The sequence below is a fragment of the Variovorax paradoxus genome, assembly GCF_022009635.1.
Taxonomy (GTDB): domain Bacteria; phylum Pseudomonadota; class Gammaproteobacteria; order Burkholderiales; family Burkholderiaceae_C; genus Variovorax.
On record NZ_CP091716.1, the window covers coordinates 4,437,034 to 4,545,593 of the forward strand.

A 108,560-nucleotide genomic window follows, 5' to 3' on the forward strand; every position below is an offset into this window, starting at 1 on the left:
CCCCCCGAAATGCGCGGCGACGTGGAGATGTACCTGCGCGTGCTGGCCTTCGCCTTGGCACCAGCCCTGCTCTTTCGCCTGTTCAGCACGCTGAACCAGAGCCTGGGCAAGCCGCAGCTCGTGACGTGGCTCCAGTTGGGCTCGCTGTTCGTGAAGCTGCCGCTTTCGATCTGGTTCACCTTCGGCGGTGCGGGCCTGCCCGCGATGGGGCTGGTGGGTTGCGGCTGGGCCACGCTGTGCGTGAACTGGGCCATGCTCGCCTGCGCGATCTGGTTGCTGCGCAGCAGTCCCTTCTATCGCGGCTATCGGTTGTGGGAACGCCTCGAGAAGCCCGACTGGCACCAGATCCGCCTGTTCGCCAAGCTGGGCGTGCCGGGAGGCCTGGCCGTGCTGGTCGAAGTGACTTCGTTCACGCTGATGGCGCTGTTCATCGCGCGCCTGGGCACTGCTGCGGCGGCGGCGCACCAGATCGCGGCGAACCTGATGGCGGTGGCATACATGGTGCCGCTGTCGCTCTCGATCGCGACCAGCGCGCGCGTGAGCTTCTGGCTCGGCGCCGGCGATGCCATGCGGGCGCGCCACGCATGCAGGCTGGGATTCGAGCAGACCGTGTTGTGCGCGCTGCTGTTCTCGACTGCGCTGGTCACCTTCCGCCATCCGTTGGCCAACGTGTATTCAGACAACCCCGCAGTGGTCGCCTTGGCAGCGTCGCTGATGCTGGCCGTGGCTGCCTATCACCTGGCCGACGCCATGCAAACGCTGTGCGTGTTCCTGCTGCGTTGCTACCGGGTCACGCTGGCGCCGCTGGTCATCTACTGCACGATGCTCTGGGGCCTGGGACTCGGCGGCAGCTACCTGCTTGCGTATCACGGCCTGGGGCCGTGGACAGCCATGCGATCGCCGCTGGCGTTCTGGATGATGAGTGCTGGCGCACTGGCGCTGACGGCCATGTTCTTCATCAGCCTGCTGCGCTGGACCATGAAGAAGCGCGCGGCCTGAAAGCCGCCGTGCCGCCTGCTTAGTGCTGCTTGGCCAGCAGTCGCGCTTCCCGGACACGCGCAGCCGGGAACACCAGCGCGAAGCGAGAGCCCTTGCCCACCGTGCTTTCGATGCGCAACTCGGCGCCGTGGCGTTGCGCGATGTGCTTCACGATGGCAAGGCCCAACCCGGTACCACCGGTCTCGCGCGAACGACTGCGGTCGATGCGGTAGAAGCGTTCGGTCAGGCGGGGAATGTGCTCAGCCGCGATGCCGGGGCCCGTGTCCTTCACCGCATATTCACCGCGCCCGTCAGGCAGCACCCGCCAGCTGACGGCCACCTCGCCGCCACCGGGCGTGTAGCGGATGGCGTTGCTCAGCAGGTTCGACATCGCGCTCTGCAGTTCGGTCGGCGCGCCCGACACCTCGGACTCTGCATCGATGGTGAACGAAAGGCGGTGGCCCAGCGGTGCCAATCGGCCCGACAGTCCTCGGCCCTCATCCTCGCAATGCGCCAGCAGGGCCCGGATGCGGATCCACTGGTTGCCCGAAGGCGCCGCGCTGCCCTCCAGCCGCGACAGCGTCAGCAGGTCGTTCACCAGCGTTTCCATGCGGTGCGACTGCTGCCCCATCAGCGACAGGTAGCGCGTGCGCTCGTCCGCATCGAGCGGCAGGTTCTGCAGCGTTTCGACAAAGCCCGCGAGCACGGTCAGCGGCGTGCGGATCTCATGAGACACGTTCGCCACGAAATCGCGGCGCATGGCTTCCGCCTGCTCCAGCGCCGTGATGTCGCGCGTCAGCAGCATGCGGCGGTTGCCCGCATAAGGATGCACCTGCACCGACAGCCGCACGAGGTGGCTGCGCTGGTGCGCATGACCCGGGCCGAAGGCGTCGATGATGACGTCGCGGCTGTAGTTCCACGACGCGAGGTAGGCAACGAAAGCCGGGTCTCGCACCAGGTTGGCCAGGTGCTGCGCAAGGTCGCGCTCCGCGTCGATGCCGAACTGGCTGGCTGCCGTCTGGTTGCACCATTCGATGCGGCCTTGCTCGTCGAGCAGCACCACGCCGTTCGGCGATGCCTGGATGGCGGCCAGGAACTCCTGCAGCCGGTCTTCGGCCTGCCGGGTCTGCTGCTCGCGGTCTCGCAGCAGCTTGCGGATTCGCTCGGACAACTCGCCCCACACACCCGGCCCACGCGCCGGCAGGCCCACTGCGTCGTTGCGAAGCACCTGCAGCAGCCGCTGTGCGCGCCAGGCATCGAATCCCAGCCACAGCACCGCGCCCAACCAGGCACCCAACCAGCCGAATTTCCAGCCGAAAGCGGCAACAGCGCCCGCTCCGATCGCAAGGGACGCTATTAAAAATGTAGCAATACGGAAAGGCATGGCGGGCGATTATCCGCGCCCGCAGCCAAAGGAAGCCACGGCGCTCAAACCGTGACTTGAGCGGTCAGGCGGTAGCCGGCTCCGCGCACGGTTTCCACCATGGGCGCTGCCGCGCCCAGCGATTCACGCAGGCGCTTGACGTGCACATCGACTGTGCGTTCCTCGATGTAGACATGGTCGCCCCACACCTTGTCGAGCAACTGGGCCCGGCTGTGCACGCGCTCGGCATGCTGCATCAGGTAAGCCAGCAGCTTGAATTCGGTCGGGCCGACCTTGAGGGCGCCGCCCTGCCAGGTCACGCGATGAGTGGAGGTGTCGAGCGCCAGTTCGCCGATTTCGACGCGCTCCGTCACTACTTCCGGCGCCCGGCGGCGTAGCACCGCGCGGATGCGGGCCAACATTTCCTGGGTAGAGAAAGGCTTGGTGATGTAGTCGTCGGCACCGGCGTCGAGGCCCGCGACCTTGTCTGGCTCGTCGCCGCGCGCCGTCAGCATCAGGATCGGGATGGCCTTGGTGCGCGGGTCCTTGCGCCACTGGCGCGCGAGCTGCAGGCCGCTTTGGCCGGGCAGCATCCAGTCGAGCAGGATCAGGTCCGGCAGGAAGGCGTCGATCTCGCGCTGGGCTGCGGCACCATCTTCCGACCAGATCGGCTCGAAGCCGTTATGGCGCAGGTTGACGGCGATCAGCTCGGCGATCGAGGACTCGTCTTCGACGATCAGGACTCGGGGTTTCTTCATTGCTTTCTTGGGAGTCTTGCCGCCGTTGTTACTGCAGCGCGGACTCTATTTCTTGCATCGAAGTGTGCCGCACATCGGCACCCTTGACGATGTAGATGATGAATTCGGCGATGTTCTTGGCATGGTCGCCGATGCGTTCGATGGCCTTGGCCAGGAACAGCAGGTCGAGGCTGGCGGAAATCGTGCGCGGGTCTTCCATCATGTAGGTGACCAGCTTGCGCACGAAACCGTCGAACTCGCGGTCGATCAGGTCGTCGTCCTTCAGGATCGACAGCGCTGCGGCGGTGTCGAGCCGGGCGAAGGCGTCGAGCGCGGTGCGCAGCAGGCCCGAAGCCAGGTCGGCAGCGATGCGCAGCTCGGTCGTGGGCAGTTGGCGTGCCGCGCCGCTCTCGATGATCGACTTGACCATGCGCGCGATCTTGTTGGCCTCGTCGCCCACGCGTTCGAGGTTGGCGGTGGTCTTGCTGATGGCGATCAGCAGGCGCAGGTCGCGAGCCGTGGGCTGGCGACGCGCGATGATCGACGACAGCTCGCGGTCGATGTCGATTTCCATCGCATTGACACGGTGCTCGGTCTCCATCACGCGGTCAGCGGCTTCGGAGTCGAACTGCAGCAGCGCGTACACGGCCTGGTGAATCTGCGACTCGACCATGCCGCCGAGTTCCATCACGCGCGACGAGACGCCGTTGAGTTCGCTGTCGAACTGGCTGGAAAGGTGTTTCTCGGTCATTTTGTCTCCTTTGACTTCAACCGAAGCGGCCGGTGATGTAGTCCTCGGTCTCCTTGCGCTGCGGCTTGAAGAACATCTGTTCGGTGGCGCCGAACTCGATCAGGTCGCCGAGGTACATGTAGGCGGTGTAGTCGCTGCAGCGGGCGGCCTGCTGCATGTTATGCGTCACGATGACCACCGTGTATTCATTCTTCAGTTCGGCGATCAGTTCCTCGATCTTCGCGGTGGAGATCGGGTCGAGCGCAGAGCAGGGTTCGTCGAGCAGCAGCACTTCGGGCTTGATGGCGATGCCGCGTGCGATGCACAGGCGCTGCTGCTGGCCGCCGGAGAGGCCCGAGCCGCTTTGCTGCAGCTTGTCGCGCACTTCGGTCCACAGGGCGGCCTTCTTCAGGGCCCATTCGACACGGTCGTCCATTTCGCTGGCCGAGAGGTTCTCGAACAGCTTCACGCCGAAGGCGATGTTGTCGTAGATCGACATCGGGAACGGCGTGGGCTTCTGGAACACCATGCCGACCTTGGCGCGGATCAGCGCCACGTCTTGCTTGGAGGTGAGCAGGTTCTCGCCGTCGAGGGCGATGGTGCCTTCGGCGCGTTGCTCGGGGTAGAGCTCGAACATGCGGTTGAAGGTGCGCAGCAAGGTCGACTTGCCGCAGCCCGACGGGCCGATGAAGGCCGTGACCTTGTTCTCGGGGATCTCGAGGTTGATGCCCTTGAGCGCGTGGAACTTGCCGTAGTAGAAGTTCAGGTCCTTGACCGAAATCTTCGAGCGCGACGGTTGTGCGACGGTGTTTGGCATGTTGGCGTCTTCTTGATTTAGTGTTTGTTGCGCGTCAGGACCCGCGCCAGGATATTGAGGGCGAGCACGGCGACGGTGATCAGGAACACGCCGGCCCATGCCAGCTGTTGCCAATTCTCGTACGGGCTCATTGCGAACTTGAAGATCGTGACCGGCAGGCTGGCCATCGGCTGGCTCACGTCGGCGGTCCAGAACTGGTTGTTCAGCGCGGTGAAGAGCAGCGGCGCGGTCTCGCCAGCGATGCGGGCCACGGCCAGCAGCACACCGGTGACCACACCGGCGCGGGCCGCGCGCAGCGTGATGCTGATGATGACCTTCCACTTCGGCGTGCCAAGTGCGTAGGCTGCCTCGCGCAGGCCCGGGGGCACCAGCTGCAGCATGTTCTCGGTGGTGCGGATCACGACCGGAATCACGATCAGCGCCAGTGCGATGGAGCCGGCAAGGCCGGAGAAGGTCTTGAAGTAGGCCACCACCACGGCATAGACGAACAGGCCGATCACGATCGACGGCGCCGACAGCAGGATGTCATTGACGAAGCGAGTGATCGAGGCCAGCCAGCCCTTGGGGTTGTACTCGGCCAGGTAGATGCCGGCCATGATGCCGATGGGCGTGCCCACGAAGGTGGCCAGCATCACCATCACGAACGAACCGAAGATCGCGTTGGCGATACCGCCCGCCTCGTTCGGCGGCGGCGTCATTTCGGTGAAGGTGGCGATGGCCAGGCCGCCGACGCCCTGGCGTAGCGTTTCCCACAGGATCCAGACCAGCCAGAACACGCCGAATGCCATCGCGGCGAGCGACAGCGTCAGTGCGATCTTGTTGACACGGTTGCGCGAGGCGAACTTGGCCTGGCGCATTTCGGCGAGCGCCTTGGCGCTCAGGAGGTTTTGCGCGGTGGTGCTCACGACTTGGTTCCTTCGCTCTTCTTCATCTTGGCAAGCAGCATCTTCGACAGCGACAGCACGACGAAGGTAATGAAGAACAGCACGAGGCCGAGGTACATCAGTGCAGCCTGGTGCAGGCCGGCGCCGGCTTCGGCGAATTCGTTGGCGAGTGCCGAGGTGATGCTGTTGGCAGCCTCGAACACGGAAAGGGAATTGAGCTGGTTCATGTTGCCGATCACGAACGTGACCGCCATCGTTTCACCCAGCGCCCGGCCGAGGCCGAGCATGATGCCGCCGATCACGCCGGCCTTGGTGTAGGGCAGCACGACCTTGGAAACGACTTCCCAGGTGGTCGAACCCAGGCCATAGGCCGATTCCTTGAGAAGCGGTGGCGTCACTTCGAACACATCGCGCATCACCGAGGCGATGAACGGGATGATCATGATCGCGAGGATGATGCCTGCCGACAGAATACCGATGCCCACGGGCGGGCCGGACACCAAGGCGCCGAGGTACGGCACGCCGGTCAGCAGCTTCTGCAGCGGCTGCTGCACCCAGGTCGACAGGATCGGGCCGAACACCAGCAGGCCCCACATGCCATAGACGATGGACGGCACCGCCGCCAGCAGTTCAATGGCCGTACCCAACGGGCGCTTGAGCCAGTTGGGCGAAAGTTCAGTAAGAAAGAGTGCAATGCCGAAGCTCACCGGCACAGCGATGACCAGCGCGATGATCGAGGTGGCCAGCGTGCCGTAGATCATGACCAGGCCGCCGTACTCCTCCTTCACCGGGTCCCACACGCTGCTCGTGAGGAAGCCGAGGCCGTACTTGGAAATGGCGGGCCATGCGCCGACGATCAGCGACACCAGGATGCCGATGAGCATCGCGAGCGTCAGCAGCGCGGCGCCCTTGGCAGCCCAGCCGAACAAACGGTCGGCCATCGGGCCGGAGCGCGGGGCCTTGACGGGGGGCGGAGGGGCGGTAACGCGGCCGCGCTCGGCCGCGAGGTCGAGGGAGGCGCCTGCGGCGGGAAAGGTGGATGACACGGGTCGCTCCGGCAAAGACGAAAGCGGCGCGTCCTCGAGCGAAGAATTGCTCATGGGCGCGCCGTTCTGGACTGATGGGTTGTTTTACTTGTAAGCGACGGCCTTGCCCGACGCATCCTTCACATCACCCCATGCCTTGGCGATGGATGCCTTCACGGCGTCAGGCATCGGCACGTAGTCGAGTTCGTCGGCCGTCTTGTCGCCGCTCTTGTAGGCCCAGTCGAAGAACTTCAGCACGGTGGTCGCGTTGGCGGGCTTGTCTTGCACCTTGTGCAGCAAGATGAAGGTCGCGCCGGTGATCGGCCATGCGCCCTTGTCGGACTGGTTGGTCAGCACCTGGTAGAAGGTCTTGCTCCAGTCGGCGCCGGAAGCAGCGGCCTTGAAGGCGGTGTCGTCGGGCGACACGAAGGTGCCAGCGGCGTTTTGCATTTGCGCGTACGTCATCTTGTTTTGCTTGACGTAGGCGTATTCGACGTAGCCGATCGAGTTGGGCAGGCGGTTCACGAAAGCGGCAACGCCTTCGTTGCCCTTGCCGCCCGCGCCGGTGGGCCAGTTCACGGCCGTGCCTTCGCCGACCTTGCTCTTCCACTCGGCGTTGACCTTGCTCAGGTAGTTGGTGAACAGGAAGCTGGTGCCCGAACCGTCGGCGCGGCGGACCGGGGCGATGGCGGCGTCAGGCAGAGCCAGCGAACCATTCAGCGCCTTGATGGCGGGGTCGTTCCACTTGGTGATCTTGCCGAGGTAGATGTCGCCCAGGACTTGGCCGTTGAGCTTCAGTTCACCGGGCTTGATGCCCTGAATGTTGACCACGGGGATCACGCCGCCGATGACGGTGGGGAACTGCATCAGGCCCTTGGCTTGCAGTTCGTCGTCCTTCAGGGGAGCATCCGAAGCGCCGAAATCGACGGTCTTGGCTTCGATTTGCTTGATGCCGGCGCCCGAACCGACCGACTGGTAGTTGATCTTGACGCCGGTAGCCTTGTTGAAGTCGGAAGCCCACTTGGCGTACAGCGGTGCCGGGAAGCTGGCGCCGGCGCCGGTCACGTCTTGCGCGAAGGCGGGAATGGTGAACATCGCGGCCAGGAGACCGGCGGTTGCAAATTTGAACGTCGTTTTCATGAAGCTTCCTTTTAGAAGTAAGAAGTAGTCCCTTTCGGGCTTGGGACGGACTCTAAAAAGCTTCTGTGACATCAATATGACACCCCTCTGTCGAGGGAAAATGACGGTAATCCCACGGTGACTTGTGTGACGCTGTCACACAATCGTCATGCACCACGCCTAGCCTCCACCCCCTGCTGTGATGAGACTTGAGGCGCGGCGCGTTCTGTCACGGCGCTACGATTCAGAGAACCGCCCTCTCCACTACAAAATGCAAAACGGCACCCGCCTCGCAGCGGTCGATCTGGGTTCGAACAGCTTCAGGCTGGAAATCGGACAGGTCGACCATGGTCAGATTCATCGCACCGAATATCTCAAGGAGACGGTGCGCCAGGGCAATGGCCTGGACAGCGCGCGCAACCTCACGACCGAGGCCATGCAGCGCGGCTGGGACGCGCTTGCGCGCTTCGGGGAGCGCCTCGCTGGCTTCAAACGCGCGCAGGTCCGCGCCGTCGCTACCCAAACATTGCGCGAGGCACGCAATCGCGAGGAATTTCTATTGCGCGCGCGCACCATTCTGGGGTTCGGCATCGACGTGATCCCCGGGCGCGAAGAAGCCCGCCTGATCTACCAGGGCGTGGCGCACATGCTGCCGCACTCCGACGCCTCCGATCGCGAACGGCGCCTGGTCATCGACATCGGGGGGCGCTCCACCGAAATGATCATCGGCCACGCACTGGAGGCCGACCGCATGGAGTCTTACCGTGTCGGCAGCGTGGCCTGGTCAATGAAGCATTTCGGCGAAGGCCTGTTCACCCCCACCGCCTTCCGCGCCGCCGAGGTGGCCGCCAAGGCCGTGCTGGACGACGCGCTTGCCACGTACACCCGCGACCAGTGGGACGTGGCCTACGGCGCCTCCGGCACGATCGGCGCGGTCGGCGACGTCCTGGCCGCGGCCGGCGGCGAGCCCGGGCTCGTCACGCGCGAAGGTCTCGACTGGCTGCTCGACCGCCTGCTGAAGGCCGGTAGCGCCGACAAGCTGCGCATGGACGGCATGCGCGAAGACCGCAAGGCCGTGATCGGCGGCGGCGTCAGCGTGCTGCGTGCGGTGTTCGAGCTGCTCGGCATCCAGGAAATGAAAGTCGCCCAGGGCGCGCTGCGCCACGGCGTGCTTTATGAATTGCTGGAACGCGACGAAAGCGTGGCCGACATGCGCACCGCCACGGTCGCGCGGCTGGCCAACCGCTTCACCGTCGATACGGCGCAAGCCAAGCGCGTGGGCGACACGGCCGCCAGCCTGTTCCTGCAGCTGTCTCCCGCCGCCCGCGGCGGCAACACGTCGAGTCGCGCCGGCCGCGCGCTGCGCAAGCTGGGCTGGGCGGCACAGCTGCATGAGATTGGCACCCAGATCTCGCACAGCGACTATCACAAGCATGGCGCCTACATCCTCGACAACGCCGACGCCCCCGGCTTCGCAGTGAACGAGATGCACGCGCTCGGCCAGTTGGTGCTGGGCCAGCGCGGCAAGCTGCGCAAGCTCGAGGTGGCACTGGACGACGAAACCTTCGTGATGCAACTGCTGTCGCTGCGACTCGCGATCATTCTGTGCCATGCGCGGCGCGATCCCGATCCGCAGGCGCTGCACCTGGCGGCGCTGGGAGCGCGAGCCTTCACGATCGCCTGCGCGCCGGACTGGGCCGAGGCCTATCCACAGTCGGCGCACCTGTTGCGCGAAGAAGTGCTGGCCTGGCAGAAGACCAGCAGCTGGCGCGTAGAGCTCAGCGGCTGCTGAGCCGCGCGAACTCGGCGCTCAGAGCAGTTCCGGCGACTGCACCGTCACCACGACGGTCTGCACGTCGCCGTCGCGCTCGCGCGTGCGGATCCACCAGAGCGCCCCCTTGCGCACGGGGCAGCTGTCCTGCTTGAGGCCCAGCAGCAGAGAAATCGCCTGCCCCACCGACGGCTGGTGGCCGATCATGAGCACGACCGACTTGCCATTGGGCCACCCGGCAGCGCCGAGCAACGCCTCGGCCGTGGTGTCGGGCGCCAGTTCGGAGCGCAGCTTGTACTTGCGGCCCAGCGCCAGGGCTGTCTGCTCGCAGCGCCGTGCAGGGCTGCAAATGATGCGCGTGCCGTCAGGCAGCTGACGGTCGAGCCAGGTCGCCATGCGCTTGGCCTGCTTTTCGCCGCGCGCAGTAAGAGAGCGCTGCAGGTCGTCGCAGCCCTCGGTCCAGTCCTCGGCTTCGGCGTGGCGCCAGAAGATCAAGTCCATGGTCATCGTCTTTCGGTCTTCAGTTGCTGGATGCATCCCGGAGGTGCCCTCGGGATGCATAGCGGTTCATCAGCGCGGCTTGCGCGCCGTGTGCTTCGATCATGCGGGAAGCGCCCGCCTCGCCTGAATGTGTGTCGTGGTTGACGCGGGTGTAGATGCCATCGCCGCCCAGGTCCCAGGCGTCACGCCCGTCGTGCAGGTAGGCCACCAGGCATTCGTCGATCAGGCGCTGGCGCAGGCCCGGGTCGGTCACCGGCCAGGCAAGTTCGATGCGCCGCATCATGTTGCGGTTCATCCAGTCGGCGCTAGAGAGATAGAGCGACTCGTCCTCACCGTTGCGGAAGTAGAAGACCCGCGAATGCTCGAGGAAACGCCCGATGACCGAGCGCACGCGAATGTTGTCGGTCAGCCCCGGCACCTGCGCCGGCAGCGTGCAGGCGCCGCGCACGATCAGGTCGATCTTCACGCCCTTCTGCCCCGCGCGGATCAGCGCGGCGATGATTTCCTCGTCGGTCAGCGCATTCATCTTGGCGACGATGCGGGTCGGTTGCCCCGCTGCAGCCGCCACGCCCAATGCATCAATCTGTGTGACGAGGTTTTTGTGCAGGTCGAACGGCGCCAGCCACATGCGGTTGAGCTTGGGCAGGCGGCTCTGGCTTGCGAGGTGGACGAACACGGTCTCCATGTCGGCCGTCAGCAGCGGGTCGGCCGTGAGATGGCTGATGTCGGTGTAGAGCTTGGCGGTACGCGGGTTGTAGTTGCCCGTGGAGAGATGGCCATAGCGGCGCATCTGCTTCCCTTCGCGGCGGGTCACCAGCAGCATCTTGGCGTGGGTCTTCAGGCCGACCACGCCGTACACCACCTGCGCACCGATCGACTCGAGCATCTCGGCCCAGTTGATGTTGGCCTCTTCGTCGAAGCGCGCCTTCAGTTCCACCACCACCGTGACTTCCTTGCCGCGGCGCACTGCTTCGCGAAGGAGATCCATCAGCACCGAGTCGGCACCGGTGCGGTAGATGGTCTGCTTGATCGCCAGCACCTGGGGGTCGAGCACCGCCTCGCGCAGGAACGCGAGCACGCCGTCGAAGCTCTCGAAGGGCTGGTGGATCAGCACGTCCCCGCGCTGCAGCCGATCGAAGAACGATTGCGACGGCGACAGCGTGACCGGGTACGACGCCGGATACGGCGGAAAGCGCAGCTTGGGCTCGTCGAGCAGGTCCGCCAGTTGGGTGAACCGGGCCAGATTCACCGGACCGTGCACGCGGTACAGCGCCTGCGGCGGCAGGTTGAACTGCGCCAGCAGGAAACTCGCCAGCGACTCCGCGCAGCTCGATGACACCTCCAGCCGCACGGCCTGGCCGTAGTGGCGGTGCTGCAGACCCTGGCGCAACGCGGTGCGCAGGTTCTTGACGTCTTCTTCGTCCACGGCAAGGTCGGAATGCCGCGTAACGCGGAACTGCGAAAAATCGCCCACCTCGCGGCCTGGGAACATGCTCGACAGGTGCGCACGCACCACGCTCGAAAGCGCTACGAACAGCGTCTTGCCGTCCGACACCTTGGCCGGCATCTTGATCAGGCGCGGCAGCACGCGCGGCACCTTCACGATCTGGATCGGGTTTTCTCGCCCGAAGGCGTCCTTGCCGCCCAGCCGCACGATGAAGTTGAGCGACTTGTTCGCCACCTGCGGGAACGGATGCGCCGGATCCAGCCCGACCGGGATCAGCAGCGGGCGCACTTCGCGCTCGAAATACTCGCTGACCCACTTGCGTTGCGCCGGGTTGCGCTCGCCATGCGAAATGATGTGGATGCCGTGCGTGGCAAAGGTCGGCATCAGCTCGTCGTTGTACAGCGCGTACTGGCGCGCCACGAGCGTGTGGGCGGCTTCGGCCAGGCGCTCGAACGATTCGACGGTATAGGTGCCTTTGTGGTCTCCGGCGCTGCCCGCGATCAGGTGCGGCGCGGCACGGACTTCGAAGAACTCGTCGAGATTCGACGAAACGATGCAAAGGTAGCGCAGCCGCTCGATGAGCGGCACTTCGGGCCGATGAGCCCAGTCGAGCACGCGCTCGTTGAATGACAGGATGCTGTGATCGCGGTCCAGCAGCGTGAACGTGGGCGCCGCGACGTCAAGCGACGGATCTGCGGGGTCGGATTGCATAGGCACTGATTCTGGAGCAAGCGGCACAGGAGAACACGTAGGCTGAAATATGACAGTGTCAGCCTCGCTTGTGTCAGTTAGATGACATTCTTGTGACGCCCCTGTGCCAACTGCGACAGGTTCGGCGGTTCCGCTGGGAGAAGCAAGCGGCCCCGGTTCGGGCCGGGCAGCCGCCGGCTTCATGCGCCCAGGAAGTGCTTGCGGTAACGCGCCGGCAAATCGTCAATGCGCATCAGCATCGGCAGATCGGCGGCATTGAAATCCGGATCCCAGGCCGGTGCGCCGAGCACCTTGGCCCCCAGGCGCAGGTAACCCTTGATGAGTGCAGGCGGCTCCACGTCGAGCGTGCTGTCCAGACGCTCGACCGGCAGCGGCAGGCGCGGCTGCACCTGATACTGGATCGGTGCCATGTGGCTGGCCGACACCTGGCGCCAGATGCTCGCGGCGGCATCGCCATTCGTCACACCATTGTGTGACATGGGAATGCTCGCGCAGCCGATCATGGTGTCGAGCTTGTTACGGTGCATGAAACCGGCCAGAGCACCCCACAGCGCCAGGATCACGCCGCCTTGGCGGTGTTCGGGGTGCACGCAGCTGCGACCCAGCTCGACCATGCGCTCGCGAAGGTCGCGCAGGCGGGTGAGGTCGAATTCAGTATCGCTGTAGGTGCTGCCGACGCGGCGCGCCTGCGCCGGGGTCAGCACGCGGTACGTGCCGATGACTTGCTGCGTCAGTTCGTCGCGCACCAGCAGGTGTTCGCAGAAATCGTCGAACAGGTCGATGTCGTGGCCGGCCAGCGGTGAGGACACGCGGGCGCCCATCTCGCCGACGAACACGTCGTAACGCAGGCGTTGCGCGGCGCGCACATCATCGAGGTGGCGGGCCCAGCCCACAGTGATGCCCTGACGGGCTTCGGTGGATGGCGGAAGAATGACAGCGGGCGCCTGGGGCACCGACGTGCGGGCAGCGGTGGTGGTCGAAACACCAACTGCGGGAGCGGGCCACAAGGCCGCGCGCAGCCCGATCTGCGAAAGCGGAAACGTCGGGTTGGGCAGTTCTTTCATGGGGAACCCTTTCTGCCGAGGGAGTCTCCGCACCTGCCATGAAGCCGGCATGTCAGGAACATTGCAAGCACATGACGGTGTTACAGCCCCTCTGGCGCACTTCGTCGTCTAATGCGGTGGACTCGCGAAAAGGAGCTTTTCACGCATGGCCACCGACGCACGCGGCACCGACAACGGCCGCCTCCAGCAGACCTTTCCCGTACTCAGTGACACCGAGATTGCGCGCATTGCGCGTTTCGGCACCGTGCAGCAGTTCGCGCGCGGTACGCGACTTTTCACGGCCGGCGAAACTGGCCCCGGCATGTTCGTGCTGCTCAAAGGGGTCGTGGCGGTCACGCAACGTGACGGGCTCGGGCATGTCGTGCCCATCGTGCGGCAGGGCCCGGGAGAATTCCTGGCCGAAGTCGGCCAATTGAGCGGCCGCCCTGCCTTGGTCGACGGACACGCCGATGAAGACGTCGAGGTGCTGCTCGTGCCTCCGGCGCAGCTACGCGCCCTGCTGGTCGCCGAAGCCGACCTGGGCGAACGCATCACCCGCGCACTCATCCTGCGGCGCGTGGCGCTGATCGAATCCGGCGCTAGCGGCCCGGTGCTGATCGGCCCTCCGCAGTCGCCCGACATGGCGCGGCTGGAGAACTTTCTTCGGCGCAACGGCTACCCCTATCACCTGGTCGACGCGGATGAAGACAGCGACGCCGCCGCACTCATTGCGCAGTACGGCGCGGGAAAGCTGCTGGCCGTGTGCCCCGACGGCTCCGTGCTGGTGAACCCTAGCGACGACGCGCTGGCGCGCTGCCTGGGCATGGTCGACACCGCCGAACGCGACGAGTTGTACGACGTGGCCGTCGTGGGCGCCGGGCCGGCCGGCCTGGCGACGGCGGTGTACGCCGCCTCCGAGGGCCTGCGCGTGATCGTGCTCGATTGCCGCGCTTTCGGCGGACAGGCCGGCGCCAGCGCGCGCATAGAAAACTACCTGGGCTTTCCGACCGGCATCTCGGGCCAGGCACTCGCGGGCCGCGCCTTCGTGCAGGCGCAGAAGTTCGGCGTGGAGATGCTGATCCCCGCCAAGGTGACATCGCTGGACTGCTCGCGCGACAACCCACAGGAGAGCTTGCGTATTTCGCTGGCCGATGGCCGCGCCATCAACGCGCGCACCGTGGTGATTGCCAGCGGCGCGCGCTACCGGCGGCCCGCCGTGCCGCGCCTGGCCGAGTTCGAAGGCCGCGGCATCTGGTACTGGGCCTCGGCCATCGAAGCGAAGATCTGCTCGCAGCAGGAAGTGGCACTGGTCGGCGGCGGCAACTCCGCGGGACAGGCGGCAGTGTTTCTGTCGCGCCACGCGGCCAAGGTCAACGTGCTGGTGCGCGGGCCGTCGCTCGCGGCCAGCATGTCGCGCTACCTGATCGACCGCATCGAAGCCACGCCCAACATCTCGCTGCAGCCTCACACCGAGCTGATCAGCCTGCACGGCGGATCGGACGAAGGCCTCACGGGTGCGACGTGGCGCTGCCACACGTCGGGCAACGAACACGACTGCCCTGCGCGCAACATTTTCCTGTTCGTGGGCGCGGAGCCTGAGACCTCGTGGCTCGAAGGCTGCGGCGTGTCCGTCGACAAACACGGCTTCGTGCTGACCGGCGCGGCTGCGAGCAGTGGCTTTCCGGCGCGGCCGGCGACCGCGCTCGAGTCCAGCGTGCCTGGCGTGTTTGCCGTGGGTGACGTGCGCTCGGGCTCGGTCAAGCGCGTCGGCGGCGCCATCGGCGAAGGCGCGGCTGCAGTCGCGCTGATTCATCAACACCTGTCGCAGGCCTCGACCACGGCCTGATCGATCTTGAATCACAAAGGAGCTGATTCGTGCCCATCAAACCCTGCGACCACGTGCCCGCCGACATCGCGCAACCGTACACCCTGCGCGGCTGCGAAGACTGCTTGAAAACAGGCGACACCTGGGTCCACCTTCGCCTGTGCGTGCACTGCGGCCACGTGGGGTGCTGCGACTCGTCGAAGAACCGGCATGCGACGAAGCATTCGCATGCGGAAGACCATCCGGTGATCCAGTCGATCGAGCCTGGGGAAGATTGGATGTGGTGCAACGTGCATCAGAAGCAGGTTGGCTGATCGGGGGCATGACCATAGGCCGCATCAACATCTGGTCGATAAGTAAGGCTCCGGGCTTAGGGATTCACTTTCGCGCCGTAACCATGCCGAGTTCAACAAGTAGAGGATTGAGGCATGGTTTTTCTGCGCATCGCGCTATTGGTGTTCTGGGTGTACTTTTCGTGGACCATGGGGCAGATCCCGTCCAATGAGATCAACACATTCGGCACGGTCGTATCCCTTTCATCCCTGTTGGCAGCCGCACTGCTCTATCTGCTGCCTACCTATGAAGCATTGCGCCGCAAGCACGCCAGCCTTATTGCGGTTTCCTTGATCAATGTATTTTTAGGATGAACGTTCGTCGCGTGGGCGGCGGCGATGGCATGGGCCTGCATTGGCGTCGACCGATCGAAAACAGACCAACAGGTCGATACAGAAGCTCCCATGAAGAGTTGCCCCTTCCGTGCGGAGCGCATCAAGGCTGAGGCCATCAAGTGCAAGCATTGCGAATCGATGCTTGCTGATGCCTAGGATCCGCGTTCTGAAAAGACTGAAAAGGGCGAGCCAGACGGCGTGCCGGCATTCGATCCACCCGATGGCGTGCCAAACGGTTCCCCGCCAGGCGAACGGTAGTGGCAGCCAACGGCACTGAGACCGCACTCTCAAATTGACATAGAAAGTTCACATTCTTGGGTCTTGCTACGGTACATTTGCTCGCCTTTCGACCTCGCGCGGAGAAGGTAGCTTTTGTGCCGAAGGCCATGCAAATAAACGCTCTCAAGAATTTTCAAGTCGCACTGGCCATCCTGCTTTTTTGCAATTCAGCCATCGCGTTCCAATGGCCGGAAAACAAGAAGAGTGCTGTCAGCCTGACTTCCGATGACGGATGGAACTCACAGCTCCTCCAGGCGGCGATCCTTGATTCCCGAGGAATCAAAGGCACCTTCTACCTCGCTGCAGTAGGCACGGTCACACTGCATGCCAAGCAGTGGGCCAAGGTCCACCGGCGCGGGCATGAGGTAGGAAACCACTCCTTCTCGCATTGGAACAACAAAATCCTGGCGACCAAAACGAAGCGAGAAGTTGCGATCGACATTGGCAGCATGGAGGCGTGGCTGCTCCATAACATCTACGGCAAGGTGCCTACCGACCACACTTACGCCTACCCTCATGGCAACGGCATGATGGGCTCGCAGGAGACGATCGGAAGCAGGCAGGCCGGCGCATGCGAGTACGAGATGCTCTTGTCCACCATGGTCACGGGCGCGCGCACGCTCGGCTCCGGAGAGAACGAACCCGAAACAGTGGCCAAGCGGCGCTTCGGCATCAGCGGCATTCCCGTCAACGGGGACGATACGACCGCATTCAACATCGCCAAGAACGCCATCGACAATGGCATCGCCAAGGGCACTTGGACGGTTGCTGTCTTTCACTCTCTCGGTGACGCAGGCGACGGCTACTCGATCAGCCGCGCGGCGTACACGCGAATTGCGGACTATCTAGTCTCACGCGAAGCCGATCTCTACATAGCGCCGGTCGTCACAGTAAAAAATCACATATTGGCCAACACGGTGCCCTCCGGCTCAGCCTGCGCGTCGCTGTAACCGGAGACTCCGCAGCACCCTCTCGCGGACAACTGCCCGCGCGACGAAGATCGATACCTCAGCCAGCGCCTTGAGTGCGGTGTATAGCGACTGGATCTGAAGGTCAGCAAGGCGTAGGGCTTGCGCACTGTTGGGCGGTTCGAGGTTCGAAGGCGGGGGGTGCATCGCGCAATCTCTGTGCAATGGACCGCACGCAAAATGCGGAGCTTTACGCCTAGCCGACAGCCTTCACGATGAAAACCTCCGACCTCTCGGGCGCATTGCTTGATTCTTGGGTAGCCAAAGCGGATGGGCGCGCGTCCGAATCGGATTTCGCTCCCTCCTCCAACTGGGCGCAAGGCGGCCCGATTTTGGAGCGGGAGGGCATCCATGTTGCGCCGATGCCTGCCAAAGGCGGCACTTGGTGCGCCATTTCCCTGGGACGCCTTCAGGACCGGTCAAACGGTGTCCGCGGCCCATGGGTAGAGGGGCCATCGTTCCTTGTCGCCGGCATGCGTGCCTACGTGGCAGCGAAATTCGGCTCCACCGTTAGCGCCTGAGGCCGTACACCCTGCGCTGCCGTCGATCTCCTTCTTGGCAGCAGCCGTCGCAGCGAGCACCGCAGAAGCCGAGCGGTACGACAAGCATCTCCGGGCAACAACTACCCGACTGATTAGGGACCAGTGGCATCGACGTAACGCTCGCAAATGGTGCCGGCGGCGCCGCGTTGATCAGCGATTGCGGCCAATTCTCCAGCTCGGGCGTCAGCCCAGCGGAGCAGCGCAATGCACTCGAAGTGCGGCGACAAACTTGGCACTGAAGGTGACGAGTAGGGCCCCAGTGCCTATCGCCTGCGGCCACCCACATAGTGGCTGCCCTTACCGCTGCTGTTACGGCCGCCGACGCGCCGGCTGCCTGAACGATTGGCTGTTTCGAAAATCGGCGCAGACGAAGCGCCGGCAGGGTTGAATCCCAGACTGCCTGGCATGCTCAGGGAACCTGCATTGGAGCTGCAGGCAGCGGCCTCAAGCAGGATGGCGAACAACATTGTTTTCATGGTTTTGGTCTCCTCGTGCCGAGCTGGGTTGGGCGCCCGGCTTTCCCGTATTTGATAACGGCTGGGCACGATGCTCTCATGCTGCAGGTGCGCTGGCGAGCCCATCGGGATACCACATTTGTGGGAGGCCGCACTTTGAATTGCGTGCCAGCGAGCCCTCGGCATCACCATCGAGGTCGCGCGTGAGGTCATCGCCACGCAATCACTGAAAGAAGCTTGACCATGAGCATGAGCAGCGCGTCAGAGTTGCAAGGTGCCCGCCCGCAGCTTTCCATTGCAGCCTACACGGCATCAATCAATGTTCGCGCGTGCGCGCCCAAGCTCTCAAGCGAAGCTGCGCAAATGTCGAAGATCAGTGCGCACTCGATCACTGCAGAAAAGTTCTGCTCGAAAGTTCGAACACCCGGGCAAGCGCGCCTCCGGCCATCACCGCACGTATCAGCCAATACTCCTCAGTGCGTGCCACGTCGAGCTTTCGAAAGGCCTCTGGAAATGGCTAAGCCTCACCGAGCATCTTCACAAGGAGAATACATTCCTAGGCCCGGAGGGGATTGAAGGACGAGCTGCAGGGCAGCGCCAACATTCGACTCCTCAGATTGGCGTGCCAGACGTTCCCCGTCTGTTCCCCCGCCTTGAAGGTACTAACTCGCCGTACGTGCTGTCGACTCTCTGGCATCGAAAAGCTCGACCGACGGCAGCTCGAGCATCACTCGGGCCTCCTCGACGGTGCCGTCAACCAGCGTTCGAAGTCGTGCATCTCGGGATCACAGAGCCCTTGTCCTGCTGGTGGGGCGGCAACCTGCGAACTGGGTCGCGGCGGTCGGGCCTGAACGCTCGGCAGAGGGAGCAGGTGTCGACGATGGAGTTGGCAGAAATCCGCGGCTCGTGGCCTAGATCGAGATGGCGCTGGCGGTAATGAACCAGACCGCTGTGCGGCGCAGGGCAAAGGCGATCCCGCCAGACGTTTTCTTGCTGCGCTTGCGTGGCTTCTTCTTGGGCATCGGGGGCAGGATGTTAACCCGCTCTGCGGAGGTGACTTGCGCTACGTCCGAGAGCCATCAATCAGGATCTGCAACGCCCACCCAGCTTGCAAATGCTGCGGATCGTTCTGCAATTGCTTTAGGCCTTCACCGCGCGGGGCATTGCGCGAACTCTGCAACGTCCCACGCGCAGAATTCGGGGCTTCACGCCTCGCCGACGACCTTCCATGAAAACCTCCGAACTCTCAGGCTCACGGCTCGACTTTTGGGTAGCCAAAGCAGATGGCCGTGCATCCGAAGCGGATTTCACGCCCTCCTCCAACTGGGCGCATGGTGGTCCAATCATGGAGCGTGAAGGCATCCATGTTGCGCCGATGCCTGCCAAGGGCGGCACTTGGTGCGCGATATCTATGGGACGTTTGCCAGTCCAGTCAAGCGGAGGCCGCGGTACGTGGGTTGAGGGACCGTCACTCCTGGTCGCCGCCATGCGTGCATACGTGGCAGCGAAGTTCGGTCCCTCCGTTATCGCCTAAGGCTAGACACCCCCGCGCTTCCGTCGATCTCTTTCTTGGCTGCGGCCATGGCAGCGAGCACCGCGGATGCCGAACTGCGCGACACGAATTCGTCCTTTCGCACCGGCAGCCCGCCATCGATCTTGAAGGCGTATTCGAATTGCCCGTCTTTCTCCAGCACGTCGACTTCGACCCGCTTGCCCTTGTGCGAAAAACTGTGATCCATCGTGCCTCCTGTATTTAGTCTTAGTTTGCAGCGCCACTCACAAACTGGGTTTGAATAGCCGGTAAGTTTTATCGCCAGCCGTTACCTCTCCGAGCAAGTTGTAGCCCGCCGGGAAGTCCATTTCGGCCGATCCAAGAAGCAGCTGAAGCTCCGCGTCGTGAGCATCCAAGTCAAGCAGCACGAGAGCCGCACGCACGCGTGCCTTCTCCGCAAAGCCCAAAGCCATCTTGCTGTACGCGAGATAGCCCGGCGTGCCGAGCAAGAAGGTTGGGTGACCAGGCGACCTACCGCCCATCGCGTAGACCAAGCCCGGTAGGTAGCTCACCGCCACGATATCGTCGCCAGGCGTGAAGCCGCTGCGCACCGCTGCCGCACGCAGCTGCTCGATCAGCTTGTGCGACTCGCTGTCCAACTTCATCCAGTGCGCAGGGAATCCGACCTCTGTCGGTATGGCTTGCAGCTGCAGCCCGGTCGAGACCTGTGATGGTGCCTGCACGCTGCCCTGCACTACTTGACTGCAGGTCACCCCGCCCATAACGGCCATAACGCCAAGCAGCAGCGCTGGCCGGGCCTTGTAGCGCGCAATCAGCGCAAGGCCAAGCAAGAAGACCAGTCCGAACCACGGAACGGCGTAGAAGGAGATGACGTTGTAAAGCGGATTGGCAGTGCCAACCGAGCCAGCAATCGGGAGGCCAAGCAGAAACAAAACCAAGCCGCGACACTGCATCGCGGCCGGGTCGCATTCGGGGCGTACGTCGGCGGGCTGCATGGCGAAGAGCGCATAGACCGCAATCAGCACCAGGATCCAGGCGCTGTAGAACGACAGGTAGATAGACACGCCGCCTGAGGCAGGCAGCCGGCTGGCCAGCACGTTCGCGCCAACGCGCCACGACAGCACTGCCGCGACAACGAGAACGAGCGCGGCGACGACCGACGGGCGAAAGATCGCCAACAAGGCAAACCGCCTGCGCGCGACTCGCGGTACAAGCAAAGCTGCGGCGACCAGCAAATGGCATGGCCAGAATGCCAGGAAGGCAGCGAGACCAAGAGCAAAAAGGTCTCGCGGGTAGGCGAAGATTTTTGCTCCAGGCGAGTGCGTGCCGATAGCTTGATACAGCTGCCAGCCGTGCGTAAACATCTCCCATTGCCGCACCGGCCCTTGCACTGCAATGAAATGAAAACCTGACCAAACCACCATCCCCACGCCCACCGTCAGCAGAAGCCGGATTCTGCGCATACGACCGACACCAGGCCAATACCAAAGCAGCGCGAACAGGCAGCCCAACACCAGCGCAGCAGAGGTGAAGCGGACGAAGACGCCAGAGCCCAGCGCCAAGCCGGCGACCCCGAAGAAAAAGGTTGTGTGCACGTTGCGAGGTTTCAGCGTCTCCAGCGCCAGCGCCCACATGACGAACCCAGCGAAAAGGTTGAGTGAGATCGCTGTCAACGTGTAGTAATTCGGCGTCGCAAACGCCCACTGGTAGTACAGGATGCCACCGAGTTGGATGAACAGAAGCGAGTTCAGGCGCAAATGCTGAGCATGTTTGGCCCCCGGGAACATGATCAGCAGGAGCTTCTGAAACCCGGCCCAGAACGCCACGGCCGAAAGCATGATCGCCGCCAGCCCAGCCAGTCGGAACAACGCTGGGTGATAACCCACCAGCCTGAAGACCGCCCCGGTGTAGTCGAAGACCGCTGAGACGTTTTGCTCAATCTCCATTGGATAGCGGGCAGCCAACAAGTAGACGCCCTCATCTGCGATGCCCAAGCCTCGATCGGCGCCCCAAGCAATCACGGCGGTGGCTACTACCAGCAGAAGCGCCAGCAGAACCCCGATTCCCCGCGCAGCAATGCACGCCCCAGATGATTTGGCTGATTGATTCAGTTGACCCTCGCTCCACGATGTTTGGCTCGCATTTTGACAGTAGGAATCGGGAGAGACCAGCAGATGTGAAGAACACCACCAATAGAAAAATCCCCCAGCGCGAACGCTGGGGGATGCGATAGGGGTAGAGACCGGCCACTATGGAGGGGCAGTAAGAGCTCGATCGTTCTTCAAGGTGCCGAGCAGAAGCCGCACTTCGTTGTCTCGCCCTTCAACAACGAGTCGGCCTCGCTCAAGAAGCTCTCGACTTCGAGCAGCCATGGCTGCGAGGACTGTGGATCGATCCGCGATACGCTGGCAGGCAGCGAGGTCGGTTGTGGCCTGCTCGCGATCACGGGCAGCGTAGTCGGCGTAATGCTTGCACACCCGGCCAAGATCAGCAGCAATAGTGCGGCCGCGGCCGGCCAGCGCTTCGAGGCCTGCTTCGTATGCATCGACGTTCTCCTGTTGAGTTTTGGCGTGCGCCGCCACCAGCGTGACGGTGCGCTGCAGGTCCGCCAGAACGGCCAGCGCCCGGGCGGTGTTTTCCTTCGCGCGGTCGCGCTGCTTGGGGCCAGGTCGGCCCGGGCACCAGCGGCCCGCGTGCGCTCGACGCCGGCCGTCAACAGCGCCGCGTCGTGTCCATCGCTAAGGCGCTTCGCGTGTCGCCGGAATGGCTGGAGACGGGCAGGGGGCCGAGGACCGAGCGCGCCTCGCTCAAGCTCGTGGGAGCCTATGCGGAGCCGTCAGTGCGGGCGCTGGAGGAGTACCTGGCCGAGATCGCCGCTCAGCAGCGGCTGACTCTTCGAAAGAACTTGGTCAACCTGCTGGTCGATTTGATCGAGCACCCCGAAGACACGGCTTATCGAGCAGACCATCGCGGACGTTGAGCGGTTCTGCCCTCCGCCCCAGAAATAACAGGGTTCCTGCTCAGTTCATCGCTGTAACGAAAAGTTATAGTCGCATGCAGCAAAGGAGAGAGGGAATGAAGGCATTTGGAATCTTCGCCATGACCATGGCTTTGACGGCATGTACTGCACCGTTGCGCCCAGAGGGGGTACGTCATCTGGGCAATCAACATGTGCTAAAGAGCAACTACGACGTTGGCAAGCCGCTCACTGTGAATGTGGGCGACCCCATGGTGAAGGTCCAGGACTACTGGGAGGACTCCTTCGAGGAGCCATCTGCCACACCCAACAAGTCATTCACGATGACGGGCGGCCCGGTGAACGTTGCTTTTCAGGAAGGACAGAGCTACCAAGTAAAAGGGCGCATTGCTGTTGATGGGAAAGACTACCAAGTAGTAGCGAATCAATCCAACCCAGTGCAATACCAAGCGGCCCTTCTCGGGGATGACGGAAAGCTCCTTCCGCGAATTGTTGCAACCAATCCTGGGATGAACGGGGACCACGTCCTGGTGATCTACACGCTGCAGATCTCACCACCGGACGGCACTCTCATTCGCCAGCCCAAAACCAAGGTGAACACCAACAAGGGCTTCGTGAACTATGAAATATTGTTCACAGGCATCACAGACAGCGCAATAAACCTTACCTATCGCGAGTTCAGTCCTGAAGGCTTGGCGCGCGTGGCGTTCTTTCAGAACCTTACTTACCCGCGAAACGCCCAAACCATTACGTTCCGGAACCTGAAGATGTCGATTGACCAAGTGTCAGGCAACAACATCACCTTTCGAGTCCTAGAGGACAAGCGTACGTAGTACACCGGTCCGACGGCCATCGCCATAGCCCTACCCTGCTCTGGCGCACCAAGGCACTTGATGCTCTTGAGATGATCAACGCCGAGTTGGGTCAGATCTTGGCATCAAAACTCGCAATGACTGAATCTCACTGACCTGCCTTCATTTGCCGATATAAGGCCACCCGCGAGGTGGCTTTTTTCATGAGCGCGCTCTACCCCCGCCCATCCAGCACGATCCTCGACACCCGTCCCCGCTTCAGCTCCGACCTGATCCCAAATCCAAGCGCAACGTAGTCAGCACACGTGGCCAGCAGCGCCTCGCGCTCGCGCTGTAGAGATCGGCGCAGACCTTGATCTTGAGTGGGGTGAATCGCCCCGGATTTTGTGGAGGCTCAACACTCTGAGAGGATTGAGCCATGAAGAAGTCGAACAAGTTCTCACCCGAGGTGCGTGAGCGCGCAGTGAGGATGGTGCAGGAGCACCGTGGGGAATACCCGTCGCTGTGGGCGGCGATCGAGTCGATTGCACCGAAGATCGGCTGCGTGCCGCAGACGCTGAACGAATGGGTCAAGCGTGATGAGGTCGACAACGGCGTTCGAGAAGGCGTGACGACCAGCGAGTCCCAGCGGATGAAGGAGCTCGAACGCGAGGTCAAGGAACTGCGCCGAGCCAACGAGATCCTGAAGCTGGCGAGCGCGTTTTTCGCCCAGGCGGAGCTCGACCGCCGGCTGAAGTCCTGAGGGATTTCATCGACAGGCATCGTGCCACCTTCGGGGTCGAGCCGATCTGCAGGGTCTTGCAGGTCGCCCCGTCGGGCTACCGGCGGCACGCGGCGCTGCTGCGCGAGCCGCATAAGCGCTGCGCCAGAGCACTCCGCGACGATGTCCTCATTCCGGCGATACAGCGCGTCTGGCAGGCCAACATGCAGGTCTATGGGGCCGACAAGGTCTGGAGGCAACTGGCGCGCGAGGGCACGACGGTGGCCCGCTGCACGGTCGAGCGGCTGATGCGGCGCCTGGGGCTGAGAGGTGTGATGCGCGGCAAGGTGGTGAAGACCACTATCAGCAACTCCAGAGCACCATGCCCGCTGGATCGGGTCAACCGGCAGTTCCGAGCGCAGCGCCCGAACCAGCTGTGGGTCTCGGATTTCACGTACGTGTCGACATGGCAGGGCTGGCTGTACGTCGCCTTCGTGATCGATGTGTTCGCCCGACGCATCGTGGGCTGGCGGGTCAGCAGCTCGATGCGCACGGACTTCGTGCTCGATGCTTTGGAGCAAGCGCTGTACGACCGTCAACCCGAACGCGACGGCAGCTTGATTTGTCACTCCGATCGTGGCTCGCAATACGTCAGCATCCGGTACACGGAACGACTGGGCGAGGCTGGCATTGAGCCATCAGTGGGCAGCAAAGGCGACTCATATGACAACGCCCTGGCCGAGACGATCAACGGCCTCTACAAGGCCGAGCTGATCCATCGCCGGGCGCCGTGGAAGACCAAGGAGTCGGTGGAGTTCGCGACGCTCGAATGGGTGTCCTGGTTCAACCACCATCGCCTGCTCGAACCCATCGGCTACATCCCGCCTGCAGAAGCTGAGGCAAACTATTACCGGCAACTCGCCAGTCAGTCCGCCAAGACGGCGGCATGACTTAAACCAACTGGCCTCCATGAAAGCCGGGGCGATTCAGGGGCAACGAAGCCGGCAGGCCAGTGAGTCGTTGCCTCCACCTAGTCAACGCTCCGCCTAGTGGCGCACGCGATGGCGGTCACTGCCAGCTCGCCCCAGCCCCGCCGCCGGAACGCAGGGGCCATCCAGGCCTGGTCGAGCTCGACCTCCAACTCGTCCACCTCCCCCATGCCTGTGCAGCCATCAGCGATCCACTTCAGGCCGAAAGACACGAAGCCGACAGCATCGCCGCCCGGTCGCTGGGTGACGATGGCCAGCAGATCAGTCGTGATGTACGCACGGACGGCAAAGCGCCCCGACTGCAGTTCACGCCCGCCTTCAACATACAGATCACGGCTCGTCCCGAGCGCGCAGGCTTGCATCTCGTAGTGGCGCATCGCTGAGCCTGCTGAGCCCGTGCTCCGTCTTGTAGGTCTCATCTGCATCGTGCAGCTTGCGTAGCTGGCGCGCCCAACTACGAATCCGCGCGCAGTGCCGCGTGACGATATAGACCGCGCCCTCCTCTTCATCCAGCGACCTGTCTTCATCCCAGGTGACAGGCGTCACGGCATCAGGGCAGACGGGGTTGATCGACTTCGTTGGATATGCTCACGCCCTACTACATGAGGAGCGTGAGAATGGATCTGCAGGTTTGGAAAGTTCAGAAGCGGGCGGCGATAAAACGGCCAGCCATCGCTCGGATCTTTGGTGCAGCGCTTATCGCTTCAGCGACTTGCCTCGCATCAGCACAAGTCCCGGAAACTGTGCAGGCAGGCTATGTGGCCAACGCTTGTTCCAAATTCCTGAAAAACACCGGCACGTCGAGCGCCGACGAGAAATGTGTCACGACCATTTCTGCGTTCATGACCGGGTGGATGAAAGGAACCCGAAGGGGTGTGATGTCTGCGACCATCGATCTGCGCCCCAAGAACGACAAGCGCGGCAACCAGGAACTTCTTGAGGCAGTAAACAGGATCTACCCGGATGCGACCTGTCTGCGTAAAACGAGATTCAAGTCGATCGCGCAGGGGTTTGTTGACTACGTCGCAGCCAACCCCTCTCGGTCGAGTGAAAGCTACGGCGATGTCCTCGCCGATTACTTCCTGGACAACCTTTGCGACCGCTGAGGGATACTTCGCTGAACTTCGACGTCAACGCATCCACCAGACAACATGTCAATCAACCACCGTCGTTCTATGAGCAAAGTCTTCTGCGCTCAGGTCCTGCTCGTCGTAGCTTGCGCTGCAGCCAGTTCGTTTGCTGCAGCTTCAGACTCAGTGTTTTTGAGGTGCGACGTAGAAGGTTTCATCGCACTCGATGATGCCGAAAAGCCTTTGGCGGAAACCGTAGCCGTTGAAGTAATGGGCGAAGACGGGAGACTTAATATCGACATCGCCGGCCGCGATGTCGCTGCGGTGTTGATGTCAAGAGACATGGAGAACGACAAGGCCAAGATGGCTGGCAAGAACCTTAGCCGTGATCATGATTGGTACTTAGTCAGCAACGTGAAATTGAAAGATCGCCAAGCCTCGTTTGAGACTTCTGTGCGAATCAACCGGCTCAGCGGTGCTTTTTCGTTCACCCAACGAGGGGTCATCAAGAAAACGCAGCACCTGAAAATCGTGGCGGATGGAACCTGCATCAAGCAAGAGCCTGAGCGCAAGTTTTGAGCGGCGGACGGTTCACTGTTGTTGAACTCGGGCTGCAGTCGTTCTGTTCTGTAATAGGTGGCTGCCGCTTGTTTGGGAAGAGCCAGAGTCCTCATGTTTATGGCAGCCCTTCCACACGGGCTCCTCGGCGTGCGTCTTAGCCCGCATCAAAAGGGCTTTTTCGTTCCGGGCCTGGCATCGACCCGGCACAACTTACGGCGGGGGATTTTGAGTCCCCTGCTCCACTGTGAGGCAGATTGCAGCAGCGGAGCTCGAACGCGGGGTTTTCGGTCGTGATCAACGAAGGCGAGCACCGCCAATCCTTCGCTATGCTTGCGGCCAACAAACAGGAGTGAAAAGAGGATGAAACTACGTTTGGGTATCTGCGCCTCGACGGTCGGCCTGCTCGCAATCTCGGGCTGCTCACAAATTCCGATTGAGTTCTCTCCCGATACTTTCGAGCCGGTCGCACAGGGGCAGTATGAGCCCTCCAAGCAGGCGCTTTTGGCAGATTGCGTTTTCGACGGCTGGGACACCGTGATGAACCTCGCCGCACCATCACAGGCGCGGCTCGTAAAGCGAGCGTGGGGTTATAGGGTGGACGCCATATCGCTCACCAACAAGCTCATGACGGCCGAACTCCGCGACGATGGAACGTACACCGTATCGCGCATGAAGGAGCGAAGGACTATAACCACGCTTGAGCCAGAGATCAAAGCGGCGACGGCATGCCTTCAAAAGTATGGAGCTACCGCTTCTAAACCCGGGTCGAAACCATAGGGCTAGAAGCTCGCCCAAACCCATTCTTCCCTGCGCATCGAAGATTCCGAAGCCCGCCCAATGCGGGCTTTTTCATTTCCGGGGCCGGCATCGAACCGAAATGCCTTTCATTGGAGGGCGCTACTTTCCCAGATAGAGTCGCACGTCGACGACCATACAGGATCACATTGATAAAGACTGTGCTGACTCGCACCCAGCCGGACCGACACATCGGCCACCTTGTGGCCGCGCTTGATGATTTGCTTGATCGCTTCGGCCTTGCCTTGAATTCTTCGGGATATCTCTGCTCACTCATGGCACCTCCTATTGGTGCCTCAGGTTTGAGGCTCAGAGGTGTATAAAAAAACGCGGGGCGATTCACTATTGGTTAGGATTGCGCCCGACTACAAAAATCGGCCGAACTTGTTGCTTGTCCGAGCAGTTTGAGGAGAAATGATTTGCAACGGAAGGTTTTATTCTTACTCGCATCTGCCACTTGTTTGGCCGGATGCGTAGCCCCAGCACTTCGCGGTGAAGAAGAGTATCGATTCAAGTTCAGAGCAGCGGGTCAAATTCAAGAGGGTCGAGTATTGCAGTTCGTGGAATGCGTGCAGGACGGATTCACGGCCGAACAGCGTTATGTCAATGCAACGGTGTATCAGACACGCCGAGCCAATGGCTACAGAATTAACTTGAACAGCGACAAACACATCCTGCTAAGCGCAGACGTGCTTGAGGACGGCAGAACTCAACTCGTGGAGGGCCCTGGCGCCTCGCTAATCCCAACTGGCGCAGAGATTGGACGATACACAGAGTGCGTTGCTCGATTCGGCCGCTCCCTTGATGCGAGCCCGATTAAGTAAGGTGCCAGAACGTGACTTCGCGAGAGTTTCGAGCCTCATCCTGTTGAGGTCGACTGCATTGCAGTGGATCAACGCGTTTTCCGCCTGTGTGGAGTTCTACAGAGGGAAAGTGGGTGATTATGGTGCCTTGAGGGGCTTCGTGAATCACTGAAATTGGCCTGCCCGGAGGGGATCGAACCCCCGACAACCTGCTTAGAAGGCAGGTGCTCTATCCAACTGAGCTACGGGCAGATGCGAGCCGAAGAGAACCCAGGAGAATCAACGACTTAGACGTCTTTGTTTCCGGGCCGGCAGCGGCTGCGATTCTACCCAGTTCCGCACTTTGCCTCGCGCGGCAACGCTGCCGATTCGGCACTCTCCATGGCCCGAAACGAAAAATGCACACAGCCCGCAAAAGACTGTGTGCATTTCGATTTTTTGGTCGGGGCGAAAGGATTCGAACCTTCGACCCTCTGGTCCCAAACCAGATGCGCTACCAGGCTGCGCTACACCCCGACAAGCCTTCTATTCTAGCCCGGATATTGCCCCGTTCCCGAAAGTTTCTCAGCGTTTCTCGTACTGCGTCTTGCCGAACAGAATTTCGCGCTCCTTGTCGCCGGTGATCGGCTGGCGCAGATCGGCCAGCACTTTCACGCCGCGCTGCACGGCCGGGCGCGCCGCGATGCCGTCGAACCAGGCCTTCAGGTGCGGGAAGTCGGTGAGCGTGATGCCCTGGTTTTCCCAGCTGCGCAGCCACGGGAAGATGGCGATGTCGGCAATCGAATAGCTCTTGCCGGCAATGAACTTGTTCTTCGACAGTTGCTTGTCGATCACGCCATAGATGCGCTTGGCCTCGTTCGTGTAGCGGTCGATGGCGTAGGCAATCTTCTCGGGCGCATACATGCGGAAGTGATGGGCCTGGCCGAGCATCGGGCCAACGCCGCCCATCTGGAACATGAGCCACTGAAGCACGTCGTAGCGCTCGCGGTCGCTTGCCGGCAGCAGCTTGCCCGTCTTGCCCGCCAGGTAGACCAGGATCGCGCCCGATTCGAAGAGCGAGATCGGCTTGCCGTCCGGCCCATCCGGGTCGGTGATGGCGGGGATCTTGTTGTTGGGGCTGATCTGCAGGAAGTCGGGCGCGAACTGGTCGCCCTTGCCGATGTTCACGGGGTGCGCGTGGTACGGCAGGCCGCATTCCTCGAGCATGATGTGAATCTTGTGGCCGTTCGGCGTGGGCCAGGAATAGACCTCGATGGGCTGTGCGGACATGTGTCTCGGGCTCCGGTGGAAGTGATGCGAGCCCGGCAGCATATACGTGGCCATCCGATCGCGTGTGCGACCGGGAATTGCTCGCCATCGTCACTGCTCGGCGGGTGCTTTCACCCGCGTGATCCGAACTCCGGCGGCTGTCAGCGCCCGTCGTAAATCAAGCGCCAGACATTGCATCCGCCAGCGCAGGGCGACTCCCCGTACGTCTGCGCCGCAACCACTTGCGGCGCCAGTGGAGAAAGATCCGAAACCCCGCCGTTCGGCGACGGAGTGCCCCCGATCACGAGGGCCGCCACGCCGGCTGCAACCACTTTTGTAACCATCAACATGTTTGTCTCCAGCAATTGGTCACAAATCCAAGATAGACCTGCTGCAGACAAAAATCGCCCGGGTTTACCCTCAGTTCGCTGCCGCCCCACCCGGCTTGGAAGGCAGATCGCCCTCTCGCAGTTTCCGGCCGACCCACATCATTCCCGTCTCGTAGTTCGCGGCACCGACCTGAATACCGCCCACGGTGCGAAGCGCGCCGGTTCCGTCATCGGTGGCGGGCCCCTCGCCCGTGTACTCGCCGGGAAGCAGCAAGCGGCCTTCCTTCAGGAAATCGGCGATACGCAGTTCGCGCATTGCACGGCCCCAGTGCCACTGCTTCTTGATGTCGTAGGTGCCCGCCTTTTTCGGGGGCTTGGATTTCTTCATGTGCCTCGGTCGCTCGCAAAACAAACAGGCGCCAGCATAGCTTGCGCCTGTTCGCTCATCAGAGCCGGCCGTTGGCACCCCGCTCTTCCGCGACCAGAGCTTCGTCGCCCTCTTCCCGCGGCCCGACATTCAAATCTTCCGACATCCCCTTCAGCACCACGTACCCCGCCTGCAGGGCCTCCACGTAAGTTGGAAAGCCCGTTGCCGCTTCCATCAGCGGCTCGAATTCCATCGAGTTGTCGAAGGATTCCAGGAGCACCCAGAAATAGTCTCCTGCGTCGTGTTGATCGACCGTCAGGGCAATAGAGATAAGTTGGCCAGCCATTCACACATGGTGACAACGCCAAGTGACAGTTCGGCTTCTGGGTGAAGTAAGCCGCGTGACTCGTTACCCGGCTGCCTCGAGAAAAGCGAAGCCCATGGTCCTCGCGTGATAGTGCAGTCCGCCGTCCTGCACGATCAGGAAGCGCGCGCCATGCGCACCCGGGTTGTGATGCGAATGCGGGGCACCCGGTGGCGTCACGAGGGTTGCCCACGGCGCCCACGGGCAATGCGCATCGCCGACGACCGAATGGCAGCCCTCGCCCTGCACCACCAGCGTCACCGCAGCGGAGTTATGGCGGTGCGAGCGCTGCCAGGTGCGGGGCGACAGCGTGTTGAAGCTCAGCGTCAATGTCGGCGTGAGGTTGCGCGCGGCGGCCTGCCGGTCGGACGAAAAGATCAGCGCCCTGCCCGAGGTCTCGTCGCGCGTCCCCGTCGAAAAGATCCGCGCAAACTGCCGCTCGATCTCTGCGGCCGGATAGTGCACCACGTCGATCGACGCATCGATCACCGGCGCAGGCTCGGCACGCTCGAACGCCAGTTGCGGCTCGTTCCCGACGGTCCACAGCAGCGCGCCCTCGGCACCGGCCGCAAGACGGTAGCCGCTCGCACCGGGCAGCAGGAAGACATCGCCCGCGCCGAACTCGAAGCCGTCGAAGGCGCCGTCGAGCCGCCCGCTGCCGGAGATCACATACCAGACCGCGCCGGTCGCGCGCACATCCAGCGGCAGCAGCAAGTCGCCGGGCGCGATGCGCACGTAGCGGGCCAGCATCAGCGGCGTGGTGGCCGCGAAGCCACTGCCCAGCGCCTCGGACTGGTCGCAATCGAACACGCCGAACTGCCCCTCCCCCGGCGGCGAAAAGAGCCGCGCCGGCACCTCGGGCAGCTTCACGTTGAAGGCATTGCCCGAGTTGAAGAAACGCGCACGCGCCTGCGCAGCGCTGGCCGGTGCGCTCGGATGCTGCATCGGCAGATCCGCCATGTCGGTGACGGTTTCGTTCATGGGGTCGCACCCTCCCCGACACCCGCGTACGGCAGCAACACGCGCAGCAGCACATTTGCGCCAGCGGCCACATGCTCTGGCTCGGCCCATTCGTGCTCGGCATGGCTCACGCCGTCGCGGCAGGGAATGAAGATCATCGCGCTCGGACACAGCGGCGCCATGTGCCGCGCGTCGTGCCCGGCCGCTGAAAGAATCGGCATGTGCAGCTGCCCGATGCTCTCGGCCGCATCGGCAATCGCCTGCTGCAGCGCCGGATCGAAGTCGTTGGAAGGCGCATCGACCAGTGGCGTGACCTTCGCCTCGCAAGGTGCCGCGAAGGTGTCGCACAGCATGCCGATGCGCTCGCCCAGGTACGCGAGCACCGCGTTGTCGGGGTGCCGCAGGTCGATGCGCAGCGTCACCCGCTCGGGCACGACCGAAGGCGCGTTCGGCTCGACCTGCAAACGGCCGATGGTGAACTTCACCGCTTCGTCGTAACCGCCGATTTCCGCGTACAGCGCACCCGCGATGCGCGTGAAGGCTTCGAGCGCATCGCGCCGGTAGACCATCGCCAGCGTGCCCGCGTGGCCGCGCTCGCCCTCGATCACGATGTCGAATGTCTTCTTGCCCTGGATGCCGGTGACGACGCCGATCACATGCTCTTGCGCTTCCAGCACCGGTCCCTGCTCGATATGCGCTTCCACATAGGCCTTCAATGGAAAGCCCAGCGTTCGCCGCGGCAGTTCGGCAAAAGCCGCATGCAACGCATCGAGCGCATCGGCCACCGACACGCCCTTGGCATCGCGCACCGCGCGCACGGCCTCGAGGCTGCGCACGCCGGCGAAGGCTTCGGAGCCCATCATGCCGGGCGCGAAGCGCGAGCCTTCCTCGTTCATCCACGCAACGCAGACGATGTCCACCGGCGGCCGCACGCCGCGCTCCGCCAGCGTGGTCAGCACTTCCAGCGCGGCCACAACGCCGTATACGCCGTCGAAGCGCCCGCCGCCGGGCTGGCTGTCGAGATGGCTGCCGGCGAGCACCGGCGGCGCCACGCGGCCGGTGCCTGGCAGCGCGATGAATAGGTTGCCCGCCGCATCGGTCGAGGGCTCCAGGCCGGCCTGCAAGGCCCAGTCGATCATGGTGCGCCAGGACGCTATTTCTTCCGCGCTCAGCGCCTGCCGGTCGACGCCGCCGCCCGGCGTGGCGCCGATGCGCGCGAGCGTCATGAGGCGGTCCCAGAGCCGCGCGGCGTCGATGCGCCAGGCGCCCTGCTGTGTATGGGTGATCGTGGCTGCGTCGGCGTTCATGGTCAGTCCGTCTTCATGATCTGGCTGGGCAGCGCGCGCGGATCGCGCGGCTTCCACTGGCCCGCTTCGACCTGCGCGAAGAACTCGGCCAGCAAGGCGTTGAAGGCGGCGGGCTCCTCGAGATTGAGCGTGTGCCCGGTCTTTGGCATCACCGCGAGGCCGCAGGCCGGCACGGTCTTCTTGAGGAAGATGCCGGGCTGTAGGCAGTGGTCATCTTCGTCGCCGACCACCACCAGCGACGGCACGGGCATCTCGCGCAGTTCGCTCTCCAGGTCGTAGATCGACGGGCGGCGCGCCTGCACGCCGCGCATGGTGTTGGCCGCGCCCACCGAATCGTGCTGGCCCAGCCAGGTCGCGAATTCCTGCCAGCCGCGCGGGTCCTTGTTCTGGAACTGCACGCGGCTCGCGCCCAGCGAATAGGTGCGCGCGAATTTCTCGGAGCCCTGCGCCTCGAACTGCCTGGCCACCTCGAGCGAAACGCCGCGGAAATACTCTTCGTGCTCCTTCTCGGCGCCGTAGCCCGCGCCGGCAATCACCAGCGAGGCAGCGCGCGCCGCGTGGCGCAGGCCGAAGTGAAGCGTCGCGAAGCCGCCCATCGACAGGCCCACGATGTGCGCGCGCCGCAGTCCCAGCGCGTCCATCACGGCCAGGATGTCGTCGGCGGCCGTGGCTTGCGAATAGCGTTCCATGTCGGCCGGCACGTCCGACGGCGGATAGCCGCGCGCGCCGAAGGTCACGCACTGGTGGCGTCGCGCGAAGAAGCGCATCTGCGGCTCCCAGCTGCGGTGGTCGCCGCCGAACTCGTGCACGAACACGATGGGCGTGCCGCTTCCGGCGGTCTCGTAGTACAGGCGAACGCCGTCGGGCGTGGTGGCGAAGCTCATCGTTCGCCTCCTCAGAACAGCGCTGCCGTGGCCGGCAGCGTGCGTGCTCGCTCGACCGCTTGCGGCAGCGCATCGCACAGCGCCTGCGCCCATGCCTTGGGCACGGTGGTCGAGATCTTGATGAAGCGATGGCCGAAGCGCGGCGTGTGATACGTGCCCTGCCGCACCATGATGTCGCGCTCGCCCAGCGCCGTGACCAGTGCCTCGGGCGTCACGCCCGCGCCGGTGCACTCGACCACGATGAAGTTGGCCTGCGACGGAAACACCGGCACCAGGAAGCCCGGCAGTGCATTGAAGGCGTCGATGATCATCCGCTGGTTCTCGCGCTGCTGCGCGATCACCTCGGCCATCCATTCGGCCTTGACGCCGAGGCCCGCGATGGCGGCGCGCTGCGCCAGCACGCTGGCACCCAGCGGCGCCTGCGAGTGCGGCAGTATGCGCGCCAGCAGCTGCGGCGACGCCACCAGCGCGCCCAGCCGCAGCCCCGCGAGGCCCAGCCACTTCGAGAAGCTCACGATGGTCACCGTGCCTTCCGGATAGAAGCGCGAAGCCAGCGTGTGGGTATCGGCAAAGTCGCGGTAGGTGCAGTCGTGAATGAGGATGGCGCCGATCTCCCGCGCGCGATCCGCGAAGGCGCGGATCTCTTCCTCGGTGTAAGTAGTGCCCAGCGGGTTGTTGGGGTCCACCAGGTAGATGACCGCGGTGTCCGCGTCGGTCGAAGCGGCCAGGGCCTCGGCCGACAGCTTGAAGCCGTACTCGGGCCCGTAGATCGGGATCTCGGTGATCGCACAGCCGGCCTTGGCCGCGAACTGCAGCGGCCACTTCCACCCCGGGTCGGTGGTCACGAAGCCCTTGCCCTCTTCGCAGAAGGCACGGCATGCCAGCGCGAGTGCCGCGACCGCGCCGTCCGTCACCACGGCCGACTGGCCGGGCACGCCCAGGTCGTCCACGATGGCCGTGCGCAGCGTCTCCATGCCCAGCGGCGGCGCATAGGCGTGAAAGCTCTCGTCGTCGATGGCATCGTGCAGCGCCTTGCGCACCGCCGGATGCAGCGGAAAGTGGTTGGTGTTCTGGCCCAGCCACATCAGCTCGGGGTTGGTGAAGAGGCGGTCGAAGTAGCGGTTGCGGGTTTCCGCGTCGCTCGTCACGGCCGGCACCGCCACGGTGGGGTTCAATGCCGCGTTCATGCCGCGAGCCTCCGGGCCTGCTCGGCCTCGACCACCTTCTTGCTGGTCTTGATGATCGAGCCGCGCGCGGCGATGCCGCCGTCGATGGTCACGACCGTGCCGGTGATGTAGCCCGCGCGCGCCGAGGCCAGGAACACCATCAGCTCGGCCACTTCTTCCGGCGTCGCGGGGCGGCCGCCCGGGTAGTTGTCGAAGAGCTCCTCCCAGCGGCCTTCGTCGCCGTGGGTGTCGAAGGCGCGGCGCTTCATGAGCTTGACCATGCGGTCGGTGGCCACGGGGCCGGGGTTCACGCCCACCACGCGGATGCCGTCGTCCAGGCTCACGCCGCCGAGCGCGCGGGTGAAGGCCATGACGGCTGCATTGCCGGTGGAGCCGGCGATGTAGTTGGCGTCCCAGTTCTCGCCGGAGTTGCCGATGTCGTTCACGATCACGCCGCCACCCGCGGCCTTCATTCGCGCGTAGTAGATCTGCGTGAGCTCCATGTAGCCCAGCACCTTGAGCTGGAAGCCGCGCCGCACCACCGCGAAGTCGAGCGACTCGATCGGGCCGGCGGGAATGTCACCCGCGTTGTTCACCAGGATGTCGACATCGCCGGCCGCTTCGGCCAGTTGCGACATGGCGCCGGGCGCTGCCAGGTCCATCGGATGGATACGCACGTTGATGGGATAGATCTTCTCGATCTCTTCCTTTGCGGCTGCCAGAGCCACGCCGTCGCGCGCGGCAAGATGCAGGTGGCAGCCTTCGGCCGCGAAAGAATGGGCGGCTGCGAGGCCGATGCCTTTGGAGGCGCCGGTGATGAGTACGGTCTTGCCTTCGAGTTCGAGTTTCATGGCGTGATGTCCTGGGGGATGCGGTCGAAAAATGGGTTTCGTTGAAAAGAAGAAGGCTGTCAGGCGCCGCCCGCGTCCTGCTCGGACAGCGCGGCGATGAGGTCGACGATGTCGTCCTCGAGCAGGCTCACGTGGTCGATGGCGGACGAGAACGCCGCGTCGGGGTCGTTGCGGCGGATGGCGTCGAGGATGGCCCCGTGCTCGCCGATGGTCGCGGTCATGCGGCCGGGCTGGAAGGTGACGTAGCGGCGGTACACGCGCACGCGCTTGCGCAGCGCGCGGGTCTGCTCCGCCAGGTAGTGCGTGTTGGAGGCTTCGTACAGCGCGTCATGGAAGTCCTGGTTCACGTCATAGAAGCGCGAGTGGTCGCCCGAAGCGAGGATGCTGGTCAGCTCGTCGTGCAACTGGCTCATGCGCAGCTTCTGCGCCTCGGTGGCGCGGCGCGCGGCGAACTTGGCGCACAGGCCTTCCATCACCGCCATCATCTGGAACATCTCGATGAGCATGGGCAGCGAGATGCGCGCCACGCACACGCCGCCCTGGCGGCTTCGCAGGTCGACGAGGCCGGTGGCGGCCAGCGCCTTGAGCGCCTCGCGCACCGGTGTGCGCGAGACCTTGAAGCGCTCGGCCAGCTCGGCTTCGTCGAGCCGCGCGCCGGGCTTCATGACGCCGCTGACGATCAGGTCTTCCAGCGTGTCCTTCAGTTCGTCGGACAGCGTGGCGCCCTTGCCGCGCTGACGCTCGCGTCCGCGCAGCGCCGTGGGTTCCACCATCTCGGGTTCGTCGCGTTCCATTTTCTTGCCTTCCTTTTTGTGGTTGTCGTCAGTCTTCAAGCGCGGGGGCTCCAGGGAATCGGTTCAGCTCGGGTGTCAGAACGGGCGGTCGCCCGCCACCGTGGTGCGGTGCATCACGCGGCGGTACACGTTGTCGTCGTACGGCGTGGCGCGGTGCATGGTGCAGCGGTTGTCCCACACCAGCAGGTCGCCGGCGAGCCACTTGTGGCGATAGCTGAATTCGGGCGAGATGGCATGCGCATTCAGCTCGGCCAGCAGCGCGGTGCTTTCGTCGGCGGGCAGGCCGTCGATCTGCTTGACCACGTCTTCGCCCACGTAGAGCGACAGGCGGCCGGTCTCGGGATGCGTGCGCACCAGCGGATGCACCACGTCCGGCGTGGCGGCCAGTTGCTCGGGCGTGAGCGGATTGCGGTCCGCGAAGGCCTTGCCGTAGTAATTGGCGTAGCTGTGCGTGGCCGTGAGGTGGCGGATGCGCGCCTTCATGTCGTCGTCCAGCGCGTCGTAGGCGGCGTGCATCGACGCGAAGAAGGTGTCGCCTTCCACCGGGGGCACTTCGAGCGCATAGAGCAGCGCGCCCATGGAAGGCTCGGCCTTGTACGACAGGTCGGAGTGCCAGTTCCAGCCTTCCTTGTGGTTGCCGATGGGCTTGCCGTTTTCCGACACGTTCGACAGCACGTAGACCTCGGGGTATTCCTTCTTGAGGAACTGCGTGAGCACATGGCCCAGCAGCGTGCCGAAGCGGCGCGAGAAGGCGACGTGCTGCGCCTCGTTGATGCTCTGGCCGCGAAACAGCAGCACCGAGCGCTGGTTGAGCGTGTCGCGCAGCACGGCGAAGTCGGCGTCGCTCACGGGCTCGCGCAGGTCGATGCCTTTGACTTCGGTGCCGATGAAAGAGGTGAGGTTCTCGAGTTGCATGGTTGAAAGATGTCTCAGGGGATTGAGGAAAGAAACGGCTGTCAGAGCCGGTAGTCGGGCTGGGTGCGCTCCAGCATGCGCAGGAACGCAGGCCATTCGCGCGTGCCGGGCGGCAGGATGTCGCCGGCGAATTCGGTGAACTGGCGCGCGGCCAGTTCGCTCGCTTCGGGCTGCGGATACACCAGCGACTCGCCAGGCGCCACGCCGCCCTGCGCGAGCAGCTGCACCTTGGCGGCCTTCTCGAAGTAGTACATGAGGATGAAGGCCTCGGGAATGGTCCGGCCCACGGTCAGGATGCCGTGGTTGCGCAGCACCAGCGTGTGGTGCGGGCCCAGGTCGCGCACCAGCCTTTCGCGCTCGCCGGTTTCCAGCGCCACGCCCTCGTAGTCGTGGAAGGCCGTGTGGCCCTGGTAGCGCATCGCGAACTGGCTCAGCGGCGCCAGGCCGTTGGGCATGGCCGCGATGGCGGTGCCGGCTTCGGAGTGGGTGTGCAGCACGCACAGCGCGTCGGGCCGGCCCGCGTGAATGGCGCTATGGATCACGAAGCCGGCCTGGTTGACTTCGGCGTCGGTGGCGTCCACCTTGTTGCCGTCGAGGTCGATCTTCACCAGCGAAGAGGCCGTCACCTCCGAGAACAGCAGCCCGTACGGGTTGATGAGGAAGTGATGCTCAGGCCCCGGCACGCGCGCCGAGATGTGGTTGTAGATCAGGTCGTCCATGCCGAAGTGCGCCACCAGCCGGTAGCAGGCGGCGAGCTGCACGCGCAGCTCGGCTTCGGTTTGCGGATACGCCGCGGGATTGTTCTTTGCCACGTTCATCAACGCCACCACACCAGTTTTTGATCGATCCAGACGAGCAGGCCATAAAAGACCATGCTCGCCACCGATGCGATGAGCACCGCCGACCACACGCTCAGCAGGTCGACCTGCTGCGTCGACTCATAGATCATTCGCCCGAGCCCCGCGTAGGCGCCCAGCATCTCGCCGACGATCGCGACGATCATGCTGCGCGGCACGCCGATGCGAAGCGCGGTGACCACCGAAGGCATCGCCACCGGCAGGCGCAGGCGCCACACGATCTTCAATGGCCCTGCCCCGAAGCTGCGCATCAGGTTCACCGCCGCGGCATCGGCCTGCTTCAGGCCGTGCAATGCATTCACCAGCATGGTGAAGCCCACCGCCAGCGCCACCAACGCGATCTTCGACGCGGCGCCAAGGCCGAACCAGATCAGGAACAGCGGCGCATACGCCACCGTAGGCACCGCGTTGACCGCCACGGCCAGCGGCATCACCACGCGTTCCAGCGGCGGCGCGAGCAGCAGCAACACGGCCAGCAGCAGGCCCAGAATGCTGCCCAACGCATAGCCGCCCAGCGCCTCGCCCAGCGTGGCCAGCAGCGCAGCCATCAGGCGGCCGGTGTCCGTAAAGGCGTGCTGCACGATCGAGCCCAGGCTGGGCAGCACGAAAGGCGGAATCTTGAAGAGCAGGATCGCGCCCTCCCACACCGCCAGCAGCACGACGATGCTCAGCACCACCGGCACCACGGGCGAAGCCATCAGCTTTCGCTGCGCCACCATACGAGCCTCCTTTCCACGAAGGTGAGCAACCCGTAGAGCAGCGCACCCATCAGCCCGCAGGCAAACATCACCACCCACAGGCGCACCACCAGGTCAGCGTTCATCGCCTCCATCAGCATCACGCCCAGGCCCACGGTTTCGCCGAACCACTCGCCCACCACCGAGCCGATCAGGCTCAGGCCGATGGCCACGCGCAGCCCCACCATGATCTGCGGCAGCGCCGAGGGCACGGCCAGCTTGAAGAACATGACGAGACGGTTCGCGCCGAAGCTCTTCATCAGCGCGATGCGCTGCGGGTCGCATGACTTCAGCCCGCGCAACGTGTTCACCGTCACGGGAAAGAAGGTGAGAAAGAACGCCGTCATCACCTTGGCCAGCAGCGAGTTGCCGAACCAGATGACGATCAGCGCGCCGAAGGCCACCACCGGCACCGTCTGCGACACCACGAACAGCGGGAACACCGAGCGCTCCATCCAGCGCGAATAGGTGAACACCGTGCCGCAGAAGCAGCCGAACACGGCGCCCAAGGCGAAGCCGAGCACCGTTTCGAGCAACGTGCGGCCGAAGCCGCGCACCAGTTGAGGCCACACCGACCACGCGTCCTGCGCGATGGCGCTCAGCGCGGGCAGGTAGCGCGGCGACGGCGCGAAGGCGTGCACGTACAGCTCCCACACCAGCGCCAGGCCGATGAAGGCCAGCGCGGGCGAGCGCACGGCGCGCTGCAGGAAGGTGTTCACGGCGCGGTGCCCTCCTGCGCGAAGGTCTTCTGGCTCTCTTCCTCGATCTCGGCCAGCAGGCGCTGCTTCAGGCCGATGAACTCGGGCGTGAGCACCACCGACGGATCGCGCGGGCGCGGCAGGTCGATCACGGTTTCGCTCTTCACCGTGCCGGGGCGCGCCGTCATCACCAGCACCTTGTCGCCAAGCAGGATGGCTTCGTCGATGTCGTGCGTGATGAAGAGCACCGTGCGGCGGTGGCGCGCCCACAGCTCCAGCAGCCAGTGCTGCATGCGGGTGCGGGTGAGTGCATCGAGCGCGCCGAAGGGCTCGTCGAGCAGCATCAGGTCGCGCTCGAACAGAAAGGTGCGCATCAGCGCCACGCGCTGGCGCATGCCGCCCGACAGCTGGTGCGGGTAGTGGTTGGCGAATCCGGCCAGGCCGAACTCGGGCAGCATGGCGCGGGCGCGTTCGCGCGCTTCCTTGCGCGGCGTGCCTTCCACTTCGAGCGCAAGGATGGCGTTGTCGAGCACGGTTCGCCACGGAAACAGCAGGTCGCGCTGCGGCATGAACGAGACCTTGCCCAGCAATTGCCCGTCGCGCTGCGGCGCACCGCCGAACAGCAGCGAGCCGTCGTCGTCCGGTGGCAGCAGGCCCGCGATCATGTTGAAGAGCGTCGACTTGCCGCAACCCGATGGGCCCACGAGCGTGACGAACTCGCTCTTCGCGATCCGCAGGTTGACGCCCGACACCGCGACGGTCCGCGACTGCGCTTCGCCGAAGCGCTTCCACACATTGACCAGTTCCAGCATGGGCGGCGCCGTGTCGGCAGCCGCCGGCGGCATCACTTCGTGAGGCATGAACTTCATGGCGCGGCGGCTCAGAACTTCTTGTCGCCGGCCGGCACCTGGTTCCAGAAGCTGGCGTCGTAGGCCTTCGACAGGTCGGCCGGGGCCTTTAGCGCCTTGTAGCCGACGAGCTGCGTCTGCATCTTCTCGACGGTCGGCAGGTCGATGGCCAGGATGCCGTCGGTGGTGCCCTTGCCGGCCTTCACCAGCTTCTCGAACTCGTCGAGCATGGCTTCCTGGTGCGCGCGGTTCAGGCTGGGCGCGGCGGCCATGACGATGTCGATGGCTTCCTTCTTGTTCTGCAGCGCGTACTTCCAGCCCTTGATGGTGGCGTTCATGAAAGCCTGCACCTGCTGCGGCTTCTCGTTGCGGTATTTCTCGGACACGAGCACCGTGTCCTGCTGCACCACCACGCCGTAGTCGTCGGGCTTGATGAGCGTGAGCTTGTCGCCCAGGCCCTGCTCCTTGAGCGTGTTGAGCTCGTTGTAGTAGGTGGCGGCGGCCACGTCGAACTGCTTCTCGACGAAGGGGGCCATGGAGCCGGACTGGGGCACGATGGTCAGGTCGCTCTGCTTCACGCCGGCCGAGGCGAGCATCGAGTACAGCGTGTACTGCGTGCCGGTGAACCAGGTCGCGACCTTCTTGCCGGCGAAGTCCTTCACCTTGGTGATGCCGGAATCCTTGTAGGTCACGTAGGTGAACGGCGTGTTCTGCACGGTCACGCCGATGCACACCAGCGGCAGGCCCTTTTCGCGTGCGAGCAGCACGGTCTCGGTGCCGCCGGCCAGGCCGAAGGTGTCGTTGCCGGAGGCCACGAGCGTTTCGACGTTGAGGTTGGGGCCGCCCGGGTTGATCGTCAGGTCGAGGCCGGCCTGGTCATAGAAGCCCTTGGCCTTGGCCACGTAGAAGCCGGCGAACTGCGCCTGCGCCAGCCACTTGAGGCGCACGGACACCTTCTCCGCCGCGGACGCGGGCATGCCCGCCAGAAGAGCCATCGACGCTGCGACGGCGGCCAGGATACGCAAGGACTTGAAAGACATTGGAAGGCCTCATGGATACAAAAAATACTCTCAGCAGTATTCATGCCAGGCACTTTCAGGCTTGTTTTCAGGCCGAAGACAGGAAATTGGCCCGGAATGTGCACCGGAGTGCAGCTTCTGCCCCAACTTCGAACCCGCGATGAACCGAATCCATGCGCTGACCGATCTTTCCGCCCGCGAGGCCGCCGAGCAGATGGCACGCGGCGAATTGCGCGCCACCGAATACGCACAGGCGCTGCTGGCGCGCGCCGAGGCCATCGCGCCCTTCGGCGCCCTGCTCCACCTCGACGCCGCGCAATTGCTCGATGCCGCAGCCGCGCTGGATGCATCTCCGCGCCCGGCGCCCGGCGTGCAACCGCTGCGCGGCGTGCCGCTGGCATTCAAGGACAACATCGACGTCGCCGGCATGCCCACCACCGCCGGCAGCCCATGGATGGCCGACCACGTGCCGCGCAGGCATGCGGGCGTGACGCAGCGGCTCGTCGATGCCGGCGCGCTGGTGCTCGGCAAGACCAACCTGCATGAATGGTCGCAGGGCGTCACCGGCCACAACCACGGCTTCGGGCCGTCGCGCAATCCGTTCGACAGCACGCGCGTCACCGGCGGCTCGAGCGGCGGCAATGCGGCGCTGCTGGGCCTGCGCGCCGCGCCGGTCGCCATCGGCACCGACACGGGCGGCTCGGTGCGCGTGCCGGCCGCGCTGTGCGGGCTGGTCGGCTACAGGCCCACGGTGCACCGCTGGCCGGACGACGGGCTGGTGCCGATCTCACCGACCTTCGACACGGCGGGCGTCATGGCCCGCTGCGTGGACGACTGCGTGCTGGTCGACCATGCGGTCGCCGGCGGCCCGCTGCGGCTGGCCGCGATGCCGCTCATGGGCGTGCGACTGGGCGTGCCGGAGGCTTACTTCTGGGAAGAACTCGATCCGCCCGTGGCCGAACTCGCCCGCGAGAGCCTGCACGCCCTTCAGACGGCTGGCGCCGTGCTGGTGCCCTGCGATCTTGCGGAAGCCGGCGCACTATTCCAGAAAGGATCGATGTCGATCTCGTTGCACGAGATCCTGCCCGCGCTGGCCGCGTACTTCGCACGCCATGAGCGCCCATTCGATGCACGCGCGCTGACCGATGCGGTGGCGAGCCCCGATGTTCGCCCGCTGTTCGAGCGGCTGTTCGGCGACAGCGCCATCACGCCCGAGGCGTACGCGCATGCGCTGCATGTGCTGCGGCCCCGCATGCAGGCGGCCTACCGCGATTGCTTCGCCCGGCACGACATCGCCGCGCTGGTGTTCCCGACCAGCCCGCTGACCGCCGCGCGCATCGGCGAGGACGTGCAGGTCACGCTTTGCGGGCGACCGACCTCGGCTTTTTCCGCCTACATCCGCAACACCGGGCCGGCCGGCATGGCCGGGCTGCCGGCCGTGAGCCTGCCGATCGGACTGACGCGCGACCGGCTCCCCGCCGGGCTGGAACTCACCGGCCCCGAAGGCGCCGATTCGATGCTGCTGGCGCTGGCGCTGGGGGTCGAATCCGCGCTGCCGCCAGCACCGGTTCCGGCCGCATTGCAAGGGCTGAACGGCGGCTGAAACCCGCATCGCCAAAGCACTACATCCCTTCGCGCATCAGGCCTTCACGCGTCGCCGCGCAATCGGCGATGCTAGGGGCATGCCGATCGCAAATTCAGCGAATTCCCAGCCGCACCACCGCCCCGGATGGCGCACCGCCGCGCTGATCTACACGGTCGCGGGAACGGTATGCATCCTCGGCTGCGCACTGGTGCCGGAGAGCGACGTGGGCATGCTCGTGGCCATCGCGGGCGGACTGCCGTGGTCGCTGAGCCTGCTGACGCTGGGGCTGTCGCCGGGCGTGGCGCACACGGCGCTGCTGATGCTCACCGGCAGCTGGGCGGTCAATGCCGCGCTGCTGTGGTGGCTGGCGCTGCGGAGGCCGGGCCACCATTCGCCGTCGCACCCGGCCTGAGCCGGCGGCCCTGGAGAAATATCAGCCGCGCGGCTCGTCGGCCACCGGGTTCGAGAGCAGGCCGACGCCTTCGATTTCCACCTCGCACACGTCGCCGGCCTTCATGAAGACCTGCGGATTGCGCGCCAACCCCACGCCCGATGGCGTGCCCGCGATGATGATGTCGCCCGGCTGCAGCGCGAAGGGCTCGGAGCACACCGACACCAGCGTGGCCACGTCGAAGATCATGTCGCGCGTGTTGGCGTCCTGCAGCACGGTGCCGTTCAAGCGGGTCTGCAGCCGCAGGCCGGCGGCGCCCGCGGGCAGTTCGTCGGCGGTGACGAACTCGGGGCCGAAGGAGCCCGAGCGGTCGAAGTTCTTGCCCATCATCCATTGCGCGGACTTGAACTGGTAGTCGCGGATCGAGCCGTCGTTGAACACCGAATAGCCGGCCACGTGGTTCAGCGCCTCGCCCTTCGAGATGTAGCGCCCGGCCTTGCCGATGACGACGAGCAGCTCGCCCTCGTAGTCGAACTGCGTCGACACGTGCGGGCGCACGATGGGCTGGTTGTGCCCGACCCACGACGAAGGGAAGCGATGGAACAGCACCGGGTAGCTCGGCGGCTCGAATTTGCTCTCGGCCGCATGGTCGATGTAGTTCAGCCCGACCGCGATGGCCTTGGAAGGCGACTGCACCGGCGGCAGCCAGTCGATGCCGGACAGCGGCAGCCGCGCGCGGGCGGCCTGGCCCGCCTTCTTCGCGGCGGCCAGGGCGTCGGGGCCGCCGCGCAGCAATTCGTCGAGCGTGGCGGGCAGGCCTTCGGCCGTGAGGTTGACGACTTCGCTGTCGAGGCGCAGGCCGAGGGCGGGCTTGCCGTTGTGTTGAAAGGCCAGGAGGCGCATGTGATTTCCTAGTGGGTGGGAACGGGAGTTGAAGGACGGAAGATGGCTAGGCCCCGGCGGCCGGCGCCTCGATCTCGAAATTGGTGATGAAGTCTTCCGGCACCCGGGGGCCCCAGGCGTAGAAGGAGTCTTCGGGCGGATGGTCGGCGGCGCGCCAGTCGAAGTCGCCGGGCACGAAGTCCATGTCGCAGGAGTACTCCGAGTAGCTGCCCCACGGGTCGCGCACATAGTGGAAGTAGTTCGAGCCCAGCACATGGCGCCCCACGCCCCAGCCGCGCACATGGCCGGCGGCAAACATCTGCTCCATGCCGCGGCCGACCTCGTCGATGTCGGCGACGTCCCAGCTCAGGTGGTGCAGCCCCGGGCCGCTTGAGCGGGCCATTGCGATCAGGTGGTGGTCGCTGCCGTGCACGCCATGCATGAAGACGATGTGGTCGCCCGAACGGTCGGTCACGCGCAGGCCCAGCGCGTCTTCGTAGAAGCGCACGGCCTCGGGCACCTTGGCGCAGAACATCAGGATGTGCGAGAGCCGGCGCGGATGCACCTTCGGTATGCGCGAGCGGTTGAGCGAGGCGCCCGTGCCCACGGGCGGACGCGGCGCCACGACCGGCTCGCTGCCCTCGTCGGGCGCGCTCTTCGCCGCCACCACGATCTGCACCGCGAAACCTTCGGGGTGCAGCACCCACAGGCCGCGATCGTCGCCCAGCGGATGCGGCGCGCAGCGCGGCACCTCCAGCCGCGCGATGCGCTCGGCGATGGCGTCGAAGTCTTCCTCGAAGCAGGCGAAGCGCAGGTACTGCAGCTTCTTCACGCCGGGCGCCTGGTGCAGCGAGCCCCAGGCATGCGGATGGCCGAGCGTGTACAGGTCGAGCCGGCCGCCCTCGCGCCTGGGCTGCAGGCCGAAGGCGTCGTAGAAGTGCTCGGCCTTGTCGAGGTCGGGCACCGTGAAGACGAAGGCGTCGAGCGAATGAACGCTGTGGAGTGCCGCGCGGTGTGCGCTCTTGCGGGTGCGAAGCTGGATCTCGGCCATGTCGTTTGTCTCCGTTTGGCTGTCGGTGTTTTTTCAAATAATATATTATTTTGAAATCAGTATATTGTTTTGGCGTTTATCCATCAACGATGCCGGCAAGTAACATCAGCCGCTTTTCGCGGTGTGACGGGAGCGCAATGAACGAAAAGACAAAGGGCATGAGCCAGACGCGCCAGGTATTCACCGAGCTGCGCGCGGCCATCGTGGGCGGCCGGATGCTGCCGGGCTCCAAACTCAACATCGCCGCACTGGCGGACGAGCTCGACGTGAGTGCCGGCGCGGTGCGCGAAGGGCTGGCAATGCTGGAGGCCGAGGCGCTGGTGGTGTCGGAGCCGGCGCGCGGCTATCGCGTGAGCCCGATCTCCGAGACCGACCTGGAAGAACTGGTGAAGGCCCGCATCGAGATAGAAAAGCTGTGCCTGGCCGAAGCCATCCGCCACGGCGACCTGGCCTGGGAAGGCAGCGTGGTCTCGGCGCACCACCGGCTGTCGCGCCTTGCCGAGCGGGACGCGGCCATGCCCTCGATGCTGAGCGCCGAATGGACGGCCAGCCACGCGGACTTCCACAACGCGCTGGTGGCGGGCTGCCCCAACAGCTGGCTGCTGCGCATGCACCAGATGCTCTATCAGCAGAGCGAACGCTACCGGCAACTGTCGGCGCCGCTTTCCACTCAGAAACGCGATGTGCGCGCCGAGCACCAGGCGCTGCTCGACGCGGTGCTCAACCGCGACATCCAGACGGCGCAAACCCTGATCGCCGAGCACCTGCAGACCACCGGCCGCGTGCTGCTGGCCGCGCTGAAGGCCAATCCGCCGGCGGACAAGTAAGCCGGCGAGGCAGCCAGCCATTGCGCCGGCGCATCACAGCTATATCGGGCGCCCTCTTCTTGCGATGCCCTCTCGCGCGCAAGCTCCCTGGTGATTCATTCACCACAAGGAGCTTTCGATGTTCGCGATGCAGTATTCGCACAGACTTCCCGCCGACTACGACATGCAGGTCATCCGCCAGCGCGCGACCCGGCGCGGCCCGCTGTGGGACGACACCGAGGGGCTGGTCTTCAAGGCCTTCGTCTCGCAGGAGCGCGGACAGCACGGCGCCGCGGGCCATCTGTATGCGTCGGTCTACCTGTGGCTCGACACCCAGGCGCCCGCGCGCTTTCTCATGGGGGAGCGCTTCCTGAGCGTGATCGACTCGTTCGGCCGGCCGAGCGTGGAAGCATGGCTGCCGCTCGATGCACGTGCCGGCGCGGGCAGTGCGCGCAAGGCTCTGTCGCTGTACCGCGAAGAACAGTCGATCGACGCAACCGCCGATCGCGCCGCGCTGCATGCGGCGGAAACCGAAACCAACCGTCAGCTTGCCGCGCAGCCGGACACGGTCGCGGTGTGGACGGTGCTCGACCTCGCGGCTTGGCGCCTGGTGCGCTTCACGCTGTCGGCACGCGCCGTCGAGGCGGTCGATGCCGCCACGGTCTACGAAGTGCTGTACCTCGCCAGGCCGGGCCTGGGGCAACTGGCATGACACGCATACGCCGCGCCGAAATGTGCCTGGCGCATCTGGCAAGCGTGGGCGCAGTGGCCGCGTTGCTCTGCGGCGTAGCGGTGCTGCTGGCCGAACTGGCCCGGCGCTTCATCGCAGCCTAGCGGTGCCGCCAGCCGCTACGCGGCGGTCGAACGGATCGCCGCCGCCAGGGTGCGCAGTGCGCTGCGGGCCTGGGCGTCGGACACGCCGGTGTGCAGCACCACCTCGCGCGAAGGCAACGGCGGCAAACCCAACACCGGGCCCACGTCGACCGTGCCGAGCGGCGCCACGCGGCGCCCGAGCGCGGCCACTGCAAGCCCCGCCGACACCGCCGCCCCGATCGTCAACACGCCGCCACCCACGAACACTTCGGTCCAGGGCACGCCGCCTTCGGCAAGCGTCGCGATGGCCATGCTGCGCACGCTGCAGGGCTCGGCCTGCGTGGCCAGCCGCAGCGGCTCGCCGGAGCGGTGCACGAAGTCGGGCGCGGCCATCCAGCCGAACTGCTCTTCGAGCAACACTTCTCCATCGAGCCGGCGGCTGTCGTGCCGCAGGATGACGACCGCGTCGATCTCGCCGCGGTCGAAGGCATCGAGCAGGTCGCGCGATGTGGAAACGCGGATTTCCATCACCACGCGCGGCTCGGCGTCCTTCATGCGTCGCAGCAGCAAGGGCAGCTCGGCGCCCACGATGTGATGGCTGATGCCGACCACCAGCCGGCGTGCCTGCGTGCCGAAGGCGTCGAGCGCGCCGTCATGCGCGGCCAGCAGATGCCGCGCGGACGGCAGAAAGGCCAGCCCTTCGGCGGACAGCCGCACCTGCCGTGGCGTGCGCTCGAGGAGGCGCCGGCCCAGCGCATCCTCGAGCCGCTTCACCTTCAGGCTCACGGCCGACTGCGAACTGTCCATGGCCTCGGCGGCCCGCGTGAAGCTCTTGAGGTCGGCCACGCGGATGAAGGCCTGCACGGCCTCGATGTCGAGAGTCTTCATTTCGATGCGATCATTTCACAACGCACTTTTTCGTGCACCGCACGCTTCAACCCTCCCGCAAAGGCTTTCCACGATGTTCCTGGACACGCAACCCAACGCGCCGCTGATCGGTGCGGCCAACGGCCGCCAACAGCTCGACACGCCCGCGCTGCTGATCGACCTGCCCGCCATGACGCGCAACATCGAACGCATGGCCGCCTTCGCCAAGTCGCGCGGCATCGGGCTGCGCCCGCACGTGAAGACGCACAAGTCGGTCGAGATCGCAAAGCGCCAGGTGGCGGCCGGCGCCATCGGCGTGAGCTGCGTCACGATGGGCGAGGCAGAAGTGATGGTCGAGGGCGGCATTCCGGGCGTGCTGATCACCTCGCCGGCCGTCACGCCGAGCAAGATCGCGCGCCTCGTCAAGCTCGCGCAGCGTGCCCGACCGGGCGACGTGATGGTGGTGGTCGACAACCCGCGCAACCTGGCCGACCTGGCGCAGGCCGCCGGCGCGCTGGCGCACCCGCTCGACGTGCTGGTGGACTACGGAGCGGGCTACAACCGCACCGGCGCCGCCACGCAGGCGCAGGTGCTGGAACTCGCCGCGCTGGTGGCGGCCGAGCCGCGCCTGCGGCTGCGCGGGTTGCAGTCGTATGCGGGCAACCTGCAGCACATCGTGGAGCGCGACAAGCGCAGCGCGGCTGCCGCAGGCCTGCGCGAGACCGTGGCGGGCATCGTCGCGGAGGCCGAACGCCAAGGCCTGCGCTTCGAGATCGTGACGGGCGCGGGCACCGGCACGCACGACCTCGACTCGCAGGAAAACGCCTTCACCGAACTGCAGGCCGGCTCTTATGTCTTCATGGACGCGGAGTACACGGGCGTGCTGACCTCGGGCGGACAGCCCTCGCCCTTCGAGGTGTCGCTGTTCGTGCAGACGGCCGTGGTCAGCGCCAACGCGGCGGAGTGGGTCACGGTCGATGGCGGCACCAAGTGCTTTTCGACCGACAGCGGCGCGCCGCTGGTGGCGCGCGGCGTGGATACCGCGACGAGCCGCTACGCCTTCTTCGGCGACGAGCACGGCAAGCTGCTGCTGCCCGCCGACGCACGGCCCGCGCTTGGCGCGCGCGTCGAGTTCGTCACGCCGCACTGCGACCCGACGGTCAACCTGCACGACGCGTACCACGTGGTCGAGGGCGACACGCTGGTCGCGATCTGGCCGGTGGATGCGCGCGGCAAGCGATAGGCGGCATAAGAAAACTCGAAAAGCGCATTTCACAAGCACGGCGCGGCGGCGGACAGTCGGGGCCACATGGAATCCCTCATCGACGCAACGACGTCCCCCGCCACGCACGGCGGCAGCGGCGCGCAGGCCCCCCAGGCCCCTTCTTCCCGGCAGCTCTTCGCGCGCTTCCGCCCCATCTTCCAGCGCATCGCAGAACGCGCGGCGCAGCGCGAGAACGACCGCGAGCTCGCCTACGAACCGGTGGCATGGCTCAATGCCGAGCACTTCGGCGCATTGCGCGTGCCGCTCGAGCATGGCGGCATCGGCGCCTCGGTCGAGCAGCTCTACGACCTGCTGATCGAACTCGGTGAAGCCGACTCCAACCTGCCGCAGATATTGCGCGCGCACTTCGGCTTCATCGAACGGCTGCTCGCCGAGATCGACCCCGCATTGCACGGGCCATGGATGCGCCTGGCGGCCGAGGGCGTGATCTTCGGCAACGCCACCACCGAACTGGGCGACGGCTCGCTCAGCACCATGCAGACCACGCTGAAGCCCGACGGCGACGCATGGCTGCTCGACGGCGACAAGTACTACAGCACCGGCACGCTGTACGCGGACTGGATCTCGGTGTCGGCGCAGCGGATGAACGCCGACGGCAGCAGCGAACGCGTGATCGCGCTGGTGCCCGCGCAGGCCGAAGGCGTGGAGCGCATCGACGACTGGCGCGGTTTCGGCCAACGCCTGAGCGCATCGGGCACCACGCGCTTTCGCAACGTGCGGGTGAAGCCGGGCAACGTGCTGCTGTACGTGCGCGACCAGCCCACGCCGCTCACCGCGCATTTCCAGCTGACGCACCTGGCGACGCTGGCCGGCATCGCACGGGCCATCGTGCGCGACGCAGTGGCCTTCGTGCAGCCGCGCAAGCGCGTCTACAGCCACGGCAGCGGCGACACGCCGCGCGAAGATCCGCTGGTGCAGCAGGTGATCGGGCAATTGGCGAGCACGGCCTTCATCGCGGCGTCCACGGTGCAGGCGGTGGCGCGCGGCCTCGATGAAGTCGACGGATTCCGCCAGCGCAACGAGGCAGCGCCCGAGAGCCTGCTGTTCGAAGTGGAACTGAACACCGCCAAGGCCCAGGCCGGCATCGTCGACCTGGTGCTGCAAGCCGGCACGCGGCTGTTCGACATCGGCGGCGCGTCGGCGCTGCAGGAAGACCGGCGGCTCGACCGGCACTGGCGCAATGCGCGCACGCTGGCGTCGCACAACCCGACGATCTACAAGGGCCGCGTGGTGGGCGACCACCTGCTCAACGGCGCAAGGCCGACCTTCTATTGGGCGGTGGGGGCTGTCGCGTCCTGAGGCGCGCGGCGGGCGCCGCGCTCAGACGCGCGGCAATGCGGCCAAAAAGGTGGACACCACGATCGCGGCTGCGCGATCGAGCTGAAGGATGCCCGCCACGTCGAAGGCGTGCGGCGCGGTGCGTCCACTCGAGCCGAGTGGCTTGCGGATCTCTACAAGGACTTCGGCCGCGAGTTCGCGGTCGCTGCGCGGACTTCCGTCGGGGTGCATCACCCATTCGTCGACTTGATCGAATGGAATGCTGCGGAAGACCCCGACGATGGGGACGTACTTGTAGCGATCCTCGCCCACCAGAATGGGCACGCTGAGATTACAGAAAAACGTGGTCGTCGACATGCAGGATCGCCGTCGCTAGGCAAAACGTTCAATTGTTAATGAGTGTGGCTTCAGGAGCCATCCTCTCGTAGGGCAAACACGGGGGGAGACGTGACCTTCTGCACATAAATTGTGTGCAATTCCATTCATTTTCCCCTTAAAACAACTACTTTATTCTTACACAAAGACACCCGGGGGTCATCTTTCAGTACGCCACAGGTAAATCGGGCGTGCTTCAAGACGTGCGCGAACGACAAAACGAGCGGGCCCGGAAGTACCGGCCGCTCGCGCAGTGCTGAGGAATGTATGACTGAATGAAGGGAGGCGGCGACGTCGTTTCGCCTCGGCCCCCTGCCCCGGGGCCTACCGCGTCAGGCGGGCGCGTCGAAGCGCGGTGCGCGCCGTTCGATGTTGGCCTTCACGGCCTCTACCTGGTTGGGACTGCCGATCAGCGCCTGCTGCTCGACCGACTCGGCCATCAGCAGGTCGGCGGCGCTCTGCGATGCCGCGCCATTGAGCAGGCGCTTGCCCGCGCGAATCGCATCGGGGCTCTTGGCTGCGATCTCGTGCGCCATCTGCAGCGCCTCGGCCAGCGGGTCGGCCGAGAGCCGCGTGGCAAAGCCGATCTGCAACGCTTCCTCGCCCGAGAAGACGCGGCCAGTGAACGTGAGTTCGCGCACCACGTCGGCACGCGCCAGTTCGCGCATCAGCACCATGCCGGCCATGTCGGGCACGAGGCCCCACTTGATCTCCATCACCGAGAGCTTCGTTTCCGGCGCGACGATGCGGATGTCGGCGCCAAGCGCCACCTGCAGGCCGCCGCCGAAGGCCACGCCGTGCACCGCGGCAATCACCGGCACCGGCACTTCGCGCCACACCATCGCGACCTGCTGCGCCGCGTTGGCGATGCCGTGCGTGCGCGCCAGCAGGTCGGTGTCCGCGGCGCCCTCGCCCAGCACGCCGGCCGCGCCCTGCTGCATGCGTTCGAACGAGGCCATGTCCAGCCCCGCGCAGAACGCCTTGCCGCGCCCGGCAATGACCACGGCCCGCACCGCCTTGTCACCGCGCAGCGCTTCGCCGGCGGCGATCAGCGCGTCGAACATCGCGGGGTCGAGCGCGTTCATCTTGTCGGCGCGCGAGAGCTGCAGTTCCACCACGCCGTCGGCGTGGCGGGTCCATTCGATACGGTCGGTCATTCGATGTCTCCTGGGCGGTTCGGCGCGAGTATCGCCCGCCGCGGCGCTCGGCGATGATGGCGGCTGTCACCTACACAACACCTCTCGCCATGTCCCTGGACCGCCGCCGCTTTCTTCTTCAATCGGGCTCCGCCGCCGCCGTGGTGGCGCTGTTCGGCCAGGGCTGCGCGGCGCCTGCCGCCGACAAAGGCGCTGGCGGCGCACTGGGCTTCACCGGCGTGCCCGCCTCGCTGCGCGACGGCGTCGTCATACCGCCCGAATACGAGTGGCAGCTGCTTTACCCGTGGGGCACGCCCACGGGCATCACCGGCATCGGGGGCCGCATGCCGGCCTTCTCGCCCGACGCCTCCAACAGCGCCGACGACCAGGCCGCGCAGGCCGGCATGCATCACGACGGCATGCACTTCTTCGCCCTCGACGCGAGCGGCGATCGCGGCCTGCTGGTGATGAATCACGAATACACCGACGAGCAACTGCTGCACACCGACGGGGTCAAGCAATGGACACCCGAGAAGGTGCGCAAGTCGCTCCATGCGATGGGCGTGTCGGTCATCGAGATCCGCCGCACGCCCGAAGGCTGGCGGCAGGTGCTGCCCTCGCCCTTCGCGCGGCGCGTGCACGGCAACACGCCGATGCGCATCGCCGGCCCGGCCGCCGGCACACCGCTGATGCGCACCGCCGCCAACCCGGCCGGCGACGCGGTGTTCGGCACCTTCGCCAATTGCGCGATGGGCGTCACGCCCTGGGGCACCTACCTGACCTGCGAGGAAAACTTCCACGGCTACTTCGGCGGACCGAAGGAAGCCGCTTCGCGCATGACGGCGGCGCAGCGCCGCTACGGCACGGTGCCCGGCTCGCAGTGGGTCGAGTACTGGCGCTTCGACGAGCGCTTCGACCTGAGCCGGCACCCGAACGAGCCGCACCGCTTCGGCTGGGTGGTCGAGATCGATCCCTTCGACCCCACCGCCACGCCCATCAAGCGCACGGCCCTCGGCCGCAAGCGGCAGGAGAGTGCGACATGCACCGTCGCGAAGGACGGCCGCCTCGTGGTCTACATGGGCGACGACTCGCGCTTCGAATACATCTACAAGTTCGTCAGCCGCGACAAGGTGCGCCCCGGCACCGACGCCCAGGCGCGCGCCGCCAATCGCCACCTGCTCGACGAAGGCACGCTGTACGTGGCGCGCTACGACGCCGGGGGGCGCGGCCAGTGGCTGGAGCTCACGCATGGCCGCGGCGGCCTCGACGCGGCCGGTGGCTTCGCCGACCAGGCCGAAGTGCTGATCCACGCGCGCCTGGCCGGCGACGTGGTCGGCGGCACGAAGATGGACCGGCCCGAGTGGATCGCGGTGCATCCGCAGACCGGCGAGGTCTACGTCACCCTCACCAACAACAGCCAGCGCGGCGACGCCGGCAAGCCCGGCCCCGATGCCGCCAACCCGCGCGCCAACAACCTCTTCGGCGGCATCCTGCGGTGGCGCGAGGACGGCGGCGACGCCGCCGGCACCGGCTTCGCCTGGGACCACTTCGCGCTCGCCGGCGATCCGGCGCAGCCGGGCAGCGGCACGCGCTATCCCTCCGCTGAAGTCGACATGTTCGGCGCGCCCGACGGCCTGCACTTCGACCGGGGCGGGCTGCTTTGGATCCAGACCGACATGAGCGGCCAGGTGATCGGCAAGCCGCCCTACACCTCGCTCGGCAACAACCAGATGCTGTGCGCCGACCCGGCTTCCGGCCGCATCAAGCGCTTCCTGACCGGCCCGAACGGCTGCGAGATCACCGGCTGCGTGGTGACGCCCGACCGGCGCACGCTGTTCGTCAACATCCAGCACCCTGGTGAGGCGCGCGACGACGGCGACACCAAGCACAACAGCGCATGGCCCGATGGCACCGAGCCGGGCAGCGCCCGCCCGCGCTCGGCCACGCTGGCGATCCGGCGGCGCGACGGCGGCATCGTCGGCACCTGAGACAGCAGCAAACAGAAGAAAGGAAAGCCCCATGAGCATCCGCATCGTCCGCCTCGGCACCCCGCGCGCAGAAGGCGAAGGCCTGCGCGTCGGCACCGTGCGCCGCCCGCCGCGCGGCGTTCCGAAGGCCGAGTTCGCATCGCAGAACTGGTACGACGTGTGGTATCCCAACCTCGCGCCGTCCGTCGAGACCATGAAGCAGGCGCAGGAGGCGCAGACGCCCGCGCAATGGAACGCCTTCGTGCGCAAATTCAAGGCGGAGATGGCCGAGCCCGACGCGAGCCGCAGCCTCGACCTGCTGGCCGCGCTCTCGCACGGCACGGCCCTCGCGGTCGGCTGCTACTGCGAGGACGAGGCGCACTGCCACCGCTCGGTGCTGCGCGCGCTGCTGGCCGAGCGCGGCGCGGACATCGCGGACTGAGCGGCGCCGGTCTTCAGACCTGGGGCGCGCCGAGAAACACCGGCAGGCTTTCCACCCGCGCGGCGTAGGCCGACAGCATCGGAAAGCCGTCCGCCGCGATGACATCGGCCAGCATCAGCTGCGTGAAGGACCAAGCCACCGCTGTCGAGACGCCGGCCTGCGTCATCGCCCGCTCGTCGGCTGACAGCGGTGACGTCGCCAGCTCCTGCTCGAGCGCCGAATACGCCGCGACGAGCTGCCCGCGCACCCTGTCCACCCACGGCTGATGCAGCTTCTCGGCCGGCCGCAGGTTGTGCTCGTAGACGATCTGCACGGTCTTCTCGCAGCCCGCGAGCGCGAGCCCGGTGATGCGCAGGGCGCGCACCCGTTGCGCGAGCGCGGCGGGCATCAGGCTGCGGCCGCTCAGCGCTTCGGCGTAGTCGATGATGAGCGTCGAATCCATCAGCACCGTGCCGTCATCGCAGACCAGCGTGGGCGCCTTCACCACCGGGTTGATGCCGCGAAACTGCTCGAAGGTGCTGAACACCGAGACCGACCGGTGCTCGAAAGGCACGCCGAGCAGCCGCAGCGAGATGGCGGCGCGCCGCACGAAGGGTGAGTCGAGCATGCCGACGAGTTGCATGGGTTCTCCTGGAAAAGATGGCAGCCACCTTACCCGGCACGGCCCGCGCGGCGAAGTGCAATCCATCGAAAATCGCGGCCTCGAACCGATCGATCATCGGCGGCGCAACTTCCCCACACGCACATGAACATCGACAGGAAAGACCGGCAGATCCTCGAGGCGCTGCAGGCCGACGCGCGGCAGAGCCTGGCCGCGCTGGGCAAGCGCATCGGCCTGTCGCAGCCGGCCATGAGCGAGCGGGTGCGCAAGCTCGAAGAGGCGGGCGTGATCGAAGGCTACGGCGCCCGCGTCAACCTGCGCGCGCTGGGCGTGGGCCTGCAGGCCATCATCCGCATCGAGACCACGCATGCGGGCATCGCCAGCTACCTGAAGCTGTTCGAGGCCATGCCCGAAGTGCTGAGCGCCGACCGCGTGACCGGCGAAGACTGCTTCATCGTGCGCTGCGCGATCGCCGAGCCGGCGGACCTGGAGCGCGTGGTCGACGCGCTGGCGGTCGATGGCGCGGTGACCACGTCGCTGGTGCTGTCGAGCCCGGTCAACAAGCACGTCACCGTGCATGCGGCCAGGCCACCGAAGAAATAGGCGCGAAAAAGTAGCCGATCAGCGCTGCGCCTTGTCCTTCTGGTTCTGCGCCTCGATGCGTTCGCGCGCGGCCAGCCAGTCGGCGTCGCTCCATTGGCGCAGCTCGTAGAAGTTGCCGCCGGTGGCCAGCGCATTGCCGCCGTCCATCATGATGCTTTGGCCGGTGAGCCAGTCGCACTGGCCCGGCGCCATCAGGAAGGAAGCCAGGTTCTGCAACTCGCTCATGCGGCCGGTGCGGGCCATCGGGTTGCTCTGCTTGCTGCGCGCGCCGGGCTCCTCGCCAGGGTTCAGGCGCTTGCTCATGCCCTCGGTCGGAATCTCGCCGGGGCCGACGGCGTTCAGGCGAATGCCGTGGCGCGCCCACTCCACCGCGAGCGACTTGGTCATCACGTCGATGCCGGCCTTGCTCATGGCCGAGGGCACCACGTAAGGGCTTCCGTTGTCGACCCAGGTGACGATGATGCTCATCACGCTGCGGAAGGCATCGCCCTGCTTCCACTGGCCCGACTTGGCCTGCGCCACCCAGCGCTTGCCCACGGCCTGCGTCACGTAGAAGCTGCCGTGGAACACGATGTTGGCCACCGCGTCGAAGGCGCGCGGCGAGAGGTTCTCGGTCGGCGAGACGAAGTTGCCCGCCGCGTTGTTGACCAGGCCGGTGAGCCCGCCGCTCTGGAACAGGCTCTCGACCATCTCGTCGACCTGCTGCGCGATGCGGATGTCCACGCCGAAGGTGTCGATGCGCCGGCCCGGGAACTGCTGGCGCCATTCGGCCGCCGTTTCCTCGCAGACCGACTGGCGCCGCCCGCAGATGGCGACGTCGGCGCCCAGGCTCAGGAAGCGCTCGGCCATCGCGCGGCCCAGGCCGGTGCCACCGCCGGTCACGAGGATGCGCTGGCCGCTCATGAGGAAAGCTTCAAACATGGTTCGTCTCCTGTCGTTTGCTTGTGGTTGAGGCGGCGCGGCAAGGAAGGTGGCCGCCAGCGGCACATGCTACGCGCGAGGCCGCATCCCGGCTTGCGGGAAGTGGCTCCCTGGGCGGCTCGCGGGCCGGGTGAGAATGTGCCAAACGAGTTTCCTGGAGACAACACCCGATGCCGAATTCCACAAGCCCCTCCGACGATCACGCCGCACCGCTGGAGGGCGTGCGCGTGCTGAGCCTCGCGCTGAACCTGCCCGGCCCGGCCGCGCTGCTTCGCTGCCGCGGCATGGGCGCAGCCTGCCTCAAGCTGGAGCCACCCGGCGGCGATCCGATGGCGCTGTACAACCGGCCGGCCTATGCGGCGCTGCACGAGGGCATCGAGATTCGCGCCGTCGACCTGAAGAGCGAAGCCGGCCAACAGCAGCTGCATACCGAACTCGCGTCGACCGACGTGCTGCTGACCTCGTTCCGCCCCTCGGCACTGGCCAAGCTCGGTCTCGACTGGCCGGCGCTGCATGGGCGCTATCCGGGGCTGTCGCAGGTGGCCATCGTCGGCGCCCCGGGCGAACGCGCCGAAGAGCCGGGTCACGACCTGACCTACCTCGCGGAAAGCGGACTCGTCACCGGCACCGATCTGCCACCCACGCTCTACGCCGACATGGGCGGCGCCCTGCTCGCGAGCGAAGCAGTGCTCAAGGCCATGCTGCTGCGCTCACGCAAGGCGGACGGCGTGTACCTCGAAGTCGCCCTGAACGCATCGGCCGACTGGCTCGCCCTGCCCCGCACCTGGGGCCTGACGCAGCCTTCGGGCGCTGTAGGCGGCGCGCATGCGGGCTACCGGGTCTACCCTTGCGCCGACGGCCGCGTGGCCGTGGCCGCGCTGGAGCCGCATTTCGCGGCCCGGCTCTGCGAGGCTGCCGAGATCGCCTCGCGCGACATGATGGCGCCGGCCACGCACGAGGCGCTGGCCAGCTGGCTGGCGACGCGCACCCGCGCCGAACTCGAAGCCATGGGCCGCGAGCGCGACGTGCCGCTGCTCACGCTGGCCGATTGATCCTGCCGATGAGATTCAGCGCGTCGCCACGCCGTCGCGCTGCCGGTCTTCTCGCTTGAGCGCGAGGTAGGTGTCCAGGTCGACCTCGTGCAGTTGGCGCGGGTACTGCTCGGCTGCTGCGAACCAACGGCGCTGGCGCCGGTCGGCCTGGTCGGCGCCGGGCGCCGCGAGGTAGGCGTCCAGCGTGAGGAAGTAGCGCATCGCATTGCGCTCCACCAGCCCGCGCAGGCCGCGGATGTAGTCGGGCTGGCCTTCCGGCGTCTTGCCGAGCACAGTGAAGCCCACCTTGTCGCTGCCGAAAGTCGCGAGGTAAGCCGTGGTGCCCAGCCGGACCATCGCGTTGTGGTCGTAGCTGTAGCTGAAGTGCAGGAAGCTCTTCTGCTCGTCCAGCGCCAGGGCCTCGAGCCTGACCCTGTAGTTGCTGGTGCCCAGAGGCCCGCTCTCGGCCGACAGTTCGACCGACAGATGCTCGGGCGAGGCCCCGACGACGCGGTAGACGAACGGCAACTCGAAGGCCTGGTCGATGGGCTTGTCGTAGCGCCGCACCACGTAGAGCGTGAGCGTGTCGCGCCCTTGCGCCCCGCCGGCCACCGTGCAGCGCCGGTTGTTGATGTGCAGGGTCAGCACGTCGCACCAATGGGCCGATCCCTTGAGCGTGCTGCTGATCTCCGACAGCGGGTGATCGACCACGGCATAGACGTCGCCCTGCAGGCCGTCGGCCGTCTCCATCGAATCGATCTGCACCGGACGCCCGAAGCTGCTGTGGTCGAGCTTGTCGCTCATCCGCTGGTGGGTGGCGCGCAGCGTCTGGGCGGCTGGCGGTTCGGGCGGAGCGGCAAGCCCCGCCGTCGAAGCCACGATCAGCAGCGCGCCCGCGAGGGAGCGCAACCACGGAACCGGCAGGCGGGGCGAACTGCTCATGGGGCCACACCATACAACGGAAGACCTCCCCGTGCGCTCAGTCGGTCTGTGCGGACTCGCCGCGCCGCGCCAGCAGCAACATCGCGCCCGCGAGCAACAAGGCACCGGCCCATTGGCGCGGTGCCATCGGCTCCGCGAGCAACGCGGCGGCCAGCAAGGCGGCCACCAGCGGCTCGATCAGCGTACCGATCACCGCCGAGGTCGGCGACAGGCGACGCGCGCCCCAGGCAAAGGCCAGGTAGGCCACCGAGGTCGTCACCACGCCGGTGTAGCCCACGCCGAGCCACTGCGCACCGCCGGCAGGCCAGGTGATGCCACGCGGCCATGCGACGGCCAGCATGCACAACGCCGCGACCGTCATGCCCCAGGCCGAAGCCGTGACGGCCGGCACCCGCGCCGGCATGCGCGCATTGCCCAGCACCACCATCGCGTAGCAGAAGGCCGAGGCCAGAGACCAGGCCACGCCGGCCGCATGCCCCGGCGCGAGCGGTCCCCATCCGTCCGCCGGCATCACCAGCAGAAACACCCCTGCAAGCGCCAGCAGCAGGCCCGCGAGCAGGCGCGCACCGAAGCGCTCGTAGCCGCGCAGCACCGACACCAGCGCGACGATCAGCGGCGCGCAACAGATCGAAATCACGGTCGGCAGCGCGGCACCGAGGTGGGAAATGCCGACGAACCAGCAGCTCACGTTGAGCGCCATCGCGGCACCCGTGGCCAGCACCTGGAAGCGCTCGCGGCCCGCCAGATCGGCCCAGTGCCCACCCGGCCTCGCCGAGCCTCGCCAGTGCAGCCACCACAGCAGCGGCAGGCCCAGCGCGAAACGCGCGAGCGACAGGCTCTGCGGCGCGATGCCGCCATCGATCAGGAATTGCGCCACCAGCGCACCGCCGCCCCACAGCGCACCAGCCAGCAACACGCCGCCCCAGGCCAGGGCGGCAGACATTCTTGCGTTCATTGTTGAAAGTTCTCCATGACGCCCGCCATGGCCGATCGGCTGCGATCGGAAGGCGGGCGTGACCATTCATGCCGCGTCCGGCCTTATGGCGGACAGCGGCGACCACTTGCGGATCTGAGCGCGGCGCTAGAAGGCGCGCGCGTCAGTTGCGGGTCGATGGAGGGGGCGAACGGTACGAAGCCATGGCGCGCATCTTAGGTGCTGAGTCGCGCTGGCCGTTCTTCCGCAGTGAAAACGACTTGAGCGACAAATGTCGGATGGGCAGGCGATCGTCAAGTTGAAAGACTACTGATTGGTGCGTCTCGACTGCGGCCTCGGCATCGCTTCCAAAGCGATGGCGTAAGCACTGTCAAGAAGGCTCGTTTCAGTCTGCGGTCAACCGGTTTTGCTTGGGAGGACGACGTAGTGCAGGAATTCTTTATTGCTGCGTGGCGGGCTGAGTTCGCAAATTACCCCCTGCTCATCCTTCAGGCAGCCGCCCTGCTCGGGATATTGAGCATTGCCTTGCTTCTCTCCAGGACGCCGACCGAGAGATTTGAATCCAGAACACTTCTTTATGGCTGCATCTTCGGAGCCACCAGCTTTTCGCTGATCGCCCTGGCCAGTCAATTCTTCAATCTTCCTTCCAAGCCCTATCTTTCGTCCGATCTGCTCTTCCTGGGAGGCCTTTTGGGCGGATGGAAAGGAGGGGCCATCACGTTGGCAATGACCATTTTGGGGCGCCTGATATTTGGCGGTGTCAATCAAGTGGAGGCTTTTTTACTCGACATGTCGATAACGGCAGCGGGCGGTGTTGCTGCTCATTTGATTTATCGAAAAAAAGCAATCAAAGATTTTGGGTGGAGCGATGTGCTGAAAATATGGGGCACTCGCATGGCGTGCTCACTTTTTTCGAGCGCAATCATTTTTGCACTGGAATTGGTGCCTCCAAAAATAAGCATACATGTCACCACCCTGCAAATATTCGGATTCAGCACCTCGCTATTCATTCTGGGCAGCGTGATCGCCTTGCTTCGTTCCGATGCGCTGGTCAGGGAATCCTATTTTCAGCGCATGCAGATGTATCGCACCGATCTTCTGAGTGGATTGCCCAACAGGAGAGCGCTCAGCGAATACCTCGAGATACTGCTCAAGCGAGACCAGACGCAACATGTGCTTCTCACATTCGAGGTCGGAAATCTCAAGGAAATGGTCCGCACCTTGGGCCATGACTGGACGGATAAATTCTGGGGTCACCTGGCGCGTGAGTTGATGAGGCAAGAAAGCCTCAAACTGACATCCAATGGAAAATCAAAATGTTTTCAACTATCCGATCTGGCGCTGGCCTTCGTAGTCAAGGAAACTTCCGTCAAGCAGATCGAGAATTCCCAGCTCATGCCTCGGCTGTATGCCGACATCACGGAGCACCTGCAAGTCGCCGGGGGGCCTTACTCAAGTGCGCAACTGCGCTGCGGCATCACCAACGTAAGAATGGCTGGTGAGACCAACTCCTCGTCTGTTCTGAGAAACATCAGCCTGGCGCTTCAGAGCAGCAATCAGCAGATCAGATATTTTCATGACTCCTTTTCTGCCCAGGCCGACAGGGATGCCGATGTTCATGAACTGATGATCGGCTGGATACGCACCGTCAATCCGCCGATGAGCTATCAGCCAAAGTTCGACCTGGAGACCCGGCAGATTTGCGGCGCCGAGGCACTTTTAAGAGCCAATTCCGCGGAAGGAATTTCTCTCTCGCCTCTTTATGTTCTGGATGTCGCAACCCGATACCAATTGCTGCTGAAGCTGGAGTGGTGCATCGTCGAAATGGTGATCCGTGAAATCGCCAACTGCATGGCCAGCGGTTTTCATATGCCGTTGTCCGTCAACATATCGGCGGCATCCATCACCGTTCCGGGTTTGGGGGAGCGAATACTGGACCGCCTGAGCCGCTACTCTGTGCCATTCGAATTGCTATCTATAGAGATCACCGAATCCGGTCATGTGCCGGACATGGACACAGTGAGGGAAAACGTTCACAGGTTGCATTCGGCAGGCGTCGGGTTGTCGCTTGATGATTTTGGAGCCGGGTACTCCACACTCACCACGCTGGCAAAAATTCCCTTCAACGAAGTGAAAATTGACTATGCAATGGTTTCAATGATCGAGCAGCCGCGCATGAACAAAGCGATTGGCTTGGCTTTGGAGAGCGCGACGAGGTATGGCGCAACGCTCGTTGCGGAAGGTGTCGAAACCGAGGCTCAGTTGGCCATATTGATCGATATGGGTATCAAATTTGGCCAAGGCTTTCTTCTTTCCAAAGCTGTACCCATGGATGATTTGATTGAGCTGGCAAGGCGAGAGAGGGGCGAACGGCTGTATGGAGATCTGGAGTAGCTGTCAATTCGGTGAATCTGCAAACTCCTCAAAAAATAGCTTCTTCGCAATTCATTCGCTTATTGCGCTACCTGCCTTGCCATCGTGTCGATCATGAAAATTGAAGAAGTGCGCGTGAATGAATTCAGAAAGCTGATCAAGCCGCTGTCGCTTGGCATGCAGCTGGGCGGAGTCTTTTTCGTCGCGATGTCGTGGCTGCTTGCCGACGACTCTTATAAATACGACATTCGACAGATTTTACTTCTTTTGGCCTTGACCATGATCTCAATCGGTGCCAGCTGGAAAATACCGTTTTTCTCTCTATTCTCCATTACGACCGTCTGGCTGATATGCCTGGAATTTGTCTTGCTGGCGGCGCCAAGCGCCAATCGAGATTATTGGATGACGGCATTGAGCATTGGAATATCTTTGGCGGTGGCCCCGGTTTTTTCTCGAATCAGCGAATACGTCATCGTCTCCATCGGAGTTTGGCTCATCTTCGGTAGAGGCTCACTGATGGACGCTCCGTTCGGCGGAGACACCAAGTGGTCATGGCTTCTGATATCGGCGGTGATCCTGGTTGGCATATTCTTGAATGCGCTCTTCGCGCGGATACACCGTCAAAGCATCTTGCTTCGCAACAAGCTCGTGGATCTGGCTTTTACCGATGCCCTGACTGGAATCGATAATCGCAGAAAATTTTTGAGTGATGTCGATAAAGCCCAAGGATCGCAAGACATGAATTCCGCCTGTCTCCTCATGATCGACATCGACAATTTCAAGCGCATCAATGACGAATTCGGCCACCCTTTGGGAGACGAAGTGCTTCAGCAGGTGGCTCAAACCATTCGCCAATCCGTTCCGGATGAGCCGTGCGGGCGACTCGGAGGCGAGGAGTTCGGGGTTTTTCTCACTCAGGGAGGAGAAGAGCGAGCGACCAAAATCGCAGATCAGCTATTGATCGAAATACGGGAACTGAACGTGATCGGTAGAAAAATCACCGCCAGCGTCGGAATTTCGAGAATGAATGAAAAACAATCATTTTCCGAGCTGATGAAAAATGCCGATGAGGCGTTGTATATCGCAAAAAGCCTCGGCAAAGATCGCTTTGCGATCTTTTAATTTTTCATTCGACGCAGCATGTTCCGCCACCTGCGCCAGATGGCAGAGACAGCCCAAGCCAGCGCCTCAGCGCGGCTTGCGAATGCTGCCCCGCACCGGGCCAGCGGATTTGCGCGAAGGCGGCCCTGAGCCGTTGTCGCGCGGCGGCAGGCCGGTGTGCTGCGTGAGGATGCGGCCCTTCGATGGCTTCACCGGTGCCAGCTTGACCGGTGCGGCCGTCGAATTCTTGCGCCGCGCGCTCGTGTAGCCGCCGTCGGTCAGCGGCTGCCAGGTCGGGATGAGGTGATGCTTGCCGTTGCCGATCAAATCGGCGCGGCCCATCGACTTCAGCGCCTCGCGCAGCAACGGCCAGTTGTTGGCGTCGTGATAACGCAGGAAGGCCTTGTGCAGGCGGCGGCGCTTGTCGCCGCGCACGATGTCCACCGTCTCGCTCTCGCGCGTGATCTTGCGCAGCGGGTTCTTGTTGGTGTGATACATCGTCGTCGCGGTGGCCATGGGCGACGGGTAGAAGGTCTGCACCTGGTCGGCGCGGAAACCGTTCTTCTTGAGCCAGATGGCGAGGTTCATCATGTCCTCGTCGCTGGTGCCCGGATGCGCGGCAATGAAGTACGGAATGAGGTACTGCTTCTTGCCCGCCTCCGCCGAGTACTTCTCGAACATCTGCTTGAACTTGTCGTAGCTGCCGATGCCGGGCTTCATCATCTTGGTGAGCGGGCCCTGCTCGGTGTGCTCGGGCGCGATCTTCAGGTAGCCACCGACATGGTGCTGCACCAACTCCTTCACGTACTCGGGCGACTGCACCGCCAGGTCGTAGCGCAGGCCGGAACCGATGAGGATCTTCTTGATGCCCCGCAGCGCTCGGGCGCGGCGGTAGATCTTGATCAGCGGATCGTGGTTGGTGCCCAGGTTCGGGCAGATGCCGGGGTACACGCAGCTGGGCTTGCGGCACGCCGCCTCGATCTCGGGGCTCTTGCAGCCCAGGCGGTACATGTTGGCGGTCGGGCCGCCAAGGTCGGAGATGGTGCCGGTGAAGCCGTTCACCGAATCGCGGATGGCCTCGACCTCCTTGATGATCGAGTCTTCCGAGCGGCTCTGGATGATGCGCCCCTCGTGCTCGGTGATCGAGCAGAAGGTGCAGCCGCCGAAGCAGCCGCGCATGATGTTCACGCTGAAGCGGATCATTTCCCACGCGGGGATCTTGGTCGCGCCGTCGTGGCTGCCGTTCTCGTCGGCGTAGCGCGGATGCGGGCTGCGGGCGTACGGCAGGTCGAACACGTAGTCCATCTCGGCCGTGGTGAGCGGAATGGGCGGCGGGTTGATCCACACGTCGCGCGCCGTGGCGCCCTCGCCGTGCGCCTGCACCAGCGCGCGGGCGTTGCCGGGGTTGGTTTCCAGGTGCAGCACACGGTTGGCGTGGGCGTAGAGCACCGGGTCGCTGCGCACCTGCTCGTAGGCCGGCAGGCGGATCACGGAACGGTCGCGCGGCGGCACGCTGATCTTGCCGCGCGGCTGCAGCGCGGGGTTCGGCACGAAGTTCAGCGGCTTGATGGCCGGGTTGACGACCGAGCCACCGGCCGGGCCGGCGGCCTCCGCGGCCTTGGCCACGGCCTGGGCCTCGTCTTCCTTGGCGCAGGTGGCGCCGTTGGCCTTGGCCTGCTCGGACACCATCAGGTAGGGGTTGACGTGCGCCTCGACGCGGCCGGGCTCGTCGACGCTGGTGGAGTTGATCTCGAACCAGCCTTCGGGCGTTTCGCGCCGCACGAAGGCGGTGCCGCGCACGTCGATGATCTGCTGCACCGGCTCCTTGGCGGCCAGGCGGTGCGCGATTTCGACGATGGCGCGCTCGGCGTTGCCGTACAGCAGCAGGTCGCACTTGGCGTCGACCACGATGGAGCGGCGCACCTTGTCCGACCAGTAGTCGTAGTGGGCGATGCGGCGCAGGCTGCCTTCGATGCCGCCGAGGATGATCGGCACGTCGTTCCAGGCTTCCTTGCAGCGCTGCGAATACACGATGGCCGCGCGGTCGGGGCGCGAGCCGCCGACGTCGCCGGGGGTGTAGGCGTCGTCGCTGCGGATCTTGCGATCGGCCGTGTAGCGGTTGATCATCGAATCCATGTTGCCGGCGGTCACGCCGAAGAACAGGTTCGGCTTGCCCAGCACCTTGAAGGGCTCGGCGCTCTGCCAGTCGGGCTGGGCGATGATGCCCACGCGGAAGCCCTGCGCCTCGAGCATGCGGCCGATCACCGACATGCCGAAGCTGGGGTGGTCGACATAGGCGTCGCCCGTGACCACGATGATGTCGCAGCTGTCCCAGCCGAGCGCGTCCATTTCCTTGCGCGAGGTCGGCAGGAACTTGGCCGTGCCGAAACGGGCCGCCCAGTACTTGCGGTAGCTGTTCAGCGGCTTGGCGGCGCGCGCGAAAAAGGAGACGTCGACGGGGGCGTTCATCGGTGGGGGCAGTCGGCGCCGTGAGGGCGCCGTTGTGGGCAACCCTCGATTTTAGGGTTTTCCATCCCCTCTGTCGCGGCAAACATCCTGTGACCGCTCCCTAAAGAGGACATCAATTGATTGCTAAAGTCAATCAATTTAATGACAATGGCAAGCATGTCATCCACCTTCCCCACTGCGGATCCCGCTGCCGTCAAGGCGATCCGTCAGTTCAACCGCTTCTACACGCGCCGTATCGGCGCCCTCGATCCGTACCTCGGCAGCCCCATGTCGCTGACCGACGTGCGCGTGCTGTACGAGCTGGCCCACCGTGAAACCGTGGTCGCGAGCGAGATCGGCCGCGACCTGGGCCTTGACGCGGGCTACATGAGCCGCATCCTGCGCCGCTTCGAGACCGAAGGCTGGCTCACCCGCGAGCCCCATCCGCGCGATGCCCGCCAGAGCGTGCTGCGCCTGACCGAAGCCGGCCACGCCGCATTCGCGCCGCTGCAACAAAGGTCGCGCGAGGAAGCCTCCGCCCTGCTCGAAACGCTCGCGCCGTCGCAGCGCCAGCAACTGGTGCAGGCCATGGGCACGATGCAGTCGCTGCTCGACCCCGATGCCGCGCCGGCCAAGCCTCAGGCCGCCATCCTGCGCGACCCCGCGCCCGGCGACATCGGCTGGGTGGTGCAGCAGCACGGCGAGATCTATGCGCGCGAATACGGCTGGAACAGCAAATTCGAGGCGCTGGTCGCCGGCATCGCGAGCGAGTTCCTGCTCAAGTTCCAGCCCGAATGGGAGCGCTGCTGGATCGCCGAACTCAATGGCGAGCGCGTGGGCGCGATCTTCGTGGTGCGCAAGTCGGCCACGGTGGCGCAGCTGCGGATGCTGATCCTCACGCCAGCGGCGCGCGGTCTTGGGCTGGGCGGCAAGCTGGTCGACGAATGCATCGCCTTCGCGCGGCTGAAGGGCTACAAGAAGATGGTGTTGTGGACCAACAGCTGCCTGGTGGCTGCGCGCGGCATCTATGCCAAGCGCGGCTTTCATCTCACGCAGTCGGAGCCGCACGAGGGCTATGGCTCGCCGCAGGTGGGAGAGACCTGGGAACTGAAGCTGTAGTTGGATGGTCTTGCTCCTTCCCCCGCTGGGGGAAGGCTGGGATGGCGGCAAGCGGCATTGACGCCGGCACGGTGCTCTATCGACCGCTGCCTGCCCCCACCCCAACCCTCCCCCAGCGGGGGAGGGAGAAATTCACTGCATGAACCAGCCGTGGCTCACGACGAGCGACTGCCCCGTCAGCGCATTTGTCGGGAAGCCCGCGAACAGCAGCGCCACGCGCGCCACGTCTTCCGTGGTCGTGAACTCGCCATCGACCGTTTCCTTGAGCATCACGTTCTTGATGACTTCCTCTTCGCTGATGCCCAGCGTCTTGGCCTGCTCGGGAATCTGCTTCTCGACCAGCGGCGTGCGCACGAAGCCTGGGCAGATCACGTTGGCGCGCACGCCATGCTTGGCGCCTTCCTTGGCGACCGTCTTGGCCAGCCCGATAAGGCCGTGCTTGGCCGTGACGTAGGGGGCCTTCAGCAGCGAAGCTTCCTTCGAGTGCACCGAGCCCATGTAGATCACGCTGCCGCCGCGGCCTTGCGCATACATGTGCTTCAGGCAGGCCTTGGTGGTGAGGAAGGCGCCATCGAGGTGGATGGCCAGCATCTTCTTCCAGTCGGCAAAACTGAACTCTTCCACCGGATGCACGATCTGGATGCCGGCGTTGCTGATGAGGATGTCGATGCCGCCGAAGGCCTTCGCGCCCTCTTCCACCGATGCGTTCACCTGGTCTTCGTTCGTCACGTCGACCGCCACGCCGATGGCCTGCGCGCCGGTGGCCTTGAGCTCGGCCGCGGTGGCGTCGGCGGCTTCCTTGTTGAGGTCGGCAATGATGATCTTCGCGCCTTCCTGAGCAAACAGGATGGCGATTTCCTTGCCGATGCCGCTGGCCGAGCCGGTGATGTAGGCGACCTTGTCCTTGAGTTGCATGGTGAGTGTTCCTTGAGAGAGTTGGGTTGGAAGGTGACTGCGGGAATCAGGCGAGATAGTCGTGCTCGACCGTGCCCAGCGCGAGCGTCATGTCGGCGATGTAGTGCACGGCCGATTCGACCTTGCGCACCGGCAGGTCTGCCACAGGGGCCAGCGCATGCGGGTGCAGTTCGAGCGAAGCAGGGCCGCCCCATGCGCCGTGCAGTGTCACGTCGACCATGTGATAGCGCACCAGCTCGCAGATGCGCGCCGTGCCGTCGACGTGCGGAATGATCTTCAGCAAGAAGTTGGGCTGCGCAATGCCCGCCAGGATGGGCTCGGGCTCGAGCGCGCGGTGCTTGAAACCCATGGTGGCCTTGGCCACGCGCACCTTGCCGTAGTCGAGCGTGCCGACGACCACGTCGGTCTCGTAGTCGAGCACCGGCGAGGCCAGCTTTTTCGGAAAGCCCCAGAGTTCGCGCCCGCCGGCAATGGGCGGATGGTCGTTGAGGTACATGGCGTGCACGTACGCGCCCTTCTCCACGCCCTTGGCGGTGCGCAGTTGCACCGGAATGACCTGGCCCGATTCGGTGTAGTCGCCGAAACCGGTGGAGTCGGGCATGCGGATGAACTCGTACTTGACCAGCGGCTCGACCACTTCAAGCGGCTCGGGCACCACGGCGCGCAGGGCGTCCATGTCGGTGCGGTAGGTGACGATGAGAAATTCACGCCGCACGAAGCGATAGGGTCCGGGCGGAAAGGCGGGGCTGGTCAGCGGCATCGCGAATGCCGTTCGTCGCACGTCTTCAATGTTCACGAACATTTCCTCCTGTTGAAGTGACGGGCCCAGTCTGGCGCTGGTTTCTTAGTCGAGCCTGAACCCTTTCCCCGGGTACGTGTTTCAGCGTGCGAGGCCAGGCCGCTTCACGCGCCCCGAGCCATGCTCGCCGAGGTCGAAAGTGGTCACGCCATTGACCGTGGCATCGGCGCGCAGCAACTCGGGATGCGCAAGCGTGCTGCGCATGTCGCGCACACCCGATTCCCAGTGCTCCTCGACGGCGGCGCGCGAGAACTCGTAGTCTTTCGATTCGAGTTCGTAGGGCTTGTCGCGGTAGATCAGGTGGAAGATGTCGATGGGCTCGTGCGTCAGTTGCGACTGCACGGCCAGCACGCTCGGGTCCTTGCGCAGGTTGGCCGGCAGCTTGGTGATGAGGTCTGCAATCGCCTGCTGCAGGTTCATGTTGGCCGCCAGCGCGTCGGTGTTCATGCGGGTGCGGCTCGAATAGGTGATGTCTTTCTGGCGCTCCATCACGCCCGCCATGGTGTGGGGCATTTCGCCGCGCGCATTGAACAGGTCGACCTGCAGCACCACCAGCGGCTCGGTGCGTGGATGCAGATCGAGCACGTATTGCAGCGGCGTGTTCGACACGATGCCGCCGTCCCAGTAATCATCGCCGTCGATGCTCACCGGCGCGAAGCCCGGCGGCAATGCACCGCTGGCCATGATGTGCTCCGGCCCGATGAGCTGGCGCGTGTTGTCGAAGTACACCGAGTTGCCGGTGCGCACATTGACCGCGCCCACGCTGAAGCGGGCCTCGCAGGCATTGATGCGGTCGAAGTCGACGAGGCGCTCGAGCGTGGACTTCAGCGGCGAGGTGTCGTAGTAGCTGAGCAGCGGCGCGGCGCCGCCCATCAGGAAGGCCGGCGAATAGCGCGGCTCGAAGAAGCCCGGGATGCCGACCATCGAGGCCATGGTCGCGCTCCACTGGTTCTGCGTCGCGCGGTCGCCGAACCACGATGGCAGGCGCTGCGAAGGCCCGGAAGACACCAGGTGCCAGAACTCGCGCAGGCGGTCGACCCGATGCTCCGGCGCATTCCCGGCGATCAGCGCCGCGTTGATGGCGCCGATGGAGACGCCCGCAATCCAGTGCGGCTCGAGTTCGGTCTCGCTGAGCGCGGCGAACACGCCAGCCTGGTAGGCACCGAGCGCGCCGCCGCCCTGCAGCACCAGCGCCTTGCGGGCAGTGCGCATGTCTTCGCGGCGCGAGGCGAAGGGGTTGAGGGCTTGCTGGGGTTTGGCACGAGGATTTTTCTTCGTTGGCGTCGTCGTCATGCGTTCATTTGACACCAGCCCCGCGACATCCACCTGACCAGGGGGTTGTTCCCCCTGGCACCACTTCACATCTTCGGCAGCATCTGCCCGCGGATCTCTCCGCCGGGGTTGGCCGCGGTGTGCACGTTGGCATACCACTTGCCCGCGCTCAGGTCGGCAGCCTGCGCCGGCGTGAGCGTGGCCTGACCTTCGATGGGGCTCGTGGGGTTGGCGAATGGCAACACCACGCCGGCGTTGGCGCCCGCGGCGGCGGGGCCGTGGAAGTGCGCCATGGTGGCGGGGCCGCTCAGCCCGGTGTAGGTGATCTTGTACTTGAGCACGTTGGTGTCGCGGTCGAGCCATGCCTCGGCCATGCCGCTGCCGCGCGTCATGTTGGGCGGGACTTCGCTGGCTGCGTTCATCGCGCCGCTGAAGCTCGCGACGTTCGACTTCGACATCATTCCGCAGCCGACCAATGCGGCACTGGCCACGCCGGTGATGAGGGCTGCGCGCAAGAAGGTGCCATATCTGGTCATGAGCTTTATCTCCTGGGTTGTGAAAGCGACCACAGCATAGGCAGCACCGCGGGAATTGTCTTGTCGGCCATCGCCCCGACTTCCTTGGGCGCAAGGCGCCTGAAAGACAATCCGGCGATGAGTTCCGCCCCTCTTTCCCCGCTCCCCTCGGCCCGCGAAGTGGTCGACTTCTGGCACGAAGCCGGCCCCGACCGCTGGTTTGCCAAGAACGATGCCTTCGACGCCGCCTTCATCGCCCGCTTCGCCGAAGCCCACCAGGCCGCCGCCCGCGGCGAACTCGACCACTGGGCGGAGGATGCCCAGGGCGCGCTGGCCCTGCTGGTGCTGCTCGATCAGTTCCCGCGCAATGCCTGGCGCAACAACCCGCACATGCTCGCCACCGACGGCAAGGCCCTGGCCGTGGCCAGGAAGGCCGTGGCGGCCGGTTTCGACCAGCAGGCAGCGGCCGAACTGCGGCCTTTCTTCTACCTGCCCTTCATGCACTCCGAAGTGCTGGCCGAGCAGGAGCGCTCGGTCGAGCTGAATGCCGCGCTGGATGCCAACACGCAGCGCTTTGCCGTGCTGCACCGCGACATCGTCGCGCGCTTCGGCCGCTTTCCGCACCGCAACAAGATGCTGGGGCGCGAGTCGACCGCGCAGGAGCAGGAGTTTCTGGACAAGGGCGGCTTCGCGGGCTGAGGCGCCGCCCGGCGCTCAGTTGTCGTTGTGGGGCAGCGGCACGTTGCGCGTCGGTGAAGGGTTGAGCTCCGCCGCGCCTTCCATGCCCTTCATGGAGCCATAGGTGCGCGCATAGACCCAGGTGAACTCGGCCCCCAGCAGGAAGATCTGCGCCGAGTAATACACCCACACCAGCACCACCACCAGCGAGCCCGCCGCGCCATAACCCGAGGCCACGCTGCTCTTGCCGATGTACAGGCCGATCAGGTGCTTGCCCACGGTGAACAGCAGCGCGGTGACCGCCGCGCCCACCCACACGTCGCGCCACTGCACCTTGGCGCGCGGCATGATCTTGTAGATCATCGCGAAGATCACCATCACCATCCCGAAGCTGAAGACGAAGTTCACCACCTGCGCGGTGGTCTCCCAGGCGCCGAACATCGGCGACCACCACTTGCCCAGCGCCGCCAGCGCCGCGCTGGCCACCAGCGACACCATCAGCAAAAAGCCGATGCCCATGATCATGCTGAACGACAGCAGCCGCACGCGCAGCATGTTGAACAGGCCCTTGTTCTTGGTGCGCGCCGGCGCGCGCCAGATGCGGTCGAGCGCATCCTGCAGCTCGCCGAACACGGTGGTCGCGCCGACCACCAGCAGCCCGATGCCGATGACGGTGGCGACGATGCCCTCTGCCGGCTTGTTGACCGCCTTCAGCATGCCCTGCACCGCCGCCGCGCCCTGCTCGCCCATCAGCCCCGAGAGCTGCGCGAAGATCTCGCCGCGCGCGGCCTCCTGGCCGAAGACCAGGCCGGCCACGGCAATCACGATCAGCAGCAGCGGCGCGATCGAGAACACGGTGTAGTAGGCCAGCGCGGCCCCCATGCTCGGCGCGTAGTCGTTCGACCAGGAGTTGAAGGCCTTCTTGCAGAGGTCGAAGAGTGCGCGGAGTTGCATGAGCATGGCGGTAGTTTCCCTGTTGATCCGTCCGGGGTCCTGTCAGCACGATGCCCGGCGCGTTGAAAGCCTGCCTACGATAATCGCTCCACATGCACCCGTCTCCCTCCGCCCAGCCGCAGTCGCCGCGCGACCTGTTCTTTTCGTTCACCTGGCTGGCGCTGCAAGGCTTCGGCGGGGTGCTGGCCATCGTGCAGCGCGAGGTGGTCGAGAAGAAGAAATGGCTCACGCCCGAGCAGTTCCTCGAAGACTGGGCCGTGGCCCAGGTAATGCCCGGCCCGAACGTGATCAACCTCGCCCTGATGATCGGCGACCGCTACTTCGGGCTGCGCGGCGCCCTGGCGGCGGTGGCAGGCATGCTGAGCATTCCGCTGGTCGTCATCCTTGCGCTGGCCGTGCTCTACGCGCACTACGCCGGCAACCCCCAGGTGGCGGCCGCGTTGCGGGGCATGGGCGCGGTGTCGGGCGGGCTTATTGCAGCCACCGGCATCAAGCTGGTGCCGCAGCTGCGCAAGCACCCGCTGGGCTTTGCCACCTGCCTGGTCTTCATGGGGCTGGTGTTCTGCGCCATCGCGCTGTTCAAGGTGCCGCTGGGCTGGGTGCTGCTGGTGCTGGGCGGCGTGGCCTGCGTCTGGACCTGGAAGAAGATTCCCGCATGACCATCGCGATGCACTGGCACGACTGGCTCGCCCTCTTCGGGCAGTACATGCTGCTTTCGCTGCTGTCGATCAGCGGCGCCATCACCACGGTGCCCGACATGCACCGCTACCTGGTGGCCCAGCACGGCTGGCTCACCGACGCGCAGTTCAGTTCCTCCGTGGCCATCGCGCAGGCCGCGCCCGGGCCCAACGTGCTGTTCGTGGCGCTGATGGGCTGGAACGTCGGGCTCAACGCGGGCGGCGGTATCGGCGCCGGGCCGGGGGCGTGGGTGCTGGGCTTCTTCGGGCTGCTCGTCACCATGGTCGGCATCATGCTGCCGAGCACCACCCTCACCTACTTCGCCACGCGCTGGGGCCACCGCAACCGCACCCGCCGCGAGGTGCGCGCCTTCAAGCAGGGCATGGCCCCCGTGGTGGTGGGCCTGCTGATCGCCACCGGCTGGGTGCTGGCGGCAGGAAACCATGCCGGCAATGCGCCCGCCTGGCACCTGTGGCTGCTTACAGGCACGGCTGCGCTTATCGTCTGGCGCACGCGCATCCACCTGCTCTGGCTGCTCGGCGCAGGCGCCGTGCTGGGCGCCATAGGCTTCGTCTGACCCCTTTTTTCTCAACGCTTCTTCGGGAACACAAACTCATGTCGCAACTTCGCCCGCTCGGCCGCTCCGGTCTTCTGGTTTCCCCGCTCGCTTTCGGCGGCAACGTGTTCGGCTGGACCGTCGACGAAGCGGCGTCGTTCAAGCTGCTCGATGCCTGGCTCGACGCCGGCTTCAACTTCGTCGACACCGCCGACGTGTACTCGGCGTGGGTGCCCGGCCACAAGGGCGGCGAGTCCGAGACCATCATCGGCAAGTGGCTCAAGCAGAGCGGCAAGCGCAACCGCGTGGTGCTGGCCACCAAGGTCGGCAAGCCGATGGGCGAAGGCAAGGTGGGCCTGTCGCCCAAGTACATCCGCGAGGCGGTGGAGGCGTCGCTCAAGCGCCTGCAGACGGACCACATCGACCTCTACCAGTCGCACGACGACGACGCCAACACCGCGCTCGAAGAATCGCTGCGCGCTTTCGACCAGCTGATCCAGGAAGGCAAGGTGCGCGCGATCGGTGCGTCGAACTACACCGCGCCGCGGCTGGCCGAAGCGCTGGACGTGTCCGAGAAGCTCGGCATTGCCCGCTACGAGAGCCTGCAGCCGCTGTACAACCTCTACGACCGCGCGGTGTTCGAAGACGCGCTGGAACCGCTGTGCCTGAAACGCGAAGTGGGCGTGATCAACTTCTACGCGCTGGCCGCCGGCTTCCTCACGGGCAAGTACCGCACCGAGGCCGATGCGAGCAAGAGCGCGCGCGGCGCCAACACCACCAAGAAGTACCTCAATGAACGCGGCCTGCGCATCCTCGACGCGCTCGACAAGGTGGCCCAGCAGTACAACGCCAAGCCCGGCCAAGTGGCGATTGCATGGCAGATCGCCCGCCCCGGCGTGACCGCGCCGATCGCCAGCGCCACGTCGATCGCGCAGCTCGAGGAACTGGTGGTCGCAACGCAGCTGAAGCTGGACGCGGGCACCATCGAGATGCTCGACCGCGCCAGCGCCGAGACCGCCGCAGCCTGAGGACGTGCCAGCGATGAGCGTGTTCGATTTCAACGCTATCACCGCCCCTTCGCTCGAGCACTTCGCCGACCTGCGCGTCGAGGTGGGCACGCCGCAGGTGCTGGGCGGCACCCCGCGCGGGATGCGCCGCGTGGTGCCCATCACGGGCGGCGAAGCCACCGGGCACGGCTGGCGCGCGCGCGTCCTGCCGGGCGGCTGCGACTTTCAACTGATCGTGAGCGAGACGCTCTCCGAGCTCGATGCGCGCTACGCCCTGGAGACAGATGCCGGCGACCTGATCTACGTGCAGAACCAGGCCGTGCGCTCGGCCACGCCCGAGGTCATGGCCCAGTTGCTGCGCGGCGAGCCCGTCGACCCGACGCAGGTGTATTTCCGCTGCAACCCGCGCTTCGAAACCACTTCGCCTTCGCTGAAGTGGATCAGCGAGCGCATGTTCACCGGGGCCGGCATGCGCAAGCCGGCCGAGGTGGTGATGCGCTTCTACACGCTGGTGTAGCGGGCGTTCAGCCGTCGACCGGGTTCAGGGGCGTCGCCAGGATCCGCTGGTAGAACGCCACGTCGAGCCAGCGGCCGAACTTGAAGCCGGCCTGGCGCACGGTGCCCGAGTGCTCGAAGCCCAGGCGCTCATGCAGCGCGATGCTGCCTGCGTTGGCGGCGTCGATGGCGCCGACCATCACATGCACGTCGCGCGCAATGGCCTCGGCAATGATCGCCTCCATGAGCGTGCGGCCCAGGCCCGCGCCGCGGTGGGCGCTGTCGACGTACACAGAGTGCTCGACGGTGTACTTGTAGGCCGGGAAGGCGCGGAACGCGCCGTAGCTCGCGAAGCCCAGCAGCTTGCCGTCGTCGTCCACCGCCCCGATCACCGGAAAGCCGTTCGCGCGCTTGGTGGCGAACCACGCGACCATGTTCTCCGGCGCGCGCGGCTTGTAGTCGTACAGCGCGGTCGAGGTGACGATGGCTTCGTTGAGGATGGCAAGAATCGCCGCGGCGTGCGCTTCTTCGGTACAGGGGATGAGCCGCATGATGTTCCTTGTGTCGTTCAATATAAGAGAATAATAATCTCATATGGGAAACACTTCATCCGCTTCCGTCGTTTCTTCTTCGGGAGACGCCGCCGACGGCATCGACGCCCTCATCGCCTCCCGGCTGCTGGCGCTTCGGCAGGCGCGGGAACTCAGCCTTGCCGAGCTGGCCGAGCTCTCGGGAGTCAGCAAGGCCATGATCTCGAAGGTGGAGCGCGCGCAAAGCAGCCCGACGGCCGTGCTGCTGGGCCGGCTGGCGGCCGGGCTCGGCGTGCCGCTGGCGCAACTGCTGACCGAGGACGGCGACCGCCCCCAGCGCCTGCGCACGCGGGCCGAGCAGCATGTGTGGCGCGATCCCGAGGCAGGCTACCTGCGGCGCCAGGTGGCCGAGCGGCAGGCGGGCAGCGGCGTCGAGCTGGTCGAGGTCGAGCTGCCGCGTTCGGCGCAGGTGAGCTATCCGCGCTGGAGCGGCAAGCCGTACCGCCAGTGCCTGTGGATGCTCGAAGGCGCCTTGCGCGTGGACTACGGCGACGAACGCTTCGAACTGGCCCCCGGCGACTGCCTCGACTTCGGCGTGGACCGGCCGCTGGTGTTCAAGGCGCTGGGGCGCAGCGGCTGCCGCTACCTGCTGGTGGCGAGCCCGTCCTAGCCGCCCGGTAGGCTCGCTCCCACACGCACAGGCGGCGCGGGCCGCCCCGGGCCGTCGCGTCGGCCGGGATACTGCAACGCATCTCAGCTTCCGGAGGAACGACGATGTCCTTTGCGCTCTACATGATCGGATTCCTTATCTTCCTTGGCGGCCTTGTCTGGGGCGCCACGGTGGTGGGCGTGCCCACGCTCTACATCGGCATCGGGGCGACGATCCTGCTCGGGATCGGCATCTTCAGCGCTGTCGGCCGCACGCGCGGCAAAGACCCGTCCTGAGTTACCCGTCCTGAGTTCACACAGGCTTCACGCCGCGCGCACAGGGGCTGGCTAACTTCGCATGCGCACCGCAGACCGCGGTGCGCATCGAACACAGCCAGCCCATGTCATCTTCTTCCTCGAGTTTCTTCGCTCCCCTCGATTCATCCCTGATCACACCGCCGCACGCGGCGCCGGTCCCATCGGCCGGCAGCGGCGCAGCGGGCATCAAGGTCGATCTTCTTGTCGTGGGCGCGAGCTTTGCCGGATTGGCGTGCGCCCGAGCCGCGGCCCTCGCGGGGCTCAGCGTGATGGTGTTAGAGAAGAAGGCCAGCGCCGGCGCCAAGCTCCACACCACCGGCATCATCGTGAAGGACGCGGTCGACAGCGTGCCGTGGCTCGCCGAAGTGCCACCCGCGCTGGTACGCCGTATCGAGGGGGTGCGGCTCTATGCGCCCAACATGCGGCATGTGGACCTGCATGCACCGGGCTACTGGTTCTGGGCCACCGACGCGCCCGCGCTGCTCGACTGGATGGTGGATTCGGCACGGGCCTGCGGTGTCGATGTGAGGCTGGGCACGCTGTTCGAGCAAGCACTGTGGATCAACGGGCGCTGGGAAGTGCCCGTCACCCACGGACCCTGCATCACGGCCACCTACCTCGTGGGCGCGGACGGGCCGCATTCGCGTGTAGCCAAGGCGCTGGGCCTGTCGCGCAACACGCGCTTCCTGTTCGGCGTGGAGCATGAATACCAGGGCGCGCGCATGGCGCCCGACCTGCTGCACTGCTTCATCGACCGCAAGCTGGCCCCCGGCTACATCGGCTGGGCGCTGGACGGTGTGGGCGTGAGCCAGATCGGACTGGCGCGCCGCGTGGTTCCAGGCGACGCGCATGCACTGCGGCTGGACCCGCTGCTGCGCAAGATCGCATCGGTCGTGACACCGGGCGACTCGGCGCCCGTCGCGGTGCGCGCCGGCATGATCCCCTGCGGCGGCGTGCTGCCGAGGGTTGCGCGGGAACGAGCGCTGCTGGTGGGCGACGCCGCGGGCATGGTGTCGCCGGTGACCGCGGGCGGCATCCACACCGCGCTGCAGCACGGTGAGCGCGCTGGCGAGGCGGTGGCGCGCTTCGTGCGCAGGGAGGCCGATGACCCGGCCACCTGGTTCGTGCGCAGCTACCCGAGCTTCCTGCTCAAGCGCACGCTGCGCTGGGCCTTCGACAATTTCCAGAGCGACTGGATGTTCAACCACCTGCTGGGCACGCCGCAGATGCGGCGCGTGGCGGAGCTGATCTACTTTCACCGCAAGGGCGGGACGCCGCCCCTGCCCTCGCCATAGACGCCGCTCAGGCGCCGCGCTGGCGCATCGCCTCGTAAAGGCACACGCCGCTGGCCACCGAGACGTTCAGGCTCTCGACGGCACCGGCCATCGGGATGCTCACGAGCTCGTCGCAGGTCTTGCGCGTGAGCTGGCGCATGCCCTCGCCCTCGGCGCCCAGCACCAGCGCCAGCGGGCGCTTGAAGTCGCTCTGGTAGATAGTGCCCGGCGCATCGTCGCTGGTGCCCACGCACCAGATGCTGCGCTCCTTGAGTTCGTTGAGCGTGCGCGCGAGGTTGGTCACCATGAAGTACGGCACCGTCTCGGCAGCGCCGCTCGCCACCTTGGCCACGGTGGCGTTGATGCCCGCCGCATGGTCCTTGGGCGCGATGACCGCATGCGCGCCGGCACCGTCGGCCACGCGCAGGCAGGCGCCGAGGTTGTGCGGGTCGGTCACGCCGTCGAGCACCAGCAGCAGCGGCACGGTGCCGGCCTCTTCGAGGCCTTCGAGCAATTCGTCGAGCGAATGGATTTGCGCGGCAGGTTCGACCCGCGCCACCACGCCCTGGTGACCGTGGCTGCCGCTGAGCTTGGACAGCCGCAGGCCGTCGGCCTCGACCAGCCGGACACCGGCTTCTTGCGCTCGCGCAATGAACTGTTTCATGCGCGCATCGCGCCGGCTGGCGTCGAACATCACTTCGAGCACCGATTTAGGCGCGGTCTTGATGCGCACGCCCACGGCATGGAAGCCGAAGATCACTTTAGGGGAAGACATCCTCCGATTATCCCTACCCCCGGGACCACCCCGTCAGGCGAGCGGGAGGCCGCTGGTCGCGCGGGTGCGCTCGTCGTGCAGTTGCTGTACCGCCAGTGCGTTCGGATGCACCCTCGCGCTGTTGCCCACGGCCTCCAGGAACTGGCAGGCGGCGTGGCCTTCGGCGGCTTTTTCGTAGCGCGCGACCCAGGCGTCGCGCGCGGGCAGCTTGTCGGGCGCCACAGGCCAGACGCCGGGCCGGGGCCGCATCGGCTCGCCGATGCCGATGCGCCACGGCTTGGCGCTCAGGCGGGCACGAAAGCAGTTCTGGTTGCGGCACATGCGCGCGTAGACCTTGTCGACGCCCAGCAGCTGGAAGCAATCGGCCACGGCGTTATCGGAAGGCTTGAAGACATCGTGCATGGCGAGCACCCGGAAGCCCGCCGGCGTGCGGTAGATGCGCAGATGCCAGTCGGGATGCTGGTGCAGGAAGCGCCCGATGCGTTCGGCCGCGCGCTTCTCGGGCGAAGGGTCGCCGCTGGGTTCGCCGCGCTTCTTGCGCTTGCCGATGACCCAGGCCACGGCGAACACCACGATGGCCGCGATCAGCCCGCCGAGCCAGGTCTTGGCGGCCCAGCCGCCGACCACGCCGGCAATCAGGGCCGGTACCAACGCAAAGCCGAACACGCTGCCTCGCAGAGGCTCCTCGAAGTCGATGTCGACGAACAGCACGTCGGGCGTGTTGAGGCAGCGCGCGCCGTAGCCGTTGCGCGTGACGACGGTGTCGCCCTGCCGCTCGATGATTTCCTCGCGGATCGGCACGCCGTCGGCGCCGTTGTAGGCGCGCTTGAGTTCGCGGCGGTCGAGCTGCTCGCCGGCGGCGATGCGGTCGAAGGCTTCGCGCGCGCGCTGGTCGGCATGCGCCTGCGCGGCCAGCGGGCTGTCGTCGGACCAGCCGTGACGACGCACCGTGACTTGCTTGCCAGCCACATGCTCCTGGATGCGGCCTTCGGCCCAGAACTGGGGAACGATCATCGGGTCAGAGCTCTTTTCCAAACAACAGCCAGACCATCAGCATGGCCAGCAGGATGACGGTCACCGGCAGCCAGTTGTAGCCGCCGGCAGGCACGCGGCCCGGCTCGTCGACCATCGGGCGGCGGGGTATTTCGGACGGCAGGTGGCCGAAGGCGCCGACCGGCGGGTGCTCGTGGTTATCGACCAGCCGCTTGGCGGCCGCGAGACTCAGGCCGGTGGCTTCGCGCGTGAGGCGCACGGCTTCGATCTTGTCGCCCTGCGCCAGCGCGGTCAGCGCGGTGGAAGGCATCGACGCGAAGCCGCGGTCCTGCGCGGCCACATCGGGCGAACGGCGGCCGGGATCCCCCATCCAGGCGGCGTAACGCTCGACGGCGTCCTTGGCCGACTGGAGATCCATGCCGGTGCTGTCATGCACGATCTTGATGGCTTCGATCAGCCTGCCCCGCCGCAGCGCCGCAATGGCCTCCGGTGGAAGGTCATCCATGGGGGATCTTGCTCCTAGTTATATTTGCTATCTATATCTGCTATCCGTTTGATAGCTTACCGCGCTTGTCAGCCGGGCGCTACGGCAGCTTTTTCATTACCTGCGACGCGGCCGGCCTCGATGGTGATGCGGCGTTCGCACCGGTCGGCGATGCCGCGGTCGTGCGTAACGAGCACGAGCGTAGTGCCCAGTTCGCGGTTCAGATCGAACATCAGCTTCATGACCTGCTCGCCGGTCGCGAAGTCGAGGCTGCCGGTGGGCTCGTCCGCCAGCAGCAGGGCCGGCTGCACCACGAAGGCCCGTGCCAGCGCCACACGCTGCTGCTCGCCGCCCGAAAGCACCTTCGGGTAGTGCCCCAGCCGCTGGCCCAGCCCGACTCGGCCCAGCATCTCGGTGGCGGCCTTGCGGGCATCCTTGCGGTTGGCCAGTTCCAGCGGGAGCATCACGTTCTCGAGCGCGCTGAGGTTGCCCAGCAGCTGGAAGCTCTGGAACACGAAGCCCACGCGCTGCGCGCGCACGGCGGCGCGCTCGTCCTCGTCGATGGCGAACAGGTCGTCGCCCGCTAGCCTGACAGTGCCGCGAGTGGGCGTGTCCAGCCCCGCGATGATCGAAAGCAAGGTGCTCTTGCCCGAACCCGAGGCGCCGACGATGGCGGCGGTTTCCCGCGCGCCGAGGGTGAAATGGATGTCCTGCAGAATGTCCAGCGTGCCGGCCGAGTCGGTCACGGACTTGAAGACATGCTCGACGGCGACAATGGCATCAGACGGGGGTTGGGACATGGAAAGGCTTTGGTTTTGAATCGACGTGACTTTATCTTGACCACCGCCGCGCTCGGCAGCGCGGGGACTTGGACAACGGCGGCGCATGCCCAGGCTCCGGCGTCCGCGGCTGGCAAGCCGGTGATCCTGGTGCTGGGCGATTCGCTGAGCGCAGAGTACGGGCTCAAGCGCGGCGAAGGCTGGGTACCCTTGCTGGAGAAAAGGCTTGCGCAGCAGAAGATCGCGGCCACCGTGGTCAACGCCAGCATCAGCGGCGACACCAGCTCGGGCGGCCGCGCCCGATTTCCTTCACTGCTCGCGCAGCACAAGCCCAGCCTCGTGGTGCTGGAACTCGGTGCCAACGACGCGCTGCGCGGCCTGCCGCTGGCCGACACCGAAAGCAACCTGCTGCAGATCACCAAGGCCGCGCAGGCAGCCGGCGCCAAGGTGCTGATCGTCGGTATCCAGGTGCCGCCGAACTACGGCGGCGACTACACGCGGCGCTTCGAGGCGGTGTTCTCCAAGGTGGCCGGCGCCACCCGGTCGGCGCTCGTGCCCTTCCTGCTCAAAGGCGTGGCGGATGCGCCGGACGCGCTCTCGCTGTTCCAGGCCGATCGCATCCACCCGACGGCGGCGGCGCAGCCGCAGTTGCTCGACAACGTCTGGTCCGAACTGCGCAAGCTGCTGCCCAAATGAAAAAACCGCTGCAAGCGCAAGCCTGCAGCGGTTTTCATGGAAGGACGCCAGGAACGGATCAACCGTTCTTGGTGGGCAGCTCGGGCACCGTGGGGGCATCGTGTTCGAGCGAGGCCATGTCGGTCTCCGGGTCTCCAGGAGCCAGTCCGTCGCTGCTCGGGCTGAGTTTGCGATTCGCCTTTTCCCGGAGCTTTTCTTCCTTTTTCTTCTTCTTGGCCAGCTCTTTCTGGCGCTTCTCGTAGCCGTAATTTGGTGTTGCCACTGCTTCTCCTTGGGCGAGGCAGTCAGGGTGACTGCGCGTGGCCTACTGTAAGCGATAACGGTGCAGTCTCAAGCGCATGCCCACGGCGGCCGTCCAGGTGGGCGATGCGCTTTTTTACATCCGTGCCAGGGCCTGTTGCAGATCGGCTCGCAAATCGTCCACATCCTCCAGGCCGATCGAGAAGCGAACGAGTGTGCCCTTGTGCGGCCAGCGCGCCACGCTCGCGTCACGCATCAGGCCGATGTCGTAGGGCACCACCAGGCTGATCGGGCCGCCCCACGAATAGCCGAGCCGGAACAGCTTCAGGCTGTCGCAGAAACGGTCGACCTGCTCGGTGCGGAAGCGCTCGTCGAACACCACCGAGAACAGGCCCGCCGCCAGGTCGGTAGCTCCGCACAGCGCGCGCCAGTGCACGTGGCCCGGTGAATCCTCGAGCGCCGGGTGCAGCACCTGCGCGATTTCCTCGCAGCCGTTGAGCCAGCCCGCCAGTTCGCGCGCCGCGCGGTCGTGCGCGGCATAGCGCAGCCCGATGCTGGGCAGCGAGCGCAGCAGCGTCTCGACGTCGCCCACGCCGATGCCGAAGCCCATGCGCATGTGGGTGAGCTTGAGGGCACGATGCAGCCGCTCGTCGCGCGTGACCACGCTGCCCATCAGCACGTCGCCGCCGCCGCTCGGGTACTTGGTGAGCGCGTGCACCGAGATGTCGACGCCCTGCCCCGTGCCGTTGAAATCGAAGGGCGCGAAGGCCAGGCCGGCCCCCCAGGTGTTGTCGAGCGCCGTCATCACGCCGCGTGCGCGGCAGACATCCACCAGCGCCGGCAGGTCGGGGAATTCCATCGTCACCGAGCCCGCCGCCTCGAGCCACACCAGGCGCGTGCGGTGCGACAGCTTGGCCTCGAGGTCGGACGGGTCCATCGCGTCGTACAGGCGGTGGGTGATGCCGAAGTTGGCGAGCTCGCCGGTGGCCAGCGCCTTGTTGGGGCCGTAGGCGTTGTCGGGGATCAGCACCTCGTCGCCGGTCTTCAGAAACGCGAACGCGACCAGCGTGATGGCGGCCAAGCCGCTCGGCACCAGCAGGCACTCGGTGCCGCCCTCGAGGGTGGCCAGGCGCTCCTCGAGCGTGAAGGTGGTGGGCGTGCCGTGCAGGCCGTAGGTGTAGCCGGCCTTGGTCTTCCAGTCGCGCGCGCGCATCGCCGCCACGTCGGCGAAGAACACGGTCGACGCCTTGAACACGCCCGGCTGCGGCGCGGCGAAGGTCTCTGGGGGTGCGTAGGGGTGGTGGATCAGGGTCGTGGAAAGCTTGCTCATGGCTTCGATGCTAGCGCGCCGAGGCATGCCGGGCTTTCGGGGTATTTTATAAATACAGTTCTTGTGTTTAAATTAAGTGTATGAAATCGAACCCACCCGCTCCGGCAACGACCTACGCGCTCGCAGACCTGTGCGTGCTGGCGGATCTCCCGCTGCGCACCGTGCGCTACTACGTGCAGCTCGGCATCGTCGACCGGCCCGAGGGCGAGACCCGCGCCGCGCGCTACGGCGCCCGCCAGCTGGAGCAGTTGCTGCTCATCAAGAAGTGGACGGCCGCCGGCGTGTCGCTGGAGCGCATCCGGGAGATGCTGCACAGCGACCAGCAGGCCCCGATACCGGCACGCCCGCGCGCGCCCGGCTCGGTGGAAGTGCGCAGCCACCTGACGGTGGCGGACGGCATCGAGGTGGTCATCGAGCCCGGCCGCGCGGGCCTTTCCCCGGCGCAGGTGCGCGATTTCATACAGGGCGTGATGGCGGCCTTCGCGGCTGTCTCCAGCGCCGATTCCTCCGAGAAGAACTGACGGAAAAGAAAGGGAAATCCCATGAGCTATCTGGAACATGCGCGAATGACGACGACCGGCGGCGACGCCGTGATGCTCGAAGTCGTGAAGGCCGAGGGCGACCTGCGCGGCGTGCTGCTCGAAATGACCGTCGAGCAACGCTTCCGCAACCCGGGCGCCACGAACGTCGAGGTGGTCTACAGCTTTCCGCTGCCGTGGGGCGCGGTGCTGCTGGGCGTCGACGTGCAACTGGGCGTGCGGCGCCTGAGCGGCGCGGTGGTCGAAAAGGCAAAGGCCGAGGCCGCCTACGAAGACGCCCTGGCGGAAGGGCACGCGGCCATCATGCTGGAGAAGAACCACGACCTGAGCTACACGCTGAACCTGGGCAACCTCGCGGCGGGCGAAGCCTGCGTCGTGACGCTGCGCTATGCGCAGACCCTGGCGTTCGAACAGCAGGGCCTGCGCCTGCTGATTCCGACGGTGATCGCGCCGCGCTACGGCGACCCGGTGGCCGATGGCGGCCTGCAGCCGCATCAGGCGCCCGTGCACAGCCCGGTGGCGGCCTATCCTTTCGACATCGCGCTGCGGCTGCACGGCGAACTGGCGCGTGCGCGCGTGGCCTCGCCCAGCCATCCGGTGGGCATCGCGTTCCGGCAGGCGAAAGACCACATGCAGGTGTCGCTGGCGCGCCGGGGCATGCTCGACCGCGACTTCGTGCTGGTGGTCGACCAACTGGCGCACGCGTCCGTCGCCGTGCTGGCGCGCGACAGCGTCGAGCCTGGCAGCACCGTCGCGCTGGCCAGCTTCTGCCCGCGCATTCCAGCGCACGGCCCCGCCACCACCGATGTGCAGCTGCTGGTCGATTGCTCCGGCTCCATGGCCGGCGACAGCATCGACGCCGCGCGGCGCGCGCTGCAGTCGATCGTGCTGCAACTGGGCACCGGCGACCGCTTTTCGCTCTCGCGCTTCGGCTCCACGGTGGAGCATCGCTCGCGCAGCCTGTGGGCCCTGACGGACATCACCCGGCTGGCCGCGCAGCGCTGGGTCGGCGCGCTGCAGGCCGACCTGGGCGGCACCGAAATGGAAAGCGCGCTCGCCTCCACCTTCGCGCTGGGCGGCGGTGCGCCGAGCGACGTGCTGGTGGTGACCGATGGCGAGATCAGCGCCATCGACGCGACCATCGCGTCGGCAAAGACGTCGGGGCACCGCGTGTTCGTGGTGGGCATCGGCAGCAGTCCGGCGGAAAGCCACCTGCGGCGCCTGGCCGAGGCCACGGGCGGCGCCTGCGACTTCGTCGCGCCCGGCGAGGCGGTCGAGCCGGCGGTGCTGCGCATGTTCGCGCGCCTGCGTTCGCCGCGGCTCGACGCTGTGCGCATCGAATGGCCCGCGGGCTCGCGGCCCGCATGGGTGTCGGCGCTGCCGGCCTCGGTGTTCGACGGCGACACGGTGAACGTGTTCGCCCTGCTGGCTGGCGCCCCCGAAGGCGAAGTCCGCCTGCTGGGCGCTCGCCCGGGCGCAGAAGCGGCCGAGCCGATCGGCATCATCCGGATCGGCAAGGTTGCCGCGCCGGTCGACGCATTGAGCAAGATCGCGGCGCACGCACGCGTGGCCGAGCTGTGCGGAAATCCCGACGTCGAGGTCTCGGCGCAGGGCCGCCGGCTGGCGGTGGCCTACCAGTTGGTGACCGACCAGACCAACTACCTGCTGGTGGCGGAACGCGCCGAAGGCGACCGGGCCACCGACATGCCCGAGCTGCACAAGGTGGCGCAGATGGTGCCGGCGGGCTGGGGAGGCACGTCTTCCATCCAGTTCGAGGCCACGAGAGCCGCGCCCGCCGGCTCCATGCTGATGCGCTCGCGCGCCATGCCGGTGCCACCTGTCGCCGCGGCGGCCCCCATGCTGTACAGGAAGATGGCCGGATCGGCGCCCGACATTGCCGACACGCCTGCGGCAGGCACGCCCAAGGCGCTCAGCGCCTGGCTGCGCAAGACGCCGACGAAGGCATGGCCGACCACCTACGCCGCGCTGGCGCGGCAAGGCATTCCGCCCGAAGTGATCGACTGGCTCGAGCTGGTGATCGCCCCGCTTGCCGCGCCCGAGCAAGAAGCGCGGACGGAGGAGACGGTCGTCGCGTCCTTCCTCCACCTGCTGGCGAATGTGCTGGCCTTCGAGAAGCCCGGCCAGCCGGAAGGCGTTCTGCGGGGCACCGCCAACGCCATCCGGCGGCTGCGCGAGGCTTTTGCGGGCGCACCGGGGACCGTGGCGGCGAATGTCGACATGCGACTTGTCGAGCACCTGGCTGCCCAGTTGGCCGGAATGACGCCTGAGCGTTGGCCGGACCCGGTCTACGCCCTGCACGCGGCCACCAGCGCCTGACGAGGGCGACGGCGCCAGAGAGGCATGGCGCGGCACAATCCGCCGATGCGCCATCGCCTGTCTCCCGCCAAGGACGCGCCATGCAGCTGACCCGCCAGCCCGCGGCGCATCTGCAGCCGTTCGTGCGGCTGCTGTGGGCCTCCGCGCCCGAAGGCAGTCGCGTCGCGCGACCCGGGGCGCGCGAGCACGTGCTGCCAACTGGCGGAATGCACCTGGTGTTCCGGCTCTCGGGCCCGCCGCTGAAGCTGTTCGCCGGCGCGAACGATCCACAGGGTGAGACCCACGGCTACGCGATCGTCGGCGGCGCGCGGTCGGCCTTCTACATGCGCGACGTCTCGGTGGCCACGCGGTCCGTCGGCGCGCAGCTCGAGCCGGGCGCTGCGCGCCTCCTGCTGGGTGCCCCCGAAGACGCGCTTGCCGGCCGGCATACGGCGCTCGACGCGCTCTGGGGCGCGCAGCCCACCGCAGACGCGCTCGCGCAGATTCATGCCGCGTACTCCGCCGAACGGCAGCTGGCGGTTTTCGAAGCCCTGCTCACCGGGCGCATCGTTGCATCGCTGAACGCCGGCATGCGAGGGCTTCACCCGGCCATCGCCCAGGCGCTCGGCCCCATCGCTCGAGGGAGCGGCTCGATCGCGGAACTGGTGGAACGCAGCGGCTACAGCCATCGCCGCTTCATCGCCCTCTTTCGCGGTGCGATCGGCCTGACGCCGAAGGAATATGCGCGGGTCATGCGCTTCGATCGCGCGCTGGCTTTGGCAGCCGGAAGCGTACAGGGCTGGGCCGATGTGGCGTCGGCGGCGGGATACAGCGACCAGGCCCACCTGAGCCGCGAGTTTTCGGCGCTGGCGGGCATGCCGCCACAGGCGTGGCGCCGGACGGGAGCGGCGTCGCCACGGCACGTTCCGGCAAGCACAGCCGCGGGTCAAATTCGTTCAAGACGCTAGAAGCGCGGCGGCCCAGAATCGATCGGCACTTCCAAAGAAAGGCGACTCTCATCATGGCCATCCACGAACTCTTCCCCTACATCTGCGTTCACGACGCAGCCGCCGCCATCGACTTCTACTGCAAGGTCTTCGAGGTGAAGGAGATCTTCCGGCTCACGGAGCCGAGCGGCCGCATCGGCCACGCCGAACTGGACTTCCACAACGGCGCGATCCTGATGCTCTCGGACGAATTCGCCGAGTGCAATATCCACAGCGCGAAGACGCTGGGCGGCACCGCGGTCACGCTGCACCTGCATGTGGACGATGCCGACGCGTTGGTGGCGCGCGCGGTCGCTGCCGGCGCCACGCTGGACATGGCGCCGCAGGACCAGTTCTATGGGGAACGTTCCGGCGTCTTTCGCGACCCCTTCGGCCATCGCTGGAACGTGGGGCACAGCATCGAGAAGCTGACGCCGGAAGAAATGCAGCGGCGCTACACCGCGATGCTGCTCAACCCCGCCGGGTGAACCGGCGGGAGCGGGTCGTCAGACCGACCACTTCTCGATGAGCTTTTCGGCGCCCATGGAGTCGTAGCCTTCGAAGGGCTGATGGATCCACGGGTTGGTGGCCAGGAATTCCACCTGGTAGTCAGGCGTGAAGGTCGACAGCGCCTTGGTCCAGATCACGGCGCTGCGCAGCTCGGTGATGGGTGGGTAGTTGTTGCGCAGCATGTCCATCACGGCGTGCAGCGTGTGGCCCGAATCGGCCAGGTCGTCCACCAGCAGCACCTTGCCTGCGATCTCGCCCTTGGGCGTGGTGATGAAGCGTGCGATGTCGAGATGGCCCTGGACCGTGCCGGCATCGGCGCGGTACGAGCTGGTCGACATGATCGCCAGCGGCTTGTCGAAGATGCGCGAGAGCACATCGCCGGGGCGCATGCCGCCGCGCGCCAGGCACAGGATGGTGTCGAACTGCCAGCCCGACTGGTGCACCTTGATCGCGAGCTTCTCGATCAGGTTGTGGTACTCGTCGTAGCTGACGTAGAGATGCTTGCCGTCTTCGGTCAACATGGTTCTTCTTTTCCTCTGCTTTCAGTCGGCCAGGTAGGGGTGGCGCATCATGATCGTGTGGTCACGGTCGGGGCTGGTCGACACCATGTGGATCGGCACGCCAGTGACCTGCTCGATGCGCTGCAGGTACAGCCGCGCATTGATCGGCAGCTTGTCGTACTGCGTGACGCCCACGGTGCTTTCGCTCCAGCCTTCGAGGGTTTCGTAGATGGGCGTGCAGCGCTCGATCTCGTCGGCGCCCATCGGCAGGATGTCGGTGACTTCGCCGTCGAGTTCGTAGCCTGTGCACAGCTCGAGCTTCTCGAGGCCGTCCAGCACGTCGAGCTTGGTGATGCACAGGCCCGACAGGCCGTTGACTTGCGCCGAGCGCTTGAGCAGCGCGGCGTCGAACCAGCCGCAACGGCGGCTGCGGCCGGTGGTCACGCCCTTTTCGGCGCCCACGGTGCTCATGTGGTAGCCCGGGGTGCCGGGCGTGGCCCAGTCGAGTTCGGTGGGGAACGGACCGCCGCCGACGCGCGTGCAGTAGGCCTTGGTGATGCCGAGGATGTAGTGCAGCATGCCCGGGCCCACGCCCGAACCGGCGGCGGCATTGCCTGCCACGCAGTTGCTGGAGGTGACGTACGGGTAGGTGCCGTGGTCCACGTCCAGCAGCGTGCCCTGCGCGCCTTCGAACAGCAGGTTGGCGCCGTTCTTGTGCGCGTCGTTCAGTTCGCGCGAGACGTCGGCCATCATGGGCTTGAGCAGCTCGGCGTGCTTCATCGCTTCGTCGAAGACTTCGTCGTAGTCGATGGCCGGGGCACTCAGCACCTGCGTCAGCACGTGGTTGTGCAGGTCGAGCAGCACGCGCAGCTTGGCCGCGAAGCGCTCGGGGTGCTTCAGGTCCTGCACGCGCAGCGCACGGCGGGCGATCTTGTCTTCATACGCCGGGCCGATGCCGCGGCCGGTGGTGCCGATCTTCTCGATGCCGCCCTTTTCGCGGTAGGCCTCGCGCGCGATGTCCAGCGCGGCGTGGAACGGCAGGATCAGCGGGCAGGCCTCGCTGATGCGCAGGCGCGAACGCACTTCGACACCGGCCTTCTCCAGCCCTTCGATTTCCTCGAACAGCTTGGCGGCCGACAGCACCACGCCGTTGCCGATGTAGCACTTGACGCCGGGCCGCATGATGCCGCTCGGGATCAGGTGCAACGCGGTTTTCACGCCGTTGATGACCAGCGTGTGGCCCGCGTTGTGGCCGCCCTGGAAGCGGACCACGCCCTGGGCGCTTTCCGTCAGCCAGTCGACCAGCTTGCCTTTGCCTTCGTCGCCCCATTGGGTGCCGACGACGACCACGTTTCTTCCGGTGGTTACGCTCATGCTCGTTCCATTACTTCAAAAATTCAGATCGTTCGGACACTCCACTGGCCTGCTTGCTCGACGAGCTCGCGGTCGCAGTGGAATTCATCGATTTCGCTGCCATGGCCCGGCAGCACGCAGACTACCGTTTCACCGGACTTGCGCAATTGGGCAATCGCCTGACGCAGCCCGGCCGCGTCGCTCCAGGGCGCGCGGATGGCGGCGCGCAGCGGGCGGGCCGGCAGCACGCCGACCAGTTCGCGCACGTCGAGGCTGAAGCCGACGGCCGGGCGGTTACGGCCGAACACGGCCCCCACCTCGTCGTAGCGGCCGCCACGCACCAGCGAATCGGCTGCGCCGGGCACGTAGATGCCGAACCGCATGCCGCTGTAGTAGGCATAACCGCGCAGGTCGGCCAGGTCGAAACTGATCTGGCGGCCGGCAACGCCGCCCAGGCCGGCGGCGAGCTGCTTGAGGTCGGCCAGGGCCGCGCCCACCCCGGGCGTGTCCTTGAGCGCCTTGGCGGCCTCGTCGAGCACGGCGGCGTCGCCATAGAGCCCGATCAGGGCGCGCAGCCCGTCGCGCGAAGCGGCCGGGAAATCCTTGGTGAGCGAGGCAAGCTCGCTGGCATCCTTGGCGGCCAGCGCGGCATGAACCCGGGCGAGCACCGCGGCGTCGACCGGCACGCCGGCGAACAGTGCGCGCACGATGCGGGCGTCGGCCAGGTCGACGATCACGCCTTCGCGCAGGCCGGCGGCGTCGAGGCAATCGAGCGCCAGCAGCAGGGTTTCGGTGTCGGCCTCGAGGCCGGCGTGGCCGTAGATCTCGGCGCCGAACTGCAGCGGCTCACGGGTGGCGTGCGGCCGGTCCGGGCGGGTGTGGAGCACCGGGCCGCAGTAGCACAGGCGGGCCACGCCGTCGCGGTTCAGCAGGTGGGCATCGATGCGCGCCACCTGGGGGGTGGTGTCGGCACGAAGGCCCATGCTGCGGCCGGAGAGCTGGTCGACGAGCTTGAAGGTTTGGAGGTCGAGCGCCTCGCCGGTGCCGGAAAGCAGCGACTCCAGGTGCTCGAGCAGCGGCGGCATCACCAGCTCGTAGCCGTAGCCACGGGCGGTATCGAGCAGCTGGCGTCGAAGTTCTTCGATGTGGCGCGCCTCGGAAGGCAGCACATCGGCAATGTGATCCGGAAGGACCCAAGCGGACATGGGGATCGGGGGCGTGGTTAAACCGGGATTCTACCGGGACCGCGCTACCCCAAGATCCAAAGGAGTGCCAAACCCAGCAGGATGCTACAAAGTCCGAAGAAACGAAGCTGGCCGTCGCGCAGCTGCATGAGCTGCCCGAAGCCGCGCCGCCACCCTCCCGGCGACACGAACGGCAGGATGCCTTCGATCACCAGGACGAGCGCCAATGCGCTCCAGAAAGTGTCGGCGCTCACGGCTCCTGACGAAGAATCAACGACGAGGGGCGCTGGTGGTCGAGCCCGAGCTCTGCATGGCGCGGAAGAAGTCCGACGACGGATCGAGCACCAGCACGTCGCTCTTCTTGTTGAAGCTCTGCTTGTAGGCCTCGAGGCTGCGGTAGAACTGGGCGAACTGCGGGTCGCGGCCGAAGGCCTCGCTGTAGGCGGCGGCGGCCTGGGCATCGCCCTCACCCTTGATCTTCTGCGCGTCGCGGTATGCGTTGGCAACGATCACTTCGCGCTGGCGGTCGGCGTCCGCGCGGATCTTTTCGCCTTCGGCCGTACCGGTCGAGCGCAGTTCGTTGGCCACGCGCTTGCGCTCGGCTTCCATGCGGCGATAAACCGATTCGGTGATGGCCTCCACGTAGTCGACACGGGTGATGCGCACGTCGACCACGTCGACGCCCCAGGGCTTGGCGCCCTTCACCACCGACAGCACTTCGCGCTGCACGTCGGCCATCAGGGCCTCGCGGCGCACCGAGATCAGGTCGCGCACGGTTCGCTTGTTGATGTTTTCCTGGAACGCATTGCGCACCACGCGGTTGAGCTGCATCGCGCCGGCGTTCTCGTCGAGGCCAACGTTGCGGATGTAGGCCTGCGGGTCGCTGATGCGCCAGCGCACGTACCAGTCGATCACCACGCGCTGCTTTTCAGCCGTGAGCATGGGCTCGGTGTCGATGCTGGAGAGCGTCAGCAGCCGCTTGTCGATGTACGACACGTTCTGGAACGGCGGCGGCAGCTTGAAGTTCAGGCCCGGCTCGGTAATGACCTGCTTGATCTGGCCGAGGGCATAGACCACGCCGAACTGGCGCTGGTCGACCACGAAGAGGGTCGAGCTCAGCAGCACGAGCAAGACGAGGATCGACGATGCGATGAATCCGATTCTGTTCATGTTCTTCTAGTCCTTTTTCAACGCACGTCGCGGTCGCGCGAGCGGCCGTCGCGGGCTCGCACGTCGCCCGTCACGGGCGCCACCGGGATCACCGAGGACTGGGCCGGCGCGGTGCCGGCGACGCTGGGGCTGGCCGCGTCGACCGGCGTGGGCGTCGCGCTGTTGCCGCTTTGCTGCATGAGCTTGTCGAGCGGCAGGTACAGCAGGTTGGAGCCCTGCTTGCTGTCGACCAGCACCTTGGTCGTGCTGGCGTAGATCTGCTGCATGGCGTCGGTGTACATGCGGTCGCGCGTCACCTGCGGCGCCTTCTGGTACTCGGCCAGCACCGAGGCGAAGCGGCCGGCATCACCCTGGGCCTGCGCCACGATCCGCGCCTTGTAGGCTTCGGACTCTTCCTTCAGGCGCGAAGCCGTACCGGTAGCGAGCGGCACCACGTTGTTGGCGTAGGCCTGGGCTTCGTTCTTGGCGCGTTCGCGCTCCTGGCCGGCCTTGAGCACGTCGTCGAACGCAGCCTGCACCTGCTCGGGCGGACGCACGCCGCCTTGCTGCAGATTGATGCCGACCACTTCGACACCGACCTTGTAGCGGTCGAGGATGGTCTGCATCAGCGTGCGCACGCGCGGTGCGATCTGGTCGCGCTCTTCGGCCAGCGCGGCGTCCATCTTCATCTTGCCGACCACCTCGCGCACCGAGGTCTCGGCCACCTGCACGACGGTCTCGGCGGGCGACTTGCTCTCGTAGAGCCAGGCGCGCGCATCGCTCAGGCGGTATTGCACCGCGAACTTGATTTCGACGATGTTTTCGTCTTCGGTCAGCATGGCCGATTCGCGCAGGCCCGTGGAGCGCACGATGGCGTCGCGGCCCACGTCGGTGGAACGGATCTGCGTGACCACCACCACTTCGTGGCGCTGGATGGGGTACGGCAGGCGCCAGTTGAAGCCGGCGCCGACGGTCGTCTTGTAGCGGCCGAATTGCGTCACGACCGCCTGCTGGCCTTCGTTCACGATGAAGAAGCCGGTGCCGAGCCAGATGAGCACGGCCACGGCAGCCACCAGGCCGAGGCCGAATCCTGCGTTTTTCATGTCGGGGCGGTAGCCGTTGCCGCCACCGTTGCTGTTGCCGCCGCTGGGACGGTTGCCGCCGCCCTTGCCACCGCCGAAGAAGCCTCCGAGCTTGCGATTGAGGTCGCGCCAGAGTTCGTCGAGGTCGGGCGGGCCCTGGTTGGGGCCCTGGCCGCGGGGACGGTCGTTGTTATTGCTGTTGTTGCCCGAAGGCGGGGGTGTCGGTGCACCTGGGGGATTGGCATCGGGGGGGCGGTTGCCGGCCGGGCGATCGCCGTTGGAGGACGGCTCGTCGCCGCGACCCCATCGGCCGTCGTTCAGATTGAACATGCCCAGAAACCCTCTCCGCGCTGGCTTTGAATTCATTCGCTTCGTTCTCTTGTCAGTGGCGGGATTGTGCCCAATCAATCGGCGGCATCGTGCAATTCAGCGTCTGCCTCAGGGGACATCGTATCGGCTACGGAGCCCGATTGCCGGGCGAGCTCGGCGCGCAGCAACGGCACGCCCTCGCCGCTCTTGGCGCTCAGGAAGATGCGGGGGACCTGCACGCCGTCGATTTCCATCTCGTCCTGCAGATGCAGCGGATGCTGAGCGCTTTCAAGGGCGTCGAGCTTGTTGAAGACCAGAAGCTGCGCAACGGTGTCGGCGCCGATCTCGCGCAGCACGGTCTGCACCTCGGCCATCTGCTCGGGGTAATGGGGGTTGGAGGCGTCGATGACGTGCAGCAGCAGGTCGGCGTCGACCGCCTCCTGCAGCGTCGCCTTGAACGCGTCGACCAGGCCGTGCGGCAGGTCGCGGATGAAGCCCACGGTGTCGGAAATCGACACCTGGCGCCGCGCGTCTCCCAGGTAAAGGTTGCGCGTGGTGGTGTCGAGCGTGGCGAACAACTGGTCCGCCGCATAGGCGCGGGCCTTGACCAGCGCATTGAACAGCGACGACTTGCCGGCGTTGGTATAGCCGACAAGCGAGATGTTGAAGGTGTCGCGCCGCTCGCGCTGGCGGCGCTGCGTGCCACGCTGCTTCTGCACCTTGGCCAGGCGCTCGCGGGTGCGCTTGATCGACTCGTTGATCATCCGTCGGTCGAGCTCGATCTGCTTTTCGCCCGGGCCGCCGCGCACACCCGCACCGCCGGTCTGGCGCTCCAGGTGAGACCAGCGCCGGACCAACCGGGTGCTGAGGTACTGCAGGCGAGCGAGTTCTACCTGAAGCTTGCCTTCGTGCGAGCGGGCGCGCTGCGCGAAGATTTCGAGAATGAGGAAAGTGCGGTCATACACCGCAACGTCGAGCTGGCGCTCCAGGTTGCGCTGCTGGGCGGGGCTCAGGGCCTGGTCGAAGATGACTTCGCTCGCCCTGTGGAGGGCGGCCAGTTCCTTGATTTCTTCGGCCTTGCCGCTACCGACGAACAAGGCCGCGTCGGGGGCCTTGCGCTTGCACGAGAGACGGGCGACGGGCGTGAGGCCGGCAGTCTGCGCAAGCAGGCCGAGTTCCTCGAGTTCGCTGTCGAAATGGGGCAGCCCGAAATCGACGCCGACGAGAACGGCGGCGCCTTCCTGGCGGGGGATCTGTTCAGACAAGCGGGATCAGAATTGGGAAAAAGCGCGACGACCGAGGCCGCCGCGCTCCGCGCTATCAGGCTGCGGCGTCGTCGTTCTCGGCAGCCGAGAAATTGACGGCACGACCCGGCACGATGGTGGAAATGGCGTGCTTGTAGACCATTTGCGTCACTGTGTTGCGGAGCAGCACGACGTATTGGTCAAAAGACTCGATCTGCCCCTGCAGCTTGATACCGTTCACCAAATAAATGGAAACCGGCACATGCTCGCGACGCAGGGTATTCAGAAACGGGTCTTGCAGAAGTTGCCCTTTATTGCTCACGATATTCTCCGTGTTCAAGAGTAGTTGTTGGAGAGATGACCTTAACACAGGGTTTCCGCGCTGCAGCAACCTGAGTCAAAAGCCTTGAGAAAATAACGGTTCTCAAAAGACGGAACTTCCGCTCCAGCCTCAAGTCATTGGCCGCCATCGGCAGCCAATGGACTCAATCGTCCTTGTCCGCAAAAGGATTGTGAGAGCTCTTGAATTCGATCCGCAAGGGGGTACCCACCAGATCGAATTCCTTGCGGAAACGCCCCTCGAGGAAGCGCTTGTAAGCATCGGTCACATGCTCGAGCGAATTGCCGTGAATCACGATCACCGGCGGATTCATGCCGCCCTGGTGCGCATAGCGCAGCTTGGGCCGGTACATGCCGCCGCGCTTGGGCGCCTGGAACTGCACCGCCTCCAGCAGCAACCGGGTCAGCACCGGCGTGGACATCTTGCGCGTGGCCGACTTGTGGGCCTGCGCAATCGCCTGCCACACCGGGCCCAGGCCCTGGCGCTTAATGGCCGAGATGAAATGCAGCGCAGCAAACTTCAGGAAAGGCAGCCGGGTTTCGATCTGCCGCTGAATCTGTTCGCGCTGGTAGCTGTCGACTGCATCCCATTTGTTGATGGCGATCACCACAGCGCGGCCGCTTTCGAGGATGTAGCCCGCGATGTGCGCGTCCTGGTCGGTCACGCCCTGCGTGGCGTCGAGCAGCAGCAGCACCACGTTGGCCGACTCGATGGCCTGCAGCGTCTTGACCACCGAGAACTTCTCGATCGCCTCGAACACCCTGCCCTTGCGGCGCAGGCCGGCCGTGTCGATCAGCTCGAAACGCTGGCCGTTGCGCTCGAAGGGCACCGAGATCGCGTCGCGCGTGGTGCCCGGCATGTCGAATGCCACCAGGCGCTCTTCGCCGAGCCAAGTGTTGATCAGCGTCGACTTGCCCACATTGGGGCGCCCCGCCACTGCCAGCTTGATCGGCTTGTTGGCTTCGTCTTCCTCGGATTCGTCGTCCGGGTCGGGCAGGTTCAGCGGCTCGAGCGCAAGCTCGACCAGGTCGCGCATGCCTTGCCCGTGCGCCGCGGAAACGCCGTGCACGTCACCGAACCCGAGTTCGTAGAAGTCGACGAGCTTGGTGCCGTCGTGCATGCCTTCGGCCTTGTTGGCCGCGAGCACGCAGGGCTTGCCGAGACGGCGCAGTTCATTGGCGATGTCATGGTCCTGCGCCGACAGGCCCTCGCGGGCATCGACGACGAAGATCACCACGTCGGCCTCGGCCACGGCTTGCCGTGTCTGCTTGGCCATTTCCTTGTAGATGCCGCTGCCGGCATCGGGCTCGAAGCCGCCGGTGTCGATCACGATGAACTCGTGCTTGCCCAGGCGACCGTTGCCATAGTGGCGGTCGCGCGTGAGGCCGGCGAAATCGGCGACGATGGCGTCGCGCGTCTGTGTCAGGCGATTGAACAGCGTCGACTTGCCGACGTTGGGACGCCCGACCAGGGCCACGACCGGCTTCATGGCCGGCCTTTCGATGGCGCGGTTTTCATGGTCGGGCCTTGCGAGAAAAGATTATTCAGGGCGATATCCAAACACACCACCCTTGGCAGTCACGACCACGACCGTGTTGCCGACGAGCACCGGCGCAACGGTGATGGCGGAGCCATCGGGCGTGACACGATTGAGCAGCGCGCCGTCTTCGCGCGACACGAAATGCAGCGTGCCGGTGCTCTCGCCGATGATCAGCGAGCGGCCCACGGCCAGCGGCGAAGTCAGTTCACGGTTCTTGAGGCGGCTCATCTGCCAGGCACGTTCGCCGTCGCCGCGGCGCCAAGCGATGACGCTGCCGTCGGACTCGGTGCCGTAGACAAAGCGGTCGTCGCCGCTCACGCCGTCGGCGCCCGAGGCCGGCTTGCTCCAGGCCAGCGTGCCGCGCGCGGTATCGACGCAGCCGACGCTGGCGTAGTAGGCCCGTGCGCACACCGAGTCGCCCACGCGGCTCACGCTGCCGGTCAGGTCGACCAGGCGTTCCACGTCGTTGGTGCCGCGCGGCGCGGCGATGGGGGCTTCCCAGCGGGAGGTGCCGTTGCCCGGGTTGATGCCGACCAGACGGCCGCCGAGGCCGGCCACCAGCGTGTCGCCCACGGCAATCAGCACGCCCGACTTGCGCAGCACCAGGTTTTCACCCGCGCGCTGCTGGATCCACAGGCGGCGGCCGCTCTGGCCGTCCCAGGCGCTCACGCTGCGGTCGGCGGTCTGCACGAACACGCGGCGACCAGCGACCAGCGGTGCTGTAAAGGCTTGCGCGGACAGCTTCTGCTTCCACAGCACCTTGCCGTTCTCGAGGGCCACCAGTTCGTTGCCGGTGGTGACGACGGCCGCCAGCGAACCGTCGCTGCCGACGCCGGCCGCCAATGGCGTACCGGCGCTCGCGCGCCAGGTTTCACGGCCGGCGCGGGCATCGATGGCCACCACCGTGCCGTCGCTGCCCGCGACGGTGACGATGTCGCCGTTGATGGCGGCCGTGAGCGGGAACTTGACCTCAGGCACCTGCACCTTCCAGGCCTGGCGCACACCCATCAGGGCCGGATTGGCGGGCAGCTCTTCGGGCTTCGGCTTGCTGGTACCCGAACAGGCGGCCAGGAAAGCGACCAAAACAAGGGCTGATCCCGCACGCAGGGCGGTCGATTCAGGCATGAGACGCTTGAAATTCATGATGCGGTCAGGGAGTTTTGGGGGCTGCGGGAGTGACGGTAACGACCGGGGCCAGGCTCTTCGGGTCGACACCGACCGCGTTCAGCTTGATCTCGACCAGACGACGGTAGTCGGAAGTCGCGCCAAGACCGGTCCAGGCCTTGCGGTACTCGGCTTGCGCTTCGTCGCGCTTGCCCTGGGCCAGGTAGATGTCGCCCTTGCGATCGGCCACCAGCGGTTCGAATTCCTTGGGGACGCTGCCGTCGAGCTGCTTGAGTGCATCGTCGTACGACTTGCTGTCGAGCAGCTCGCCCGCGAGGCGCAGCTTGGCAACGGCCTTGTAGCCAGGGTCGACGGCGTTCTGTGCAACCCACTCCAGTGCTGCGCGCGAGCCTTCGGCATTGCCCTTCTCGAACAGCGTCTTGGCGACCAGCAGGCCGGCCTGCTGTGCATAGGCGGTGTTGGCGAAGCGCTCCTTCATGTCGCCCAGCACGCGCTGGATGCGTTCGACGTCGCCGGACTGCGTGCTGCGCTCGACCTCGTCGTAGAGCGCGGCGGCCTGGACAGCCTTGTTGCGCTGGAAGTATTGCCAGCCGTTCCAGGCCACGAAGGCACCGGCGACAAGCAGGACGGCCCAGGTGATCAGGGTGCCGTAGGTATTCCAGAAATGCTTGAGCTGGTCGAGCTGTTCCTGTTCTTCGAGGTCGAGATGGGTTGCCATGCGTGTCAGGTGTTGGGAGCCGGCGATTGTAGGGTGGCGGCCCAGATGGGGGCTTCAGCAAGTGCTCGGGAAGTTTGCGCGCCGCTTCCGTCGCGCAACGCCTTGAGAGTCACCTCGCCGCGTGCGAGTTCATCGGCGCCGAAGATTAGGGCGTAGGTTGCGCCGCTGGCATCCGCCTTCTTCATCTGCGCCTTGAAGCCGCTGAGGCCGTCGACGGTTGCCGCATGCATCTGCACGCGCACGCCGCTTTCGCGCAGCTGCTGCAGCGTACGCAGCGCGACCGGCATGGACGCTGCATCGGGCACGATGGCATAGGCGTCGGGCACTGGCGCCGGCACTTCGGCACCTTGCTCCTTGAGCAGGTCGAGCACGCGCTCCACGCCCATGGCCCAACCCACGGCCGGCGCGGGCTTGCCGCCGATCTGCGCGATCAGGTCGTCATAACGCCCACCGGCACACACCGTGCCTTGCGAACCCAGGCGGTCGGTCACGAATTCGAAGACCGAGAGGTTGTAGTAATCCAGCCCGCGCACGAGGCGCGGATTGATCGTGAATGCAATGTCGTTGGCCTTGAGGATGGCTTGCAGCCCCTCGAAGTGCGCGAGCGATTCGGCACCGAGAAAGTCGATCAGCTTAGGTGCCGACTCGACCACGTCCTTCATTGCCGGATTCTTGGTGTCGAGAATGCGCAGCGGGTTGCTGTGCAAGCGGCGCTTGCCATCTTCGTCGAGCTTGTCAGCGTGCTTCTCGAAGTGCGCGATGAGTTCGGTGCGGTGCAACGCGCGTTCGGCAGGCTGTCCCAGGCTGTTGAGCTCGAGGCGAACATCGGTCAGGCCGATGGCCTTCCAGAGTGCGTTCGCCAGCAGGATCAGCTCGGCATCGACGTCCGGGCCTGCAAAGCCCAGCGCTTCGGCCCCGATCTGGTGGAACTGGCGGAAACGCCCGCGCTGCACGTTCTCGCGGCGGAACATCGGGCCGGTGTACCAGAGGCGCTTGGGCCCTTCGTACAGCATGTTGTGCTCGATCACCGCGCGCACCAGGCCGGCGGTGTTCTCCGGGCGCATGGTCAGGTGCTCGAACTTGCCGTGCTTGTCGGCGCGGTCCTCGAAGGAGTACATCTCCTTCTCGACGATGTCGGTCACTTCGCCGATACCGCGCACGAAGAGTGCCGTGCGTTCCAGGATCGGCGTGCGGACGTTGCGGTACGCAAACCGCCCCATCAGGTCGCGCACGGTGGCCTCGAGCCACTCCCAGCGCGCCGATTCGGGCGGCAATATGTCGTTCATGCCTTTGACGGCATTCAATTTATCAGCCATGGATCCTGCGGAGGTGTCAGGCAGCGACGGCGTGTTCGCCGCCGAAGCGCTTTTCGATATAGGTTTCTACGAGCTGGTGGAACTCGTTGGCGATATTGTCGCCGCGCAGCGTAAGCGCCTTTTCGCCGTCGATGAAGACCGGCGCCGCGGGCGCCTCGCCGGTGCCAGGCAGGCTGATGCCGATGTCGGCATGCTTGCTTTCGCCTGGGCCGTTGACGATGCAGCCCATGACGGCCACCTTCAGCGTTTCCACGCCGGGATACTTCTTGCGCCAGACCGGCATCTGCATGCGCAGGTAGTCGTCGATCTGCTTGGCCAGTTCCTGGAAGGTGGTGCTCGTGGTGCGGCCACAGCCCGGGCAGGCGGTGACGCTCGGCACGAACACGCGCAGGCCAAGCGCCTGCAGGATCTCGTTGGCGATCAGCACTTCCTGCGTGCGCGACTCGCCCGGCTGCGGCGTGAGCGACACGCGAATGGTGTCGCCGATGCCCTCCTGCAGCAGGATCGACAGCGCCGTGGCCGAAGCCACCGTGCCCTTGGTACCCATGCCGGCCTCGGTCAGGCCCAGGTGCAGCGGATACTCGCAGCGCCGGGCCAGCTCGCGGTAGACCGAGATCAGGTCTTGCACGCCGCTCACCTTGCACGACAGGATGACCTGGTTGCCGGCCATGCCCATCGACTCGGCCAGCTTGGCGGACTCGATGGCCGACGTGATCAGCGCCTCGTACATCACCTGCTTGGCATCCCAGGGCTGGGCGCGTTGGCTGTTGGTGTCCATCAGGCTGGCGAGCAGTTCCTGGTCGAGGCTGCCCCAGTTCACGCCGATGCGCACCGGCTTGTTCCAGCGCATCGCGGCGTCGATCATCTGGCCGAACTGCTTGTCCTTCTTGTCGCCCTTGCCCACGTTGCCGGGGTTGATGCGGTACTTGCTCAGCGCTTCGGCACAGGCCGGATAGTCGGTGAGCAGCCGGTGGCCGTTGTAATGGAAGTCGCCGATCAGCGGCACGTCGACGCCCATGCGGTCGAGCTGCTCGCGGATGTAGGGCACCTGCGCGGCGGCTTCGGGCGTGTTGACGGTGATGCGCACCATCTCCGAACCGGCCAGCGCAAGCTCCTTGACCTGGATCGCGGTGCCGATGGCATCGACGGTGTCGGTGTTGGTCATCGACTGCACGCGCACCGGCGCGTCGCCCCCCACCGTGACCACACGCGGGCCCCAGACCACGCTGGCCTGGCGCGAGCGGCGCGCCTTGGGCGCCGCCGATTCGATGGGAAGAAGGCAATCGCTCATGACGTCACCTCGAAACGCGCCACGCCACCGCTCTTGGTGACCGGCTTCAGGTCGAAAGGCTTGCCGCGCACCTGCACGTCGACGCTCGACGCACGGCCCACGACCACGGACAGCGGCAGCGCGCCCGACAGGCCGACGGTCTCGCCGGCCTGCAGGCTGCGACGCAGCAGCTGCTTGCCGCCGGCTTCGGTCACGGTGATCCAGCACTCTTCACGTGCCACGAAAACGAGCTGCTGGCTGCTCGCGGCGGAAGCTGCAGGCGCGACGGCGGCGGGTGCCGTTGCGACCGGCGTCGTTGCATTGGCTGGATTGGCAGCAACAGGCGTCTCTACAGCCGCTCCCACCGAACCGCTTGGCGCTACCGCCTGAGCCGGCACGGTCTCGGCGACGACGCCCGAACCGCCCGGCGTTCCCGCGGACGCATCGTTCGTTGCCGGGGTGTCGGCCGAGCCATGCGCCGTCAGACGCGAGACCGAGGCACCGAGCTGATCGAAGACCGACTGCGGCAGCCAGAACAGCGCGCCCGCGCCGATCAGCAGCAGCACCACGACGGTCAGCAGCGCGCGCGATGGCAGGCCGCCGCTGGAGCGGCCGTTGCCGGCCCAGCGCGGCGTGCCCGACGAGATGTTGGTCTTGAGCGTGCGGTCGGCCGCGGCCAGCGACACCTTCTGCGTGGTCGGCAGCTTGGCGAGCACGGGCGCGGGATCGATGCGCAAGGCGCGGCAGACGCTGCTGGCGAGCGCACGCGCAAATACCGGATCGGGCAACGAAGCGATGTCGTCGGCCTCGAGCGCCAGCAGTTTCTGCGGGGGCACCTTGAGCGCCGCCGCCACCATTTCGATGTGCAGGCCATGCGCCTCGCGCGCCTCGCGAAGCAAGTCGCCTGCGGTCTTGTGCGTGATGTCGCCTTCTTCGAGCGGCTGCGCCGCGGAAGTGCCGAACTCCGAAACCCGATCAATCATTGAAATTCCCGCGCTCGTACGCTGATGCCTCCCGCGACTGGGGGAAGCGTCGTTGCAGTTGACCTCCCAACTGCGCCAATGCCTCGCGGTTGTTGAGCTTTCGTTCGATCTTGATGCCGAGCCACAGCGTTTCGGCGCTGGCCGAAGGGCTGTTGTTGACGCGGCGAATGTAGAACTGCGCACGCGACCATTCTTCGCGCTGCGCGAGCACCAGGGCCAGGTTGAAACCGACCACCGGGTTGCTGGCGTCGATCTCGTAGGCCTGCTGAAGGGTGCGCTCGGCCTGCGCGCGCTGGCCCGCCTTGAGCTCGCAGACGCCACGCGTCATGAGCGTCTTGGCACGGTCGGCGTAGCTGGGCACGGCGAGCGCCTCGTTGAACTGCGTTGCCGCATCGCCGTAGCGGTTCTGCTGGCACAGCAGCCAACCGTAGTTGTGGCGCGTGTTGGGGTCGCGCGGATTGATGGCAATGGCGCGGCGAAAACTGTCTTCGGCCATGCCGGCGTCGTCGAGCCGCATGTAGACCAGGCCGCGCAGGTTGTACGCGTCCGAATTGTTCGGGTCGGCGGCGAGCGCCTGCTTGATCTCGTCGAGCGCGACGTTGGTTTGGCCCTGCTCGAAGTAGCCCGAGGCCAGCTCCATGCGCAGGCGCGCGCGGCGCTGGCGGGAGCTTTCGTCGGACTCGGTGACGATGTCCACGCCCTTGCCCGAACTGGTGTCGGCCAGGCTCGTGGTGGTGGTGCGCGTGCTGACGCAACCGGCGAGCAAAAACGTCACGGCGACGCCGGCAAAACTCGCGGCCAGCATTCGCTGCGCGCTAGCGGTCGTCATCGGAAAGGCCATGCTCATTGCTTCAGTGCTCCTGGGGAAGGGTCTTGCGGACCGGGTGCAAAACAATGGGGCGCTCGGCTGCACGGCGCTGGGCCATGCGCTCGGCCGCACGGGTGCGGTCCTTGACGTCGCCGGCGAGCTGGCCGCAGGCGGCGTCGATGTCGTCGCCGCGCGTCTTGCGCACGGTGGTCACCAGGCCCGCTTCGCTCAGCATCTTCGCGAATGCCAGCACGCGCGGCTGCGGCGAGCGCAGCAGGCCCGAGGCTGGAAACGGATTGAACGGAATCAGGTTGAACTTGCACGACACGCCGCTCGTGCGCACGAGCTCGATCAACTGGCGCGCATGCTCCGGCTGGTCGTTGACGCCGTCGAGCATGCAGTACTCGAAGGTGATGAAGTCGCGCGGCGCGTGCGCCAGGTAGCGCTTGCAGGCCTCGAGCAACTCGGCGATCGGGTACTTGCGGTTGAGCGGAACGAGGTCATCGCGCAGCGCGTCGTTCGGCGCGTGCAGCGACACCGCCATGGCCACCGCGCAATCGGTGCCCAGGCGGTCGATCATGGGCACCACGCCGGAAGTCGACACCGTCACGCGACGGCGCGACAAGCCGTAGGCGTTGTCGTCGAGCATGGTGCGCAACGCGGGCACCAGCGCGGAATAGTTCTGCAGCGGCTCGCCCATGCCCATCATCACCACGTTGGAGATGACACGCTCGTCGCGCTTGAGATGCTTGCGCAGGAAATGTTCGGCAAACCACAGCTGGGCGACGATTTCGCCCGTGGTGAGGTTGCGGCTGAAGCCCTGATGCCCGGTCGAGCAAAAGCGGCATCCGACCGCACAGCCGGCCTGGGACGACACGCACAGGGTGCCGCGATCGTCCTCGGGAATGAATACGGCTTCGACGGCATTGCCGTCGCCGACGTCGAACAGCCACTTGATCGTGCCGTCCTTGGATTCGTGCTGCGTGAGGACCGGCAAGGCCTCGACGCGCGCGGTGGTCGCGAGCTTCTCGCGAAGCGACTTGGCCAGATCGGTCATCTGGGTGAAGTCGCTGGCGCCACGCTGGTGAATCCAGCGGAACAGCTGCGTGGCGCGGAATTTTTTCTCGCCGAGTTTTTCGCAGAACGCGGCCAACCCCTCGAGATCGAATTCGAGCAGATTGGCCGTGGTCATGGAATCGGTCGAGATACGACTTCAGCGTGCGTAGACGTTGAGGCCGGCGAAGAAGAACGCGACTTCGTTCGCTGCGGTTTCGGGAGCGTCCGAGCCGTGCACTGCGTTGGCGTCGATGCTGTCGGCGAAGTCGGCGCGGATGGTGCCGGCGGCTGCCTTCTTCGGGTCGGTGGCGCCCATCAGGTCGCGGTTCTTGGCGATGGCGTTTTCGCCTTCGAGCGCCTGCACGAACACGGGGCCCGAGATCATGAACTCGACCAGGTCCTTGAAGAAGGGACGTTCCTTGTGCACGGCGTAGAACTGCTCGGCTTCGTTGCGCGACAGGTGCACCAGCTTGGCGGCGACGACCTTGAGGCCGGCGGCTTCAAAGCGGGAAACGATCTTGCCGATGACGTTCTTGGCGACTGCGTCGGGCTTGATGATGGAAAGGGTACGTTCGATAGCCATTGAAATGCTTCCTGAGCTTTGATTTTGAAGAGTTTTGTCACAACTGCAACGAGTTTGTTGCGCCGTATGCCGACAAAGCCTCTGATTTTAACCGGCGCAGCCCCCGGGGCTCATGAAAACCCCGCGAAAGGCCGCGCTCCTGCGGGAGGCTTTCAGCGACCGCGGCGACGTCCGCCGCCCGAGTTGCCGAAGCCGCTTCCACCACCGCCTCCGCCGCCACGGCGGCCGGGGCCTCCGCGCTGCTCCTTGCGCTGGCGCGAGAAGCTGTCGGCGCCGATGTAGCCGAGCGAGGTCTTCATCGGATCGGGCTGGTTGGCACCGCTGGGCTGACGGTCGTCACCCTGGCGATTGCCGCCGCCCTTGCCGCGACGCCCCTGGCCTTGCGGCTGACCACCGTTGCCACCGTTGCCACCACCCCGATTGGGGCGTGGGCCGCGGTCGCCGCGCGGCGGACGGCCGTCGCCCAGCGGATTCGGGATCGGCGCCTCGCCACGGCCGCCGTCGTCGCGCATCTCGCGCGGCTGGCCACCACCCTGGCCACCGCCGTTGCGGTTGCCGCGGCGCTTCTTGTTGCGTCCGTTGCGACCATTGCCGCCACCGTCCTGACCGGGGCCGCGCTGCTGCGGGCCGGGGCGAGCAGCAGCGCCGCCGGAAGCCTGGAACAGCGCACGGATGTCGCGCTCGTCGAGCTCCATCCAGGCGCCGCGCTTCAGGCCGCGCGGCAACACCATCGCGCCGTAGCGGATGCGGATCAGCCGGCTGACCGCATGGCCGACCGACTCGAACAGGCGGCGCACCTCGCGGTTGCGGCCTTCGGAAATCGTCACGCGATACCAGCAGTTCGAGCCTTCGCCGCCGCCGTCTTCGATGGTGCCGAACTGGGCCATGCCGTCGTCCAGGCGCACCCCGTCGAGCAGCTTCTGCTTTTCTTCGCTGGTGAGCGCGCCCAGCACGCGCACCGCGTACTCGCGCTCCAGGCCGAAGCGCGGGTGCATCAGCTGGTTGGCCAGATCGCCGGAGCTGCTGAACAGCAGCAGGCCTTCGGTGTTCAGGTCGAGCCGGCCGACCGATTGCCACTTGCCCTGCTGCAGGCGCGGCAGCTTGCGGAACACGGTGGGCCGGTTCTGCGGGTCGTCATGCGTGACCACTTCGCCGGTGGGCTTGTGGTAGGCGATGACGCGCGGCGGCGGCGGCGCGATGCGGTAGCGGATCGGCTTGCCATTGATCTTGACCTGATCGCCGTACTGGATGCGCTGACCGATGTGGGCCGGCTCGTTGTTGACGGAAATGCGCCCCTGGAGAATCAGCTGCTCCATTTCGAGCCGCGAACCCAGGCCCGCCTGCGCCAGCACCTTGTGCAGCTTGGGCGAGTCGGCCTCGGGCAGCAGCACGCGCTTGAGCGGCGGCACCTCGGGGCTTTCCTCGTCGGCGTCGAACTGGCCGGAAATGACGTCGGCGAAGCGGATCGGCTCGGGCGGCAGCGCATTGCGCTGTTCGCGCTCGGCGGCGCGACGGGCGCGGTCGAGGTCGTCCTCTTCCTCGTCAGGCTCTTCCTCTTCCTCGTCTTCGTCTTGTTCTTCGCTGTAATCGCGAGCCGGCTCGGCTGGCTCGGGTTCGGTGGCAACAGCTTCCGGCGCGTCGACAGCGACAGCAGTCACCGGCTCGGGCGCCTCCACCACTTCGGCCACGGGCGCAGCGTCAGCCACGGGCTGCAGAACCTCTTCGGACACAGGCTGCTCCGCCGGCTCCACGACTTTCTTCTTGCGAGGCGCGCGCGGCTTCTTGGGCGCTTCGGCCTCAGCCGGCGCAGCGGACACTTCGGACACAGCCTCCGGCGCAACCGACTCGGCAGCGGCGACCGCGGCCTTCTTGGGCGCAGCCGCCCTTTTCTTCTTCTTGACTTCGGGCTCGGCCGGCAGCATTGCCGCGTCGTCGGTGTCGGATGGGCTCATGTGGTTTTTCCGGGAGAAACTGCTTGGGGATCGACCTCGTCATCGGACGGGACGTCGGGTTCTTGTTGTTCCGGCTCTGGTGCTGGAACGGGCTCGGGCTCTTCCGAGGACTCGGCGGCTGGTTCGGCCTCGGGCTCGGGTTCGGCGGCCGCAGGCGCCTCGAATTCTTCGGCGGCGGCTGCGTTTTCGGCGACTTGCGCCTGCGCGGCCTCCACGGCTTCCACCACTTCCACGGCCTCCAGCGCCACCTCTGCCGACACGGGCGCCTTGGCCTCCTCCTCGGCATCCATCGGCAACCCTTGTTGACCACCTGAAGCCTGCTCGAGCGCGTCGACCAGGGCGGCCTGCTGCGCAGGCGTCTCGATCAGCGGAAGCTGGTCGAGCGACGCCAGGCCAAGGTCGTCCAGGAACTGCCGCGTCGTCGCGAACAGCGCCGGCCGGCCGACCGTTTCGCGGTGGCCGATCACCTCGACCCAGCCGCGGTCTTCGAGCTGCTTGAGGATCAACGAGTTGATCGTCACGCCGCGGATGTCTTCCATGTCGCCGCGCGTGGCCGGCTGGCGGTACGCGATGATGGCCAGCGTCTCAAGGGCTGCGCGCGTGTAGCGCGGCGGCTTCTCGGGATGCAGGCGGTCGAGATGGTCGCGCATCTCGGGCCGGCTCTGAAAACGCCAGCCGCTGCCGACGCTCACAAGCTCCAGGCCGCGCTGCGCCCAGTCTTCCTGCAATTCAAGCAACAGCACCTTGATGGTGTCCACGCCCAGCTCGTCGTCGAACAGCACGCGCATGTCGCGCACCGGCAGCGGCTGGCTCGAACAGATCAAGGCGGTTTCGAGAATGCGCTTGGCATCCGCCGTATTCATGGTTCGCGTTATCCGGGAAAAGGCGCCTGGGTAGACGCTGGCTCACAAGGATGAAAGGAGTAGGCGTTGCCGGCACGCGGCGAATGCAACGCAAGGCCGGCATCGGATGGCCGGCGCGGCCCTCGGGCCGTCAGGCGCGATTGTAAACCAGCCCCCAGGACTGCAAAGCCTGAATGAGGTCCGGCGGCGGCGGCGATCGGAACTCCATGGGCTCTTGCGTGACGGGATGCACGAAGGCCAGCCGGAACGCATGCAGCGCCTGGCGCGACAGGCCGACGGCCGGCGCGCCGCCATAAAGCGCGTCTCCCACCAACGGATGCCCGATCGACGCCATGTGCACGCGGATCTGATGGGTGCGGCCGGTTTCGAGGGTGCAACGCACCACGCAGCCTTCGGAATGGCTGTCGAGCCGCTCGATCAGCGTGCGCGCGGTCTTGCCCGCATGACGCTCCAGGTCGACCACGGCCATGCGCAGCCGATTGCGCGGATCCCGCCCGATGGGCGCATCGACCTGCCGGGCCGCCGCGCCGACCCAGGGCTTGTGCCCGATTGCCAGGTACTGCCGCTTGACCTCGCGCGCGGCGATCAGCGCGACCATCGCGTCCATGGTCGCCCGCGTGCGGGCCACCACCATCAGCCCGCTGGTGTCGCGATCGAGCCGGTGCACGATGCCGGCGCGCGGCAGCAGCGCGGCCTTCGGATCGAGCGCCAGCAGTCCGTTGAGCAGCGTGCCGCTCCAATGCCCGGGCGCCGGATGCACGACCAGCCCGGCGGGCTTGTCGACGATGCGCAGGTGCTCGTCCTCGTACACGGTGACGAGGTCCATCGTCTCGGGCCGGAAAGCCTGGCTCTGGGGCGTGGGCCGCAGTTCGATGCGCCCTGCCTGCCCCGCCTTGACGCCGGCCGAGACCTTGGTGACAGTACGCCCCTGCAGCTCCACGGCGCCGGCCTCGATGAGTTGCTGGAGGTAACTGCGGGAAAATTCGGGCACCAGCGCGGCCAGCGCGCGGTCGAGCCGCTGGCCGTGCTGCGCCGAATCGATGATGAAGGGCCGCAGCTCGCTGGCCTCGGCCGGGTCGGCGCCTTCCTCGTGTTCGGCCGCCTCCAGATGCTCGGGGGTATTGCCCAAAGGGTCGGTCGATATAATTGAGGGTAACTGTTTCACGAAAGCCGTATGTGATGTTTCGCGCCAAATTATCGGTCCCCACCTGGATCGCGCTCAGCGCGGTGGCCCTGCTCGCAGCCGGCTGCTCGTCGACCTCCGTCGACAAGACCGCGAACTGGAGCCCCAACAAGATCTACGCGGAAGCCAAGGACGAGGCCGGATCGGGGGCCTACGACAAGGCCGTGCCGCTCTACGAGAAGCTAGAAGGCCGCGCCGCCGGCACGCCGCTCGCGCAGCAGGCCCAGCTGGAAAAAGCCTACGCCCAGTACAAGTCGGGCGAAAAGGCCAGCGCCATCGCCACCATCGACCGCTTCATGAAGCTGCATCCCGCGAGCCCCGCGCTCGACTATGCGCTCTACCTGAAGGGCGTGATCAACTTCAACGACGACCTAGGCATGTTCGCGTTCCTCACGCGCCAGGACCTGTCCGAGCGCGACCAGAAGGCGGCCAAGGAGTCGTTCGAGTCGTTCAAGGACCTCGTGACCCGCTTCCCCGAGTCGCGCTACGCCCCTGACTCGCGCCAGCGCATGAACTACATCGTGAACTCGCTCGCGCAGTACGAAGTTCATGTGGCCCGCTACTACTACTCGCGCGGCGCCTACCTGGCAGCCATCAACCGGGCCCAGATCGCCCTGTCCGACTACCGCGAAGTGCCGGCGCTCGAGGAAGCCCTGTACATCATGGTGAAGTCGTACGACGCGCTCGGCATGAAAGACCTGCGCGACGACGCCCAGCGCGTGCTGACCACCAACTACCCCCAGAGCACCTACCTTGCCAACGGCTTCAAGGGCAAGGACGACCCCTGGTGGAAGGTCTGGTAAGGCCAGCCAGCCCTGCTGAACAGCAGCAGGCGCGCTCTGGCTAGTTCTTGAGCGCGTCCAGCGCGGCGTCGAAATCCGCTTCGTTTTCGAGCCGCCGCATCGGCGGAAGCGCCGCCAGCAGGCGGCGTCCATAGCCCATGGCGACCAGGCGGGTGTCGCAGATCGCCAGCACGCCGCTGTCGGTTTCCCGCCGGATCAGCCGCCCCGCCCCCTGCTTGAGCGCGACGGCCGCCTCGGGCAACGAATAGTCAGCAAACGAACTGCGCCCCTGCGCCTCGAGCCGCTGCGAGCGCGCCTCGACCAAGGGATCGTTGGGCGGCGGGAACGGCAGCTTGTCGATCACCACCAGTTGCAGCGCATCGCCCGGCGCATCGAAGCCCTCCCAGAACGAAGCCGATGCCACCAGCACGCAGCCTGCGCGCCCGGCGCTCGCCCCTTCGCGGAAACGGTCCATCAGCACCCGCTTGGGCAGTTCGCCCTGCACCAGCACCTCGGGCCGCGCTTCGGTCTCCAGCAGTTCGAACTGCTGCTTGA

115 protein-coding genes, 2 tRNA genes, 1 pseudogene and 1 other annotated feature (2 of these 119 only partly in view) are annotated in these 108,560 nt (G+C 65.7%); of the genes and pseudogenes, 42 read left to right on the top strand and 76 right to left on the bottom strand.

Annotated features, from left to right (window positions below; genetic code table 11):
• A protein-coding gene (locus L3V85_RS20540; RefSeq protein WP_237674562.1) for an MATE family efflux transporter crosses the window boundary here: on the top strand, positions 1 to 999 show its 3' portion. It extends 354 nt beyond the left edge of the window; only the last 999 of its 1,353 coding nucleotides appear in the window; its start codon lies off the left edge, out of view; it ends in the stop codon at positions 997 to 999.
• A gap of 19 nt (positions 1,000 to 1,018) precedes the next feature.
• On the opposite strand, the gene phoR is transcribed toward L3V85_RS20540, so the two are convergent.
• Genes phoR through pstS form a run of 7 tightly spaced genes read right to left on the bottom strand, consistent with a single transcriptional unit; the run spans position 1,019 to position 7,674 of the window.
• Positions 1,019 to 2,362 (bottom strand): phosphate regulon sensor histidine kinase PhoR, encoded by a 1,344-nt coding sequence (gene phoR / locus L3V85_RS20545; protein ID WP_237674563.1) that lies wholly within the window; start codon positions 2,360 to 2,362, stop codon positions 1,019 to 1,021.
• Positions 2,363 to 2,406: 44 nt separating this feature from the next.
• The gene (gene phoB, locus L3V85_RS20550) at positions 2,407 to 3,099 is read right to left on the bottom strand and encodes a phosphate regulon transcriptional regulator PhoB (RefSeq protein ID WP_007836652.1); all 693 of its coding nucleotides are present in this window, start codon (positions 3,097 to 3,099) and stop codon (positions 2,407 to 2,409) included.
• Between the two features lie 28 nt (positions 3,100 to 3,127).
• Complete coding sequence (phoU, locus tag L3V85_RS20555) at positions 3,128 to 3,829, bottom strand: phosphate signaling complex protein PhoU (protein ID WP_237674564.1); 702 nt, start codon at positions 3,827 to 3,829, stop codon at positions 3,128 to 3,130.
• A gap of 16 nt (positions 3,830 to 3,845) precedes the next feature.
• On the bottom strand, positions 3,846 to 4,625 hold the full coding sequence (gene pstB / locus L3V85_RS20560; protein ID WP_021007056.1) for a phosphate ABC transporter ATP-binding protein PstB: 780 nt from the start codon (positions 4,623 to 4,625) through the stop codon (positions 3,846 to 3,848).
• Positions 4,626 to 4,642: 17 nt separating this feature from the next.
• Entirely contained in the window at positions 4,643 to 5,530 is an 888-nt protein-coding gene (gene pstA, locus L3V85_RS20565) for a phosphate ABC transporter permease PstA (protein WP_272933907.1), read from the bottom strand.
• Positions 5,527 to 6,609, bottom strand: coding sequence for a phosphate ABC transporter permease subunit PstC (pstC, locus tag L3V85_RS20570; protein ID WP_237674565.1), 1,083 nt, complete (start codon positions 6,607 to 6,609; stop codon positions 5,527 to 5,529). Before pstC ends, pstA begins: the two co-directional genes overlap by 4 nt.
• Before the next feature lie 30 nt (positions 6,610 to 6,639).
• Entirely contained in the window at positions 6,640 to 7,674 is a 1,035-nt protein-coding gene (gene pstS, locus L3V85_RS20575; RefSeq protein WP_237674566.1) for a phosphate ABC transporter substrate-binding protein PstS, read from the bottom strand.
• A 250-nt stretch (positions 7,675 to 7,924) separates the two neighbouring features.
• Between pstS and L3V85_RS20580 the strand changes: the two genes are divergently transcribed.
• The gene (locus tag L3V85_RS20580) at positions 7,925 to 9,445 is read left to right on the top strand and encodes a Ppx/GppA phosphatase family protein (RefSeq protein ID WP_237674567.1); all 1,521 of its coding nucleotides are present in this window, start codon (positions 7,925 to 7,927) and stop codon (positions 9,443 to 9,445) included.
• An 18-nt stretch (positions 9,446 to 9,463) separates the two neighbouring features.
• Here the strand turns inward: L3V85_RS20580 and L3V85_RS20585 are convergent, their stop codons facing one another.
• From L3V85_RS20585 to L3V85_RS20595, 3 genes are read right to left on the bottom strand one after another with little or no spacing between them, the layout of a single operon-like run.
• Positions 9,464 to 9,925: a SixA phosphatase family protein gene (locus L3V85_RS20585; protein WP_237680616.1), complete on the bottom strand. Its 462-nt coding sequence runs from the start codon at positions 9,923 to 9,925 to the stop codon at positions 9,464 to 9,466.
• 19 nt (positions 9,926 to 9,944) lie between these two features.
• The gene (ppk1, locus tag L3V85_RS20590; RefSeq protein ID WP_414080142.1) at positions 9,945 to 12,266 is read right to left on the bottom strand and encodes a polyphosphate kinase 1; all 2,322 of its coding nucleotides are present in this window, start codon (positions 12,264 to 12,266) and stop codon (positions 9,945 to 9,947) included.
• Entirely contained in the window at positions 12,263 to 13,147 is an 885-nt protein-coding gene (locus L3V85_RS20595) for a GNAT family N-acetyltransferase (protein WP_237674569.1), read from the bottom strand. The genes ppk1 and L3V85_RS20595 overlap by 4 nt, the downstream gene beginning before the upstream one ends.
• Positions 13,148 to 13,292: 145 nt before the next feature.
• On the opposite strand from L3V85_RS20595, the gene L3V85_RS20600 reads away from it, so the two are divergent.
• From L3V85_RS20600 to L3V85_RS20620, 5 genes are all read left to right on the top strand, one after another.
• Positions 13,293 to 14,972: an FAD-dependent oxidoreductase gene (locus L3V85_RS20600; protein WP_237674570.1), complete on the top strand. Its 1,680-nt coding sequence runs from the start codon at positions 13,293 to 13,295 to the stop codon at positions 14,970 to 14,972.
• A gap of 29 nt (positions 14,973 to 15,001) precedes the next feature.
• Positions 15,002 to 15,265 (top strand): UBP-type zinc finger domain-containing protein, encoded by a 264-nt coding sequence (locus L3V85_RS20605; RefSeq protein ID WP_237674571.1) that lies wholly within the window; start codon positions 15,002 to 15,004, stop codon positions 15,263 to 15,265.
• 114 nt (positions 15,266 to 15,379) lie between these two features.
• On the top strand, positions 15,380 to 15,598 hold the full coding sequence (locus tag L3V85_RS20610) for a superinfection immunity protein (RefSeq protein ID WP_237674572.1): 219 nt from the start codon (positions 15,380 to 15,382) through the stop codon (positions 15,596 to 15,598).
• Between the two features lie 407 nt (positions 15,599 to 16,005).
• Positions 16,006 to 16,848 (top strand): polysaccharide deacetylase family protein, encoded by an 843-nt coding sequence (locus L3V85_RS20615; protein ID WP_237674573.1) that lies wholly within the window; start codon positions 16,006 to 16,008, stop codon positions 16,846 to 16,848.
• Between the two features lie 233 nt (positions 16,849 to 17,081).
• Positions 17,082 to 17,387: a phage protein NinX family protein gene (locus L3V85_RS20620; protein WP_237674574.1), complete on the top strand. Its 306-nt coding sequence runs from the start codon at positions 17,082 to 17,084 to the stop codon at positions 17,385 to 17,387.
• Between the two features lie 284 nt (positions 17,388 to 17,671).
• Here L3V85_RS20620 and L3V85_RS20625 read toward each other — a convergent pair whose 3' ends face one another.
• Positions 17,672 to 17,884 (bottom strand): hypothetical protein, encoded by a 213-nt coding sequence (locus tag L3V85_RS20625; protein ID WP_237674575.1) that lies wholly within the window; start codon positions 17,882 to 17,884, stop codon positions 17,672 to 17,674.
• 1,207 nt (positions 17,885 to 19,091) lie between these two features.
• Between L3V85_RS20625 and L3V85_RS37560 the strand changes: the two genes are divergently transcribed.
• On the top strand, positions 19,092 to 19,397 hold the full coding sequence (locus L3V85_RS37560; protein ID WP_366492234.1) for a phage protein NinX family protein: 306 nt from the start codon (positions 19,092 to 19,094) through the stop codon (positions 19,395 to 19,397).
• On the opposite strand, the gene L3V85_RS20630 is transcribed toward L3V85_RS37560, so the two are convergent.
• From L3V85_RS20630 to L3V85_RS20640, 3 genes are all read right to left on the bottom strand, one after another.
• Entirely contained in the window at positions 19,387 to 19,602 is a 216-nt protein-coding gene (locus tag L3V85_RS20630) for a hypothetical protein (RefSeq protein WP_237674576.1), read from the bottom strand. The genes L3V85_RS37560 and L3V85_RS20630 overlap by 11 nt on opposite strands.
• A 37-nt stretch (positions 19,603 to 19,639) precedes the next feature.
• Complete coding sequence (locus tag L3V85_RS20635; RefSeq protein ID WP_237674577.1) at positions 19,640 to 21,370, bottom strand: hypothetical protein; 1,731 nt, start codon at positions 21,368 to 21,370, stop codon at positions 19,640 to 19,642.
• Between the two features lie 287 nt (positions 21,371 to 21,657).
• Positions 21,658 to 21,921, bottom strand: a complete 264-nt coding sequence (locus L3V85_RS20640) for a hypothetical protein (protein WP_237674578.1) — start codon at positions 21,919 to 21,921, stop codon at positions 21,658 to 21,660.
• A 183-nt stretch (positions 21,922 to 22,104) separates the two neighbouring features.
• Here L3V85_RS20640 and L3V85_RS20645 point away from each other — a divergent pair, with 183 nt between their 5' ends.
• From L3V85_RS20645 to L3V85_RS20655, 3 genes are all read left to right on the top strand, one after another.
• A complete protein-coding gene (locus tag L3V85_RS20645; RefSeq protein ID WP_237674579.1) occupies positions 22,105 to 22,356 on the top strand; it encodes a hypothetical protein in 252 nt (83 codons plus the stop codon).
• Positions 22,357 to 22,451: 95 nt separating this feature from the next.
• Positions 22,452 to 23,186 carry a hypothetical protein gene (locus tag L3V85_RS20650; protein ID WP_237674580.1) on the top strand — a complete coding sequence of 245 codons (735 nt, stop codon included), beginning with the start codon at positions 22,452 to 22,454 and terminating at the stop codon, positions 23,184 to 23,186.
• A gap of 397 nt (positions 23,187 to 23,583) precedes the next feature.
• Positions 23,584 to 24,815 (top strand): IS3 family transposase gene (locus tag L3V85_RS20655; RefSeq protein WP_237674581.1). Its coding sequence is split into 2 segments (ribosomal slippage): positions 23,584 to 23,872 and positions 23,872 to 24,815, totalling 1,233 coding nucleotides; the frame shifts between segments, so codons are not numbered across the junction.
• Positions 23,862 to 23,978: a sequence feature (AL1L pseudoknot), on the top strand. It overlaps the preceding gene by 117 nt.
• 80 nt (positions 24,816 to 24,895) lie before the next feature.
• On the opposite strand, the gene L3V85_RS20660 is transcribed toward L3V85_RS20655, so the two are convergent.
• Positions 24,896 to 25,231, bottom strand: coding sequence for a hypothetical protein (locus tag L3V85_RS20660; RefSeq protein ID WP_237674582.1), 336 nt, complete (start codon positions 25,229 to 25,231; stop codon positions 24,896 to 24,898).
• Positions 25,232 to 25,471: 240 nt separating this feature from the next.
• Between L3V85_RS20660 and L3V85_RS20665 the strand changes: the two genes are divergently transcribed.
• From L3V85_RS20665 to L3V85_RS20675, 3 genes are all read left to right on the top strand, one after another.
• Complete coding sequence (locus L3V85_RS20665) at positions 25,472 to 25,960, top strand: hypothetical protein (protein ID WP_237674583.1); 489 nt, start codon at positions 25,472 to 25,474, stop codon at positions 25,958 to 25,960.
• 69 nt (positions 25,961 to 26,029) lie between these two features.
• Positions 26,030 to 26,503 carry a hypothetical protein gene (locus L3V85_RS20670; protein ID WP_237674584.1) on the top strand — a complete coding sequence of 158 codons (474 nt, stop codon included), beginning with the start codon at positions 26,030 to 26,032 and terminating at the stop codon, positions 26,501 to 26,503.
• A gap of 342 nt (positions 26,504 to 26,845) precedes the next feature.
• A complete protein-coding gene (locus L3V85_RS20675; RefSeq protein ID WP_237674585.1) occupies positions 26,846 to 27,262 on the top strand; it encodes a hypothetical protein in 417 nt (138 codons plus the stop codon).
• 167 nt (positions 27,263 to 27,429) lie between these two features.
• On the opposite strand, the pseudogene L3V85_RS20680 reads toward L3V85_RS20675, so the two are convergent.
• The 18 genes and pseudogenes from L3V85_RS20680 to L3V85_RS20765 all read right to left on the bottom strand — a co-directional run.
• A pseudogene (locus L3V85_RS20680) lies at positions 27,430 to 27,557 on the bottom strand (transposase); the annotation flags it as partial.
• Positions 27,558 to 28,258: 701 nt separating this feature from the next.
• Positions 28,259 to 28,335: transfer RNA gene (locus L3V85_RS20685), tRNA-Arg, on the bottom strand.
• 187 nt (positions 28,336 to 28,522) lie between these two features.
• Positions 28,523 to 28,599: transfer RNA gene (locus tag L3V85_RS20690), tRNA-Pro, on the bottom strand.
• A 48-nt stretch (positions 28,600 to 28,647) separates the two neighbouring features.
• Positions 28,648 to 29,352: a glutathione binding-like protein gene (locus L3V85_RS20695; protein WP_237674586.1), complete on the bottom strand. Its 705-nt coding sequence runs from the start codon at positions 29,350 to 29,352 to the stop codon at positions 28,648 to 28,650.
• 399 nt (positions 29,353 to 29,751) lie between these two features.
• A complete protein-coding gene (locus tag L3V85_RS20700; RefSeq protein ID WP_237674587.1) occupies positions 29,752 to 30,048 on the bottom strand; it encodes a hypothetical protein in 297 nt (98 codons plus the stop codon).
• A 58-nt stretch (positions 30,049 to 30,106) separates the two neighbouring features.
• Positions 30,107 to 30,373, bottom strand: a complete 267-nt coding sequence (locus L3V85_RS20705; RefSeq protein ID WP_237674588.1) for a hypothetical protein — start codon at positions 30,371 to 30,373, stop codon at positions 30,107 to 30,109.
• A gap of 63 nt (positions 30,374 to 30,436) precedes the next feature.
• On the bottom strand, positions 30,437 to 31,372 hold the full coding sequence (locus tag L3V85_RS20710; protein WP_237674589.1) for a cupin domain-containing protein: 936 nt from the start codon (positions 31,370 to 31,372) through the stop codon (positions 30,437 to 30,439).
• Positions 31,369 to 32,658 carry a Zn-dependent hydrolase gene (locus L3V85_RS20715; protein WP_237674590.1) on the bottom strand — a complete coding sequence of 430 codons (1,290 nt, stop codon included), beginning with the start codon at positions 32,656 to 32,658 and terminating at the stop codon, positions 31,369 to 31,371. The genes L3V85_RS20710 and L3V85_RS20715 overlap by 4 nt, the downstream gene beginning before the upstream one ends.
• 2 nt (positions 32,659 to 32,660) lie before the next feature.
• Complete coding sequence (locus L3V85_RS20720) at positions 32,661 to 33,542, bottom strand: alpha/beta fold hydrolase (RefSeq protein WP_237674591.1); 882 nt, start codon at positions 33,540 to 33,542, stop codon at positions 32,661 to 32,663.
• An 11-nt stretch (positions 33,543 to 33,553) separates the two neighbouring features.
• On the bottom strand, positions 33,554 to 34,729 hold the full coding sequence (locus L3V85_RS20725) for a pyridoxal phosphate-dependent aminotransferase (protein ID WP_237674592.1): 1,176 nt from the start codon (positions 34,727 to 34,729) through the stop codon (positions 33,554 to 33,556).
• The gene (locus tag L3V85_RS20730) at positions 34,726 to 35,559 is read right to left on the bottom strand and encodes an SDR family oxidoreductase (protein WP_237674593.1); all 834 of its coding nucleotides are present in this window, start codon (positions 35,557 to 35,559) and stop codon (positions 34,726 to 34,728) included. The genes L3V85_RS20725 and L3V85_RS20730 overlap by 4 nt, the downstream gene beginning before the upstream one ends.
• A gap of 59 nt (positions 35,560 to 35,618) precedes the next feature.
• Positions 35,619 to 36,353 (bottom strand): GntR family transcriptional regulator, encoded by a 735-nt coding sequence (locus L3V85_RS20735; protein ID WP_237674594.1) that lies wholly within the window; start codon positions 36,351 to 36,353, stop codon positions 35,619 to 35,621.
• Positions 36,354 to 36,428: 75 nt separating this feature from the next.
• The gene (locus tag L3V85_RS20740; protein WP_237674595.1) at positions 36,429 to 37,268 is read right to left on the bottom strand and encodes a TauD/TfdA dioxygenase family protein; all 840 of its coding nucleotides are present in this window, start codon (positions 37,266 to 37,268) and stop codon (positions 36,429 to 36,431) included.
• Positions 37,269 to 37,309: 41 nt separating this feature from the next.
• The gene (locus L3V85_RS20745) at positions 37,310 to 38,086 is read right to left on the bottom strand and encodes a class II aldolase/adducin family protein (protein ID WP_414080143.1); all 777 of its coding nucleotides are present in this window, start codon (positions 38,084 to 38,086) and stop codon (positions 37,310 to 37,312) included.
• A complete protein-coding gene (locus tag L3V85_RS20750; protein ID WP_237674597.1) occupies positions 38,086 to 38,844 on the bottom strand; it encodes an ABC transporter permease in 759 nt (252 codons plus the stop codon). Before L3V85_RS20750 ends, L3V85_RS20745 begins: the two co-directional genes overlap by 1 nt.
• Complete coding sequence (locus L3V85_RS20755) at positions 38,823 to 39,581, bottom strand: ABC transporter permease (RefSeq protein WP_237674598.1); 759 nt, start codon at positions 39,579 to 39,581, stop codon at positions 38,823 to 38,825. Before L3V85_RS20755 ends, L3V85_RS20750 begins: the two co-directional genes overlap by 22 nt.
• Entirely contained in the window at positions 39,578 to 40,429 is an 852-nt protein-coding gene (locus tag L3V85_RS20760) for an ABC transporter ATP-binding protein (RefSeq protein ID WP_237674599.1), read from the bottom strand. Before L3V85_RS20760 ends, L3V85_RS20755 begins: the two co-directional genes overlap by 4 nt.
• Before the next feature lie 11 nt (positions 40,430 to 40,440).
• Positions 40,441 to 41,448: an ABC transporter substrate-binding protein gene (locus L3V85_RS20765; protein WP_081269147.1), complete on the bottom strand. Its 1,008-nt coding sequence runs from the start codon at positions 41,446 to 41,448 to the stop codon at positions 40,441 to 40,443.
• A gap of 139 nt (positions 41,449 to 41,587) precedes the next feature.
• Between L3V85_RS20765 and iaaH the strand changes: the two genes are divergently transcribed.
• The gene (gene iaaH / locus L3V85_RS20770) at positions 41,588 to 43,030 is read left to right on the top strand and encodes an indoleacetamide hydrolase (protein WP_237674600.1); all 1,443 of its coding nucleotides are present in this window, start codon (positions 41,588 to 41,590) and stop codon (positions 43,028 to 43,030) included.
• A 79-nt stretch (positions 43,031 to 43,109) separates the two neighbouring features.
• Positions 43,110 to 43,424 (top strand): hypothetical protein, encoded by a 315-nt coding sequence (locus L3V85_RS20775; RefSeq protein WP_237674601.1) that lies wholly within the window; start codon positions 43,110 to 43,112, stop codon positions 43,422 to 43,424.
• 21 nt (positions 43,425 to 43,445) lie between these two features.
• Here L3V85_RS20775 and L3V85_RS20780 read toward each other — a convergent pair whose 3' ends face one another.
• Both L3V85_RS20780 and L3V85_RS20785 read right to left on the bottom strand, forming a co-directional pair.
• Positions 43,446 to 44,306 (bottom strand): fumarylacetoacetate hydrolase family protein, encoded by an 861-nt coding sequence (locus tag L3V85_RS20780; RefSeq protein ID WP_237674602.1) that lies wholly within the window; start codon positions 44,304 to 44,306, stop codon positions 43,446 to 43,448.
• 46 nt (positions 44,307 to 44,352) lie between these two features.
• Complete coding sequence (locus L3V85_RS20785; protein WP_237674603.1) at positions 44,353 to 45,336, bottom strand: VOC family protein; 984 nt, start codon at positions 45,334 to 45,336, stop codon at positions 44,353 to 44,355.
• Positions 45,337 to 45,494: 158 nt separating this feature from the next.
• Here L3V85_RS20785 and L3V85_RS20790 point away from each other — a divergent pair, with 158 nt between their 5' ends.
• The 3 genes from L3V85_RS20790 (at position 45,495) to L3V85_RS37360 (ending at position 46,976) form a co-directional block, all read left to right on the top strand.
• Positions 45,495 to 46,163 (top strand): GntR family transcriptional regulator, encoded by a 669-nt coding sequence (locus L3V85_RS20790; protein ID WP_237674604.1) that lies wholly within the window; start codon positions 45,495 to 45,497, stop codon positions 46,161 to 46,163.
• A 118-nt stretch (positions 46,164 to 46,281) separates the two neighbouring features.
• Positions 46,282 to 46,854, top strand: a complete 573-nt coding sequence (locus L3V85_RS20795) for a DUF4865 family protein (RefSeq protein WP_237674605.1) — start codon at positions 46,282 to 46,284, stop codon at positions 46,852 to 46,854.
• The gene (locus L3V85_RS37360) at positions 46,851 to 46,976 is read left to right on the top strand and encodes a hypothetical protein (protein WP_272933910.1); all 126 of its coding nucleotides are present in this window, start codon (positions 46,851 to 46,853) and stop codon (positions 46,974 to 46,976) included. Before L3V85_RS20795 ends, L3V85_RS37360 begins: the two co-directional genes overlap by 4 nt.
• Before the next feature lie 15 nt (positions 46,977 to 46,991).
• Here the strand turns inward: L3V85_RS37360 and L3V85_RS20800 are convergent, their stop codons facing one another.
• Positions 46,992 to 47,843: a LysR family transcriptional regulator gene (locus L3V85_RS20800; RefSeq protein WP_237674606.1), complete on the bottom strand. Its 852-nt coding sequence runs from the start codon at positions 47,841 to 47,843 to the stop codon at positions 46,992 to 46,994.
• Positions 47,844 to 47,916: 73 nt separating this feature from the next.
• Here L3V85_RS20800 and L3V85_RS20805 point away from each other — a divergent pair, with 73 nt between their 5' ends.
• Positions 47,917 to 49,065, top strand: coding sequence for a DSD1 family PLP-dependent enzyme (locus tag L3V85_RS20805; RefSeq protein WP_237674607.1), 1,149 nt, complete (start codon positions 47,917 to 47,919; stop codon positions 49,063 to 49,065).
• Positions 49,066 to 49,131: 66 nt separating this feature from the next.
• Positions 49,132 to 50,406: an acyl-CoA dehydrogenase family protein gene (locus tag L3V85_RS20810; RefSeq protein WP_237674608.1), complete on the top strand. Its 1,275-nt coding sequence runs from the start codon at positions 49,132 to 49,134 to the stop codon at positions 50,404 to 50,406.
• Positions 50,407 to 50,427: 21 nt separating this feature from the next.
• Here the strand turns inward: L3V85_RS20810 and L3V85_RS20815 are convergent, their stop codons facing one another.
• Both L3V85_RS20815 and L3V85_RS20820 read right to left on the bottom strand, forming a co-directional pair.
• Positions 50,428 to 50,742: a hypothetical protein gene (locus L3V85_RS20815; protein ID WP_237674609.1), complete on the bottom strand. Its 315-nt coding sequence runs from the start codon at positions 50,740 to 50,742 to the stop codon at positions 50,428 to 50,430.
• A 350-nt stretch (positions 50,743 to 51,092) separates the two neighbouring features.
• Positions 51,093 to 51,917, bottom strand: coding sequence for a crotonase/enoyl-CoA hydratase family protein (locus L3V85_RS20820; protein WP_237674610.1), 825 nt, complete (start codon positions 51,915 to 51,917; stop codon positions 51,093 to 51,095).
• A gap of 89 nt (positions 51,918 to 52,006) precedes the next feature.
• Here L3V85_RS20820 and L3V85_RS20825 point away from each other — a divergent pair, with 89 nt between their 5' ends.
• Both L3V85_RS20825 and L3V85_RS20830 read left to right on the top strand, forming a co-directional pair.
• A complete protein-coding gene (locus tag L3V85_RS20825) occupies positions 52,007 to 53,884 on the top strand; it encodes a PhoX family protein (protein WP_237674611.1) in 1,878 nt (625 codons plus the stop codon).
• A gap of 31 nt (positions 53,885 to 53,915) precedes the next feature.
• Positions 53,916 to 54,305 (top strand): DUF488 domain-containing protein, encoded by a 390-nt coding sequence (locus L3V85_RS20830; protein WP_237674612.1) that lies wholly within the window; start codon positions 53,916 to 53,918, stop codon positions 54,303 to 54,305.
• A gap of 13 nt (positions 54,306 to 54,318) precedes the next feature.
• Here the strand turns inward: L3V85_RS20830 and L3V85_RS20835 are convergent, their stop codons facing one another.
• Positions 54,319 to 54,927 (bottom strand): glutathione S-transferase, encoded by a 609-nt coding sequence (locus L3V85_RS20835; RefSeq protein WP_237674613.1) that lies wholly within the window; start codon positions 54,925 to 54,927, stop codon positions 54,319 to 54,321.
• Between the two features lie 123 nt (positions 54,928 to 55,050).
• On the opposite strand from L3V85_RS20835, the gene L3V85_RS20840 reads away from it, so the two are divergent.
• Positions 55,051 to 55,509: an Lrp/AsnC family transcriptional regulator gene (locus L3V85_RS20840; RefSeq protein ID WP_237674614.1), complete on the top strand. Its 459-nt coding sequence runs from the start codon at positions 55,051 to 55,053 to the stop codon at positions 55,507 to 55,509.
• An 18-nt stretch (positions 55,510 to 55,527) separates the two neighbouring features.
• Here the strand turns inward: L3V85_RS20840 and L3V85_RS20845 are convergent, their stop codons facing one another.
• Positions 55,528 to 56,430, bottom strand: coding sequence for an SDR family oxidoreductase (locus tag L3V85_RS20845; protein WP_237674615.1), 903 nt, complete (start codon positions 56,428 to 56,430; stop codon positions 55,528 to 55,530).
• A 170-nt stretch (positions 56,431 to 56,600) separates the two neighbouring features.
• Here L3V85_RS20845 and L3V85_RS20850 point away from each other — a divergent pair, with 170 nt between their 5' ends.
• On the top strand, positions 56,601 to 57,482 hold the full coding sequence (locus L3V85_RS20850; protein ID WP_237674616.1) for a CoA transferase: 882 nt from the start codon (positions 56,601 to 56,603) through the stop codon (positions 57,480 to 57,482).
• 15 nt (positions 57,483 to 57,497) lie between these two features.
• Here the strand turns inward: L3V85_RS20850 and L3V85_RS20855 are convergent, their stop codons facing one another.
• Both L3V85_RS20855 and L3V85_RS20860 read right to left on the bottom strand, forming a co-directional pair.
• A complete protein-coding gene (locus L3V85_RS20855; protein ID WP_237674617.1) occupies positions 57,498 to 58,403 on the bottom strand; it encodes a hypothetical protein in 906 nt (301 codons plus the stop codon).
• Between the two features lie 37 nt (positions 58,404 to 58,440).
• Positions 58,441 to 59,346 carry a DMT family transporter gene (locus L3V85_RS20860; protein WP_237674618.1) on the bottom strand — a complete coding sequence of 302 codons (906 nt, stop codon included), beginning with the start codon at positions 59,344 to 59,346 and terminating at the stop codon, positions 58,441 to 58,443.
• Positions 59,347 to 59,763: 417 nt separating this feature from the next.
• Between L3V85_RS20860 and L3V85_RS20865 the strand changes: the two genes are divergently transcribed.
• Positions 59,764 to 61,731 carry an EAL domain-containing protein gene (locus L3V85_RS20865; RefSeq protein WP_237674619.1) on the top strand — a complete coding sequence of 656 codons (1,968 nt, stop codon included), beginning with the start codon at positions 59,764 to 59,766 and terminating at the stop codon, positions 61,729 to 61,731.
• A 93-nt stretch (positions 61,732 to 61,824) separates the two neighbouring features.
• Entirely contained in the window at positions 61,825 to 62,832 is a 1,008-nt protein-coding gene (locus L3V85_RS20870; RefSeq protein ID WP_237674620.1) for a GGDEF domain-containing protein, read from the top strand.
• Positions 62,833 to 62,898: 66 nt separating this feature from the next.
• Here the strand turns inward: L3V85_RS20870 and L3V85_RS20875 are convergent, their stop codons facing one another.
• Positions 62,899 to 65,280, bottom strand: a complete 2,382-nt coding sequence (locus tag L3V85_RS20875; protein WP_237674621.1) for a YgiQ family radical SAM protein — start codon at positions 65,278 to 65,280, stop codon at positions 62,899 to 62,901.
• 156 nt (positions 65,281 to 65,436) lie between these two features.
• Between L3V85_RS20875 and L3V85_RS20880 the strand changes: the two genes are divergently transcribed.
• Positions 65,437 to 66,378 (top strand): bifunctional helix-turn-helix transcriptional regulator/GNAT family N-acetyltransferase, encoded by a 942-nt coding sequence (locus L3V85_RS20880; protein ID WP_237674622.1) that lies wholly within the window; start codon positions 65,437 to 65,439, stop codon positions 66,376 to 66,378.
• A 132-nt stretch (positions 66,379 to 66,510) separates the two neighbouring features.
• On the opposite strand, the gene L3V85_RS20885 is transcribed toward L3V85_RS20880, so the two are convergent.
• The 4 genes from L3V85_RS20885 to L3V85_RS20900 all read right to left on the bottom strand — a co-directional run bounded on the left by L3V85_RS20885 (position 66,511) and on the right by L3V85_RS20900 (position 69,900).
• The gene (locus L3V85_RS20885; RefSeq protein ID WP_116907322.1) at positions 66,511 to 67,293 is read right to left on the bottom strand and encodes a 3-hydroxybutyrate dehydrogenase; all 783 of its coding nucleotides are present in this window, start codon (positions 67,291 to 67,293) and stop codon (positions 66,511 to 66,513) included.
• A gap of 46 nt (positions 67,294 to 67,339) precedes the next feature.
• Positions 67,340 to 68,089, bottom strand: coding sequence for an acetoacetate decarboxylase (locus L3V85_RS20890; RefSeq protein WP_237674623.1), 750 nt, complete (start codon positions 68,087 to 68,089; stop codon positions 67,340 to 67,342).
• 84 nt (positions 68,090 to 68,173) lie between these two features.
• Positions 68,174 to 69,385, bottom strand: a complete 1,212-nt coding sequence (locus tag L3V85_RS20895; RefSeq protein WP_237674624.1) for a patatin-like phospholipase family protein — start codon at positions 69,383 to 69,385, stop codon at positions 68,174 to 68,176.
• 65 nt (positions 69,386 to 69,450) lie between these two features.
• On the bottom strand, positions 69,451 to 69,900 hold the full coding sequence (locus tag L3V85_RS20900) for a CHRD domain-containing protein (protein ID WP_237674625.1): 450 nt from the start codon (positions 69,898 to 69,900) through the stop codon (positions 69,451 to 69,453).
• Between the two features lie 117 nt (positions 69,901 to 70,017).
• Between L3V85_RS20900 and L3V85_RS20905 the strand changes: the two genes are divergently transcribed.
• Complete coding sequence (locus L3V85_RS20905; RefSeq protein ID WP_237674626.1) at positions 70,018 to 70,578, top strand: DUF924 family protein; 561 nt, start codon at positions 70,018 to 70,020, stop codon at positions 70,576 to 70,578.
• A 15-nt stretch (positions 70,579 to 70,593) separates the two neighbouring features.
• Here the strand turns inward: L3V85_RS20905 and L3V85_RS20910 are convergent, their stop codons facing one another.
• A complete protein-coding gene (locus tag L3V85_RS20910; RefSeq protein WP_237674627.1) occupies positions 70,594 to 71,517 on the bottom strand; it encodes a YihY/virulence factor BrkB family protein in 924 nt (307 codons plus the stop codon).
• Positions 71,518 to 71,603: 86 nt separating this feature from the next.
• Here L3V85_RS20910 and L3V85_RS20915 point away from each other — a divergent pair, with 86 nt between their 5' ends.
• The 4 genes from L3V85_RS20915 to L3V85_RS20930 are packed head-to-tail and all read left to right on the top strand — an operon-like array spanning position 71,604 to position 74,269.
• Positions 71,604 to 72,170 carry a chromate transporter gene (locus L3V85_RS20915; RefSeq protein ID WP_237674628.1) on the top strand — a complete coding sequence of 189 codons (567 nt, stop codon included), beginning with the start codon at positions 71,604 to 71,606 and terminating at the stop codon, positions 72,168 to 72,170.
• The gene (locus L3V85_RS20920) at positions 72,167 to 72,766 is read left to right on the top strand and encodes a chromate transporter (RefSeq protein ID WP_237674629.1); all 600 of its coding nucleotides are present in this window, start codon (positions 72,167 to 72,169) and stop codon (positions 72,764 to 72,766) included. The genes L3V85_RS20915 and L3V85_RS20920 overlap by 4 nt, the downstream gene beginning before the upstream one ends.
• Positions 72,767 to 72,804: 38 nt before the next feature.
• Positions 72,805 to 73,773 carry an aldo/keto reductase gene (locus L3V85_RS20925; RefSeq protein ID WP_237674630.1) on the top strand — a complete coding sequence of 323 codons (969 nt, stop codon included), beginning with the start codon at positions 72,805 to 72,807 and terminating at the stop codon, positions 73,771 to 73,773.
• Between the two features lie 13 nt (positions 73,774 to 73,786).
• On the top strand, positions 73,787 to 74,269 hold the full coding sequence (locus L3V85_RS20930; protein WP_237674631.1) for a DUF3237 domain-containing protein: 483 nt from the start codon (positions 73,787 to 73,789) through the stop codon (positions 74,267 to 74,269).
• A 7-nt stretch (positions 74,270 to 74,276) separates the two neighbouring features.
• On the opposite strand, the gene L3V85_RS20935 is transcribed toward L3V85_RS20930, so the two are convergent.
• Positions 74,277 to 74,798: a GNAT family N-acetyltransferase gene (locus L3V85_RS20935; protein ID WP_237674632.1), complete on the bottom strand. Its 522-nt coding sequence runs from the start codon at positions 74,796 to 74,798 to the stop codon at positions 74,277 to 74,279.
• Positions 74,799 to 74,841: 43 nt separating this feature from the next.
• Here L3V85_RS20935 and L3V85_RS20940 point away from each other — a divergent pair, with 43 nt between their 5' ends.
• The 3 genes from L3V85_RS20940 to L3V85_RS20950 all read left to right on the top strand — a co-directional run bounded on the left by L3V85_RS20940 (position 74,842) and on the right by L3V85_RS20950 (position 77,038).
• Complete coding sequence (locus L3V85_RS20940) at positions 74,842 to 75,447, top strand: helix-turn-helix domain-containing protein (protein WP_237674633.1); 606 nt, start codon at positions 74,842 to 74,844, stop codon at positions 75,445 to 75,447.
• Positions 75,448 to 75,551: 104 nt separating this feature from the next.
• Entirely contained in the window at positions 75,552 to 75,722 is a 171-nt protein-coding gene (locus L3V85_RS20945; RefSeq protein ID WP_237674634.1) for a hypothetical protein, read from the top strand.
• Positions 75,723 to 75,826: 104 nt separating this feature from the next.
• Entirely contained in the window at positions 75,827 to 77,038 is a 1,212-nt protein-coding gene (locus L3V85_RS20950; protein ID WP_237674635.1) for an NAD(P)/FAD-dependent oxidoreductase, read from the top strand.
• A 7-nt stretch (positions 77,039 to 77,045) separates the two neighbouring features.
• Here the strand turns inward: L3V85_RS20950 and rlmB are convergent, their stop codons facing one another.
• From rlmB to L3V85_RS20970, 4 genes are all read right to left on the bottom strand, one after another.
• On the bottom strand, positions 77,046 to 77,792 hold the full coding sequence (rlmB, locus tag L3V85_RS20955; protein ID WP_237674636.1) for a 23S rRNA (guanosine(2251)-2'-O)-methyltransferase RlmB: 747 nt from the start codon (positions 77,790 to 77,792) through the stop codon (positions 77,046 to 77,048).
• Between the two features lie 33 nt (positions 77,793 to 77,825).
• Positions 77,826 to 78,806, bottom strand: coding sequence for a hypothetical protein (locus L3V85_RS20960; protein ID WP_237674637.1), 981 nt, complete (start codon positions 78,804 to 78,806; stop codon positions 77,826 to 77,828).
• A 4-nt stretch (positions 78,807 to 78,810) separates the two neighbouring features.
• Positions 78,811 to 79,290 (bottom strand): hypothetical protein, encoded by a 480-nt coding sequence (locus L3V85_RS20965; protein WP_237674638.1) that lies wholly within the window; start codon positions 79,288 to 79,290, stop codon positions 78,811 to 78,813.
• Positions 79,291 to 79,358: 68 nt separating this feature from the next.
• Positions 79,359 to 80,069, bottom strand: a complete 711-nt coding sequence (locus L3V85_RS20970) for an ABC transporter ATP-binding protein (protein WP_237674639.1) — start codon at positions 80,067 to 80,069, stop codon at positions 79,359 to 79,361.
• A 36-nt stretch (positions 80,070 to 80,105) separates the two neighbouring features.
• Between L3V85_RS20970 and L3V85_RS20975 the strand changes: the two genes are divergently transcribed.
• Positions 80,106 to 80,744: an arylesterase gene (locus L3V85_RS20975; protein WP_237674640.1), complete on the top strand. Its 639-nt coding sequence runs from the start codon at positions 80,106 to 80,108 to the stop codon at positions 80,742 to 80,744.
• A 58-nt stretch (positions 80,745 to 80,802) separates the two neighbouring features.
• On the opposite strand, the gene L3V85_RS20980 is transcribed toward L3V85_RS20975, so the two are convergent.
• Both L3V85_RS20980 and L3V85_RS20985 read right to left on the bottom strand, forming a co-directional pair.
• Positions 80,803 to 81,006 (bottom strand): hypothetical protein, encoded by a 204-nt coding sequence (locus L3V85_RS20980; protein WP_237674641.1) that lies wholly within the window; start codon positions 81,004 to 81,006, stop codon positions 80,803 to 80,805.
• A 114-nt stretch (positions 81,007 to 81,120) separates the two neighbouring features.
• Entirely contained in the window at positions 81,121 to 82,314 is a 1,194-nt protein-coding gene (locus tag L3V85_RS20985) for a PLP-dependent transferase (RefSeq protein WP_237674642.1), read from the bottom strand.
• A gap of 80 nt (positions 82,315 to 82,394) precedes the next feature.
• Here L3V85_RS20985 and L3V85_RS20990 point away from each other — a divergent pair, with 80 nt between their 5' ends.
• The 4 genes from L3V85_RS20990 to L3V85_RS21005 all read left to right on the top strand — a co-directional run bounded on the left by L3V85_RS20990 (position 82,395) and on the right by L3V85_RS21005 (position 86,643).
• Complete coding sequence (locus L3V85_RS20990; RefSeq protein ID WP_237674643.1) at positions 82,395 to 82,835, top strand: helix-turn-helix domain-containing protein; 441 nt, start codon at positions 82,395 to 82,397, stop codon at positions 82,833 to 82,835.
• 21 nt (positions 82,836 to 82,856) lie between these two features.
• Positions 82,857 to 85,190: a VIT domain-containing protein gene (locus tag L3V85_RS20995; RefSeq protein ID WP_237674644.1), complete on the top strand. Its 2,334-nt coding sequence runs from the start codon at positions 82,857 to 82,859 to the stop codon at positions 85,188 to 85,190.
• Positions 85,191 to 85,270: 80 nt separating this feature from the next.
• Positions 85,271 to 86,137, top strand: a complete 867-nt coding sequence (locus tag L3V85_RS21000) for a helix-turn-helix domain-containing protein (protein WP_237674645.1) — start codon at positions 85,271 to 85,273, stop codon at positions 86,135 to 86,137.
• Between the two features lie 53 nt (positions 86,138 to 86,190).
• Positions 86,191 to 86,643 (top strand): VOC family protein, encoded by a 453-nt coding sequence (locus L3V85_RS21005; RefSeq protein WP_237674646.1) that lies wholly within the window; start codon positions 86,191 to 86,193, stop codon positions 86,641 to 86,643.
• Positions 86,644 to 86,661: 18 nt separating this feature from the next.
• Here L3V85_RS21005 and L3V85_RS21010 read toward each other — a convergent pair whose 3' ends face one another.
• The 20 genes from L3V85_RS21010 to L3V85_RS21105 form a co-directional block, all read right to left on the bottom strand.
• Positions 86,662 to 87,186: a phosphoribosyltransferase gene (locus L3V85_RS21010; RefSeq protein WP_237674647.1), complete on the bottom strand. Its 525-nt coding sequence runs from the start codon at positions 87,184 to 87,186 to the stop codon at positions 86,662 to 86,664.
• 21 nt (positions 87,187 to 87,207) lie between these two features.
• Complete coding sequence (locus L3V85_RS21015; protein ID WP_237674648.1) at positions 87,208 to 88,539, bottom strand: adenylosuccinate synthase; 1,332 nt, start codon at positions 88,537 to 88,539, stop codon at positions 87,208 to 87,210.
• Between the two features lie 23 nt (positions 88,540 to 88,562).
• Complete coding sequence (locus L3V85_RS21020) at positions 88,563 to 89,723, bottom strand: ATP phosphoribosyltransferase regulatory subunit (protein WP_237674649.1); 1,161 nt, start codon at positions 89,721 to 89,723, stop codon at positions 88,563 to 88,565.
• Between the two features lie 44 nt (positions 89,724 to 89,767).
• A complete protein-coding gene (locus L3V85_RS21025; protein ID WP_093123048.1) occupies positions 89,768 to 89,956 on the bottom strand; it encodes a DUF2065 domain-containing protein in 189 nt (62 codons plus the stop codon).
• 16 nt (positions 89,957 to 89,972) lie between these two features.
• Positions 89,973 to 90,872, bottom strand: a complete 900-nt coding sequence (gene hflC / locus L3V85_RS21030) for a protease modulator HflC (RefSeq protein WP_237674650.1) — start codon at positions 90,870 to 90,872, stop codon at positions 89,973 to 89,975.
• Positions 90,873 to 90,889: 17 nt separating this feature from the next.
• Positions 90,890 to 92,263: an FtsH protease activity modulator HflK gene (hflK, locus tag L3V85_RS21035; RefSeq protein ID WP_237674651.1), complete on the bottom strand. Its 1,374-nt coding sequence runs from the start codon at positions 92,261 to 92,263 to the stop codon at positions 90,890 to 90,892.
• Positions 92,264 to 92,337: 74 nt separating this feature from the next.
• Entirely contained in the window at positions 92,338 to 93,507 is a 1,170-nt protein-coding gene (gene hflX / locus L3V85_RS21040; protein WP_237674652.1) for a GTPase HflX, read from the bottom strand.
• A 55-nt stretch (positions 93,508 to 93,562) separates the two neighbouring features.
• Positions 93,563 to 93,808 (bottom strand): RNA chaperone Hfq, encoded by a 246-nt coding sequence (gene hfq, locus L3V85_RS21045; protein ID WP_012747311.1) that lies wholly within the window; start codon positions 93,806 to 93,808, stop codon positions 93,563 to 93,565.
• 163 nt (positions 93,809 to 93,971) lie between these two features.
• Positions 93,972 to 95,315, bottom strand: coding sequence for a ribosome biogenesis GTPase Der (gene der, locus L3V85_RS21050; protein ID WP_237674653.1), 1,344 nt, complete (start codon positions 95,313 to 95,315; stop codon positions 93,972 to 93,974).
• Positions 95,316 to 95,366: 51 nt separating this feature from the next.
• Positions 95,367 to 96,509: an outer membrane protein assembly factor BamB gene (gene bamB / locus L3V85_RS21055; protein WP_237674654.1), complete on the bottom strand. Its 1,143-nt coding sequence runs from the start codon at positions 96,507 to 96,509 to the stop codon at positions 95,367 to 95,369.
• A 7-nt stretch (positions 96,510 to 96,516) separates the two neighbouring features.
• A complete protein-coding gene (locus tag L3V85_RS21060; RefSeq protein WP_237674655.1) occupies positions 96,517 to 97,209 on the bottom strand; it encodes a YfgM family protein in 693 nt (230 codons plus the stop codon).
• Between the two features lie 5 nt (positions 97,210 to 97,214).
• A complete protein-coding gene (gene hisS / locus L3V85_RS21065; protein ID WP_237674656.1) occupies positions 97,215 to 98,525 on the bottom strand; it encodes a histidine--tRNA ligase in 1,311 nt (436 codons plus the stop codon).
• Positions 98,526 to 98,541: 16 nt separating this feature from the next.
• Entirely contained in the window at positions 98,542 to 99,816 is a 1,275-nt protein-coding gene (gene ispG, locus L3V85_RS21070) for a flavodoxin-dependent (E)-4-hydroxy-3-methylbut-2-enyl-diphosphate synthase (protein ID WP_237674657.1), read from the bottom strand.
• Positions 99,813 to 100,778, bottom strand: a complete 966-nt coding sequence (locus tag L3V85_RS21075) for a RodZ domain-containing protein (RefSeq protein ID WP_237674658.1) — start codon at positions 100,776 to 100,778, stop codon at positions 99,813 to 99,815. Before L3V85_RS21075 ends, ispG begins: the two co-directional genes overlap by 4 nt.
• Positions 100,771 to 101,625 carry a type IV pilus biogenesis/stability protein PilW gene (gene pilW / locus L3V85_RS21080; protein WP_237674659.1) on the bottom strand — a complete coding sequence of 285 codons (855 nt, stop codon included), beginning with the start codon at positions 101,623 to 101,625 and terminating at the stop codon, positions 100,771 to 100,773. The genes L3V85_RS21075 and pilW overlap by 8 nt, the downstream gene beginning before the upstream one ends.
• 4 nt (positions 101,626 to 101,629) lie before the next feature.
• Positions 101,630 to 102,778, bottom strand: coding sequence for a 23S rRNA (adenine(2503)-C(2))-methyltransferase RlmN (rlmN, locus tag L3V85_RS21085; protein ID WP_237674660.1), 1,149 nt, complete (start codon positions 102,776 to 102,778; stop codon positions 101,630 to 101,632).
• Between the two features lie 21 nt (positions 102,779 to 102,799).
• The gene (gene ndk, locus L3V85_RS21090; protein ID WP_237674661.1) at positions 102,800 to 103,225 is read right to left on the bottom strand and encodes a nucleoside-diphosphate kinase; all 426 of its coding nucleotides are present in this window, start codon (positions 103,223 to 103,225) and stop codon (positions 102,800 to 102,802) included.
• A 152-nt stretch (positions 103,226 to 103,377) separates the two neighbouring features.
• Positions 103,378 to 105,177, bottom strand: coding sequence for a pseudouridine synthase (locus L3V85_RS21095; RefSeq protein WP_237674662.1), 1,800 nt, complete (start codon positions 105,175 to 105,177; stop codon positions 103,378 to 103,380).
• Positions 105,174 to 106,040 carry an SMC-Scp complex subunit ScpB gene (scpB, locus tag L3V85_RS21100; protein WP_237674663.1) on the bottom strand — a complete coding sequence of 289 codons (867 nt, stop codon included), beginning with the start codon at positions 106,038 to 106,040 and terminating at the stop codon, positions 105,174 to 105,176. The genes L3V85_RS21095 and scpB overlap by 4 nt, the downstream gene beginning before the upstream one ends.
• Positions 106,041 to 106,170: 130 nt before the next feature.
• Positions 106,171 to 107,169 carry an RluA family pseudouridine synthase gene (locus tag L3V85_RS21105; RefSeq protein WP_237674664.1) on the bottom strand — a complete coding sequence of 333 codons (999 nt, stop codon included), beginning with the start codon at positions 107,167 to 107,169 and terminating at the stop codon, positions 106,171 to 106,173.
• Between the two features lie 50 nt (positions 107,170 to 107,219).
• On the opposite strand from L3V85_RS21105, the gene L3V85_RS21110 reads away from it, so the two are divergent.
• Positions 107,220 to 108,026 (top strand): outer membrane protein assembly factor BamD, encoded by an 807-nt coding sequence (locus L3V85_RS21110; RefSeq protein ID WP_237680617.1) that lies wholly within the window; start codon positions 107,220 to 107,222, stop codon positions 108,024 to 108,026.
• 40 nt (positions 108,027 to 108,066) lie between these two features.
• On the opposite strand, the gene L3V85_RS21115 is transcribed toward L3V85_RS21110, so the two are convergent.
• Positions 108,067 to 108,560, bottom strand: partial view of an ATP-dependent DNA helicase gene (locus L3V85_RS21115; protein WP_237674665.1) — the final stretch only. The gene runs 1,597 nt beyond the window's last position; the window shows 494 of its 2,091 coding nt (coding positions 1,598-2,091); its start codon lies off the right edge, out of view; its stop codon occupies positions 108,067 to 108,069.

What these genes read in the sequence shown, in the direction of transcription:
- phoR (WP_237674563.1), bottom strand. Translation starts at nt 2,362, where the DNA reads ATGCCTTTCCGTATTGCTACATTTTTAATAGCGTCCCTTGCGATCGGA.
- phoB (WP_007836652.1), bottom strand. Translation starts at nt 3,099, where the DNA reads ATGAAGAAACCCCGAGTCCTGATCGTCGAAGACGAGTCCTCGATCGCC.
- phoU (WP_237674564.1), bottom strand. Translation starts at nt 3,829, where the DNA reads ATGACCGAGAAACACCTTTCCAGCCAGTTCGACAGCGAACTCAACGGC.
- pstB (WP_021007056.1), bottom strand. Translation starts at nt 4,625, where the DNA reads ATGCCAAACACCGTCGCACAACCGTCGCGCTCGAAGATTTCGGTCAAG.
- pstC (WP_237674565.1), bottom strand. Translation starts at nt 6,609, where the DNA reads ATGAGCAATTCTTCGCTCGAGGACGCGCCGCTTTCGTCTTTGCCGGAG.
- pstS (WP_237674566.1), bottom strand. Translation starts at nt 7,674, where the DNA reads ATGAAAACGACGTTCAAATTTGCAACCGCCGGTCTCCTGGCCGCGATG.
- L3V85_RS20580 (WP_237674567.1), top strand. Translation starts at nt 7,925, where the DNA reads ATGCAAAACGGCACCCGCCTCGCAGCGGTCGATCTGGGTTCGAACAGC.
- L3V85_RS20585 (WP_237680616.1), bottom strand. Translation starts at nt 9,925, where the DNA reads ATGGACTTGATCTTCTGGCGCCACGCCGAAGCCGAGGACTGGACCGAG.
- ppk1 (WP_414080142.1), bottom strand. Translation starts at nt 12,266, where the DNA reads ATGAAGCCGGCGGCTGCCCGGCCCGAACCGGGGCCGCTTGCTTCTCCC.
- L3V85_RS20595 (WP_237674569.1), bottom strand. Translation starts at nt 13,147, where the DNA reads ATGAAAGAACTGCCCAACCCGACGTTTCCGCTTTCGCAGATCGGGCTG.
- L3V85_RS20600 (WP_237674570.1), top strand. Translation starts at nt 13,293, where the DNA reads ATGGCCACCGACGCACGCGGCACCGACAACGGCCGCCTCCAGCAGACC.
- L3V85_RS20610 (WP_237674572.1), top strand. Translation starts at nt 15,380, where the DNA reads ATGGTTTTTCTGCGCATCGCGCTATTGGTGTTCTGGGTGTACTTTTCG.
- L3V85_RS20615 (WP_237674573.1), top strand. Translation starts at nt 16,006, where the DNA reads ATGCAAATAAACGCTCTCAAGAATTTTCAAGTCGCACTGGCCATCCTG.
- L3V85_RS20620 (WP_237674574.1), top strand. Translation starts at nt 17,082, where the DNA reads ATGAAAACCTCCGACCTCTCGGGCGCATTGCTTGATTCTTGGGTAGCC.
- L3V85_RS20625 (WP_237674575.1), bottom strand. Translation starts at nt 17,884, where the DNA reads ATGAAAACAATGTTGTTCGCCATCCTGCTTGAGGCCGCTGCCTGCAGC.
- L3V85_RS37560 (WP_366492234.1), top strand. Translation starts at nt 19,092, where the DNA reads ATGAAAACCTCCGAACTCTCAGGCTCACGGCTCGACTTTTGGGTAGCC.
- L3V85_RS20630 (WP_237674576.1), bottom strand. Translation starts at nt 19,602, where the DNA reads ATGGATCACAGTTTTTCGCACAAGGGCAAGCGGGTCGAAGTCGACGTG.
- L3V85_RS20640 (WP_237674578.1), bottom strand. Translation starts at nt 21,921, where the DNA reads ATGCATACGAAGCAGGCCTCGAAGCGCTGGCCGGCCGCGGCCGCACTA.
- L3V85_RS20650 (WP_237674580.1), top strand. Translation starts at nt 22,452, where the DNA reads ATGAAGGCATTTGGAATCTTCGCCATGACCATGGCTTTGACGGCATGT.
- L3V85_RS20660 (WP_237674582.1), bottom strand. Translation starts at nt 25,231, where the DNA reads ATGCGCCACTACGAGATGCAAGCCTGCGCGCTCGGGACGAGCCGTGAT.
- L3V85_RS20665 (WP_237674583.1), top strand. Translation starts at nt 25,472, where the DNA reads ATGGATCTGCAGGTTTGGAAAGTTCAGAAGCGGGCGGCGATAAAACGG.
- L3V85_RS20670 (WP_237674584.1), top strand. Translation starts at nt 26,030, where the DNA reads ATGAGCAAAGTCTTCTGCGCTCAGGTCCTGCTCGTCGTAGCTTGCGCT.
- L3V85_RS20675 (WP_237674585.1), top strand. Translation starts at nt 26,846, where the DNA reads ATGAAACTACGTTTGGGTATCTGCGCCTCGACGGTCGGCCTGCTCGCA.
- L3V85_RS20695 (WP_237674586.1), bottom strand. Translation starts at nt 29,352, where the DNA reads ATGTCCGCACAGCCCATCGAGGTCTATTCCTGGCCCACGCCGAACGGC.
- L3V85_RS20700 (WP_237674587.1), bottom strand. Translation starts at nt 30,048, where the DNA reads ATGAAGAAATCCAAGCCCCCGAAAAAGGCGGGCACCTACGACATCAAG.
- L3V85_RS20705 (WP_237674588.1), bottom strand. Translation starts at nt 30,373, where the DNA reads ATGGCTGGCCAACTTATCTCTATTGCCCTGACGGTCGATCAACACGAC.
- L3V85_RS20710 (WP_237674589.1), bottom strand. Translation starts at nt 31,372, where the DNA reads ATGAACGAAACCGTCACCGACATGGCGGATCTGCCGATGCAGCATCCG.
- L3V85_RS20715 (WP_237674590.1), bottom strand. Translation starts at nt 32,658, where the DNA reads ATGAACGCCGACGCAGCCACGATCACCCATACACAGCAGGGCGCCTGG.
- L3V85_RS20720 (WP_237674591.1), bottom strand. Translation starts at nt 33,542, where the DNA reads ATGAGCTTCGCCACCACGCCCGACGGCGTTCGCCTGTACTACGAGACC.
- L3V85_RS20725 (WP_237674592.1), bottom strand. Translation starts at nt 34,729, where the DNA reads ATGAACGCGGCATTGAACCCCACCGTGGCGGTGCCGGCCGTGACGAGC.
- L3V85_RS20730 (WP_237674593.1), bottom strand. Translation starts at nt 35,559, where the DNA reads ATGAAACTCGAACTCGAAGGCAAGACCGTACTCATCACCGGCGCCTCC.
- L3V85_RS20735 (WP_237674594.1), bottom strand. Translation starts at nt 36,353, where the DNA reads ATGGAACGCGACGAACCCGAGATGGTGGAACCCACGGCGCTGCGCGGA.
- L3V85_RS20740 (WP_237674595.1), bottom strand. Translation starts at nt 37,268, where the DNA reads ATGCAACTCGAGAACCTCACCTCTTTCATCGGCACCGAAGTCAAAGGC.
- L3V85_RS20745 (WP_414080143.1), bottom strand. Translation starts at nt 38,086, where the DNA reads ATGAACGTGGCAAAGAACAATCCCGCGGCGTATCCGCAAACCGAAGCC.
- L3V85_RS20750 (WP_237674597.1), bottom strand. Translation starts at nt 38,844, where the DNA reads ATGGTGGCGCAGCGAAAGCTGATGGCTTCGCCCGTGGTGCCGGTGGTG.
- L3V85_RS20760 (WP_237674599.1), bottom strand. Translation starts at nt 40,429, where the DNA reads ATGAAGTTCATGCCTCACGAAGTGATGCCGCCGGCGGCTGCCGACACG.
- L3V85_RS20765 (WP_081269147.1), bottom strand. Translation starts at nt 41,448, where the DNA reads ATGTCTTTCAAGTCCTTGCGTATCCTGGCCGCCGTCGCAGCGTCGATG.
- iaaH (WP_237674600.1), top strand. Translation starts at nt 41,588, where the DNA reads ATGAACCGAATCCATGCGCTGACCGATCTTTCCGCCCGCGAGGCCGCC.
- L3V85_RS20775 (WP_237674601.1), top strand. Translation starts at nt 43,110, where the DNA reads ATGCCGATCGCAAATTCAGCGAATTCCCAGCCGCACCACCGCCCCGGA.
- L3V85_RS20780 (WP_237674602.1), bottom strand. Translation starts at nt 44,306, where the DNA reads ATGCGCCTCCTGGCCTTTCAACACAACGGCAAGCCCGCCCTCGGCCTG.
- L3V85_RS20785 (WP_237674603.1), bottom strand. Translation starts at nt 45,336, where the DNA reads ATGGCCGAGATCCAGCTTCGCACCCGCAAGAGCGCACACCGCGCGGCA.
- L3V85_RS20790 (WP_237674604.1), top strand. Translation starts at nt 45,495, where the DNA reads ATGAGCCAGACGCGCCAGGTATTCACCGAGCTGCGCGCGGCCATCGTG.
- L3V85_RS20795 (WP_237674605.1), top strand. Translation starts at nt 46,282, where the DNA reads ATGTTCGCGATGCAGTATTCGCACAGACTTCCCGCCGACTACGACATG.
- L3V85_RS37360 (WP_272933910.1), top strand. Translation starts at nt 46,851, where the DNA reads ATGACACGCATACGCCGCGCCGAAATGTGCCTGGCGCATCTGGCAAGC.
- L3V85_RS20800 (WP_237674606.1), bottom strand. Translation starts at nt 47,843, where the DNA reads ATGAAGACTCTCGACATCGAGGCCGTGCAGGCCTTCATCCGCGTGGCC.
- L3V85_RS20805 (WP_237674607.1), top strand. Translation starts at nt 47,917, where the DNA reads ATGTTCCTGGACACGCAACCCAACGCGCCGCTGATCGGTGCGGCCAAC.
- L3V85_RS20810 (WP_237674608.1), top strand. Translation starts at nt 49,132, where the DNA reads ATGGAATCCCTCATCGACGCAACGACGTCCCCCGCCACGCACGGCGGC.
- L3V85_RS20815 (WP_237674609.1), bottom strand. Translation starts at nt 50,742, where the DNA reads ATGTCGACGACCACGTTTTTCTGTAATCTCAGCGTGCCCATTCTGGTG.
- L3V85_RS20820 (WP_237674610.1), bottom strand. Translation starts at nt 51,917, where the DNA reads ATGACCGACCGTATCGAATGGACCCGCCACGCCGACGGCGTGGTGGAA.
- L3V85_RS20825 (WP_237674611.1), top strand. Translation starts at nt 52,007, where the DNA reads ATGTCCCTGGACCGCCGCCGCTTTCTTCTTCAATCGGGCTCCGCCGCC.
- L3V85_RS20830 (WP_237674612.1), top strand. Translation starts at nt 53,916, where the DNA reads ATGAGCATCCGCATCGTCCGCCTCGGCACCCCGCGCGCAGAAGGCGAA.
- L3V85_RS20835 (WP_237674613.1), bottom strand. Translation starts at nt 54,927, where the DNA reads ATGCAACTCGTCGGCATGCTCGACTCACCCTTCGTGCGGCGCGCCGCC.
- L3V85_RS20840 (WP_237674614.1), top strand. Translation starts at nt 55,051, where the DNA reads ATGAACATCGACAGGAAAGACCGGCAGATCCTCGAGGCGCTGCAGGCC.
- L3V85_RS20845 (WP_237674615.1), bottom strand. Translation starts at nt 56,430, where the DNA reads ATGTTTGAAGCTTTCCTCATGAGCGGCCAGCGCATCCTCGTGACCGGC.
- L3V85_RS20850 (WP_237674616.1), top strand. Translation starts at nt 56,601, where the DNA reads ATGCCGAATTCCACAAGCCCCTCCGACGATCACGCCGCACCGCTGGAG.
- L3V85_RS20855 (WP_237674617.1), bottom strand. Translation starts at nt 58,403, where the DNA reads ATGAGCAGTTCGCCCCGCCTGCCGGTTCCGTGGTTGCGCTCCCTCGCG.
- L3V85_RS20860 (WP_237674618.1), bottom strand. Translation starts at nt 59,346, where the DNA reads ATGTCTGCCGCCCTGGCCTGGGGCGGCGTGTTGCTGGCTGGTGCGCTG.
- L3V85_RS20870 (WP_237674620.1), top strand. Translation starts at nt 61,825, where the DNA reads ATGAAAATTGAAGAAGTGCGCGTGAATGAATTCAGAAAGCTGATCAAG.
- L3V85_RS20875 (WP_237674621.1), bottom strand. Translation starts at nt 65,280, where the DNA reads ATGAACGCCCCCGTCGACGTCTCCTTTTTCGCGCGCGCCGCCAAGCCG.
- L3V85_RS20880 (WP_237674622.1), top strand. Translation starts at nt 65,437, where the DNA reads ATGTCATCCACCTTCCCCACTGCGGATCCCGCTGCCGTCAAGGCGATC.
- L3V85_RS20885 (WP_116907322.1), bottom strand. Translation starts at nt 67,293, where the DNA reads ATGCAACTCAAGGACAAGGTCGCCTACATCACCGGCTCGGCCAGCGGC.
- L3V85_RS20895 (WP_237674624.1), bottom strand. Translation starts at nt 69,385, where the DNA reads ATGACGACGACGCCAACGAAGAAAAATCCTCGTGCCAAACCCCAGCAA.
- L3V85_RS20900 (WP_237674625.1), bottom strand. Translation starts at nt 69,900, where the DNA reads ATGACCAGATATGGCACCTTCTTGCGCGCAGCCCTCATCACCGGCGTG.
- L3V85_RS20905 (WP_237674626.1), top strand. Translation starts at nt 70,018, where the DNA reads ATGAGTTCCGCCCCTCTTTCCCCGCTCCCCTCGGCCCGCGAAGTGGTC.
- L3V85_RS20910 (WP_237674627.1), bottom strand. Translation starts at nt 71,517, where the DNA reads ATGCTCATGCAACTCCGCGCACTCTTCGACCTCTGCAAGAAGGCCTTC.
- L3V85_RS20915 (WP_237674628.1), top strand. Translation starts at nt 71,604, where the DNA reads ATGCACCCGTCTCCCTCCGCCCAGCCGCAGTCGCCGCGCGACCTGTTC.
- L3V85_RS20920 (WP_237674629.1), top strand. Translation starts at nt 72,167, where the DNA reads ATGACCATCGCGATGCACTGGCACGACTGGCTCGCCCTCTTCGGGCAG.
- L3V85_RS20925 (WP_237674630.1), top strand. Translation starts at nt 72,805, where the DNA reads ATGTCGCAACTTCGCCCGCTCGGCCGCTCCGGTCTTCTGGTTTCCCCG.
- L3V85_RS20930 (WP_237674631.1), top strand. Translation starts at nt 73,787, where the DNA reads ATGAGCGTGTTCGATTTCAACGCTATCACCGCCCCTTCGCTCGAGCAC.
- L3V85_RS20935 (WP_237674632.1), bottom strand. Translation starts at nt 74,798, where the DNA reads ATGCGGCTCATCCCCTGTACCGAAGAAGCGCACGCCGCGGCGATTCTT.
- L3V85_RS20940 (WP_237674633.1), top strand. Translation starts at nt 74,842, where the DNA reads ATGGGAAACACTTCATCCGCTTCCGTCGTTTCTTCTTCGGGAGACGCC.
- L3V85_RS20945 (WP_237674634.1), top strand. Translation starts at nt 75,552, where the DNA reads ATGTCCTTTGCGCTCTACATGATCGGATTCCTTATCTTCCTTGGCGGC.
- L3V85_RS20950 (WP_237674635.1), top strand. Translation starts at nt 75,827, where the DNA reads ATGTCATCTTCTTCCTCGAGTTTCTTCGCTCCCCTCGATTCATCCCTG.
- rlmB (WP_237674636.1), bottom strand. Translation starts at nt 77,792, where the DNA reads ATGTCTTCCCCTAAAGTGATCTTCGGCTTCCATGCCGTGGGCGTGCGC.
- L3V85_RS20960 (WP_237674637.1), bottom strand. Translation starts at nt 78,806, where the DNA reads ATGATCGTTCCCCAGTTCTGGGCCGAAGGCCGCATCCAGGAGCATGTG.
- L3V85_RS20965 (WP_237674638.1), bottom strand. Translation starts at nt 79,290, where the DNA reads ATGGATGACCTTCCACCGGAGGCCATTGCGGCGCTGCGGCGGGGCAGG.
- L3V85_RS20970 (WP_237674639.1), bottom strand. Translation starts at nt 80,069, where the DNA reads ATGTCCCAACCCCCGTCTGATGCCATTGTCGCCGTCGAGCATGTCTTC.
- L3V85_RS20985 (WP_237674642.1), bottom strand. Translation starts at nt 82,314, where the DNA reads ATGAGCAAGCTTTCCACGACCCTGATCCACCACCCCTACGCACCCCCA.
- L3V85_RS20990 (WP_237674643.1), top strand. Translation starts at nt 82,395, where the DNA reads ATGAAATCGAACCCACCCGCTCCGGCAACGACCTACGCGCTCGCAGAC.
- L3V85_RS20995 (WP_237674644.1), top strand. Translation starts at nt 82,857, where the DNA reads ATGAGCTATCTGGAACATGCGCGAATGACGACGACCGGCGGCGACGCC.
- L3V85_RS21000 (WP_237674645.1), top strand. Translation starts at nt 85,271, where the DNA reads ATGCAGCTGACCCGCCAGCCCGCGGCGCATCTGCAGCCGTTCGTGCGG.
- L3V85_RS21005 (WP_237674646.1), top strand. Translation starts at nt 86,191, where the DNA reads ATGGCCATCCACGAACTCTTCCCCTACATCTGCGTTCACGACGCAGCC.
- L3V85_RS21010 (WP_237674647.1), bottom strand. Translation starts at nt 87,186, where the DNA reads ATGTTGACCGAAGACGGCAAGCATCTCTACGTCAGCTACGACGAGTAC.
- L3V85_RS21015 (WP_237674648.1), bottom strand. Translation starts at nt 88,539, where the DNA reads ATGAGCGTAACCACCGGAAGAAACGTGGTCGTCGTCGGCACCCAATGG.
- L3V85_RS21020 (WP_237674649.1), bottom strand. Translation starts at nt 89,723, where the DNA reads ATGTCCGCTTGGGTCCTTCCGGATCACATTGCCGATGTGCTGCCTTCC.
- hflC (WP_237674650.1), bottom strand. Translation starts at nt 90,872, where the DNA reads ATGAACAGAATCGGATTCATCGCATCGTCGATCCTCGTCTTGCTCGTG.
- hflK (WP_237674651.1), bottom strand. Translation starts at nt 92,263, where the DNA reads ATGTTCAATCTGAACGACGGCCGATGGGGTCGCGGCGACGAGCCGTCC.
- der (WP_237674653.1), bottom strand. Translation starts at nt 95,315, where the DNA reads ATGAAGCCGGTCGTGGCCCTGGTCGGGCGTCCCAACGTCGGCAAGTCG.
- bamB (WP_237674654.1), bottom strand. Translation starts at nt 96,509, where the DNA reads ATGAATTTCAAGCGTCTCATGCCTGAATCGACCGCCCTGCGTGCGGGA.
- L3V85_RS21060 (WP_237674655.1), bottom strand. Translation starts at nt 97,209, where the DNA reads ATGGCAACCCATCTCGACCTCGAAGAACAGGAACAGCTCGACCAGCTC.
- hisS (WP_237674656.1), bottom strand. Translation starts at nt 98,525, where the DNA reads ATGGCTGATAAATTGAATGCCGTCAAAGGCATGAACGACATATTGCCG.
- ispG (WP_237674657.1), bottom strand. Translation starts at nt 99,816, where the DNA reads ATGAGCGATTGCCTTCTTCCCATCGAATCGGCGGCGCCCAAGGCGCGC.
- L3V85_RS21075 (WP_237674658.1), bottom strand. Translation starts at nt 100,778, where the DNA reads ATGATTGATCGGGTTTCGGAGTTCGGCACTTCCGCGGCGCAGCCGCTC.
- pilW (WP_237674659.1), bottom strand. Translation starts at nt 101,625, where the DNA reads ATGAGCATGGCCTTTCCGATGACGACCGCTAGCGCGCAGCGAATGCTG.
- rlmN (WP_237674660.1), bottom strand. Translation starts at nt 102,778, where the DNA reads ATGACCACGGCCAATCTGCTCGAATTCGATCTCGAGGGGTTGGCCGCG.
- ndk (WP_237674661.1), bottom strand. Translation starts at nt 103,225, where the DNA reads ATGGCTATCGAACGTACCCTTTCCATCATCAAGCCCGACGCAGTCGCC.
- L3V85_RS21095 (WP_237674662.1), bottom strand. Translation starts at nt 105,177, where the DNA reads ATGAGCCCATCCGACACCGACGACGCGGCAATGCTGCCGGCCGAGCCC.
- scpB (WP_237674663.1), bottom strand. Translation starts at nt 106,040, where the DNA reads ATGAATACGGCGGATGCCAAGCGCATTCTCGAAACCGCCTTGATCTGT.
- L3V85_RS21110 (WP_237680617.1), top strand. Translation starts at nt 107,220, where the DNA reads ATGTTTCGCGCCAAATTATCGGTCCCCACCTGGATCGCGCTCAGCGCG.